Here is a 114181-nt window from a genome sequence, read left to right on the forward strand (position 1 = left end):
CAGTGATCGTTTACGGTACGCGGCCGTAGGATGCTTGCTGCCTTTCAATAACATTCAAATTAAAAGCCTTCAAGACAGTTGCTCCCACATTTGGGTCGGCATACATCTGACGTTTTTATGTCCACCCCCCGTCGCCAGTTTTCTCAGCGAAAGCTGGCTGAAAGCTTTCGCGACTAGGATCACCTCCAACTGCCGGCAACAGACCGGCTGTACACAACAACAATGGTGATTCCCGATGTCCGTCCGTACCCGCCTGTTTGCTCCGACTCCCCCCGTAAGCCACGTGCCTTTCGTTCTGCGCTGACCCACCCGGTTCGCCATTCCCTAGCCGCGCTACGCCTGGAGTATTCCTATGCTGACTTTCCTTGGCTTTGCCATGGTCATCACGTTCATGTTCCTGATCATGACCAAGCGCCTGTCCGCGCTGATCGCCCTGATCATCGTGCCGATCCTGTTCGCCTTGTTCGGTGGTTTCGCCCCGAAGATCGGCCCGATGATGCTCGAAGGCATCACCAAGCTCGCGCCCACCGGCGTAATGCTGATGTTCGCCATCCTCTATTTTGCCCTGATGATCGACTCCGGCCTGTTCGACCCGGCCGTGCGCAAGATCCTCAAGATGGTCAAGGGCGACCCGCTCAAGGTTTCAGTCGGCACCGCCGTGCTGGCGCTGGTGGTGTCGCTTGATGGTGACGGTGCCACCACCTACATGATCTGCGTAGCCGCCATGCTGCCGCTGTACCAGCGCATCGGCATGAGCCCACGGATCATGGCCGGCTTGATCATCCTCGCCGGCGGCGTGATGAACATGACCCCCTGGGGCGGCCCGACGGCCCGGGCGGCCAGTGCATTGCACGTGGACCCATCGGACATTTTCGTACCGATGATCCCGGCCATGGCCGCAGGCGTCGTGGCGATCCTGGTGATTGCCTATATGTATGGCAAGCGTGAACGTGCGCGCCTGGGTGAACTGCACCTGATCGGCGATGAAGTCGACCACAGCGAAATCAGCGTGTCGCAATTCCCGGACGCCCGTCGTCCAAAGCTGATCTGGTTCAACGGCGCGCTGACGCTGGCCCTGATGTGCACACTGATCGCCGGCCTGTTGCCGCTGCCGGTGCTGTTCATGGTGGCGTTCAGCATCGCGATGATCGTCAACTACCCCTGCCTGCAACAGCAGAAAGACCGCGTCGCCGCCCACGCCGGCAGCGTCCTGGCGGTAGTGGGATTGATCTTCGCCGCCGGTATTTTCACCGGTATCCTGTCGGGCACCGGCATGGTCGATGCCATGTCCAAGAGCCTGCTGGCGGTGATTCCGGAAGCAATGGGCCCGTACCTGGCGGTGATCACCGCACTGGTGAGCATGCCGTTCACCTTCTTCATGTCCAACGACGCGTTCTATTATGGCGTGCTGCCAGTACTCGCCGAAGCGGCAAGCCACTACGGCATCACCGCAGTGGAAATGGCCCGTGCCTCCATCGTTGGCCAGCCTGTGCACTTGCTCAGCCCGCTGGTACCTTCGACCTACCTGTTGGTGGCCCTGGCCGGTATCGAGTTTGGCGATCACCAGCGCTTCACCCTGAAGTGGGCAGTGCTGGTTTGCCTGTGCATAATGGTCGCCGCATTGCTGATGGGGATTTTTCCGCTGTTCAGCACTCTATAAGCTTACCCACTCACCCACCGCGCGGCGCTGCAGCTTGCGCGGTTAACACTTGCTCAAAGGAATACACATGGAATGGCTGACCAATCCGGAAATCTGGATTGCCTTCTTCACCCTGACGGCGCTCGAGATCGTCCTGGGTATCGATAACATCATCATGATTTCGATCCTGGTCAGCCGCATGCCCAAGCACATGCAGGCGCGTACCCGGATCTTCGGCCTGGCGCTGGCCATGGTCACCCGTATCCTGTTGCTGCTGTCGATCACGTGGGTCATGCAACTGACCGCCGATCTGTTCGTGGTCTTCGGCCAGGGCATTTCGGGTCGCGACCTGATCCTGTTCTTCGGCGGCCTGTTCCTGCTGTGGAAAAGCTCCCAGGAGATGTACCACGCCCTGGAAGGTGAAGACGAAACCCACGACGAGCCGAAGGGCGCTGGTGGCAAGTTCATCTACACCATCATCCAGATCGCGATCATCGACATCGTGTTCTCCCTGGACTCGGTGATCACCGCGGTCGGCATGGTCTCCCATGTGCCGGTCATGGTCGCTGCAATCATCGTGGCCGTACTGGTGATGATGCTCGCCGCTGGCACCATCAGCGAATTCATCGACAAGCACCCGTCGCTGAAGATGCTCGCACTGTCGTTCCTGCTGGTCGTGGGTACCGTGCTGATCGCCGAATCCTTCGACGTGCATGTGCCAAAAGGCTACGTTTACTTCGCCATGGCGTTCTCACTGGCGGTCGAGGCGGTGAACATCAAGATGCGCACGGCCATCGCGAAAAAAAGGAAACAGCAGGATCCAGTGAAACTGCGTAAGGACGTTCCGGGTCAATAAGCTGATCCGCTGCTGAAAAGGGGCGTTCGCGCCCCTTTTTTCATATCCGCAGAAAACCGCTTCATGACAGTTTTGTTTCAATCCCCACTTTAGCTATGCGATGCTGGCGCAGAGCCTTTTCGCCAACTACAGCTTAAGTACAAGACGTAGAGCGGCACGCGGCACTTTTTACTGCTCCTGCTGGAGCACACCCACACGGGGGGCCGAGCATGCTGACCTTGCTCAATCTGCTTTCCGCCGTGACCCTGCTGATCTGGGGCACGCACATCGTCCGTACCGGCATCCTGCGGGTCTACGGCTCCAACTTGCGCCAAGTCATCGGGCAGAACATGTCCAAGCGCTGGCTGGCGTTTATCGCCGGTATCCTGGTGACCGCCATGGTGCAGAGCAGCAACGCCACGGCGATGCTGGTGACGTCGTTTGTCGGCCAGGGCCTGATGGGGCTGATGCCCGCCCTGGCAACCATGCTCGGCGCCGACGTCGGTACAGCACTGATGGCACGGGTGCTGACGTTTGACCTGTCCTGGCTGTCGCCGCTGCTGATTTTTCTCGGGGTGATTTTCTTCCTGTCGCGCAAACAGACACGGGCAGGGCAGTTGGGTCGGGTGGCGATCGGCCTCGGGCTGATCATCCTCGCGCTGCAATTGATCGTCGAGGCCGCCGGGCCCATCACCCACGCCCAAGGCGTGAAAGTGCTGTTTGCCTCATTGACCGGCGACATCCTGCTCGACGCCTTGGTCGGCGCCTTGTTCGCGATGATTTCCTACTCCAGCCTGGCCGCCGTCCTGTTGACGGCCACCCTTGCCGGCGCCGGCGTCATCGGCCTGCACGTGGCCATCGGCCTGGTGATCGGCGCCAACATCGGCAGTGGCGTGCTGGCTTTCCTCAGCACCAGCATGCAAAACGCCGCCGGGCGCCAGGTGGCCCTGGGTAGCCTGTTGTACAAATTGATCGGCCTGTTGCTGATCATTCCGGTGCTCGACCCGCTGGTGCTGTGGATGGACGATCTGGACTACAGCGCCCAGGGCATGGTCATTACCTTCCATCTGCTCTACAACGTCAGCCGCTGCCTGATCCTGCTGCCCACCATCGGCCCGATGTCGCGCCTGTGCGCCTGGCTGTTGCCCGAGCGTGAAGAGCTCAACGGCAAGGCCAAGCCACGTCACCTGGACCCGACCGCGCTCACCACACCCAGCCTGGCGCTGGCCAACGCTGCTCGCGAGACCCTGCGCCTGGGCGATCTGATCGACAACATGCTCACCGCCATGCAGGAAGTACTGCGCGGCAAACAAACCACCATCACCCAGGAAATGCGCAGCCTCAGCGACGATGTCGAAGCGCTGTACAGCGCGATCAAGCTTTACCTGGCGCAAATGCCCCGTGAAGACCTCAGTGAGCAGGACAGTCGCCGTTGGGCCGAGATCATCGAGCTGTCGATCAACCTGAAGCTGGCCGGCGACCTGATCGAACGCATGCTGCGCAAAGTCCAGCAGCAAAAAACCTCACAGCGCCGCCAGTTTTCCGAAGTCGGCCTGGAAGAACTCAGCGGCCTGCACAGCCAGTTGATCGCCAACCTGCGCCTGGGCCTGTCGGTGTTCCTCAGTGCCGACCCGCACAGCGCTCGCCAATTGCTGCGTGAAAAACGCCGTTTCCGCGCCCAGGAACGCCGCCTGGCCCATGCCCACGTCAGCCGGCTGCAGCGCAAGATCGTACAGAGCCTGGAGACCAGTTCCCTGCACCTGGAGCTGATTGCCGACATGAAACGCCTGAACTCGTTGTTTTGCAGCAGTGCCTATGTGGTGCTGGAAACGTCCGACACCGGCGCGCTGTCCGCCGACGATATTGTCGACATCACGCATTCGCCCTGAACGTACAGTGGCCCGTGAAGTCAGTTAAAGCTGACCTCACTCGCCAGGAAGCTTGTTATGCGTCGCCTGTTAGTTGCGTGCCTGCTCATGGGCGCCGCCCACGCCTTTGCCTTTGACCGCCTGCAAGTCGAGGGCTACTCCTTGCCCAACGGCTTGCAATTGCTGCTCAAACCGGGCACCGAGCGCGGGCATGTGGCGATTCGCCTGGTGGTGGGCGTAGGCCTGGATGACTTCGCCTGTGAAGATAAAGAGCTGCCGCACCTGCTGGAGCACTTGCTGTTCAGCGGCATCGACGGCGGCGGCGAAGGCGAGCTCGAGGACCGCATGCAAGCCTTGGGCGGCGAATGGAACGCCTACACCAGCAATGCCGACACCACCTTTGTGATCGAGGCGCCCGCGCAGAACCAGCGCAAGGTGCTCGACCTGCTCCTGGCGATCATCACCCGTACCGAATTGACCGATGCCAACATCAACGCCGCCAAGCGCGTCGTCGAACGCGAAGACGGCGGCCATTACTCCCGCCTGCAACGCTTGTTGGACCGTCAGGACCTGGGCCACACCGCCAGCAATCAACTGGCCGTCGAGCTGGGGCTCAAATGCGCCGAACGCGCCGGGGTCGATCACTTGACGCGCGACCAGCTGGAGGCCCTGCGCAAAAACTGGTATGCCCCCAACAACATGACGCTGATCGTCGTCGGCGACCTCGACAAACTGCTGCCCGCCTACCTGGAACGCACCTATGGCCAACTCGATCCGGTCGAGCCGAGCGAGCATCCGGCGCTGCCGCAGATCCAGCATGCCGCTGCCGACCACCGCGAACTGATCCATGGCTGGGTCGGCAACAGTGCCAAATTGCACTGGCTGTTTCCCGAGCCGGTATTGGATGACGGGCATGATGAAACCTACGACCTGCTCAAGGACTACCTCGACTGGGCGCTGTACCGCCAACTGCGCCTCAAGCATGGGTTGTCCTACGGCCCCTGGAGCGAGCGTGAAGTGCTCGGTGGCGTCGGCTTCCTCAGCCTGAATGCCGACCTTGAGCGCGAAAACCTCGCCGACGCCGAACAGGCGCTCCAAGAGCTCAAGGCGCACTTGCTCAAGGATGGCCTCGACCCGGCGGTATTCACGCGCCTGCAACAAGCCGCCATCGCACGACAGGCCTGGGCCGTGCAGGGCAACAGCGCCTTGGCCGACTATTACTGGAGCGCTTTGGGTGACTACAACAACGGTCACTTCAGCGATCCGGTCAAACGCATCAAGGCCGTGAGCCTGGACCAGACCAACCGCGCCATGCGCCAGGTGTTCCAGCAACCCGGCTACTGGCGCATCGAGAAACCACTGCTGAGCTACGATGCGCTCAGCTGGGTCGGCGCCGGTGTGCTTGGGCTGATCATCATTGCGTTGATCGGCGTGCGGGGTTATCGCAAACGGATCGCGTAATGACGCACCGGATACCGAGCCAAGACGTTATTCTGTCTGGGATTTCTCCTACCAAAGACTGCGAACCGCCGAATGCAAACCCTGACCCGCTTGATCACCCGCATTCTTGAACTGATGAAGCGCTACCCCGGGGTGATCGCGCTCGGCGGTTTCATCTCCGGCGTGGGCAGTTTCATCCTGGTGGACCGCCAACAAGGCATGGCCAGTTGGATCGCGGTGATCATGCTGGTGAGCTGGCTGTGGTTGATGCTGGAGAACAGCTTTACCCAGCTGTTCACCAAGCTCTTCAAGCGCGAAATCCCTGAACCGCTGTTGCGCTACGCGACCCAGATGATCCACCAGGAAAGTCTGTTTTTTGTGCTGCCGTTCTTTTTCATCACCACCGCATGGAACAGCGGCCAGTCGGTTTTCACCGGCCTGCTCGGAGCGGCTGCCCTGGTGTCGATCATCGATCCGCTGTACTACAAATGGCTGGCGCCCAAACGCTCGCTGTTCCTTGCGCTGCACACCTTCACCTTGTTCGCCGCGCTGCTCACTGCGCTGCCGATCATCCTGCACCTGACCACCGCCGAGAGTTACAAGCTGGCGCTCGGCGTGGCGATGGCATTGTCGATTCCGAGCCTGGCCGTGAGCCTGCCGCTGCGCAGCCTCAAAGGCTGGGCAATGCTGCTGGGGGTCACGGCTGCCATCGGCTGCGCCGGCTGGTTCCTGCGCAGTTGGGTGCCGCCGGCCACTTTGTGGATGACCGAAGTGGCGATCAGCACTCAACTGCAAGACCGCACGCCCGGCGATGACCTCAAGGAAGTCACCGGTGCCCAACTGCGCAGCGGCGGGCTGTACGCCTACACCGCGATCAACGCCCCGCGCGGCCTGGATGAGCGGATCTACCACGTGTGGAAATTCAACGGCAAAGAAGTCGACCGCATCGCCCTGGATATCCACGGCGGGCGCAAGGAGGGCTACCGCGCCTGGACCCACAAGCAGAATTTCCCGGCCGACTCAGTGGGACGCTGGCAAGTGCGCGTGTTGACCGAAGACGGCCAGGTGATCGGCGTGCTGCGCTTCAAAGTGACGGACACAGCACAAACGGACAATCCAAAGTAGCCAGGATCGTGCTATTACGTAGCCATTGTGGATAGCCAAACAAGCTCGGAGCTTATGACCACCAGCACGACGGCCGGCGCCGCCCACCTCGATACGTCCACCACCCCGCCGCAGCTGCGGATTACGGGGGACTGGACGCTTGCCCACTATGCCAGCCTGAAGAAGCTGTCAGACAAGCTCGACGGCCAATATGACGCTGGCGCGCGCATCGACCTCAACGGCCTCGGCACCCTGGACACCGCCGGCGCCTCGCTGCTGGTGGAGCTGCTGGGGCCGACCCGCATCGAGCAATCGGCCGAACAGACCGACTGCAGCCTGTCTGCGGCTGACCGCGCGTTGCTCAAGACCGTCTACCGCTCCCTGAATGACTTTTGCGTGCCGGATAAAGCGCCGGAAGAAGCCACCAGCATTCAGGTGCTGGCGCGCATTGGCCGGGCGGTGGACACCGTGTGGCAGGACAGCAAGCAACTGCTGGGCTTTATCGGCCTGATCATCGAAACGTTCGCTCGCGGCCTGTTTCGGCCCAAACGCTGGCGTATCACGCCGATGGTTGCGCATATCGAACAGACCGGCCTCGACGCAGCCCCCATCGTGGCCCTGCTGACTTTTCTGGTGGGCGCGGTGGTAGCGTTTCTCGGTGCCACGGTGCTCGAGAGCTTTGGCGCCACCATCTTCACAGTGGACCTGGTGGCGTTCTCGTTCCTGCGTGAGTTCGGCGTGCTGCTCACCGCTATCCTGATGGCCGGCCGCACTGCCAGTGCCTTTACCGCGCAGATCGGTTCGATGAAGGCCAACGAAGAAATCGACGCCATCCGCACCCTGGGCCTGGACCCGATGGAGTTGCTGGTACTGCCCCGCGTACTCGCGCTGCTCGTAGCGCTGCCGATGCTGACCTTCCTGGCGATGCTCTCGGGGATCATCGGCGGCGGCGTGGTGTGCGCCGTAGCCCTGGATATTTCGCCAGCGATGTTTCTGTCACTGCTGCACTCGGACATCGGCGTGCAGCACTTCGTGGTGGGCATGATCAAGGCGCCGATCTTCGCCTTCCTGATCGCGGCCATCGGCTGCCTGGAAGGCTTCAAGGTCAGCGGCAGCGCCGAGTCGGTCGGCGCTCACACCACCTCCAGCGTGGTGCAATCGATTTTTGTGGTGATCGTGCTGGATGCGGTCGCCGCGCTGTTCTTCATGGAGATGGGCTGGTGAGTCGCCTGCACCGAGCGCCCGCCGAGGCGGTGATTGAAGTGCGCGGCCTGTGCAATCGCTTTGGTAGCCAAAGCGTGCACGAACAGCTCGACCTGGATTTATACAAGGGCGAGATCCTGGCCGTGGTCGGCGGGTCCGGCAGCGGCAAATCGGTGCTGCTGCGCAGCATTGTCGGCTTGCGCCGGCCCAGTGAAGGCCAAGTGCGGGTGTTCGGCAAGAACCTGCCAAACCTTTCGGAACAGGAACGCTCGCTGATTGAACGACGCTTCGGCGTGCTGTTCCAGAAGGGCGCGCTGTTTTCCTCGCTGACCGTGACCGAGAACGTCGCGCTGCCGCTGATCGAACACGCCGGCCTCAGCCGCCGCGACGCCGAGCACTTGGCCGCAGTCAAACTGGCCCTGGCCGGGTTGCCGCTGTCGGCGGCGGACAAATACCCGGCCTCGCTGTCCGGCGGCATGATCAAGCGCGCCGCCCTGGCCCGCGCCCTGGCCCTGGACCCGGACATCCTGTTCCTCGACGAACCCACCGCCGGCCTCGATCCGATTGGCGCGGCGCAGTTCGACCAGTTGATCCTGACCCTGCGCGATGCGCTGGGCCTGAGTGTGTTCCTGGTCACTCACGACCTGGACACGCTATACACCATCACCGACCGCGTGGCGGTGCTGGCGCAGAAGAAAGTGCTGGTGGCCGGCGCCATCGACATCGTCTCGCAAACGGACGACGCCTGGGTTCACGAATACTTCCACGGCCCCCGTGGCCGCGCGGCATTGGATGCCGCTCAATCGCTCAACGAGGTATGACATGGAAACCCGAGCCCATCATGTGATGATCGGTCTGTTCAGCGTGATCGTAGTGGTCGGCGCGCTGCTGTTCGGCCTGTGGCTGGCCAAGTCCAGCGTCGACAGCGCCTTCCAGGACTACGAAGTGATCTTCAACGAGGCGGTCAGCGGGTTGTCCCAGGGCAGCGCCGTGCAGTACAGCGGAATCAAGGTGGGCGACGTCACCAGCCTGCGCCTGGACCCCAAGGACCCGCGCCGCGTGCTGGCACGCATCCGCCTGGCCGGCCAGACGCCGATCAAGGAGGACACCCAGGCCAAACTGGCCCTGACGGGCATCACCGGCACCTCGATCATCCAGCTCAGCGGCGGCACACCGCAAAGCGCCGAGCTCAAGGGCAAGGACGGCAACTTGCCGCAGATCATTGCCTCGCCTTCGCCCATCGCGCGCCTGCTGAACAACAGCAACGACCTGATGACCAGCGTCAACCTGCTGCTGCACAACGCCAACGATATGTTCTCGGCACAGAATGTGGAGCGCATCAGCAACACCCTGGACCATCTTGAGCAAACCACCGGGGCGATTGCCGACCAACGCGGCGATATCAAGGTGGTGATGCAACAGCTGATGCAGGTGAGCAAGCAGGCCAGCGCCGCCCTGGAACAGACCACCGTCCTGATGCGCAACGCCAACGGTTTGCTCAACGAACAAGGTAAACAGGCCTTCGGCAGCGCCGAGCAAGCCATGAAATCCCTTGAACACAGCACAGCCACTATCAATACGTTGCTGACCGACAACAAAAGCTCGGTAAACAGTGGCCTGCAGGGCCTCAACGAACTGGCACCGGCCGTGCGCGAACTGCGCGAGACCCTCGGTTCGCTGCGCGCCATCTCCCGCCGCCTGGAAGCCAACCCCAGCGGTTACCTGCTGGGCAGCGACAAGAACAAGGAGTTCACGCCATGAAGCGTGCTTACCCAATGATCGCCCTCGCGGCCCTGGCGCTGGTCAGTGCGTGCTCGATCCTGCCCAAGGCCGACCCTTCGGATGTATACCGTTTGGCCGCGTCACCGACCGCGACCCAAGCCACAGCCGTGGCCTGGTCGTTGCGCGTGACCAAGCCGCAGGCCAGCGAGTTCCTCGACAGCCCACGCATTGCCGTGGTGCCCAACGGTAATCTGATCAGCAGCTATGCCAACGCACGCTGGAGCGATCCGTCGCCGGTGCTGTTGCGCAATCGCCTGCTGGACGGCTTTCAGCGCGACGGGCGGGTGACGTTGTTGAGTACCGATGACACCAACCTGCAGTCCGATTATGAACTGGGCGGGCAATTGCAGGCCTTCCAGAGTGAATACCACGGCAGTGCGGTGGAGGTGGTGATTCGCCTGGACGCGCGATTGGTGCGCGGCCGTGACCAGCGAATCGTTGCCAGCCGGCGGTTTGAGGTTAGACAACCGGCGGAGGATACCAAGGTGCCAGCCGTTGTCGCCGGGTTTGGGTTGGCGGGGGATCAGTTAAACAGGCAGGTGGTGGATTGGGTGGTGGCGCAGGGCAACAGTGCAGCGAAACGCTGAGGGCCTCTTCGCGGGCAAGCCCGCTCCCACATTTTTTTGATCTGTGAATACAATCGAATGTGGGAGCTGGCTTGCCTGCGATAGCGATTTGAGCCTCAGCCAAAAAACCAGTAGCACACCGCAATCGCCGCCACGACACCGGCAAACTCCGCCAGCAACGCACAGCCCACCGCATGCCTGGCCCGTTGGATGCCCACCGAACCAAAGTACACCGCCAATACATAAAAGGTGGTTTCGGTACTGCCCTGGATGGTTGCCGCGACCAATGCCGGGAAACTGTCCACGCCTTGGGTCTGCATGGTCTCGATCAGCATCGCCCGCGCCGCGCTGCCTGAGAACGGCTTGACCATCGCGGTCGGCAAGGCATCGACAAAGCGCGTGTCCATGCCGGTCCAGGCCACCAAGTGGCGAATGCCTTCGAGGCCGAACTCCAGCGCCCCGGAAGCGCGCAATACGCCCACGGCGCACAGCATCGCCACCAGATACGGCAGCAGATTCTTGGCGACATCGAAGCCTTCCTTGGCGCCTTCGACAAACGCCTCGTACACCTTGACCTTGCGCAACGCACCGATCACCAGAAACAGCATGATCAAGCCGAACAGCGTGAGGTTGCCCAGGATCGATGACAAACCCGCCAGCGCCGTGGCGGACAGCGTCGCCAGCAATGCCATGAAGCCGCCGAGTACCAGCGCGCCGGGAACCAGGTACGCCAGCACCACGGGATCCCACAGCCGCAGGCGCTGCATCACCGCCACCGAGAGCAGGCCCACCAGGGTCGAGGCGCTGGTCGCCAACAGGATCGGCAGGAATACCAGGGTTGGATCGGGAGCGCCTTGCTGCGCGCGGTACATGAAGATCGTCACCGGCAGCAGTGTCAGCGACGACGCATTGAGCACCAGGAACAGGATCTGCGCATTGGTGGCGGTGTTGGGAATGGGGTTGAGTTCCTGCAGCGCCTTCATGGCTTTGAGCCCGATGGGCGTCGCGGCGTTATCCAGGCCCAGGCCGTTGGCGGCAAAGTTGAGGGTGATCAATCCGATGGCCGGGTGGCCAGCGGGCACTTCCGGCATCAGGCGACGGAACAGCGGACCGAGGGCCTTGGCCAGCCAATCGACGATCCCGGCTTTTTCGGCGATGCGCAAAAAGCCCAGCCATAAGGTGAGGGTGCCGAACAGCAGCACCATGACTTCCACCGACAACTTGGCCATGGCGAAAATGCTTTCCACCATCGCCGCGAATATGCCGGCGTTACCGCCGACCAGCCATTGCGCCAGTGCCGACACCATTGCCACGACAAAGAAGCCAAGCCACAGGCCATTGAGCATCAGTTGAATCCCCCGAAGAATGGGGCGAATGATAGCGGGGCTGGCAGAAACGACAAACCCCGGAATTGTCCGGGGTTTGTTTCAGCGCGATTGCGCTGTCAGCTGCGGGTGGCTTGGGCAGACGGTAAGGCTTCCTTGCTGCGCCAGTGCGGCAGGGAATTCCAGTAGCGCTCGCCCTTGGCGTCGTCGTACATGCCTTCCCAGCGGGAGATGACCAACACGGCCAGGGCGTTGCCGATCACGTTGAGCGCCGTACGCGCCATGTCCATGATGCGGTCGACACCAGCGATAAATGCCAGGCCTTCCAGCGGAATGCCCACGCTGCCCAAGGTCGCCAGCAGCACCACGAAGGACACGCCCGGTACGCCGGCGATGCCTTTGGAGGTGACCATCAGGGTCAGTACCAGCATCAGTTGCTGGCCGATCGACAGGTCGATGCCATACAGCTGGGCGATGAAGATTGCCGCGATGCTCTGGTACAGGGTCGAACCGTCGAGGTTGAATGAGTAACCGGTCGGAACCACAAAGCTGCAGATCGCTTTCGGTGCGCCGTAGGCTTCCATCTTCTCGATCACGCGCGGCAGCACAGTCTCGGAGCTGGCGGTGGAGTAAGCCAGTACCAGTTCATCCTTGAAGATGCGCATCAGCCTGATCACCGAGAAGCCGAACAGGCGGGCGATCAGGCCAAGGACCACGAAGGCGAAGAACAGGATGGCGACGTAAACCAGAATCACCAGCTTGGCCAGCGGCAGCAACGATGCAAAGCCGAAGTTGGCGACGGTCACGGCGATCAGTGCGAATACGCCGATCGGAGCGTACTTCATGATCATGTGGGTGACTTTGAACATGCTCTCGGACACGCCCTGGAACATCGTCACCAGCGGCTCGCGCAACTCAGGCTTGAGGCTCGATAAACCAAGGCCGAACAACACGGAGAAAAAGATGATCGGCAGCATTTCGCCACGGGCCACGGCGGCGAAGATATTCGAAGGGATCAGGTTGAGGATGGTTTCGATGAACGCATGCTCATGCTGCACTTCTGCAGCGGTCGCCTGGTACTTGGAGATGTCGACGGTACCCAGGGTACTCATGTCGATGCCGGCGCCCGGGTGGAACAGGTTGGCCAGCAGCAGGCCGACCACGATGGCGATAGTGGTGACGATTTCGAAGTAAAGGATGGTTTTGACGCCGATGCGCCCGAGCTTCTTCGCGTCACCGACACCGGCAATGCCGACGATCAGCGAAGAAATGACTATCGGGATCACGATCATCTTGATCAGGCGGATAAAGATATCGCCCGCCGGCTGCAACACATTGCTGATCCACCAGGCCTTTTCAGCGCTGAAATGGTTGAGCACGGCACCGATTGCGATCCCCAGCACCAAACCGATGAGGATCTGCCAGGCGAGGCTTAGCTTTGCCTTCTTCATGTCATTACCCTTACTTCAAGTGAACTTAAGGCCGATGCGCCAGCTGCAACGCCCGGGGGCGAAAAAGTGAGTGCATGGGCCTCCATGGAAGGTCACCGCAGCGTGGCCGAAATGGCTTACTGGCAGGCGAAAAAAGCCGCAACTATTGCCATGCAAGGGAGTGCCGTCTAATGCCGTAAACGCCTACCCTATGCCGAATCGGCATGGTCATTTCTCATAATAACTGTCCGAACGGTCAGTTCAAATGTGACATTTTGTCCGACAAACATGCCGTGAACCTGCCAAACCCGGCTCGCTCAGAGACTCAGGACGTCCAGGGACGGTCGGTGAAAAAACCAGGCGATTGAGTTGCTTAGTGTCAGAAACGTCCGATGACCGCCGACAAATTTTGTCGATAGATGGTCGGCCCGAAACACCAAGAAATGGTTGGGCAGGAGCAGAAATGGAATTTCCAACTAAGGCAGGCATAACGAAAGCAGATTTAAAACAGCGGCATAAGCCCGCCGCAGGTTCGACAAGCAAGAACTTGTGAACCTGCGTCGCAGCTTTTCGCCTGACCCGGCCCTTGCGCAGGCACTCCCTGTACCCGTAGGTCACGCCGATCCCGTTTGATCAGAGCAACCCGGCCCCCTGGTCATGCACCGCCCTTGGCGGGTGGTGCAAACAGAAAGAAGCGAGGGGCTTCTTTCTATGGACGCTGGCTCCGTGGGCGACAGATGCGCCGGACGGAACCTAGTACCAATTCGGATCTTTCTTCAACTGCTCCATCAGCAGCTTTTGCATGCCTTCATCCGGCTTGCCGATAAATCGGTAATCCGCATGCCGCGTGGGTGACTTGTCCGCCGGCAAACCGGCAGGGACTTGCACCAACATGGCGTAGGCATCTTCCTTGTCGAGGCTGAAAGCCACGATCAGGCGCTTGTTCAGGCAGGTGTCCGCGGTTTCGCAGAGCGGCCCGACCAAGTACTGGTCGCCATCCTCTTGCACTGCGTTCATCTGCTCGGCCGTGCCCGACAGGTTCATCACCCATTCCGGCAGGCGCTCTTCTTTCTTCACCACGCTTTGCCAGGTTTCGCGGTATTGCGGGTCCGCGCTGAGCAATTCGTTGGCGCGCGATTGGCCGTCGTTGGCGGCCATCGCCAAGCCGCTGCCGCCCAGAAGCAGGGCGGCAGTAATGGCCTTGAAGGACAAAGTGGTCATTTTCAGCCTCGGCCGCGACGACCAAAGAAGAACGAAGCGATGAACATCACCAGGAAGACCACGAACAGAATTTTTGCGATACCCGTGGCGGTGCCGGCGATGCCACCGAAGCCCAGGACTGCAGCCACAATGGCGATGATCAGAAATGTGATTGCCCAACTCAACATGGTGATTCTCCTTAAACTTTTATAGAGGTAACAGCGGTAGTGTCGTGCAGCCGCTCAAACCGAGCGGCCTGTGGTGCCTAGAACACCCAACGTTCCTGGGATGGCAGTTCACTCAGAGAAGACTCCTGGTCAACCATCCGCAGTTGCGGGGCTGTTGCATCGGCAGCAACACTGCCAACGGAACGGAAATGGGTCTGGGTCATGGCCGGACGTTCAAACTGGGGAACCTGCTGCTGACTCTGCTGCCAATGCTGAAACTGCTGGCCGCCAATCAACGTGACCATCAGGGCCAGGCTGGCAAACAGACCTTGCTGCAAGCGCAGTGGCGATACACGCAGTTGGTTCAGGCTTTGGCGAGTCATGCTGCTGTTCTCCCGCATCTTGTTTATCGTTGAGGGAGATATTGCAGAGCGCATGCCAGTTTTTTTGATATATAAAAATCAATAAAATCAAAGAGTTAAGTATTTATAATCGACCGCATACCCAGCATCCTGCACGATGCCCGCTTGGAAGCCGTGCGAAATGCACGATGGATTGTCGAGTGGAAACTGCAGGTCACGCTGGTGACGGCGCCGGACGATATGAAAACGCCATCAGGCAAGGCCTTTGTATGAGGCGTGCAGATACCTGTACGAAGCTGCTTTTTATCGATCAGAATAAACCATGCAACTTGCCCGATTATTCCGGGACTAAACACCATCATTCATAGTTAAGGAGCGCGGGACACATGGAATCAGCCAAGGAACTTCAAGGCCGTATTCTTTTAGTGGATGACGAATCCGCGATCCTTCGCACCTTCCGTTATTGCCTGGAAGATGAGGGCTACACCGTCGCGACCGCGAACAGCGCAGCCCAGGCCGATACCCTGATGCAACGCCAGGTGTTCGACCTGTGCTTTCTCGACCTTCGCTTGGGCGAAGACAACGGCCTGGACGTGCTGGCCCAGATGCGGATCCAGGCGCCGTGGATGCGCGTGGTGATTGTCACCGCGCATTCAGCGGTCGACACTGCCGTTGATGCGATCCAGGCAGGTGCCGCCGATTATCTGGTAAAACCCTGCAGCCCGGACCAACTGCGCCTGGCGACTGCCAAGCAGCTTGAAGTGCGTCAACTCTCTGCGCGCCTCGAAGCCCTTGAAGGCGCGGTACGCCAACCCAAGGATGGCCTCGACTCCCACAGTCCGTCGATGATGGTGGTGCTGGAAACCGCGCGTCAGGTCGCCGGGACGGACGCCAACATTCTGATCCTCGGCGAGTCCGGTACCGGTAAAGGTGAATTGGCCCGAGCCATTCACGGCTGGAGCAAGCGCTCGAAGAAATCCTGCGTGACCATCAACTGCCCTTCGCTGACCGCGGAGCTGATGGAAAGCGAGCTGTTCGGCCACAGCCGTGGCGCGTTTACCGGCGCCAGTGAAAGCACCTTGGGCCGCGTCAACCAAGCGGACGGCGGTACGCTGTTTCTCGACGAGATCGGCGACTTTCCACTCACGTTGCAACCCAAGTTATTGCGTTTTATCCAGGACAAGGAATACGAACGCGTGGGTGACCCGGTCACTCGCCGGGCCGATGTCCGCATCCTGGCCGCCACCAACCTGAACCTGGAAGACATGGTGCGCGACGGCCGTTTCCGCGAGGATTTGCTGTATCGCCTGAACGTCATCACCTTGCACCTGCCACCGCTGCGCGAGCGCAGTGAAGACATCCTGACCTTGGCTGACCGCTTCCTGGCGCGCTTCGTCAAGGAATACGCGCGGCCGGCGCGCGGCTTCAGTGATGAAGCACGCGAAGCGCTGCTCAACTACCGTTGGCCCGGCAATATCCGCGAGCTGCGCAACGTGGTGGAGCGCGCCAGCATCATTTGCCCCCAAGAGAAGGTAGAAATCAGCCACCTCGGGATGGCCGAGCAACCGACCAACAACGCGCCGCGTATCGGCGCGGCGCTGAGCCTGGACGAACTGGAGAAAGCCCATATCGGCGCGGTGCTGGCCACCAGTGACACCCTGGACCAGGCGGCTCGCACGCTGGGTATCGATGCGTCGACCCTGTACCGCAAACGCAAACAGTACAACCTGTGAGCTGTACCCTATGAAGTTAGCGATGAAACTGCGCACTCGGTTGTTCCTGAGTATCTCAGCGCTGATCACCGTCGCCCTGTTGGGTCTGATCCTGGGCTTGGTCAGCGTCATGCAAATGGCCAAGACCCAGGAGTCCCTGATCCGCAGTAATTTCGTCACGCTGGAGCTCGGGCTGAAACTGCGCCAGAGCCTCGGTGACCAGTTGATTCTGATGCTTGTAGAACGCCCCAATCCAAAAGCGCTGGAGGCTTCCAAGCGGCAATACTTCGAGTTGCTGGACCAGGGCATCGCCCACGAGCGGGAGGACGGCAGGACCAGCGGATTCAGCCGCGCGCGCGTCGACTATCTGAATTTTCTGAAAGCGTTTGAAGAATCCCAACCTGCCTCGTTGGTCAGTGGTAATAACGAGCGTCTCACCCAAACGTTCAACGTGTTACGCAACGGCTTGATCGCCGAGCATAAACGAGCCCTGGAAACCATCAACACGAGCGAGCACAAGTCCCAGGCCCGCGCTTTACTGATCGCCGGGCTGTTGGGCTTGGTGGGAATCGCGGTGCTGATCATTGGCTTTGTCACCGCCCATGGCATCGCTCGACGTTTCGGCGGCCCGATCGAAGCGCTGGCCAAGGCGGCGGACAAGATCGGCCAAGGTGATTTCGAAGTGACGCTGCCGATCTCGTCGGCAGCGGAAATGAACCAACTCACGCGCCGCTTCGGCATCATGGCCGAGGCGTTGCGCCAGCATCAGGCGACCAATGTCGATGAGCTGCTGGCCGGCCAACAGCGCCTGCAGGCCGTGCTCGACAGCATTGACGATGGCCTGTTGATGATTGACCGCCAAGGCCGTCTCGAGCACCTCAACCCGGTGGCCCAGCGCCAGTTGGGCTGGGACGAGGAGCGTCTCGGCCAGGGCCTTGGCGAGGCGCTGGCGCGTCCGGAACTGGACGACCAACTGCAACTGGTCCTGCGTGGCGGCAATCTGGAGCGGGCACCGGACGACCTCGAGGTGGAAGTCGAAGGCGAATTGCGCCTGCTGACCTACAGCCTGACGCCCGTGAGCCATACCCAGGGGCATATTCTCGGTGCGGTGATGGTGCTGCATGATGTCACCGAACAACGCGCCTTCGAGCGGGTGCGCAGCGAGTTTGTATTACGCGCCTCCCATGAGCTGCGTACACCAGTCACCGGCATGCACATGGCGTTCGGGCTCTTCCGCGAACGCGCCAAGTTCCCTGCCGAGTCCCGTGAAGCGGACCTGCTGGATACGGTCAATGAAGAGATGCAGCGCCTGATGCAGTTGATCAACGACCTGCTCAACTTCTCGCGCTACCAGAACGGCCTGCAGAAACTCACGCTGGGCCCGTGCGACGTGACCGACCTGTTGGAGCATGCCCGTGCGCGCTTCGTCGAACCGGCCAACGCGCAAAACATCGAATTGCTGGTAGAAACTCAACCCGACTTGCCCCGCCTATACGCGGACCAGGCACAACTGGAGCGGGTACTCGACAACCTGTTGGGCAACGCCCTGCGCCATACCGCTGCGGGCGGGCAGATTCGCCTGCAAGCGCGCCGCCATGGCGAGCGGGTAATTGTCAGCGTCGAAGATAACGGCGAAGGCATCGCCTATGGGCAGCAGGGGCGGATCTTCGAACCGTTCGTGCAGGTGGGCCGCAAAAAGGGCGGCGCCGGCCTGGGCCTGGCGCTGTGCAAGGAGATCGTGCAATTGCACGGCGGCCGCATGGGCGTGTATTCACGGCCGGGGCAGGGCACTCAGTTCTATATGGCGTTGCCGCTCTAGCGCCGGTTCAAGGCACGCAGGATCGCGGCGCTTTCCGCATCGGGCGTACCGTCAAACAGCGACGGCCGGAAATGCATCTGGAACGCCGCAATCACATGACGCGTGGCCACATCCAGCTCGCCGGTCTGGGGCGTCTGGTAGCCCAAGCGCGCCAACTCTTCCTGGAACCAAGTGATGCTCGGCAACTCGGTAGCGTATTGCACTTGGAAACGTGCAACCGCTTGAGCATCCGGCCAAACACCCAGCCCTTCAGCGGCAAGACGCTTCCATGGGAACAAGGGACCTGGGTCCAGCTTGCGCAGCGGCGCGATATCACTGTGGCCAATGATGTTCTTCGGGTCGATGCCGTTGCGCTTGCTGATGTCCTTGAGCAACACCACCAAGGATTTCACCTGCGCTTCAGAATACGGATACCACAGGCGGCCAGTCGGCGTGTCCTTGTAGCCGGGGTTCACGATCTCGATACCGATGGAACTGGAGTTGAGCCAGGTACGGCCCATCCACTCGCTTTCGCCGGCGTGCCAGGCGCGCTGGCTCTCGTCCACCAACTTATAGATAGTGGCGCCGGCGTCGTCGCCGATCAGGTAATGACTGCTGACCTGTCCGTGGGTGAGCAACGCCAGGGAGCGCTCCAGGTTGGTAGAGGTGTAGTGGACAATCACGAACTGCACGCGGTTATCGTAATTGACCGAAGGATGATTGGTGTCCAGGCGTGGGCCGCTGGCGCAACCCGCAAGCAAAAGAACCACAAAGGCGACGTACAAGAATTTCATGGCGGAAGACATTACGCTGAAGACGATAATGCAACAGTGTAACGTACCGCCCGCGAACACGCGGTCAAATTACACAATGGAACACTTTCAGGCGGCTTGAACCTGATTACGCCCCGCCGCCTTGGCCCGGTACAACGCCGCATCTGCGCGCTTGAGCGCCACGTCACTGCGCTCGCCCGGCTGGAACTGCGCCACGCCCATCGACACGGTGATCGTCACCGGCTCGCCCTTGAAGTGAAACGGGCACGCTTCAATGGCTGCGCGCAACGCCTCACCCGCCGCCAGCGCCTGCGTCAAGGACGAGTCAGGCATCAGCAGTACAAACTCTTCACCGCCAAAGCGCGCAATGAAGTCGCCGGGGCGCAGGCGCTTGTGCAGCACGCTGGCGATGATTTTCAGCACTTTGTCACCCGCCAGGTGACCGTAGCCATCGTTGATGCGCTTGAAGTGATCCAGGTCCAGCATCGCCAGTGACAGGCTGTTACCACGCTGGTGCCAGGTATTGACCTCATGATCGAGGCGCTCGCTCCAGGCTGCGCGGTTCGGCAGGCCCGTAAGCGGATCGATCAGGGCCTTCTGGCGTTGCACCTCCAGGTGCTCGCGGTAGCCCTGGGCTTCCTGTTCCATATTGGCAACGCGCTCGGCCAGGCCCTTCAGGCGCGCCGCCGTTTCCTGCTCACGCTGGTCGCGCTGCTGCTGATGCTCGTCCATGGTGCCCAGCAGGCCTTCCAGGTGGCTTTCCAGTACGTGCTTGAGGCTGTCCAGGTCGGCGGCTTCCTGCACGCTGCTTTGCAGGCCGTCGACCTGTTCGCGGATTTGCGTGTCCAGCTCTCGGGCGGCGGAACGGCTATCGGCGTGGCCGTCGCTGGCAACCTGTAGATGCCCCTGGAACGCTTCGAGGCGCTCGTTAAGCTGCTTGAGGTAAGCCTCGAACTCATGCTGGCCGCTGTCGGTGATCGCCAGCATCAAGATGGCCAAGTCGTCGAGAATGGGCAGCAGCTCGTACCAGTTCAGCCCGTGGGCCAGGCGCTCTCGCATGGCTTCGGCCTGGGGTTGATGGCGCTCAGGCAATGCCAGCTCGTCGAGCAGGCCGAGCAGGGTGTCTTCGATGTGCTTGGCCACGGAGCTGTAGGACGGCTCCGGCGAGTCGGGCAAGGAATAGGGGCCGTCCGAGTGCAATTCGTCGGTGTCGGACTCCTCGGCTTCCAGCACAGGCGGGAGCGAGAGGCTGCCGATGACCGTCTCATCCAGTACTTCGACTGGCACTTCAGGCGTTTCGATAAAGGCCGCGAGAGCGCTTTGCGGCGCCGGTTCTTCTACCGCAGGTTCAGGCTCGACAGGTACTACAGACGCGCCGACAGGGGCTGCCTGCACCGGGGCCTCATAGGCAAAAGTTTCACTGGCGCTTTGGGCAGCCTTTACGGGTGAAGCCGGCTCGGATGCCGGGGCTACCGCTTCAGGCTGCGGCGCGAAGGCGCGCAAGGCTTGCGTCAGCTCTTGCGATTGCTCGGGCGGTGCGGGCTCGGCCGCAGGTTCAGCGGCAGGCCTGGCCACAGCCGCTTGCGGTACCGGGCCGGGCGACGGCTCGTTTGTCACCGCCTCGTTCGACACATCTTTGGTACCAAACAGACGCTGTAAAAGCCCCGGCCCTGGGCGCGTGGTTTCGCCGTCCGGCTCCAGGTTGTTCAGCGCCTGGCCTTGCAGGCCGCTCAGTTCGCTGAGCAACAAGGGCATCTCGCGCGCCTGGCCGACACGCCCGTCCAGCTGTTTGGCGAACGTTTTCAGCGGCCGGGCGACCTCGCGGGGTAATGGCAGCTTTTGCAGCTGCGCAACCAGGGACGTCAGCGCGGTACTCATCTGGTCGATGCGGGTTTCGCGGCGCTGCTCCGAATCCAGCACGGCCTTTTCCAGGCGCGGCAGCAACGCGGCGAGGGCGGCGTCCATATCATCCGTGCGCACGACGTCACGCATTTCCTTCATGCATTGGTCTACCGCCAGGTCGGTGCCTTCAGCGGCCAGCGTGCTGCGCACCAGCCCGCGACGCAGCAGGTCGAGGCGGGCGGCCCAGCGGCGTTCGAGCTTTTCTTGCTGCTCGATGCTTTTAAGGTATTTCTCTTTCCAACGCTGGGCGTCGTCGCTCATGCAAGGGGCCCGCCGGTGCCTGGGCTCAACGCGGGCAACGCATCAGCCGTGAGCGAACCCGGCAGACGAATCTCGACCGCGACCGGCAGGTGGTCGGAGATGGGCTGCGCCAGCACCTGCACACTCTCAAGGGTGAGGGTAGGACTGAGCAGGATATGGTCAAGACAGCGCTGCGGGCGCCAGCTCGGGAACGTGGCTTCGGCTTGCGGCGCCAATAGCCCGAGGTCGCGCAATGGAGAATTGAGCAACAGGTCGCTGGCGTGGGTGTTCATGTCACCCATCAGCACCTGGTGTTTGTAATTGCCGATCAGCTCGCGGATGTAGGCCAGCTGCATCGTGCGGGTGCGTGCACCCAACGCCAGATGCATCATCACCACGACCAGGGCCTCCGGGCCTTCGCCAAACCGCACGAGGATCGCGCCTCGACCCTTGGGCCCAGGCAGCGGATGGTCTTCGATTGCGGAGGGTTTCAAACGGCTGAGCACACCATTGCTGTGCTGGGCCAGGCGCCCGAGGTTGCGATTGAGTTGCTGGTACCAATACGGGAAGGCGCCGAGCTGAGCCAGGTGCTCCACCTGGTTGATGTAACCGGAGCGCATGCTGCCGCCGTCGGCTTCCTGCAGCGCGACAAGGTCAAAGTCATGCAACAGGTTGCCGATCTTCTGCAGGTTGCCGGCACGCCCATTGTGAGGCAGCAAATGCTGCCAGCCACGGGTGAGGTAGTGCCGATACTTCTCGGTACTGATGCCTACTTGGATATTGAAGCTCAGCAGGCGCAGGCGGCTGTCCGGCGGCAGGCCTGTGGTTTCCAGGTGATGTTCGTTGACCTGCGCATCATGCAGGCCAACCACACGTTCGGTACCCCAGCGGCGCATGACGGGCCCCTTACTTGGCTGCGCGCTCTTTGGCGATCAGTTGGTCAGCGACGTTGAGGGTTGCCTCAGGACCACCGGTAGTCCCCAGGTCGAAACGGTATTTGCCGTTGACGATCATGGTCGGTACGCCTTGCACGCCATACTTCTGCGCCAGTTCCTTAGCCTGCTTGATCTGGCCCTGAATTGCGAAGGAGTTGAAGGTGGCGAGGAATTTGTCCTTGTCCACGCCCTGGGTGGCAACGAAGTCAGCCATTTCGTCCGGCTTGGTCAGGCGCTTGCCTTCCTTCTGGATCGCGTTGAACACGGCGTTGTGCACCTTGTGCTCCACACCCATGGCTTCCAGGGTCAGGAACAATTGGCCGTGGGCATCCCACGGGCCACCGAACATGGCCGGGATACGTTTGAAGTTCACATCCTTGGGCAGTTTCTCAACCCACGGGTTGATCGTCGGCTCAAAGGCGTAGCAATGCGGGCAGCCGTACCAGAACAGCTCCACCACTTCGATCTTGCCAGGCACAGAAACCGGAACCGGGTTGGCCAATTCGACATAGGTTTTACCGGCTTCAAGCGGCACGTCGGCAGCTTGTGCGGTCATGCCGAAAAGGCTGGCAGTGACGAGAGCGGCGCTGAGGATCAGATTACGCATGCTTTACTCCTGGACAAATAAAGTCGCCTCACGCGACCTTTGTTGTGACAGGCCTGCGCGGGCATGAGTTCGTTAGTGTAACGGCACCGGCCACAAAAAAGGGCGGCCTGGGCCACCCTTTTTATGCTTGCATCACCGGATTAATCGAGTGTTAACGTTGCGTACACCTCAGTGCAGGCCCTGGATGTAGCTGGAGACCGCCGCGATGTCTTCATCACTGAGCTTGCGGGCGATGGTGCGCATGATCATCGCATCGCCATCATTGGCTCGCCCGGCCTCTTCCTTGCGGAAATCGGTCAACTGCTTGGCGATGTAAGTGGCATGCTGGCCACTCAAGTGCGGGAAGCCAGCGGCTGCGATACCGGCGCCGTTTGGCGAGTGGCAACCGGTGCAGGCAGGCAGGCCTTTTTCCAGGTCGCCACCGCGGAACAGTTTCTCTCCGCGAGCCACCAGTTTCGGATCGGCAGCTCCCACACTGCCTTTCTGGCTGGCGAAGTAAGCCGCGATATCCGCCATGTCCTGATCGCTGGTATTGGTCAGCAAGCCCGTCATTTCCAGGACTGTGCGCTTGCCGCTCTTGATATCCTGCATCTGCTTGGTCAGGTAACGCTCGCCCTGGCCGGCCAGTTTGGGGAAGTTCGGTGCCGGGCTGTTACCATTCGGCCCATGGCAAGCACCACAGACGGCGGCTTTCGCTTGACCGGCAGCGGCATCACCTTTAAGGGGGCCCTCTGCAGCGACGCCAGCGCCTGTGATGCCCAAGGTCAACAGCAGACTCACGATCAGTTTGTTCATCAGCTAATCCAACTACGGCTAAGGGGTTTAAGAGTTATCTACCGGGTTTACTCACCACCCACTCAACGATGGCCTGGTAATCCTCAGTACTGCAGTCCTTGCACAAAACCACGCGGCGGCATTGCCTTGAAACCCTGGGGCAACCACTTGATCATGTGTCGATCAATTCAGGGTTTGAGAGCGTTTTGCGTTCTAATGCGCAATAAAGGTCTTTCGCTCCCGTGAACCTCATCCTTCGCTGGGACAAAGCACACACAAAATCTGCGGCATTATATACTGGCGCTACTGAAACGGAAACGACACCGCTTGCCGCACCCTTTTTCGGCACCGCCCACATCGGAAAACTCATGCAACTCAAGAATCCCATCCTCGGCCTGTGCCAACAGTCCACGTTCATGCTCAGCGCCGCCAAAGTTGACCAATGCCCCGATGACGAAGGCTTTGAAGTCGCCTTCGCCGGTCGTTCCAATGCCGGCAAATCCAGCGCGCTGAACACCCTGACTCACGCCAGCCTGGCACGCACCTCGAAAACCCCGGGCCGCACACAGCTCCTCAACTTCTTCAAGCTAGACGATGATCGGCGTCTGGTCGACCTGCCGGGCTACGGTTATGCAAAAGTACCTATCCCGCTGAAGCTGCACTGGCAGCGTCATCTGGAGGCTTACCTAGGTGGCCGCGAGAGTTTGAAGGGTCTGATCCTGATGATGGACATCCGCCATCCGATGACCGACTTCGACCTGTTGATGCTCGACTGGGCGGTGGCCAGCGGCATGCCGATGCATATCCTGCTGACCAAGGCCGACAAGCTGACCTACGGCGCCGCGAAGAACACCCTGCTCAAAGTACAGTCCGACATTCGTAAAGGCTGGGGTGACGCGATCACTATCCAGCTGTTCTCGGCGCCAAAGCGCATGGGGCTGGAAGACGCTTACACCGTGCTGGCCGGCTGGATGGAATTGGCGGACAAGGGCGCGGAACTCGCGGAATAACTTTTCTGCGGACAAAAAAAACCCCGGACTTCGTATGGGGAGGGGAAGTTCGGGGTTCAAGTTCCAAACCGCTAGGGCGGGGTCTGGATATCTGCCAACACTTAACACAACATAGGAGCATTGAAGGGCTTCACCACCCATTCAGTAACTCTGAGTAGCGGTTCACAGGTTAAGTTCCGGCGGGTTCAAAAAACTATTGGAAATAACTGACGGCTGATCCCGTACACACCCAACCTGCCACCCCGCAATGAGGTGGCAGAGCACAGTGATCAGTGTGCCTCGTCCCAGTTATTACCCACGCCCACCTCCACCAGCAGCGGTACGTCCAACTGGGCAGCGGCGCTCATATGCTCGCGAATCTTCTCGCTGACGTCGGCCACCAGGTCCTCACGCACCTCCAGCACCAGTTCATCGTGCACCTGCAGGATAACCCTGGCATCCAGGCCCGACTCGGTGAGCCAGTCGTCCACCCGCACCATGGCTTTCTTGATGATGTCCGCCGCCGTGCCCTGCATCGGCGCGTTGATCGCGGTACGTTCCGCGGCCGCGCGCTCCTGCGGCTTGTTGGAGTGGATATCGGGCAGGTACAGCCTGCGCCCGAAGAAGGTTTCGACATAGCCCTGATCGGAAGCCTGGGCGCGGGTGCGCTCCATGTACTCGCGAACCCCGGGATAGCGGGCGAAGTACACATCGATGTAAGCCTTGGCCGTCTTGGTGTCGACGCCGATGTCCTTGCCCAGCTTCTGCGCGCCCATCCCATAGATCAAACCAAAGTTGATCGCCTTGGCACTGCGGCGCTGGTCAGAGGTAACCTCGCCCAACTCGACCTTGAATACCTCGGCGGCCGTTGCCGTGTGCACATCGAGGTTGTGGCGGAACGCGTTCATCAGCCCTTCGTCCTTGGACAGGTGCGCCATGATCCGCAGCTCGATCTGCGAATAGTCCGCCGCCAACAGCTTGTAACCCTTGGGCGCGATAAACGCCTGGCGGATCCGCCGCCCTTCGGCGGTGCGCACTGGGATATTCTGCAGGTTCGGGTCACTGGACGACAAACGCCCGGTTGCCGCCACCGCCTGGTGGTAGGAGGTATGCACCCGCCCGGTGCGCGGGTTGATCTGCTCCGGCAGGCGGTCGGTGTAGGTGCTTTTGAGCTTGCTCATGCTGCGGTACTGCATCAGCACCTTGGGCAGCGGATAGTCATCTTCGGCCAGCTTGGCCAGCACTTCTTCGGCGGTCGACGCCTGGCCCTTGCCGGTTTTCTTCAACACGGGCATGCCAAGCTTTTCGTACAGAATCGCGCCGAGCTGCTTGGGCGAACCCAGGTTGAACGCCTCGCCGGCGATCTCGAACGCCTGGCGCTCGAGTTCGACCATCTTGTTGCCCAGCTCGATGCTCTGGATACCCAACAGTTCCTTGTCAACCAGCGCCCCCTGGCGCTCGATGCGCGCCAGCACCGGCACCAACGGGATCTCGATGTCCGCCAGCACACTGGCCAGGCTCGGAATGGCCGCCAGTTGCGCATGCAATGCCTGATGCAGGCGCAAGGTCACATCCGCATCCTCCGCCGCATAAGGCCCCGCCTGCTCCAGTGCGATCTGGTCGAAGGTCAGCTGTTTGGCGCCCTTGCCGGCGATGTCCTGGAAAGTGACGGTGTCATAGTCGAGGTATTTCTTGGCCAGGCTGTCCATGTCATGCCGGGTTGCGGTGGCGTTCAGCACATAGGACTCAAGCATGGTGTCGAAGGCGATACCACGCAGGGTAATGCCCTGAGCCGGGTCGCCGCCGATGGCGCAGTTGGCCAGGATGTTCATGTCGAACTTGGCGTGCTGGCCGACCTTGAGCTTGGTCGGGTCTTCCAGCAGCGGCTTAAGGGCCAGCAACACCGTGTCGCGGTCCAACTGCTCCGGTGCACCGACGTAGGCATGGGCCAGCGGAACGTAGGCCGCTTCATGGGGCTGCACGGCGAATGAAACCCCGACCAGCTGCGCCTTCTGGGCGTCGATCCCGGTGGTTTCGGTGTCGAAGGCAAACAATTTTGCGTCGTTGAGCTTCTTCAACCAAAGGTCAAAAGTGGGTTGGTCGAGGATGGTGGTGTAAACAGTTTCCACGGCAACCGCCGCGACAGCCTCAACGACCGCTTCTGCCGCAGGCGCAACGGTCGGCGTCTTGAGCTCGATACGTTTGGCATCGCGCTGGATCTCATCGATCCAGCTCTTGAATTCCAGCAGGGTGTAAAGCTCCAGGAGTTTCTCGCGGTCCGGCTCGATCAGGTGCAAGTCGTCCAGGCCAACGTCCAGCGGCACATCGATCTTGATCGTCGCCAACTGATAGGAAAGGAACGCCATCTCCTTGTGCTCTTCAAGCTTGGCCGGCAACGTCTTGGCGCCGCGAATAGGCAGGGTCGGCACAATATCGAGCTGCTCGTAGAGCTCCTTGAGGCCGCCATTGACGCCAACCAACAAGCCGGACGCGGTTTTCGGGCCGATGCCGGGAACGCCCGGAATGTTGTCGGACGAATCGCCCATCAACGCCAGATAATCAATGATCTGCTCCGGAGCGACGCCGAATTTCTCCTTTACGCCCTCCACGTCCATCGCGCTACCGGTCATGGTGTTGACCAAGGTAATGTGCCCGTCCACCAGCTGCGCCATGTCTTTGTCACCGGTGGAAATCACCACGGGACGGTCGGCGGCCGCGCTGCTGCGGGCCAGGGTGCCGATCACGTCATCGGCCTCGACGCCCTCGACGCACAGCAGCGGGAAGCCCAGGGCGATTACGCTCTGGTGCAAGGGCTCGATCTGCAGGCGCATGTCATCGGGCATGCTTGGGCGGTTGGCCTTGTATTCGGCGTACATATCATCGCGAAAGGTCCCACCCTTGGCGTCGAACACCACCGCGAACGGGCTGTCCGGGTACTGCTTGCGCAGGCTCTTGAGCATGTTCAACACGCCCTTGACCGCACCGGTGGGCAGGCCTTTGGAGGTGGTCAGCGGTGGCAGTGCATGAAAGGCGCGGTACAGATAAGAAGAACCGTCCACCAGGACGAGGGGTGCGTGGCTCATGAGCAGAATCAACCTTTTCGGCGGGTCAGGCGCTAGAATAGCCGGACCAATGACGACAAAGGGACAAGGTTATCATGCGTACATTCAATCGCCTGCTGTTGACCGGCTTGATTGCACTCGCTCCGATGGCTGCCATGGCGGCAGACGATGCACCTGGCGGTGACCCGGAAGTTACCATTCGCACGGAAGGCGACAAGACCATCCAGGAGTACCGCCAGAACGGTTTCCTGTACGCGATCAAGGTCACCCCGAAGGGTGCGCCACCGTATTTCCTGGTGCGCGCGGACGGAACCGACGCGAACTTCATCCGCTCTGACCAGCCGGATATGCTGATCCCGTCATGGAAGATCTTCGAATGGAAATGATTTCTTAACTTCAATTGGCGCCGCACACAGCGGCGCCCGTACTGGCAGTTTTAACCATGTCTGTGTTCACCCCCCTGGCTCGGCCCGAGCTGGAAACCTTTCTCGCCCCTTATGGGCTCGGCCGCCTGCTCGACTTCCAGGGGATTGCCGCCGGTAGCGAAAACACCAATTTCTTTATCAGCCTGGAGCAGGGCGAGTTCGTCCTGACCCTGGTTGAGCGTGGCCCGGTCGTGGAAATGCCGTTCTTCATCGAACTGCTCGACGTGCTCCACGACGCCGACCTGCCGGTGCCTTACGCTCTGCGCACAACCGACGGCGTGGCTCTGCGCGAACTGAAAGGAAAACCGGCATTGCTGCAACCGCGCCTGGCCGGCAAGCACATCAAGGACGCCAATGCCCAGCACTGCGCCCAAGTGGGCGACCTGCTTGGCCATCTGCATCTGGCGACACAAGGCGAAAAGGTGCTGGAACGCAAGACCGATCGCGGGCTGGACTGGATGCTCAGCGAAGGTGCGCAACTGATTTCGCACTTGAACGATGCACAGCAGCGCCTGCTGCAGGCGGCACTGACGGAGATCCAGGCACACAAAGCCGACATCCTCGCCCTGCCGCGCGCCAACGTTCACGCTGACTTGTTCCGCGACAACGCGATGTTCGAAGGCACGCACCTCACCGGCCTGATCGATTTCTACAACGCCTGCTCCGGCCCGATGCTGTACGACGTGGCGATCGCCTTGAATGACTGGTGTTCGGATGCACAGGGCGTGATTGACGGGCCACGCGCCCGCGCGTTGCTGGGCGCTTATGCGGGCTTGCGGCCGTTCACCGCCAGGGAGGCCGAGCTGTGGCCGACGATGTTGCGCGTGGCGTGTGTGCGGTTCTGGCTGTCTCGCCTGATCGCTGCAGAGTCATTTGCCGGGCAGGATGTATTGATCCATGACCCGGCGGAGTTCGAGCATCGGCTGATGCAGCGTCAGCAGGTTACAGTTCAACTGCCGTTCGCCCTCTAGAACTCAACTCGGTAAAAAATGTGGGAGCGGGCTTGCTCGCGAAGGCGGTGTGTCAGTCAGTACATCTTTGACCGATCTACCGCATTCGCGAGCAAGCCCGCTCCCACATGGGTTATGCGTCGGCCTGTCAGAGCGACTCCAGGCATCCGGCCAAGTCGTTACCCAACTTCTCCAGCAGTTGCTCGTAACCCTGAGGCGTAGCCGGCGTATACCCGCCCAACGCATCCAGCTCCGCCAGCTTCACCGGCAGGCCAGCCACCAGCGTTTCAGCCAAACGCGGCCGCAGCGGTGGCTCACTGAACACGCAGGTCTTGCCCACTTCCTGCAATCGCGTGCGCATCGCCGCCACGTGCTGGGCGCCGGGCTGTACTTCAGCGGCAACGCTGAACACGCCGGCATGCTTCAAACCGTAAGCGTCTTCGAAGTAATCGAAGGCTTCGTGAAACACGAAGTAAGGTTTGCCCTCGACCACCGCCAGGCGCTTCTTCAGGCGAGCGTCCAGGGCATCCAGGCGTTCTTCGAAGGCCTTGGCATTGCTTTGGTAGCGCGCAGCATTCGACGGATCGGCAGCCGCCAGATCAGAAGCCATCCGCGCGGCAATCACGCGGGCGTTCACTGTCGACAGCCACAAGTGAGCGTCGACGCTGCCAGGACGATGATCGTGGTCATGTTCGTCCGCATCATCGGCGTGGGAGTGGTTATCTTCAGCGAAACGCCGCAACTTCATGCCCGGCAGGTCTTGCACCGCTATTGTCGCCGCCGTACGACCTTTGAGCACGCGCGGCAGGAAGGTTTCCATATCCGGCCCGATCCAATACAGCAGGTCCACCGACTGCACGCGCCGTACGTCGGATGGACGCAACGCGTAGTTATGCGGCGATGCGCCCGGTGGCAGCAGCACCTCAGGCACCGCTACACCGTCCTGCACAGCAGCGGCAATCAGCTGTAAGGGCTTGATGCTGGTCAGCACCTTGACCTCAGCCTGAGCAACGCCAGTTACGAACAAACTGGCGACAAATACGACAAAAACGGGAAAAAGTCGGGACACGATGACCACTCAATGGCGTAGGAACGGGTAACATAATAACGTCTCTATCAAATATCTGTCGCCGCTCATGCCTAAAACACCGCTTGCCAGCCGTCCCCATGACCATTCTCACTGCGTGCATACCGCGCTGTCGGAAGCCGACACCCTCTGCGCGCAGAAGGGCTTGCGCCTGACCGCCTTGCGTCGCCGTGTGCTGGAACTGGTGTGGCAAAGCCACAAGCCGCTGGGTGCCTACGACATTCTGGGCGTGCTCAGCGAACAGGACGGCCGTCGCGCCGCACCGCCGACCGTGTACCGCGCGCTGGACTTCCTGCTGGAAAACGGCCTGGTGCACCGCATCGCCTCGCTCAATGCCTTCGTTGGCTGCAACCACCCGGAACACGCGCACCAGGGCCAGTTCCTGATCTGCCGCGCGTGCCACGCCGCCATCGAGCTTGAACAGAAAATCATCAGCGACGCCATCATTCAGAGCGCTGCCGATGTCGGCTTCACGGTCGAAGGGCAAACGGTCGAAGTGGTCGGCCTGTGCTCGGGCTGCCAGGGGGCTTGATGAGCAACGCTTTAATCCGCCTGGAACAGGTCGGGGTCACGTTTGCCGGACAAAACGTGCTGGATAACATCGCGCTGAGCGTGGAGCCTGGGCAGATCGTCACCCTGATCGGCCCCAATGGCGCCGGCAAGACCACCCTGGTGCGCGCCGTGCTCGGGTTGCTCAAGCCAGACACCGGCAGTGTGTGGCGCAAACCCAAGCTGCGCGTGGGGTATATGCCGCAGAAGCTGCATGTCGACCCGACGCTGCCCCTGTCCGTATTGCGCTTCCTGCGCCTGGTGCCGGGTGTCGACCGCGCCCGCGCCCAGGCCGCGCTCAAGGAAGTCGGCGCCGAACAGGTGATCGACAGCCCGGTACAAAGCATCTCCGGCGGCGAGATGCAGCGCGTGCTGCTGGCCCGCGCCCTGCTGCGCGAGCCGGAGTTGCTGGTGCTTGATGAACCCGTACAAGGCGTCGACGTGGCCGGCCAGGCCGAGTTGTACAGCCTGATCACCCGTCTGCGCGACCGCCATGGCTGCGGCGTGCTGATGGTGTCCCACGACCTGCACCTGGTAATGAGCACCACCGACCAGGTGGTGTGCCTCAATCGTCACGTCTGCTGTTCGGGCCATCCGGAACAAGTCAGCAGCGACCCGGCGTTCGTCGAGCTGTTCGGCAAGAACGCACAAAGCCTGGCGATTTATCACCACCATCACGACCACGCCCACGATCTGCATGGCGCCGTCGTGGATGACGCGTCTACCCCACACGTTCATGGAGATAGCTGCAAGCATGGCTGATTTTCTGCTCTACGCCCTGCTGGCAGGCTTGGCTTTGGCGCTGGTGGCGGGCCCGCTGGGCTCGTTCGTGGTCTGGCGGCGCATGGCCTATTTTGGCGACACCTTGTCCCACGCCGCGCTGCTGGGCGTGGCCATGGGCTTCCTGCTGGACGTGAGCCCGACCATCGCCGTGACCGTGGGCTGCCTGCTCCTGGCGGTATTGCTGGTGACCCTGCAACAACGCCAGCCCTTGGCCTCAGACACCTTGCTGGGCATCCTGGCGCCGAGCACCCTGTCCCTGGGCCTGGTGGTGCTGAGCTTCATGCACGAAGTGCGCATCGACCTGATGGCCTATCTGTTCGGTGATCTGCTGGCGATCAGCCCGACCGATCTGGCCTGGATCCTCGGCGGCGCTGCGATCGTGCTGGTGTTGCTGGTCGCCCTCTGGCGTCCGCTGCTGGCAATCACCGTGCATGAAGAACTGGCAAGAGTGGAAGGCTTGCCCGTACCAGGCCTGCGCATGGCCCTGATGTTGCTGATCGCCGTGGTGATTGCTGTCGCGATGAAGATTGTCGGCGTATTGTTGATCACGTCGCTGTTGATCATCCCGGCCGCCGCCGCCCAACGCCACGCCCGTTCGCCGGAGCAAATGGCGGTCGGCGCCAGCCTGCTGGGGATGCTTGCAGTGTGCGGGGGCCTGGCGCTGTCCTGGTTCAAAGACACGCCGGCCGGCCCATCGATCGTGGTCACGGCCAGCGCCCTGTTTCTGCTGAGTTTTGTCCTGCCCCGCCGAGGGGTGTAGACTTGCTCGCTTTTTGCGCAAATAGAGAGTCGCAGGAATGAAGCTGTTCACCTCCCGTTATCTGCTCCTTGCCGCATTTTCCCTGCTGCTGGGCGCCTGTCAAAGCACACCGCCCGCCGCGCCCGAGGCTGCGGACCCGCGTGCTGCGGCCATCGCGCAGCTGGAGCAAAACCTGGCCAGCAGTGAACTGGCCACCGCCGAAGACCAGCTTGCCGCGTTGCAGGCCCAGTCGCCCAACGACCCGACGCTGGAAAACTACCAGCGCCAGTTGGCGGAAGCCTATCTGCAGCGCAGCCAGATCGTGCTGCAAAAAGGGGATGTCAACGCCGCCGCCACGGCCCTGAGCCGCGCCCGCGCCTTGATGCCCAAGGCGCCGGCGCTGACCGGCGGCGTCAACAGCGCCATTACCCATGCCCGCAAAGTCGAGCTGGATAATGCCGAGCAAGCCTTGAAGGCCGCCGAAGCCAAGCCCGCCGCCAAGGTCATCGACCCGGCAGCGCCCAGCACCACCGTGGCGTTGAACCTCACCGATATCCAGGCGTTGCGCCACCAACTGGATGCAATCGCCACCGATGTGGTGAATTACCAGTGCGACGTGAGCATCCAGGCGCCGCGCACCGAGGATTACCCGTGGTTGGCCACGTTGCTGACCAAACGGGTGAAGAAGATTGATTCAGGGTATGAGCTGAAGATCCACCGGCAGATCCTGAAACATATTCCGGCGCAGGTTGTGCTGATTCCGCGTAAGGCGGACTGACGCCATTCGCGAGCAAGCCCGCTCCCACACTTGACCGATTTCCAACATGAGAATGCGGTCAAAATGTGGGAGCGGGCTTGCTCGCGAAGGCGGTTTAAGCCACAGCGGAAGACTTAAGCCGGAATCGCCTTGGCCTTCGGCTCACGCTCCCAGACCCGATGCTGGGCAATCGCCGCGAAGAACGCCTTGAACGCCTTGGCATCGGCCCCCACGATCAACCCCGCATCCGCCTCCAGCTTCAGCAGATCCAGCAATGGCTTCACGTCACTGGCCACCGCAATCGCCTTCAGGTGCTTGTACGCCTCCAGCACGTAATGCAACGCCACACCGTCACCGCTCAGCGCTTCCACCGAGGCTTTGCCGCCTGGGATAAACACCGCGTCAAAGGCAATGGACGGCATGCCCTCCATCGACGCATCCACCGGCAGCGTCTTGCCATCCGCCGTGGTCACCGGTGCCGAGGTCGGCCCGAGCAACTTGGCGTGCGCACCTTCTGCCTCCAGGGCTTTTTTCAACGCATCGATCGCCGCGCCATCCACACCATTGGCGGCCAGAATCGCCACTTTGCGGGTTTTGATGTCGCCCGAGAGCAAATTCACCTGGCTCAAGGCCGGCGATTTTTTCACCGAGGTTTCACGCACAGGCACCGTGCCTTTGGTCGGCGCGGGCAAGCCCAGGTTCTGCGCAACGCGCTTGGCCAGTTCCAAGTCGATATTGGCCAGGATCTCATTCACCTGGCGCGCACGAATATGCTCGCGCTCGACCTTGCCCAACTCAAAGCTGTAGGCGGCGATGATGTGCTCTTTCTCATGATGGCTCATGCTGTTGAAAAACAGCGTGGCCTGGGAAAAATGGTCACCGAACGATTCACTACGCTCGCGCACCTTATTCGCATCGATACGCTCGTAGTAGGTCTCAAAACCACCGTCAGTCGGGCCCGCAGGCGTTTCCTTCGGCCAGCCGCCGTCAATGGAGTTCGGCTCGTAAGCGGCGCGACCCTTGTCGATCACGGTCCGATGCTGGGCATCGCGCTGATTGTTGTGGTTCGGCGCGACCGGACGATTGATCGGGATCTCATGGAAGTTCGGACCACCGAGACGGCTGATCTGCGTGTCGGTGTAAGAAAACAGACGACCTTGCAGCAGCGGATCATTGGTGAAGTCGATACCCGGCACGATATGGCCTGGGCAGAACGCAACCTGCTCGACTTCGGCAAAGAAGTTGTCCGGGTTGCGGTTCAGCACCATCTTGCCCAGCGGAGTGATTGGCACCAACTCTTCGGGGATGATCTTGGTCGGGTCGAGCAGGTCGAAATCGAACGTGTGTTCGTCTTCTTCCGCAACAATTTGCACGCCCAGTTCCCACTCAGGGTAATCGCCACTTTCAATCGCTTCCCACAGGTCGCGACGGTGGTAGTCGGTGTCTTTACCGGCCAGCTTCTGCGCTTCGTCCCACACCAGCGAGCAGGTGCCGACTTTTGGCCGCCAGTGAAACTTCACAAAGCTCGATTTGCCTTCGGTGTTGATCAGACGGAAGGTGTGCACGCCAAAGCCCTGCATGGCACGCAGGCTTTTCGGAATGGCACGGTCGGACATCGCCCAGACCACCATGTGCGCCGACTCCGGCACCAGCGAGACAAAGTCCCAGAACGTATCGTGCGCCGATCCGCCGGTTGGAATCTCGTTGTGCGGTTCAGGCTTGACGGCGTGCACGAAGTCAGGAAATTTGATCGCGTCCTGAATGAAGAACACCGGCATGTTGTTGCCCACCAGGTCGAAGTTGCCTTCTTCGGTGAAGAACTTCACGGCAAAGCCACGCACGTCACGCACCGTATCGCCCGAGCCACGCGGGCCTTGCACGGTGGAAAAACGCGCAAACACCGGGGTTTTATGCTCAGGGATGCGTAGGAAGGCAGCCTTGGAGAGCGCCGAATGGTCTTCATAAGTCTGGAAGTAACCATGGGCGCCAGTACCGCGCGCATGCACGATGCGCTCCGGGATGCGTTCATGGTCAAAATGCGTGATCTTTTCCCGCATGATGAAGTCTTCCAGCAGCGACGGGCCGCGGGAGCCGACTTTCAGGGTGTTCTGGTTATCGGAAATCTTGACGCCCTGGTTGGTGCGCAGGGCCTGTCCGGTCGCGTCGGAGCGCAATTCATCCAGGGCCTGCAGCTTGGCGTTGGTGTTGCCACGGTCCAGGGTTTCGGTGCCCGCGAGTTCACTCTTCGGCGGGGTTCCTGGCTTCTCGGTACTCATCAGGTAAAACTCCTTGGTTTTAAATGGCCAGAGCGGTCCCCGGCTCGTTTGAGCAAACTCCCAGGCACGGCACCTGGAAAACGAGTTGCTTAAGTAGTGACTGATGAGGTTTTGGGCCGTTCCTTTTTTATGACCTTTGATCGCGTTATTGCCAAATCGCTGGGTGAATGCGAAATAAATGCTAAGAAACGCTAGTCGGACAGGCTAAAATGCGCGCCCGGCTAACCGCTGATCCCTTTTCAATGCGCCCCACAAGGTTCGCTACGTGATCGAGTTTCAAAACGTCCATAAAACCTACCGCGTCGCCGGTAAGGATATCCCCGCCCTGCATTCCACCAGCCTGCGCGTCGAGAACGGCCAGGTATTTGGCCTGATTGGCCACTCGGGTGCGGGTAAAAGCACCCTGCTGCGCCTGATCAACCGCCTCGAAGAACCGAGCGGTGGCCAGATCACGGTGGATGGCGAAGAAGTCACCGCCCTGGACGCCAACGGCCTGCGCCGTTTTCGCCAGCAGGTCGGGATGATCTTCCAGCACTTCAACTTGCTGGCCTCCAAGACCGTCGCCGACAACGTCGCGCTGCCCCTGACCCTGGCCGGCGAATTGTCGCGCAAGGACATCGACCTGCGCGTCGCCGAGTTGCTCGCCCGCGTCGGCCTGTCGGACCACGCCAGGAAGTACCCGGCGCAGTTGTCCGGCGGCCAGAAGCAGCGCGTCGGCATCGCCCGCGCCCTGGCGACCAAGCCCAAGATCTTGCTGTGCGACGAAGCCACCAGCGCGCTCGACCCGCAGACCACCGCCTCGGTGCTGCAACTGCTGGCCGAGATCAACCGCGAACTCAAGCTGACCATCGTGCTGATCACCCATGAAATGGACGTGATCCGCCGCGTCTGCGACCAGGTGGCGGTGATGGACGCCGGCGTGATCGTCGAGCAAGGCTCGGTGGCCGATGTGTTCCTGCATCCCAAACACCCGACCACCAAACGCTTCGTGCAAGAAGCCGAGCAGGTCGATGAAGGCGAGCAACGCGATGACTTCGCCCACGTCCCGGGCCGTATCGTGCGCCTGACGTTTCAGGGCGAAGCGACCTACGCGCCGTTGCTGGGTACAGTCGCCCGCGAAACGGGGGTGGACTACAGCATCCTGGCCGGTCGTATCGATCGCATCAAAGACATTCCCTACGGGCAATTGACCCTCGCCGTTACGGGCGGTGACATGGACGCCGCGTTTGCGCGCTTCACCGCCGCCGACGTTCATATGGAGGTGCTGCGCTAATGGAAGTCCTGTTGAGTTTCTTCGCCAATATCGACTGGTCCGAAATCTGGCTCGCCACTGGCGACACCATGACGATGCTGTTCGGCTCGCTGTTCTTCACCGTGATGCTGGGCCTGCCGCTGGGCGTGCTGCTGTTCCTGACCAGCCCGCGCCAGTTGTTCGAACAGAAGGGCCTGTACGCACTGCTGTCGCTGATTGTGAATATCCTGCGCTCGCTGCCGTTCATCATCCTGTTGATCGTGATGATCCCGTTCACCGTCCTGATCACTGGCACATCGCTGGGTGTGGCGGGTGCGATTCCACCGCTGGTCGTCGGTGCCACGCCGTTCTTCGCACGCCTGGTGGAAACCGCCCTGCGTGAAGTGGACCGCGGCATCATCGAGGCGACCCAATCCATGGGCGCCACCACCCGCCAGATCATCACCAACGCCTTGTTGCCCGAAGCCCGTCCCGGCATTTTCGCGGCGATTACGGTGACGGCGATTACACTGGTGTCCTACACGGCGATGGCCGGTGTGGTCGGCGCTGGCGGCCTGGGTGACCTGGCGATCCGTTTCGGTTACCAGCGCTTCCAGACCGATGTGATGGTGGTCACCGTGGTGATGCTGCTGATTCTGGTGCAAATTCTGCAAACCGTCGGCGACAAGCTGGTGGTGCACTTTTCTCGAAAATAACGGCCATGGCCGGCCAGGCGCCGGCACATGCCCGAACAAGGAGCTTGTTGGATGAAAAAACTACTGGTTGCTTTCGCCGCCGTTGCCGCGTTCTCCGCCCACGCCGAGACCATCACGGTCGCCGCCTCGCCGGTGCCGCACGCGGAAATCCTCGAATTCGTGAAACCTGCGCTGGCCAAAGAGGGCGTGGACCTGCAAGTCAAAGTCTTCACCGACTACGTGCAGCCAAACGTGCAAGTGGCGGAAAAACGCCTGGACGCCAACTTCTTCCAGCACCAGCCGTACCTGGATGAATTCAACAAGGCTAAGGGCACTCATCTGGTGAGCGTCGGCGCCGTGCACCTGGAGCCCCTGGGCGCTTACTCCAGCAAGTACAAGAAGCTGGACGAGCTGCCGAGCGGCGCCAACGTGGTAATCCCGAACGACGCCACCAATGGCGGCCGCGCGCTGTTGCTGCTGGCCAAGAACGGCCTGATCACCCTGAAGGACCCGACTGACATCCTGTCGACCATCAAGGACATCACCGGCAACAGCAAAAACCTGAAATTCCGTGAACTGGAAGCCGCCACCCTGCCGCGCGTGCTGACCCAGGTCGACCTGGCGCTGATCAACACCAACTACGCGCTGGAAGCCAAGCTGGACCCGTCCAAGGATGCATTGGTCATCGAAGGCAACGACTCGCCTTACGTCAACATCCTGGTCACCCGCGAAGACAACAAGGATTCGGATGCGGTGAAGAAGCTGGTTGCAGCGCTGCACACGCCTGAAGTGAAAGCGTTCATCCTCGAGAAGTACAAAGGCGCAATCCTGCCGGCGTTCTGATCGAAGCGGACGCAGAGCGTCCAGGGCGGTATTCCCACGCGGAGCGTGGGAACGATCAAACACTGAAGATCAAAATGTGGGAGCGGGCATGCTCGCGAATGCGGTGGATCAGTCAATATGTTTGGCGACTGACACTCCGCTTTCGCGAGCATGCCCGCTCTCACATTTGCTTTGTGTTGCCTGTTACTGACGCTTTACCAACCCTGGCAATTGCGCCACCAGCTTCTGGCTGTTCAGCGGCGCACGAATAAACCCGCGCTGTGTCCCGTCCGGTCCGATCAGCGCGAGGTTGCCGCTGTGGTCGACGGTGTAGTTCGGCTTGCTGGTATCGGCGGGAATGAACGGAATGCTTACGGCATTCGAGACTTTCTGTACATCCTCCACATTCGCGCCTGTGAAGCCCTGGAACTGCGGGTCGAAGTAGCCCAGGTACTGCTTGAGCTGGGTCGGCGTATCGCGGTTCGGGTCGACGCTCACCAGGACCACCTGCAACTTATCCACAACGTCCTTGGGCAGCTCGCTCTTGATCTGGCGCAGTTGAGCGAGGGTGGTGGGGCAGATGTCCGGGCAGAAGGTGTAGCCGAAGAACAGCAGGCTCCACTTGCCTTTCAATTCGTTGACGAGCACCGGCTGGCCGTTCTGGTCTGTCATGGTCACCGGCGGCAATTGGCGGCTTTGCGGCAGCAGGATGATGCCGGCGTCGATCAGCGCGGTGGGGTCGCCCTGGCCCTTGCCCGAGAGCACTTTGTTAACGGTCAGGCCCATGATCAATGCCACCAGGGCTACCAGGATGAAGACAGTCTTTTGAGTTCGAGTCATAGGTTCAACAGTAGGTAGTGGTCTACGAGCAGGGCGATAAACAGCAGGAACAGGTACCAAATAGAGTACTTGAAGGTGTTGATCGCCGCGTGCGGCCGAGCGCCACGGTACAACACCCAGGCCCATTGCAGAAAGCGTCCGCCCAATACCAGCGCGCATGCAAGGTAGAGCGAGCCGCTCATATGGATCACATAAGGCATAAGACTCACTGCCAATAGAACAAAGGTGTAAAGCAGAATGTGCACCTTGGTGTAGTGCTCGCCATGGGTGACCGGCAGCATCGGGATGTCGGCCTTGGCGTATTCCTCCTTGCGATGAATGGCCAGCGCCCAGAAGTGCGGCGGGGTCCAGGCAAAGATGATAAGCACCAGCAGCAAGGGTTCGGCGCTGACGTGGCCGGTGACGGCAACCCACCCCAACAACGGCGGCGCCGCGCCGGCCAGCCCGCCGATGACAATATTCTGCGGCGTCGCGCGCTTTAGAAACCCGGTGTAGATCACCGCGTAGCCCAGCAACGACGCCAGGGTCAGCCATGCCGCCAGCGCATTGGTGAACGCCAGCAACAGCGCCAACCCTGCAACAGCCAGAAACAATGCAAACGCCAACGCCGCCGGTGGTGACACACGCCCTTCTGCCAATGGCCGCTTGTGGGTGCGCGCCATCACCGCGTCAATCCGTCGGTCCACCACGTGGTTGACCGCCGCCGCGCCGCCCGCACACAGGGCAATCCCCAGGTTGCCGAACACCAGCACCGTCCACGGCACGCCGGCACGGGTCGCCAGGAACATCCCCACCAAGGAAGTGATGAGCATCAGCACCACCACCTTCGGCTTGGTCAGCTCCAGGTAGTCACGCCAGACCGCCTGGCCGTGACGCGCGCCGATCAGGGTCGCCATGGCATCTCTCCTTTAAGGGTCATCAGGCCCGACACCGGTTTGCGCGGGATAAATCGCCAAGCGAATGGCAGCGGCTTGCGCACCCGGACCAGGCTGGTACGCGCGTGATAATTGACCAGCACCAGGCTCAGCAACAGCGCCGCGCCCCCGGCGTTATGCCCGACCGCCACCGGCAGCGGCAGGCCGAAATACACATTGCTCACACCCAGGCAGACTTGCGCGGCCAGGGCGATCAGCAGCAAACCCGCCAACCGCGTCATGCCGACCGCACGCAGTTGCCAGGCCAGGCCGAGCAGCACCAGGCTGACGATCACGGCGCCAGCGCGGTGGGTCAGGTGGATGGCGGTGCGCGCTTCGCTGTCCAATTGCCCGCCAAGGTAGTTAGGGCCGATGTGCTGGGTGAGGTGAAAGCCATTGGCGAAATCCGCAGCCGGCCACCAATCACCATGACACGTCGGCAAATCAACACAGGCCACCGCCGCATAGTTGGAGCTGACCCAACCGCCGAGCGCAATCTGCGCGATCACCAGCACCAGCCCGGCGGTGGCCCAATATTGCAGACGCTTGGGCACGATCAATGCGGGCAACACCCCGGACAGGCGCAACGTCAGCAAAAACAGCAGGCTCAAGGTGGCAAAGCCGCCCAAAAGATGACCTGTCACCACCTGCGGCCACAGCTTCAACGTCACCGTCCACATGCCAAACGCCGCCTGGGCAACCACCACCGCCAGCACGAACAACGGCAGTTTCACCGGCTGGCCCGAATCACGCCGATGGCTCCAGGAACGCGCCGCCAGCAGCGCGATCAGTACACCCAGCGTGCCGGCAAAGTAGCGATGAATCATCTCGCTCCAGCCCTTGGCCGCTTCCACCGGTGTATCAGGAAAATGCAACTCGGCATGGGCCAGTTGGGCTTCACTTTGCGGCACGCTGATAAAACCGTAGCAGCCGGGCCAATCCGGGCAACCCAGGCCGGCGTGGGTCAAGCGGGTGTAGGCGCCTAGCAGCACGACGACCAGCGCCAGCAAGGTGGCAAACAACGCGAGGCGAAATCCGGGTTTGGCCATGACGATGCCCCTATCCGATGTTCGACAGTTTCAGCAAATGGCGCAGGTCGTTGAGCAAGTCCTTGCCCTTGACCGTGGCGTCGTAGCGCAACACCAGATTGCCGTGGGGATCGACGATCCACAGCTGCGCATCACCCGGCGCACCGGCATTTTTAGTGAACGTCGACAGGTCCAGCGGATAGCGCTGCAGTTGTGGGTACTCGGCCTTGAGCTTGGCGTCGTAATCGCTGCTGACGGGCTGCGCGCTGGCCAAGGCATGGCTGGCGCGGGAAGCATCGCGGCCCAGGCCGATCTGCAACTGGCGCGCGAGATACACCAGTTGCTTGCAATCGGCGGCGCAGGCAGCGGGTGCGGTCACCAGCAACTGCCAACGCTGCTCATCGGCCTGCACACCAATGTCGCCGCGCGTCTGGCCATTGCCGATCAGTTCGCCATGGTAGCTGCGGCCGTCCGGGACCCAGAACTGCAGCTTGTACATGAAGGTCGCCAGCGCCATAGGGCCGATCACCATCAGCAGGATCAGGATCAACTGCCAACGGCCTTTGCGCCGGTCAGGCAGTTCAGATGTGTTGGGTGGACTCATGGCCGCTCCCATGGGGCTTCTCCTTTTTGTTGTTGTGCCATCCGAGATAGAGATAAAGCGCCAGCAGGGCCAGCGACATGGCGAACCACTGCACGGCATACGCCAAGTGTTTTTCCGGCCCCATGGCCACGATGGGCCAAGTGGTTTCGTAGGTGCCGGGGCCGGCTTCGGCCCGCAGTTCATAGGCGAAACCGTTGCGGCCCAGCTCAGCCCACAACGCGGCGGGGTGCAGTGCGGTCAGCAATCGCGGCCATTGCCCACCCGCCGGGTCGGCATGCAACTGAAAGGTTTCGCCGGGGGCGACGTACACCCAGGCCTGCAGATTCAACGGCTGTTCAGGGGTGCTGAAGACCGGCGGCGTGCGTCGATCCGGCCAGGGCAGCCAGCCGCGATTGAGCAACAGCCACAGGCCGCTGGCCTGGTCGTGAAAGGGTTGCAGCAGTTCAACGCCGGCCTTGCCGTCGCGCATCCGGTTATCGAGCAGCACGCTGTGCTCGGCGTCGAATTGCCCGCGCAACTGCACGCGGCGAAAGGCCGGGTCAGTGATGTCATTGAGTTGCGCACTGTTGACAGGATCAGCCGCGCGCCGCTCGGTATAACTGTCCACCAGCCGCTGTTTTTCATGACCACGGGACAGTTGCCAGAACCCCAGGCCGACCATCAGCGGCAGCAACACCAGCACGACCAGCGTAGGTGCGACCCCGGGACGAAAGTATTTCATGGCGCTGGCTATACTTGTTTTCATTGCCCGCCCATTTCCCCTAAGTGCCCATCAAAGCCGGGAGCCTGACCATGCTCAAAGCAGCCATTGCCCTGATGCTGATCGCGACTGTCGTGAGCCTGTTCAGTGGCTTGTTTTTCCTGGTCAAGGACGAGGGCCACTCCAACCGCCTCGTCACGGCCTTGACCGTGCGTGTCGCGCTGGCCGTGATGACCCTGGCGTTGATCACCTGGGGGTTTTTCAGCGGCCAACTGGTTTCTCATGCGCCGTGGTGAGGCACCTCACAGCACATAGACGAAGAAAAACAGCCCGATCCACACCACATCCACAAAGTGCCAATACCAACTGGCCGCCTCGAAACCGAACTGATGCTCGGCATCGAAGTGACCCTTGAGGATGCGCATCAGCATCACGAACAGAATGATGGTGCCGATGGTGACGTGGGCGCCGTGAAAACCAGTGAGCATGAAGAAGGTGGCGCCGTAGACACCCGAGCCGAGGGTGAGCCCGAGCTCCTTGTAGGCATGGATATATTCCTCGGCCTGGAACCCAAGGAACGCCACGCCCAGCAGCACAGTGATTGCCAGCCAGAGTTTCAGCGCACCGCGATGGCCTTTGCGCAAGGCATGGTGGGCAATGGTGATGGTTACACTGGAGCTCACCAGCAAAATGGTGTTCACCAGCGGCAGGCCCCACGGGCTGATGGTGCCCTTGGGTGCCGGATACAGTTTGGGATCAGGGTTATTCAACAACGGCCAGGCAAACTCGAAGTTCGGCCACAGCATGTGCGCGATGCCCTTGGGTCCTTCACCGGCCAACGCTGGCGCGGACAGGTGGCGTACGTAGAACAGCGCACCAAAGAACGCAATAAAGAACATCACTTCGGAAAAGATGAACCAGCTCATGCCCCAGCGGAACGAGCGGTCCATCTGCGAACTGTACAAACCGGCGCGACTTTCCTTGATCACCGCACCAAACCAGCCAAACATCATGTACGCCAGCAGCAAGCCACCGACGAAAAAGATCCAGGGGCCGTGGGATTCCGGGCGCAACGCCTTTAAATCGTTGAACCACAGACCCAGGCCGTAAACGGTGATCAACAGGCCAAACGTGGCAATTATCGGCCATTTGCTTTGCGCCGGTACGTAGTACGTATCATGAGTCGACATGTATTCGCTCTCCTGATTGAGCGGCCAAACAGTAGCTAGCCCCCGGTGCGGACCGCCGCGGGCGGTTGGCGCGCAGTGATGTCAAACAGCGTGTACGCCAGGGTCAGATGCTTCACATCCTTGGGCACGTCGCGGTCGACGATGAAGCGCACCGGCATTTCGATGCGCTCGCCTGGCTGCAGCACTTGCTGGGTAAAGCAAAAGCACTCGGTCTTGTGGAAATACATCGCCGCTTCGGCCGGGGAAATGCTCGGTACCGCCTGGGCGGTCATCACCTTGTCGGTGGGGTTGAACGCCACGAACAGCATCTCGGTGACTGCGCCGGGATTGACCACCACTTCATCGGCCTTGGCATGAAATTCCCAGACCATGTCGATGGCGTTGGTGGACAGGAACTGCACGCGCACCTGGCGAGACGGGTCTACCACCTGGGAGCCCTCGTACTGCCCGGCCGTCTTGCCGTTGATGCCGAACGCTTTGCACATCACGTCGTAGATCGGCACCAGGGCAAAGCCAAAGGCGAACATCGCCAGCACCAGAATCAGCAGGCGAGTGACCAAGCGCTTGAGGGGCACGGAGTCAGCCATGGCGCAGCGCTCGCTTTTCTGTGGGAGCTGGCTTGCCTGCGATGAGGCCCTGGCAGGCGATAGAGTTGGCGCCCGATACACCGCTATCGCAGGCAAGCCAGCTCCCACAGGGGACTTGCGGCGTCAGGTTCATTTAACCTCCGGCGGCGTAGTGAAGGTGTGGTACGGCGCCGGCGAGGGCACGCTCCACTCCAGGCCTTCGGCGCCATCCCAGGGTTTGGCCGGTGCCGGCGTACCGCCGCGGATGCACTTGATCACGATAAACAGGAAGAATATCTGCGTAGCCCCAAACATGAAGGCACCAATCGAGGACACCATGTTGAAGTCGGCGAACTGCAGGTTGTAGTCCGGCACCCGGCGCGGCATGCCCGCCAGCCCGACGAAGTGCATCGGGAAAAACGCCATGTTCATGCCCACGAAAGACAGCCAGAAGTGCAGCTTGCCCAGGGTTTCGTCGTACATGTGCCCGGTCCACTTCGGCAACCAGTAGTAGGCCGAGGCGAAGATGCCGAAGATCGCGCCGGGCACCAATACGTAATGGAAGTGCGCCACCACAAAGTAGGTGTCGTGGTACTGGAAGTCCGCCGGGGCAATCGCCAGCATCAGCCCGGAGAAGCCGCCGATGGTGAACAGGATCACGAAGGCCACGGCAAACAGCATCGGCGTTTCGAACGTCAGCGAGCCTTGCCACATGGTGCTGACCCAGTTGAACACCTTCACCCCGGTCGGTACGGCGATCAGCAGCGTGGCGTACATGAAGAACAGCTCGCCCACCAATGGAATACCCACCACGAACATGTGGTGCGCCCACACGATGAACGACAGGAACGCGATGCTCGCCGTGGCGTAGACCATCGAGGTGTAGCCAAACAGCGGCTTGCGCGAAAAAGTCGGAATGATCGAACTGACGGCGCCAAAGGCCGGCAGGATCATGATGTACACCTCGGGGTGGCCGAAGAACCAGAACACATGCTGGAACAGCACCGGGTCACCGCCGCCGGACGCACTGAAAAAGCTGGTGCCGAAGTGGATATCCATCAGCATCATGGTCACGCAACCGGCCAGTACCGGCATCACCGCGATCAGCAGGAACGCGGTGATCAGCCAGGTCCAGACGAACAGCGGCATTTTCATCAACGTCATGCCCGGCGCGCGCAGGTTGAGGATGGTGGCGACCACGTTGATCGCGCCCATGATCGAACTGATGCCCATCAGGTGAATGGCAAAGATAAAGAACGTCACGCTTTCCGGCGCGTAGGTGGTGGACAGCGGTGCGTAGAACGTCCAGCCGAAATTCGGCCCGCCACCTGGGCTGAACAGCGTCGAGACCAGCAGCAGGAAGGCCGCCGGCAACAGCCAGAAGCTGAAGTTGTTCATGCGTGGCAGGGCCATGTCCGGCGCGCCGATCATCAGCGGGATCATCCAGTTGGCCAGGCCGACAAACGCCGGCATCACCGCGCCGAACACCATGATCAGGCCGTGCATGGTGGTCATCTGGTTGAAGAACGCCGGCTCCACGATCTGCAGGCCTGGCTGGAACAGTTCGGCACGGATCACCATGGCAAACGAACCGCCGAGCAGGAACATGGCGAAGGCGAACCACAAGTACATCGTGCCGATGTCTTTGTGGTTGGTGGTCAGCACCCAGCGCATCAACCCCTTGGCGGGGCCATGGGCATGGTCGGCATGACCATGGTCATCGATCACAGCGCTCATGGCCGTTCTCCTGCAAGCGAGTGGGCGGGGCGGGTAGAGGTAAATGCCATGAAGTCGTTCATTGGCTTTGCGCCTGCTTGATGGCCAGCACGTCTTTAGGCGTGACCATGTCGCCTTTGTTATTGCCCCAGGCGTTGCGCTCGTAGGTCACCACGGCGGCAATATCCACTTCAGAGAGCTGCTTGCCGAAGGCCGCCATCGCGGTGCCAGGCTTGCCGTTGTAGACGATGTTCAGGTGATCGGCCGCGGGCCCGGTGACGATTTTCGAGCCCTTGAGCGCCGGGAACATCGGCGGCAGGCCCTGGCCTTCGGCCTGGTGACAGGCCACACAGGTGGTGTGGTAGACCTTGTCGCCACGCGCCACCAGCTCTTCAAGCGTCCACTCCTTGGAGGTCAGCTCCTTGAGCTTGGCGGCCTCTTGCTTGCGCTCGCCGAGCCAGGTGTCGTAGTCGGCCCTGGACTTGACCTCGACCACGATGGGCATGAAACCGTGGTCTTTGCCGCACAGTTCGGCGCACTGGCCGCGGTAGATGCCGGGCTTCTCGACACGGGTCCAGGCCTCGTTGACGAAGCCGGGAATGGCGTCGCGCTTGACCGCAAATGCCGGCACCCACCACGAATGGATCACGTCGGCGGCCGTCACCAGAAAGCGCACCTTGGCCCCCACCGGCAGCACCAACGGCTGGTCAACTTCCAGCAGGTAGTGTTCGCCCTTGGTCGCCTGGTTACGAATCTGTTCGGCGGGCGTGGCCAGGTTGCTGAAGAATTCCACGTCCTGGCCCAGGTATTTGTAATGCCATTTCCACTGGTAACCGGTGACCTGGATATCGATATCCGATTCACTGCTGTCGTAGATATTGATCAGGGTCTTGGTCGCGGGGATGGCCATCGCAACCAGAATCAACAACGGCACCACGGTCCAGAGGATTTCCACGGTGGTGCTCTCGTGGAACTTGGCCGCGACCTGGCCGGTGGAGCGGCGGTGAAGGATCATCGACCAGAACATCGCGCCAAACACGATGACGCCGATCACCACACAGATCCAGAAAATGGTCATGTGCAGGTCGAACACTGCGTGACTGACTTCGGTCGCCCCTGGCGCCATATTCGTTGTCCAGGCGGCATGTGCCTGGCCGAATACCGACGACAACAGGAGGCCCATCCAAACGTGTGGATGTCGCATCATTGCGGGTTCCCCTTATCGTTCTTGTTATCCCGCCGGTTTGCACCTGCGTCGAAGGGAGCGGCTTCCATAGTGCTTACAACCGCTTAGCCTTGCCTGCTTATGCAGTCTGGCGTCATCAGCTAATCGCCTACAAATCCGAGTATAGACAGGCTCTGCAACCCCGCAATGTGTAGGGGCAAATGAACCGAAAATGATCGGCCCGAGCCAACAAAACCGGGAGCGGAATCGTTTATTCGGCAAACGATGGCAATTCGATATAACGGCGATGCATAACCATGAAATAATTATGACAAATGCGTCTGAGGCCCTCGTATAAACGAGCTACCTTAACTTCTCCCTTTTCCTACACCTGCAAATCATTGGAGCCTTCATGAACACCGCCGCATTGCGCGAGCAGATTTCCCGTGCCCATCAACACGAAACCAGCACGGGCCAGCTTGCCCAGCAACTGGAAAAACAATTGCCGCACCTGCATTCGGCCATTTCCCTGGCTGACGGTGATCGCAACATGGTCATGACCCGCTTTGTTACCGCCTACATCGATCTCGTCCCGGATTTGCTGGACGCCGCCAACGACGTGGCCCGCGAAGCCGGTATCGAAAGCCAGATCAAGCCGGTGCTGAAGATCGCCGAGCATTTCTTTCTGCAGCCGCCCGCCATTCTGGCCGGCCATGAAGGGCTCGACGGCCTGCTGGACGAGGCCTATCTGGCCCACCGCTTGGTGGAAGAGGTCAACGATCTGTATATCAAGCACTTCGGCCAGCCGTTGATTCCGGCGGACACCACGGTGGCCAATGTCATTGCCCATCAACTGATCGGCGAAGACTTCGCCAACCAGCTGGATGAAGCGGTGCACCACGCGGTGGATGAAATGCTCAACGAAGAGAGCTTTGCGCTGGAGTCGGTCGAGGTCTATCGCGAAAAGCTCCAGAGTCCGCAAACGGAAGCCGCCTGGAAGCGCTGGCCGTGCCTGTCGCGGCAGTTGGGGGTTGAGTTGGCGTTGGATCAGCCTGCCTGACTTTCCGTACCGATTGAGATCAAATGTGGGAGCGGGCTTGCTCGCGAATGCGGCGGTTCAGTTGATACATCTGTGACTGACACACCGTATTCGCGAGCAAGCCCGCTCCCACATTTCGATCCGGTTTCGTCAGCCAGCCGAGGCTGCCGAACCTATCCCCGTCGTCATGCGAATCCGCCCTTCCAATCGCCGCTTCAACCCACGCGCCTCGATGACCAGCCTGGATCCCTTGGCAGCATTCGCCCGGCCCCATTCCTCCAGCAGTTCCAGGCAAGAATGGTCGATGTAACTCAGGTTGTTCAGCGGCACGTGCAAGGTCGTTCCTGCCGGCACCGTCGCCAACACCTGGGTCAACGCCGGCACTTTCAGGAAGGTAGCCGCCCCCGTCAGGCGCAACTCCATCTCTGCCTCCTGCGGCAGGTCGATCAGGCTGACTTTCAGCCTCGACGCCTTGAACGCCAACTTGACCAACGTCAACCCGAAGCCCACCAGCACGCCGGTCAGCAGGTCGGTGAAGATGATCGCCAGCGCCGTGGCGGCGTAGGTAAACATCGGCATCCGCCCATAGCGGCCCAGCGCCTTGAACGCCTTGATGTCCACCAGCTTGATCCCGGTGTACACCAACACGCCCGCCAGGCTCGCCACCGGAATGCTCTGCAGCACACTCGACAGCAGCAGCACGAACGCCAGCAACCACAACCCGTGGAACATTGCCGACAAGCGCGTGGTGGCACCGGCCTGCACGTTGGCCGAGCTGCGCACGATCACGCCCGTCATCGGCAACGCGCCAACCAGCCCGCAAAGCATGTTGCCTACACCTTGAGCGGATAATTCCTTGTCGAAATCAGAACGCTGACCGCTGTGCATGCGATCGACCGCCGCGGCGGACAGCAGAGTCTCGGCACTGGCGATAAAAGCCACGGCGAACGCGGCGATCAACAGTTGCGGATCAGCGAGGTTGAGCAAGTCGCTGGGACGCAGCCAATCAATGGCATCGGCGAGGTTTTCCGGGACTTCCACGCGCTTGACCTGCAACGCCAGCACCAGGCTGGCCACGGTGGCCAGGCCCACGCCCAACAAGGCACCCGGTACAAAGCGCAGACCTTGCGGACGAAATTTATCCCATACGTACATCACCAGCATCGTCGACAAACCGAGCAGTCCTGCCTGCCAGCCCAGGCCACCGCCCAGGGCCGGAATCGCGTCAGCCAAAGCCGCCGGGAAACCTGCCAGGTTATCCAGCCCGGAAGGCTTGGGCGCGCCGTCGAGCATCACGTGGATCTGCGACAGCACAATCAAAACGCCAATCCCTGCCAGCATGCCGTACACCACCGCCGGGGCCGTGACGCGGAACCAGCAGCCCAGGCGCAAACGCCCGGCAACCAGTTGCAGGAAACCCGCCAGCAACAGAATCGGCCCAAGCATCAGCATGCCGTGCTGGCGCACCAGCTCAAACACCAGCACCGCCAGACCCGCCGCCGGGCCGCTGACCTGCAGCGGCGAACCCGCCAGCCAACCCACCACCAGGCCACCGATGATGCCGGTGATCAGCCCCTTGGCCGGGGGCATGCCGGACGCGATCGCGATACCCATGCACAGGGGCAGGGCGACCAGAAAAACAACCACGGAGGCCAGCAGCTCCCGTGGCAATACAGTTTTCAATTGAGCAGCACGCATAATGGCTCTCCCGAGGCATTTGCCGGGCGCGGTAAAGCCTGGCTGCGTCCATGGCAGCCACCGCTTTACCCGGCAGGGAAGTGTTTTAGAAGCGCGCTTTAGGCGTCGCGCAAGGGATCGGCCCGTCGCCGCCCAGCGGTCGGAACGCCGACTGGTCCGCGTCGAAGGCTCTGATTTCGCTGGTCTCGATGTTGTAGATCCAGCCATGGATGAACAACTGACCATTGGCCATGCGTGACGCCACGGAAGGGTGGGTGCGCAAGTGTTGCAACTGGGCGATGACGTTTTCTTCGGTCAGCACCTTCATGCTCTCGCCTTCGCTTGCGCAGTCGCAGTTGTCGTGCACCATGGTCTTGGCGACCTCGGCATGCCGCAGCCAGGCCTTGACCGTCGGCATTTTCTCCAGGCTGTCGGGGTTGAGTACGGCGCGCATCGCGCCGCAATCGGAGTGGCCGCAGACAATGATGTGCTGTACGCCCAAGGCGAGCACCGCATACTCGATGGCGGTGGAAACACCACCGTTCATCTGGCCGTAAGGCGGTACCACGTTACCGACGTTACGCGTCACGAACAGGTCGCCCGGGGAGCTTTGGGTGATCAGCTCGGGCACGATGCGCGAGTCGGCACAGGTAATGAACATCGCCCGTGGGCTCTGGGCCGTAGCGAGTTTCTTGAAGAGTTCTTCCTGCTGCGGGAAGACGTCATGATGGAAATGCAAAAAACCGTCAACGATGTGCTTAAGCGCTGCATCGGCGGTTTCCGCCACCTGAGGGGTCGAAGCCGACGCAGCCAACGGCTGTTTATCCTGGTCACTCATGATTCATCCTCTTGATTAATGCAGGGGGAGTGTTCAGGGCAATTCGACGCCAGGTCAGTGCAATAGTTGTAAATGCCAAAAACCGGGGCGCCGACTCATCAGTCACTCGCTGAACAAGGTAACCACCGAAACTTAACTCAAACTGAATGAACCGCTCTAGAACGCGGGTTTCAGTGATGTCAAAAAGCGACTATTCCTACAAGGACTTCGCGTTTCGCCTCTTCAGTCTACAACAAAGCCATCTGCCTGCCCGGTGGGCAAAACGCCGTGCAATCGAGATTGAAACCCTCCCGCCGGTTCAGCCCCAGGCGCTTGATCGCCTTGCTGAACCGCTGGGCCAGCAGATCGGCAAACGGCCCTTCGCCACGCATGCGCACGCCGAAGCGGCTGTCGTAGACCTCACCACCGCGCACCTGGCGTACCAGGCTCATCACATGGGCCGCCCGCTGCGGGTAATGCGCCGTCAGCCACTCCTCAAACAGCGGCGCCACCTCCAGCGGCAGGCGCAGCATCATGTACGCCGCGCTTTGCGCGCCGGCGGCATGGGCTTCGGTCAGCAGGCTCTCCAGCTCACTGTCGTTGATCATCGGGATCATCGGCGAACACAGCACACCCACCGGGATACCCGCCTCGCGCATCACCCGGATAGCCCGCAACCGCGCCTTGGGCGCCGCCGCGCGGGGCTCCAGGATGCGCTTGAGCTCATCGTCCAGGCTGGTGAGGCTCATCATCACGGCCACCAGACGCTGGCGCGCCAGCTCGGTCAGCAGATCAAGATCACGCAGGATCAGCGAGCCCTTGGTAATGATGGTCACCGGATGCCGGTAGCGCAGCAGCACTTCGAGGGTTTGCCGGGTGATCCGGTACTCGCGCTCGATCGGCTGATAGGGGTCGGTGTTGGAGCCCAGGTTGATCGGGGCGCACACATAGCCAGGTTTGGATAACTGCTGTTCCAGCACATCGGCGGCGTTGCTCTTGGCGATCAACCGAGTTTCGAAATCGAGCCCCGGCGACATGTCCCAATAGGCATGGCTGGGCCGCGCATAGCAGTAGATGCAGCCATGTTCGCAGCCCCGGTAGGGGTTGATCGAGCGATCGAACGGCAGGTCCGGCGAGTTGTTACGGGTGATGATGGTCTTGGCCGTTTCGATACGCACCTCGGTGCCCTGGGTCGGCGGCACTTCCTGGTACCAACCGTCATCCTCGGCCACGCTGACCGTGGGCGCAAAGCGGTTGTGCAGGTTGGTGGCCGTGCCCCGGCCACGGGGCGGCAGCGGAGTAGACATGAAAACGCCTCGATACTGTTTTTATATACAGTACCGAGGCGCAAGGTTTCTGACCAGTGCCGTTTGGCGGTCAGGCACGCATCAATGCTTTTGCGTGACCTGCCCCAGGTCGTCGCCGGAGGTGGTGTGCATATCGTTGTCGCGTAGGTCCTTCACGTCGCCGACGGTCACTGGCGCGCCCTGGTTGCCCCAACTGCCCCGGATGAAACTGACGACATCCGCCACTTCCTGGTCCGACAGACGCCAGGCAAATGCCGGCATGGTGAAGGTCGACGGCGCCGCGTGGGTAGCCGGCAGGGTGCCGCCGTTCAATACGATGTTGATCAGCGACGTGGCGTCTGCCGTCTGCAGCACCGGGTTGCCCGCCAGCGCCGGGAACACCCGCGTGTACCCATGGCCGTCGGTACGATGGCAAGCCGCGCAGTTATCGATATACACCGAGGCTCCGCGCTGGCTGTCATCGCCTTTCCACAATGCGGTTGCGACCTGCTTGTCGTACTGGTGCGGCGGGTCTTTGGGATCTACCGCCGGCAGGCTCTTGAGGTAACGGGCGATAGCTGTCAGGTCGTTTTCCGACATGTACTGCATGCTGTGGACCACAACATCGCTCATGCCGCCAAACACAGCGCTGCGATCACTGCGCCCGGTCTTGAGAAATTGCACCAATTGTTCCTCGCTCCAACTGCCGAGGCCGTCCTTGTGGTCGCCGCGCAGGCTCTTGGCAATCCAGCCTTCCAGCGGCGCGCTGCCGGACAGGAACGCGTTGCCGTCCGTGGCGCTCAGGGCTTTTTCCTGCATGGTCAGAGCCCGTGGCGTATGGCACGCGCCGCAGTGGCCGAGGCCTTCGACCAGGTAGGCTCCACGGCTGATCACCGGGTCGGCATTGGCCGGTGCCTGGTAATCCGCAACCTCGGGCGCGAACATCCAGCGCCACGCCGCCAAGGGCCAACGCATGCTCAGGGGCCACGGAATATCGCTGTCCTTGTTTTCCTGGGCGACCGGCTCAACGCCCTTCATGAAATACGCATACAACGCTTGCATGTCGCTTTCGCTGACACGCGCGTAAGACGGGTAGGGCATCGCCGGGTAAAGCGTACTGCCCCTCTTGGCGACGCCATGGCGCACGGCCTTGTCGAAGTCTTCGAAGCTGTAGTCGCCCAGGCCAGTCTTGTCCGGAGTGATGTTGGTGGAGTAGATCACGCCGATCGGGGTTTCCATCGGCAGGCCGCCGGCGAAGGGCTTGCCGCCCTTGGCCGTGTGGCAGGCCACGCAGTCACCGGCGCGGGCCAGGTATTCGCCCTGCTTGACCAAGTCGGTTTCGGCGGCGCTCACCGAGCAACTGCTGAGCAACGCCAGGGAGGCGGCGACGGTCGCGATAACAAGTGCTTTCATGGTCATCGCTCCTTATGCCTGAACCAGTGGGCCGGGGTTTTTCAAGTATTGCTCGCGGATCGCCCGCGCCGACCAATAGGTCAGCGCCGCCACCAGGCCGGTAGGGTTGTAGCCCAAGCCTTGTGGGAAAGCGGATGCACCTGGGACGAACACGTTGTGCACATCCCAGCATTGCAGGTAGCGGTTCAATGCACTGGTTTTCGGGTCGGTACCCATGATCGCGCCGCCGTTGAGGTGGGTGGTCTGGTACGACGCGGAGTTGAAATGCTCACCGACCTTTTTGCCGAGCAAGGCAATGGCCTTGGGGTTCATCGCTTCGGCGACCTTGCTCATTTTCTCGACCATGAAGCGGTTCATCTTGATGTCGTTTTCCTGCCAGTCGAACGTCATCCGCAGCAACGGCAGGCCGTAGGCATCACGATAAACCGGGTCCAGATCCAGGTAGTTGCCTCGGTAGGACTGATGGGCGCCGTGAGCATCCATCGACACTTGGTGGGTGTAGTAATCGGCGGTGGCGCGCTTCCAGGCGCTGCCCCAGGCCGGCGTGCCAGGCGGGTTGGACGTACCCGCAATCGGCCGGCTGCCGGCCTGGTTGACCCACATCGGCGAGCCGCCCACAAAGCCATGGGGGCCGTGGTCGAAGTTGTCGGCGTTGAAGTCATCGATGGCCACGCCATTGCCGCCCGCACCGATGAAGTTGTTGGTGTGGGTGTCTTTGTCGAAGAAGGCCTTGATGGTGGCCATGTTCTGGTAGGCGAAGTTCCTGCCCACCACACCCTCATTGGTAATCGGGTCGTAGGGCTTGCCGATCCCGGACAACAGCATCAGCCGCACATTATGGAACTGGAACGCACCGAGGATGACCAGGTCCGCAGGCTGTTCGCATTCGCGTCCCTGGGCGTCGATATAGGTCACGCCGGTGGCCTTGCTCCCGGTGCTGTCGAGGTTGACCTTGAGCACGTGGGAATTGGCCCGCAGCTCGAAGTTCGGCACCTGGCGCAACGCCGGCAGAATGTTCACATTCGGCGAGGCCTTGGAATACATGTAGCACACGTAGCCGCTGCAGAAACCGCAGAAGTTACACGGGCCCATCTGCGCACCGTAGGGGTTGGTGTAGGGCCCCGAGGTATTGGCTGAGGGCAAGTTGTAGGGTTTGTAACCGACCTCGGCCGCCGCTTTCTGGAACAGCTGTGCGGAGACGGTGTTTTTCTGCGAGGCCAGCGGAAACGGGTTGGAGCGATCCGGCGCATAGGGGTTGCCGCCACGGCCTTCGCCGACCAATTGGCCTTTTACGGTCCAGGCTTGGCCGGAGGTGCCGAAGACTTTTTCGGCGTAGTCGAAAAACGGCTCCAGCTCTTCATAACTGACCCCGAAGTCCTGGATGGTCATGTCTTTGGGAATGAAGTGTTTGCCGTAGCGCTCTTCGTAGTGGCTGCGCATGCGCAACTCAATCGGGTCGACACGAAAATGCACGCCGGACCAGTGCAGCCCCGCGCCGCCGACGCCATTGCCTGGCAAAAACGCGCCCAGCTGGCGGTTCGGCAGTGCAACATCATTCACGCTGTGGCGAATGGTCACCGTTTCCTTGGAAATGTCCTGGAAGAGTTTTTTACGCACGCTGTAGGTCAGTTCGTCGATGACCTGGGGATAGCTGCCGTCCGGGTATGTGTCCTGCATCGGGCCGCGTTCCAGCGCCAGCACGTTGAGGCCCGCTTCCGTCAGCTCTTTTGCCATGATCGCGCCGGTCCAGCCGAAACCTACGATCACCGCGTCTACTTTCTTCATGATGGTCGCCACGTTTATGCCCTCTCGCCGCGCATGGAAACAGCCGGGAAGGGGTAAGGCTCGTTGCGTTCCACCCAGTCCATGAAGTCGGCGCGGGCGCCGGGGAAGCCGATCATGGTCCAGCCGACCATGCCTTTGTTGCCACCGTGGATTGGGTCGCAGAAGAAGCCTTCCTTGGTGTTTTGCAGCAGCAGGTTGAAGAACATCTTTGGCGGCACGGCATCGAAATGTGCGCCCAGCTCACCACCGCCCGCCTCCAGGCGACGCAGCATATCGTCTCGGGTAGCGCTGTCTTGCGCGGCAAAAGCTTTACCGTTGAACGCCTTCGACCATGCATCCGTCGCGGCAATGCCCAGGCGATAAATGTCCTTGGGCACCAATTTGCTCTGCCAGCCCATCTCCGGCGGTGCATCGGCGTTGAACGGGCCTTGCATGAACCACAGGGCGCCGCTGGCGTACGGCGTGTTCATCTGGCGGTCGATGTATTCCGGCGCGCCCGCTTCCAGGGCGCCTGGCCCTTGGGCGTCAGCGGGGATCAAGCGCTCGACGGCGGCGTTGATGAAAGCCCATTCCTCAGCCGTGAAGTAAGTCGGCTCGTAAGCTTTGTCGCTCACGTCAGGCTTGGCTGGCGCGGCCTGGGCCGGCTCAGGCGTAGCCATCAGCATCGAGCCACCCAGGCCCGTGCTGGCAACCGTGACCACCGGGATCAAGGTCAAGGATTTGCGCAGAAAGTCACGCCGGGGGTTGTCTTGATCTTGATCAGACATGGTGGCACCTCATCATGTGGTCACGGATTTATCAGCGGCTTCTAGTGAGCGGCTTGGGTTTTTGCAATCAATGGATACAAATGATAGCAGGCTAACGATGAGGGGGAGCGATTCAGCGACCTAAGTCGAATAAAGGCGGGCAAAAAAAGTGGGAGCTGGCTGATCGTTCCCACGCTCCGCGTGGTAATGCATCCGTGACGCTCTGCGTCACCCGTACACATTGAGCTGTTCGGCGGGACGCGGAGCGTCCCAGGCGGCATTCCCACGCAGAGCGTGGGAACGATCATCAGGTACCTGGTAAGGGGGAGGCTTTAGTCTTTTTTCAGCTTGGGGTTCGGGAAGAACTGCACGGCCTGGATTTTTGGGTCCGCCGGCGCTTTGAGCGCCGAGGTGTTGACCCGCGTACCCAATTCCTTGGGCACCGACAGGCCTTGGTCATTGAGCGTGTCGGTATAACCGCAGGCCACGCATTCACGGTGCGGCACGTTGTCTTCGGTCCACATCTTGAGCTTGTCCGGCTCGCTGCACGCCGGGCACACGGCCCCGGCGATAAATTGCTTTTTGGTGATCACAGGCCCTTCACTCATGCTGCCGCGTCCTCACTCAGGCCGCTGTGGCGCAAGAGTGCGTCAATCGACGGCGCACGTCCGCGGAAGTCGACAAACAGCACCATCGGCGCCTGGGAACCGCCACGCGCCAGGATAGCTTCGCGGAAGGCACGGCCGGTCTCGGCGTTGAGTACGCCGTCTTCTTCAAACTTGGAAAAGGCATCCGCCGACAGCACTTCAGCCCATTTGTAGCTGTAGTAACCGGCCGCATAACCACCAGCGAAGATGTGCGCAAAGCTATTGGGGAAGCGGTTGTAGGCCGGCGGACGCATCACCGAGACTTCGTCGCGCACGCCTTCGAGCACCTGCGCCACGCTGCGGCCGTCGCCGTGGGTGGCGTGCAGTTCAAAGTCGAACAGCGAGAATTCCAGCTGGCGCACCATCATCAGGCCAGATTGGAAGTTCTTCGCCGCGAGCATTTTTTCCAGCAGGTCCTGGCGCAGCGGCTCACCGGTTTCATAGTGGCCGGAGATCAGCGCCAGGCCTTCAGGCTCCCAGCACCAGTTCTCCATGAACTGGCTCGGCAACTCCACCGCATCCCAGGCCACGCCGTTGATACCGGACACACCAGCGTGTTCGACACGGGTCAGCAGGTGATGCAAGCCGTGGCCGAACTCGTGGAACAGCGTCGTCACTTCATCGTGGGTCAGCAGGGCAGGCTTGCCGCTGTCGGCCGGGGTGAAGTTGCACACCAGGTTGGCCACCGGGCTCTGCAGCACGCCGTCGACGGTGCGGCGACGGTCGCGGGCGCCGTCCATCCAGGCACCGCCACGCTTGTTGGCGCGGGCGTATAGGTCGAAGAAGAAGCGGCCGACGTGCTGGCCGTTTTCCTTGATTTCGAACAGGCGAACGTCCGGGTGCCAGGTGTCGAAGCCTTTCTGCTCGGCGATCTCGATACCGTACAGGCGCTGCACGATGGCGAACAGGCCGCCCAGCACTTTATCGATGGGGAAGTAAGCGCGCAGGGCTTCCTGGGACACGCTGTAGCGCTGCTCACGCAGTTTTTCGCCATAGAAACCGCTGTCCCAGCTCTGCAGGTCGGCACAGCCTTGCTCGGCGGCGTAAGCCTTGAGCTGTTGCAGGTCCTGGGCGGCAAACGGCTTGCTGCGCTTGGCCAGGTCACGCAGGAAACTGAGCACCTGGTCACTGGATTCGGCCATCTTGGTCGCCAGGCTCAGCTCGGAGAAGGACGCATAACCCAGCAGTTGAGCCAGCTCCTGACGCAAGTCCAGGATCTGTTCCATCACCGGGCCGTTATCGTTCTGACCGGCATTCGGACCTTGGTCCGACGCACGGGTGCAGTAGGCCGCGTAGATTTCTTCGCGCAGGGCGCGATCCTTGGCGTAGGTCATTACCGCGTAGTAGCTGGGGAACTCCAGGGTGATCAACCAGCCTTCAAGGCCCTTGGCCTGGGCGGCGGCGGCCATTTGCGCCTTGGCCGAGTCGGTCAGGCCGGCGAGGGTGGCCTCATCGGTGACGTGCTTGGTCCAGGCCTGGGTGGCATCCAGCAACTGGTTGGAGAACTTGCTGCCCAATTCAGACAGCTTGCTCTGCACTTCGGCGTAGCGCTTTTGCTGCTCGGGCGGCAAATCGATACCCGACAAACGGAAGTCACGCAGGGCGTGTTCCAGGATGGTTTTTTGCGCCACATCGAAACCGGCGGCTTCCGGGCTGCTGGCCAAGGCTTCGAACGCCTGGAACAGGGCGCGGTTCTGGCCCATTTCGGTGGAATAGGCGCTCAACGCCGGCAAACACGCCTCATAGGCCTCGCGAAGCTCGGCGCTGTTGCACACGGCGTTGAGGTGGCTGACGGGGCTCCAGGCGGCGCCCAGGCGATCATTGAGTTCGTCCATCGCCAGCACCAGCCCGGCCCATGTCGGATTTTTACCCTGGCTTTGCAGGATGCCTTCGATGGCGACACGGTTGTCGGCGAGGATCTGTTCAATGGCCGGCTGGACGTGCTCGGCACGGATCGCCGAGAACGGCGGCAGGTCGTAGGACTGCAGAAGCGGGTTGTTCGCGCTCACGGTTGGCACCTTGGCTGAAGAAACTGATAAGACAAAGATGGGGCCATCTTAATTACAATCAACACCCACCGCAGCTATCAGCAGAAGAGAGAGAGGCTATCGTGACCCTTCGCACCTATCAGAACCACACGCCAACCCTGGGCGCCGGGGCTTTTGTCGATATTTCGGCGGTGGTGATCGGCGATGTCGAAATCGGCACCGACAGCTCGGTCTGGCCGCTGACCGTTATTCGCGGCGACATGCACCGCATCCGCATCGGTGCGCGCACCAGCGTGCAGGATGGCTGCGTATTGCACATCACCCACGCCGGGCCTTTCAATCCGGGTGGTTTCCCACTGCTGATCGGCGATGACGTGACCATCGCCCACAAAGTCATGCTGCACGGCTGCACAGTGGGCAACCGCATCCTGATCGGCATGGGCAGCATCGTCATGGACGGCGCGGTGGTCGAGGACGACGTGATCATCGGCGCCGGCAGCCTGGTGCCGCCGGGCAAGACACTGCAAAGCGGCTACTTGTATGTTGGCAGCCCGGTCAAACAGGTCCGCGCGTTGACGGACAAGGAACGCGCCTTTTTCACCTACAGCGCCGCGAACTACGTGAAGCTCAAGGACCTGCACCTGGCTGAAGGATTCGACCGATGACCCTGCGCCACCCAACAGTCCTGTTCGACCTGGACGGCACCCTCACCGACCCACGCGAAGGCATCACCCGCTCGATTCAGTACGCCCTCGCCAAATTGGGCATCGACGAGCCGGACCTGAGCAAACTCGAACACTTCATCGGCCCGCCCTTGCTGCAAGCCTTCATGCAGTTCTATGGCTTCGATGAAGCCAAGGCGTGGGAGGCGGTGAATTTCTATCGCGAGCGTTTCAAGGTCACCGGGCTGTATGAAAACCGCGTGTTCGACGGCGTAATGCCGCTGCTCGAAGACTTGAGCAGCCAAGGCCGCCAACTCTACGTTGCCACCTCGAAGCCATGGGTGTTCGCACGCGAAATTGCCCGCCACTTTGATTTTGCCAAGCACTTCAAGGTGATCTACGGCAGTGAACTGGACGGCACGCGCACCCACAAGGTCGAGCTGATCGCTCACCTGATGCAGGAGGAAAGGCTGGACCCGGCGGCTACCTTGATGATCGGCGACCGCAAGCACGACCTGATCGGCGCGCGCGGTAATGGGCTGGATTCGGTGGCCGTGGGGTATGGCTTTGGTAGTTTCGAGGAACTGGATGCAGAGGCGCCGACCTGGCACTTCGAGACGTTGGCGCAGATGCATCAGGCGTTTTTGCACGAGTCTTGAGACCGCCATCGCAGGCAAGCCAGCTTCCACATTTTAACCGGTTTACACAAGACCAATGTGGGAGCTGGCTTGCCTGCGAAGAGGCCCTACAGGCCAACCCCCTCTAACTGTTTCAGCGCCGCTTTACGCTGCACCGCCGGCAACCCGCCCATCTTCTCCACCGCCGCATAGAACCTCGCCCAATCCCCACCCTCCTGCCGAAACAGCGCCGCAAACGCCGGCACCCACCGGTCATACAACCCAAACGGCAACAACCGCGCGTTGTTCATTGGCTGGTTGATCCAGGCGTCATAGCGTTTGTCACCGCCCCACTGACTGTCGCGCAGTTGCCGGTACTCGCTGCGCAAACGCTCGAATTGCGCCGCCTTGGCCTGACGCATCGCGTCGGCTGCCAGAGGCTGGGCGTAGAGCTTTTCCAAGCGTTGACGGGTATCCAGGACCAACTGGGTAAACTGGTCACGCTGCTTTGACGCCGACAGACTCTGCGGCGCCAGGCCTCGCGCGGCACGCCATTGGCGAGTGCCTTCCTGTTCGACGAAGCTGGCAAACGACTCGTTGAACTCGGTGTCGTCCTTCACGTAGAAACGCTGGTGCGCCAGTTCATGGAAGATCAGCGTGGCCAGACGCTCATCACCCCAGTGCATCATCGAATTCATGATCGGGTCGTTGAACCACCCCAAGGTGGAATACGCCTCGACGCCGCCTATCGATACGTCCATGCCTTGCTGCTTCAACAACGCAGCTTCGCCGCGCGCCGCGCCTTGGTTGTAATAACCGCGATAGGCCACACAGCCGGCGATGGGGAAGCAATGGGTTTGCGGTGACAGGGAAAACTCCTGCGTGGCGAACACATTCCAGACCACATAAGGCCGCCCAATATCGACGTACAACCTGTAACTCTGGTTGTCGGGAAGATGCAGGTGCTCACTGGCGAACGTGCGCGCTTTTTGCGACTGCACCAGGTGCTCGCGCAACAGCGGTGGGCGGGAAGGGTCGGCAATGACCTGCGCCACCGGCTCGCGGGCGCGCAGCAATTGCAACTGACCGCTGGCCAATTGGCCGTAATAACTGACGCTGGAACAGCCGCTGAGCAATACAACCATCAACCCTGGAAAAAAACGCCTGACCATGCCCCGACCGCTCCTGGGTAATTTGCCCGCCAGACTATCGCGCCTGGACGGAATTTTTCCATGGCTGGCGGTGTTTATACTGAATAGGGAGTCTGCCGCGGTTGGCGTCAGGCTCATCTCTTTTGCCCAACGTTGAGTGCCTGCCATGCGCCAGCTATTGCTTCCCGTCGTTGCCCTGTTCCTCAGTGCCTGCACCACAACCCCCGTACCGCCGAGGGATCCGCAACAGGCCTGGGTCGACTTCACCACCCCGACGCCGGGGGCGAAGATGGTGATGGCGCAGCGTCTGGATGGAAAAAACCTCGACGACGGGCGTTATTTCCAGATGCCGCCCGGCCCCCATGAGTTGATGGTGCGCTTCGACTTCGAGGTGCCTGCCGGCGGCGGTTTGGGCGGGCTCAGCCAGACGATGTACCGCACCTGCTTCATGACCCTGGCGTACGACCACTTCCAGGCCGGCCAGCGCTATGTGCTGGAAGGCCGCTCGCTGGCCTTCACACCCAATATCCGGCTGTATGACTCGGCGCGTCAGTTGCTGGCGCAGGAACGTAGCGTCAACTGCATCTGATCAGTCGTTGTTTTTCTGGTAGATGATGCGCTTGGTACCGTTTTCGCACGAGCCGACAATCATCGCGCTGTCGTGGTTCTTGGCTTCTTCGGCGGTGATGATTTCCAGGGTGTAGGAGGGAATAGCCTTGGCCTGGATGTTGACTTCAATTTCCTTGCGAAGCTCTTCGCAGTCTTTTGGAGCGGCCACGGCCGACGTGGCCAAGACACCGCAGATGACCGCCAAAGCAAAACGTTTCATGTGTGTAGCTCCCTGAATGCATTGCGCACGGGTGTGCGTCTAAGGCTGCATGAGCTATAGGACCACAGTTCCTAAACGAGGGTTCTGATTTAAAGCAAAGTCCTATGTGGGAGCGAGCAAGCCCGCTCCCACATTAGACCTGCCGTGTCAGGTAGATCGTGTCAGCTAACCAGGGTGGCATCCAGGGTGATGGTTGCATTCAGCACTTTGGACACCGGGCACCCTTCTTTGGCCTTTTTGCTCAGCTCATCGAACTGCGCCTGGCTGGCGCCTGGGATCTTGGCCTTGAGGATCAGCTTCACGGCAGTGATGGCAAAGCCGCCTTCCACTTGGTCCAGGGTCACCTCGGCCTGAGTGTCGATGCTGTCAGCCTTGAGCCCGGCATCGCCGAGAATCATGGAAAACGCCATGGAGAAACAGCCGGCGTGAGCCGCACCGATCAGTTCTTCCGGGTTGGTGCCCTTACCACCTTCGAAACGAGCCTTGAAGCCGTAGGGCGCTTCACGCAGTACGCCAGTTTCCGTAGAAATGGAGCCCAGGCCTGTCTTCAGGTCACCTTCCCAATGCGCGGATGCTTTTTTAACGATACTCATAGCGGTCTCCTCGAACGGTGGTTTTGCGTTAGTAGAGTTCTGAGGATAGAAGCTCTGGCAAAGTTCACCTCGTCGGAGAAACCTAGTAAACCAGTAGGAAATTTCATAGGTTGCTATTGAATCTCGGGTATATGCCCTCATTGCATAGAACATGCACATGAAGCGGCAGGTTTTGGTTCGTTTAAAAAGCCTGCGCCCCCATTGGAGAAGCAGGCTTATGAAATCGCTGTCCGACGTAAAATTCTCGACCCTGGACCTGGTGCCCGTGCGCGCCAACGGCAGCCCGGCGCAGTCACTGCGCAATTCCCTGGACCTGGCCCAGCATGTGGAAAAGTTCGGCTACACCCGTTTCTGGGTGGCTGAACACCACAACATGGACGGCATCGCCAGTTCGGCCACCTCGGTATTGCTGGGTTACCTGGCCGGTGGCACCTCGACGATTCGCGTCGGTTCCGGCGGTGTGATGCTGCCCAACCACGCGCCGCTGGTAATCGCCGAACAATTCGGCACCCTGGAAAGCCTCTACCCCGGCCGCATCGACCTGGGCCTGGGCCGCGCGCCCGGTTCCGACCAGATGACCGCCCGCGCCCTGCGCCGTGAGCGCTCAGGCAGTGCCGACGATTTCCCGGAAGATGTTGCCGAGCTGATGGCCTACCTGGGCCCGCGTACGCCTGATCAACGGGTTATTGCGGTTCCCGGCACCGGCACCAACGTGCCTGTCTGGCTGCTGGGCTCCAGCTTGTTCAGCGCCCAGCTGGCAGGCGAACGCGGCTTGCCCTACGCCTTCGCCTCGCATTTCGCACCCCGCTTGATGCATGAGGCGATTCGCGTCTACCGCAACCACTTCAAGCCTTCTGCCGTGCTGGACAAGCCTTACGTCATGCTCGGCATTCCGTTGGTGGCGGCGGACACCGACGAGCAGGCCGACTACCTGGCCACCTCGGTGTACCAACGCATCCTCGCGCTGATGCGCGGCCAGAGCCTGGTGCAGCGCCCACCGGTGGACAGCATGGATGGCCTGTGGCTGCCCCACGAAAAAGACGCGGTCGGCGGTTTCCTCGGCTTGGCCATGGTCGGCGGCCCGGCGAAGATCCGCGCCAAGCTGGAAGTACTGATCGAGCAGACCGGCGCAGACGAGCTGATTTTCACCAGCGACCTGTATGAACACGCTGACCGGATTCATTCCTACGAACTACTGGCGCAAGTGATGAAGGGCTGAGCCCGAGGCGAAAAAAACCGACGCACGCGCGTCGGTTTTTTATATCTGCAACACGGGTCAACCGCGCTTGTAGACGATTTCCTTGGTGCCGCCTTCGCAGCTGCCGACAACGTCGCCGCCCGCCGCTGCGCCTTTGTCCACCACTTCCAGCGAATAACCCGAGGCGCCCTTGGCGTCGATTTTCGCTGCGATTTCACTTTTGAGCTCTTCACAAGGCTTGCCCGCCGCCAGGGCCGTGCCTGCAATGCTCAACAAACCTACTGCCAACAAGAACTTCTTCATCCGTTACTTCCTTGCGCTGATCGAATAGAACGCGCCGACGCTTTCGCATCGGCACCCCAACGGTGTAGCGCAGGTTATGGCAATCGGCCAGTCAGCAAAGTTCAACTCTGCGGATCAACTGCTGGCAATTCGGAATCCCACCTTAAGCGTGACCTGGTAGTGGGCAACCTTGCCGTCTTCGATATGCCCACGGGTTTCGGTCACCTCAAACCATTCCAAGTGCTTGATGCTCTTGCTGGCTTCAGCCAGGGCATTCTGGATCGCATCTTCGATGGTGGTGGTGGACGAGCCCACCAGTTCGACTTTCTTGTAGGTGTGATGATCGGTCATGGGGTTTCTCCTTAGGGACGTTTATGAAGCCTAGCAGTCAATCTTCGTACTGCTTCAGGCGGCCGTTGCGCCTGGAAAGTTCAGATTTACTGCACTTTCTGAGACCGGCGCAGTCGGTATCTACACACGCCACTCAATCACGTCAGGAGAGTCCAAATGGCCAACACTTCTTTACGCAAAGCGTCACTGGAAAGCATGGAAGCCGAGATTTCGAGCCTGCTCAAGTCCCTTGAGAGCCTCAAGGACGATGCGTCCGACGAGTCGCGCAAAACGCTGAAGGCCCTGAAAAGCAATGCCGAGAACGCTCTCAAGCACTCGCGCCATCTGATCAGCGACGCCTACGAAGAAAGCAAAGTTAAACTTCGTGAAACCAGTGTTGCTACCCGGGATTACGCCCAGGAACACCCATGGACTACAGCCGGTGTCGCTGTAGGCGCACTGGGGCTGCTGGCGGCCTATCTGCTGTGCAAACGCGGTGACTAATCAGGCTGGCGCACCAGCTCAGCCTTGAGCCAATTCGCCAGTTGCCCGGCGCGCCCATCCGCGGCGCGCTTGGGCAGCCACAACGCCAGGTGCGCCGGGGTTTCGCTGAACCCCCACGGCGCCACCAGGCGACCCGCCCGCACGTCCTCGGCGACCAGCGGCTGCGGCGCAATCGCCACGCCCAATCCGGCCACCGCCGCCTCCAGCAAATAATACAAATGCTCAAACCCCTGGCCGTGTTTCAACGCGCCCGGCGCGATCCCGTGTTGCTGCGCCCAGCTGGGCCAGGCCTGCGGGCGCGATGTGGTGTGCAGCAACGCTTCACTGCACAACGCGGCGGCAGGCGCCTGGCGCAAACGCTCATAGCCGGCAAAGCGCGGGCTCATCACCGGGCCGATACGTTCGCTGGCCAGCTCAAATACTTGCATGTCCGCCGGCCATGGCGGCTCGGCGAACAGCAGCAGGGCATCGAGACCCGGTCGTCGGGGGTCGAGATCCCCGTCACCCGCCGAGAGGTGCAGGCGCAGGTCCGGCAGGTCCGCATTCAAGCGGCCCAGGCGCGGAATCAACCAGCGCGCCAGCAAACTGCCCGAGCAGCCGAGCACGAAGGGCGCGTCGGCGCTGGCCTGGGTCAATTCAGCACACACATCCCTTAACCGCTCAAACGCCTCGGCGCTGACATCGCGTAAGCGGACGCCGGAATCTGTGAGTTTAAGGCCGCGCCCATCCTTAATAAAAAGGCTGACACCCAAATGTTCTTCCAACACCTTCAACTGGCGGCTGACGGCGCCGTGAGTGACGTGCAATTGCTCGGCTGCCTGGCTGACGCTGTTGAGCCGCGCGGTGGCTTCAAACGCGCGCAGCGCATTAAGGGGTGGAAGGTCTCGGCTCATCTGTGAGTTTTCCTGACAGGTTACGGCGATCTTATCGGTTTTCAGCGTAGCGCGTCAGGGGTAGAGTGGCCCTCATTGTTTCTTACACCCCATTTTCCTGGAGCGTCCCATGACTCAGTCCCAGACCGATCTACGCAACGGCCCAGACGCCAACGGCCTGTTCGGTGCGTTCGGCGGCCGCTACGTCGCGGAAACCCTGATGCCGTTGATCCTCGACCTGGCCCGCGAGTACGAAGCCGCCAAGATCGATCCGGCGTTCAATAAGGAATTGGCCTACTTCCAGCGCGACTACGTCGGCCGTCCAAGCCCGCTGTACTTCGCCGAACGCCTGACCGAGTTCTGCGGCGGCGCCAAGATCTACCTCAAGCGCGAAGAGCTGAACCACACCGGCGCGCACAAGATCAACAACTGCATCGGCCAGATCCTGCTGGCACGGCGCATGGGCAAAAAACGCATCATCGCCGAGACCGGCGCCGGCATGCACGGCGTGGCCACCGCCACTGTGGCGGCGCGTTTCGGCCTGCAATGCGTGATCTACATGGGCACCACCGACATCGAGCGCCAGCAGGCCAACGTGTTCCGCATGAAGCTGCTGGGCGCCGAAGTGATCCCGGTGGTGGCCGGCACCGGCACCCTCAAGGACGCGATGAACGAAGCCCTGCGTGACTGGGTAACCAACGTCGATGACACCTTCTACCTGATCGGCACCGTGGCCGGGCCACACCCTTACCCGGCGATGGTGCGCGACTTCCAGGCCGTGATCGGCAAGGAAACCCGCGACCAGATGCAATCCCAGGAGGGCCGCCTGCCCGACAGCCTGGTCGCGTGCATCGGCGGCGGCTCCAACGCCATGGGCCTGTTCCACCCGTTCCTGGATGACAAGAGCGTGGAGATCATCGGCGTTGAAGCCGCTGGCCACGGCATCGAAACCGGCAAGCACGCCGCCAGCCTCAACGGCGGCGTACCCGGCGTACTGCACGGCAACCGCACCTTCCTGTTGCAGGACGATGACGGCCAGATCATCGATGCCCACTCGATTTCCGCCGGCCTCGACTACCCCGGCATCGGCCCGGAACACGCCTGGTTGCATGACATCGGCCGCGTCCAGTACACCTCGGTCACCGATGACGAAGCCCTTGATGCATTCCACAAATGCTGCCGCCTGGAAGGGATTATTCCTGCGCTGGAAAGCGCACACGCCCTGGCCGAGGTGTTCAAACGCGCACCGAGCCTGCCCAAGGATCACCTGATGGTGATCAACCTGTCCGGCCGAGGTGACAAAGACATGCAGACCGTCATGCACCATATGGAACAGTCTGCGCAGGAGAAACACTGATGAGCCGCCTGCAAACCCGCTTCGCGCAGCTTAAAGAACAGAACCGCGCCGCCCTGGTGACCTTCGTCACCGCCGGCGACCCCGGCTATGATACCTCCCTGGCGATCCTCAAGGGATTACCGGCCGCCGGTGCCGACGTGATCGAGCTGGGCATGCCCTTCACCGACCCGATGGCCGACGGCCCGGCCATCCAATTGGCCAACATCCGCGCACTGGAAGCCAAGCAGAACCTGGCGAAAACCCTGCAGATGGTTCGCGAGTTCCGCAAGGACAACAACGATACGCCGCTGGTGTTGATGGGCTACTTCAACCCGATCCACAAATACGGCGTGCCGCACTTCATCGCCGACGCCAAGGAAGCCGGCGTCGACGGTCTGATCGTGGTCGACATGCCGCCCGAGCACAATGGCGAACTGTGCGATCCGGCCCAGGCCGCTGGCATCGACTTTATCCGCCTGACCACGCCGACGACCGATGACGTACGCCTGCCGACCGTGCTCAACGGCAGTTCCGGCTTTGTGTACTACGTGTCAGTGGCCGGTGTAACCGGTGCCGGGGCCGCCACCCTGGAACACGTCGAAGAGGCCGTGACCCGCCTGCGTCGCCATACCGACCTGCCGATCAGCATCGGCTTCGGCATCCGTACGCCGGAGCAAGCGGCGGCCATTGCGCGCCTGGCCGACGGCGTGGTGGTGGGTTCGGCGCTGATCGATCACATCGCCAATGCCAGCAACGACCAGCAGGCGATCGATGGCGTATTGAGCCATTGCGCGGCGCTGTCCGAAGGCGTGCGTAACGCTCGTCGGTAAGCGTGCCTGTCTGGATTCTTGCGCTAGGCTTGTGGGGTGACATGCCGTCACCCCACAAGCACTTCATGCCTATTGCCGTCTAACCGCCTCTGCAAGCCCCCGCAGTTCTTGCCTCCCGGTCGTTAAGTTAGCTGCATCAGAAGTCATCCTTGGCTCCCAGGAGTACATCATGGCATTTGATCTCATCACTGCTTCAGACCCCCGTCATTCAACCTTGCAGAAAGGCTTCAACCTGCGCTGGCCGTTGGGCAATGTGCAGGGCGAGTCGTCGCCCGCAGGCGCCGACCGGATCTACCTCTGCCAAAACTTCCAAGACATTATCGACGCCGCCGCCCAGGCGCTGGCGCTGCCCAATGGCCGTATAACCGTACGCAGCGGCGGTCATTGCTATGAAGGTTTTGTCTCAAACAAGATGCCCAATAGCACCGAGACACTGTCGATTCTGGATATCAGCCAACTCAACCAAGTGATGTATGACGTCAGTGGGCAAATCGCCTCGGAACTGGTGCCAAGCTCATCTCATCGCTACAACTTCCGTCTGGGGGCGGGCGGTCAGAACTGGGATGCCTACGTGGCGCTGTATAAATTGGCCAACAAAAGCCTGCCCGGTGGTTCGTGTTACTCGGTCGGGCTGGGTGGCCATATTTGCGGAGGCGGCTACGGGTTGCTGTCACGCAAGGATGGCCTGGTGTGTGACTGGCTGAGCGGCGTCGATATGCTCGTGCCCAACGCCCAAGGCGACGGCCTGCAACCGGTGCATGTAGCTCGTAGCAGCACCCATCCGGATGACCTGGATCTGTTTGCCGCCTGCTGCGGCGCAGGCGGTGGACAGTTCGGGATTATCACCAGTTATTACTTCAACAATTTGCCCGACGCCCCCACCGAGGTGCTGTGGCTGGTGATGGAGTGGGACTGGTTGCAGTTGACCAAGCTTGCCCTCGACAAGCTGCTGACGGCCTATCAGGATTGGTTTGCTCGCAACCAGGCCAACCGGGACACCTGGGGCCTGGCGACCAAACTGGAGATGCGCCACCAGAACACCGGCAACATCACCCTGGACGTCCATTACGTGGACAAGGATGGCGGGCTCCAGGATCGGGCAGCCTTTGATGACTTCGTAACAACCATGCTGACTGCAATCGGCATCCCCGCCACCGAATGCCTCAGCCAGTCACCTGCGATCCACCTGCCACGCAGCAACCCAGCCGGGCGTACGATCAATTCATTGTCATCTGCCCTGGCGGCCACGCGCCGAATGGATTGGCTGCATTGCCAGCAAACCCTCAACGGTTCGGGGCCAAACCAACGTGGCCGGTACAAGTCGGCTTACCAGAAGGGCGGGTTTACCCCGACGGTGCTGCAGGCGATCTGGGACACGCTGACGCTGGATGATCCCAACAAGTATCTGACTCAGAGCCTGATCCAGATCCAGTCCTTCGGCGGGCAGATCAATGAGGCTAGCCCGGCGATACGTCGGGAATCATCAGTTTCGCAGCGTTCGTCGTACCTGAAATGGCAGCCGCAATGCTACTGGCATGACGAAAGCGTCGCTGCGGATCAAGCACACGCGAACTGGATTCAAGGGCTGTTTTTCGCGGCCTTCGTCAATGACGGTGGCGTTCCGCTCAACAATGAGTTTGACGGCTGCTACATCAACTACCCCGACTGGGATATGTTGTTTTATGGCGGCGATCCAAGCCAGGGGCTCAACCCGCAGTGGTACAAGATCTTCTTCCCTGAGCTTTCGATTGAAAGCCGCCTGCGGCGTACCAAACAGCGCTGGGACCCGCAGAATATGTTCCATAACGAAATGTCGGTACCGTAAGCCGAACGTGACGGGCGACCGCAAGGTCGCCCGCATTGCTTACAACTCGATCCGCTCGACCTTGCCCACCAGCAATATGTAAGACAGCGCCCCCAGCAGCGCCAGCACCGCGATATAGGTAATCGCCGGCGCAAACGAATCGCCACTGGCCAGGAAGCCAATCACGATCGGCGTGGCAATCGCCGACAGGTTGCCGATGAAGTTGAACACCCCACCGGTCAGCCCCAGCAGGCGCGCCGGTGCCAGGGTCGACACCAGCGACCAGGTGATCGACGCCAGGCCGTTACCGAAGAACGCCAGCGCCAGGAACGCGATCACCCAGGCCGTCGAGTCCACATAGTTGGCACCGATGATCGCCGTGGAAATCAGCAAGCCGCCAATGATCGGCAACTTGCGCGCAAACCCCACCGACGCGCCGCGACGAATCAGCCAATCGGAAAAGATCCCGGAGCACAGCACGCCGACAAACGCCGCCAGGAACGGCAGCGACGCCAGCAGGCCGGACTTGATGAAGTCCATACCGCGATATTTCACCAGGTAGGTCGGGAACCAGGTCAGGAAGAACCACAGCGTGGAGTTCAGGCAGAACTGCCCCAGGTAGATGCCCCAGAGTTTGCGTTTGCTCAATACGATGCCCAGGTCGACCCAGCTGAACGGTGCCTTGGTGGTTTTTTCCTGCATGTCCACCAGGCCACCGCCTTCGCGGATCAGCTCGATTTCAGCGGCGTTGGCGCCTTTGAAATCCTTGGGTTCGCGATACACCGCATACCAGATCACCGCCCACACAATGCCCACGCCACCGGTGGCGACAAACACCATGTGCCAGCCAAACGCGTGTTGCAGCCAGGCCAGGACCGGGGTGAGAAACGCCAGCCCGACAAACTGCCCCGAGGTGTACACACCAATCGCCGTGGCGCGCTCGCGCTCGGGGAACCAGGTGGTGACCACACGGCTGTTGATCGGATACGCCGGGGCTTCCAACGCACCCACCGCCATGCGCAGCACGAACAGTGCGATAAAGCTGGCGGCGAAGCCGAGCATTACCGTGGCGATGGACCACAGCAACAGCGCAGCGGTGTAGAGAATGCGCGGCGGCACGCGGTCCACCAGCCAGCCGCCGGGAATTTGCATGGCGGCGTAGGTCCAGCCGAAGGCCGAGAAAATCAGGCCGACATGCACCGGGTCGATGCCCAGCTCGCTGGTCAGGGCCGGGGCGGCGATCGACAGGTTGCTGCGGTCGAGGTAGTTGATGACCACGGTGATGAACAGCAGCACCATGATGAAAAAACGCTTTCTTGTAGGCGTGACTAAAGAAGCCTGCCCGGTGAGGGATTCAGGGTGCATGGGGGTGCCTCTTCTTGTGTTTGTTGAGGACAGATCTTGCTGACGGAACACGGTCAATGTGGGAGCTGGCTTGCCTGCGAAAGCGGTGGGTCAGCTTGCATCTCTGGCACTGATGCACCGCTATCGCAGGCAAGCCAGCTCCCACATTTGATCCGGTTTCGTCAGAGGGAAATCACCACTCGGCAAAACTGCCGTCGGCGTGGCGCCAGATCGGGTTGCGCCAGCGGTGGCCGATGGCCGCGCGTTCGATCACGTATTCCTCGTTGATCTCGATACCCAGGCCCGGACCGTTGGGGATCTTCACAAAGCCCTGGTCATAGTCGAACACGCCCGGGTCGCGCACGTAATCGAGCAGGTCATTGCTCTCGTTGTAGTGAATGCCCAGGCTTTGCTCCTGGATAAACGCGTTGTAGCACACCGCATCCAGCTGCAGGCACGCCGCCAGGGCAATCGGGCCCAGCGGGCAGTGCAAGGCCAGCGCCACGTCGTAGGCTTCGGCCATGTTGGCGATCTTGCGGGTTTCGGTGATGCCGCCGGCGTGGGAAGCATCCGGCTGGATGATGTCGACGTAGCCTTCGCTGAGCACGCGCTTGAAGTCCCAGCGCGAGAACAGGCGCTCGCCCAGGGCAATCGGCGTGCTGGTCAGCGGCGCCAGTTCCTTGAGCGCTTCGTAGTTCTCGCTCAGCACCGGCTCTTCGATAAACATCAGTTTGTACGGGTCCAGCTCTTTCATCAGCACCTTGGCCATAGGCTTGTGCACACGACCATGGAAGTCGACGCCGATGCCGACGTTCGGGCCGACCGCATCACGCACGGCGGCGACGTTGGCCAGGGCCAGGTCGACCTTTTCGAAGCTGTCGACGAACTGCAATTCTTCGGTGCCGTTCATTTTCACCGCGGTAAAACCACGGGCCACGGCTTCCTTGGCGGCGCGGGCGGTGTCGGCCGGGCGGTCACCGCCAATCCACGAGTACACGCGGATCTTGTCACGCACCTGGCCACCGAGCAGATCGCTGACCGACACACCGAGGGCCTTGCCCTTGATGTCCCACAACGCCTGGTCGATACCGGCGAGGGCGCTCATGTGCACGGCGCCGCCACGGTAAAAGCCGCCGCGATAGAGCACGGTCCAGATGTCTTCGATATTGCGTGGGTCTTTGCCGATCAGGTAGTCGGACAATTCTTCGACAGCCGCCGCCACCGTGTGGGCGCGACCCTCTACCACGGGTTCACCCCAGCCGGTCACGCCCTGGTCGGTTTCGACTTTCAGGAAGCACCAGCGCGGCGGGACGATAAAGGTCGTCAGTTTGGTGATTTTCATCTGTTATCTCTCTTATAGATGCGGCGCCTGTGGGCGCGGAACTTAAGTCAGCTCAGGGCTTTCCAGGCGGCGACATAAGCCTGGGCGCGGCTCGCTACCTGATCCACTGTCATACCCGGCTTGAACAACCCGGAACCCAGCCCGAAGCCTTTGGCGCCCGCGTCGATAAACACCTGCATGTTGTCCGGGGTGATGCCGCCCACCGGCAGCAACAAGGTGCCTGCCGGCAATACCGCCAACCACGCCTTGATCACCGATGGGCCCATTTGCTCGGCGGGGAACAGTTTCAACACGTCGGCGCCTTCGGCCAGTGCGGCGAAGGCTTCGGTAGGTGTAGCCACGCCCGGCGACAAGTAAAGGCCGGCGGCTTTCGCGGCGCGCAACACCTTGGCGTCGCTATGGGGCATGACGATCACTTGGCCCCCGGCGGCCTTCACCTGTTCGACCTGCTCGGGCAGCAACACCGTACCGGCACCGATCAGGCAATCGGCGGGCAGGCTGTCGCGCAGGGTGCGGATGCTGGTGTAGGGATCGGGCGAATTGAGCGGGACTTCGATCACACGAAACCCAGCCTGGTACAGCACCTGGCCGACGGCCTGGGCTTCGTCCGGGCGGATGCCGCGCAGGATGGCGATCAAACCGTTTTGCGCGAGTGCTTGCTTGAGCATGTCAGGCCTCCGTTACAGGTTGAATGAGCCCGGCCGCCTCGGCCAGTTGCCACAGGCCGCGCTCGCTGGCTTCCTGCGCCAGGCTGACATGGGCAAAGCCGCAGAGGGCGAGGGCGCGTTGATAGCGGGCGCAAAGGGGAGCGGCGCCGACCAGGATGATCTGTTTGTGTCGTGCGCTGTCCGGTAAGCCATTGAGTTCATGGCCGATGAGCAAGCCCGAAAGGTAGTCGGGCTGCTGCTCGGGAGCGAGTTCGGCGGTGAGGCCAAGAGTGCGCGCGCTGAACAGGGTCGACAGCACGCCGCGCTGGCCGTCTCTGGAAAGCGCCACTTGCACGCCTCGGTCAAAGGCTTCGGTCTGGAATTGTTCGCATGGTTGCTGGGTGCGCCCGAGGATGCTGTGCTTGCTCAGCACCGCGAACACCTCGCCGGTCATGAAGGTGTCGAAGTGGGTGATGCAGCCTTCGACCACTTCGACCCATTTGGAATGGCTGCCGGGCAGGCCGATCAGTACGTCGGTGCCGAGCCCCTGCAGCACACCCAGTACCTGGGTTTCTTCGCCGCGCATCACGTTGGGCAAGCCAATCCGTTCGATGACGCCCGGCACGATATGCACGTCGACCCCGCGCACGCTGCGCACGCGGTGCAAGGCCTGGCTGAGGCTGGCGACGTCGACTGGCGTGTTGCGGTAAGCCGCCTCGCTCCAACCCTGGGCGCTGCCGACCATGCCGCAGGCGATCACTGCAAGGTTTGGCTCGGCGTCGAGCCAGTCGCCGCACGCCGCATCGAACGCCAACTCGAAGCCATCGCTGCAGTGCACGCCGGCGATGTCTCGAGGCTCGCTGGGCAAATGCATGATGCCCCAGGCCAGCGAGCGCTGTTCCAGCACCACGCCTGCGGGGCCGAGTTTATAAGCACGAAGGGAACTGGTTCCCCAATCGAGCGCGATCAATTGCGCCTGCATCGCTTCACCTGAAATGAGTGGGTGCTGAAAAAAAAGCAGATGGGCGAATATAAACCTATGGCCGGTTACATCTCAATATATAAATAACGATCCCATATAATGGGAGTAATCGAGATAAATCCTACAATGTCTTCGGTTTTGGCTGGGCAGAAAGTCAGGCCTTATCTGATACAGATGGTTAAAAATTCGACAGGTCCAGTTCGCGCATGGCGCCCATCCAGATCGCATAGTCGGTGTGGTCCTTGAGGTCATCCCCGGTATCGGGGTGCAGGAACACCACCAGGCCATTGCGGTGCAGCGCCAGCCACGGCAGTACCACGCCGATGTATTCGGGCTCAAACGCCAACTGGCAGCTCCAGTCCGGATGCGGACCCACGGGCCGTTGGTGCACACGCCCCATGCGCAGCGGAAAAAGCTTGGCAGCGTCTTCGCACAGGGTGCGCGCCTGTTCGAGGGTGCTGGCGTCGAAGTAAATATGAGCGTGATAGCCCTTGATACGCTGCATGACGGACTCCGGATCCACTAGGCGCCAAATCCTAGACCGCAATGGACGGCAGGGCCAGCCCGGTCAGCGACTGCGCGCTGCTGGCCTGCTCGGCCACCAGCCAGTCGACAAAGCGTTCGACCAACTGCCCGCGGCGTTTGCGCTGGGGCTGCACCACGTAATAGCCAAAGCGCGAGATCACGGTGTCGCGGAGCGGCCGACACAGCCAATTCTGTTCCAGCAGGTTGTCCACCAGATGGCGCCAACCGATGGCCACGCCCTGGCCGGCAATCGCGGCCTGGATCAGCAGGGTGTAATTGTCGAAGCGCAGTTGGCCGGGCGTGGGTGCGGTGGCGATGCCCAGTTCGCGGAACACCCCGCTCCAGTCGAACCAATGGCTGTTGTTTTCCTGGCGCAGGTGCAGCAGAGGGCAATCGTGCAAATTTTGTACAGTCAGCGGCGCGGCTTGGTTCTTCAGCCATTGCGGGCTGCACACCGGGAACACTTCCTCGTTGAACAGCCAGAGGCTATCGCCCTGCTTGAAGCGACCATCGCCAAACAGCACCGCCACGTCGATGTCGCTGCGCAGGGTGGCGTGGTTGCGTTCGCTGGTCACCAGGCTCACATCCACCTGGGGGTTGGCCTGGTGAAAGCGGTGCAAGCGCGGCATCAGCCAGTACGCAGCAAAGGCGAAGTCAGTGGCCACTTGCAACACTTCATGCTGGTCCTGCTGGCTGATCACGCTCAGGCCTGAGTTGATCGCCTGCAAACCGCCTTGCACATGCTCAAACAGCAGGGCCCCGGCGTCGGTCAGCTCGATGCCGCGGTAGATGCGATCAAACAGGCGGACCGCCAGTTGTTCTTCCAGCCGCTTGATCTGCTGGCTGACCGCCGGCTGGGTGGTGCCCAGCTCCATCGCGGCGGCCGTGAAGCTGCGATGGCGTGCGGCGGCTTCGAAGGCGCGCAACAAATCGAGGGACAGGTCACCGAGGGCTTCATACATTAGCTGGACTTATCCTAGACATTGCCTTTCATGGGCTTTACCCCGTTTTCCAAGGACTGCATGCTCAGTCGCATAAACACCGCCTATGGAATGCCGAGAACCCATGAAGCGCAAGAACATTCTTTTCATCATGGCCGATCAAATGGCCGCGCCGATGCTGCCGTTCTACGGATCTTCCCCTATCAAGCTGCCGAATCTGAGCCGCCTCGCCGCCCAAGGCGTGGTATTCGACGCAGCCTATTGCAACAGTCCCTTGTGCGCACCGTCGCGCTTCACACTGGTGAGCGGGCAGTTGCCGAGCAAGATCGGCGCCTATGACAACGCCGCGGATTTCCCCGCCGATGTGCCGACCTACGCCCATTACCTGCGCCGCCTCGGCTATCGCACCGCGCTGTCGGGCAAGATGCATTTTTGCGGCCCCGACCAGTTGCACGGCTATGAAGAGCGCCTGACCAGCGACATCTACCCCGCCGATTACGGCTGGGCGGTGAACTGGGACGAGCCCGACGTGCGCCCCACCTGGTTTCACAACATGTCCTCGGTGCTGCAAGCCGGCCCGTGTGTGCGCACCAACCAACTGGATTTCGACGAAGAGGTGGTCTTCAAGGCCCAGCAGTATCTGTTCGACCACATCCGCGAGGACGGCGACCAGCCGTTCTGCCTGACCGTGTCGATGACCCATCCTCACGACCCGTACACTATTCCCAAGCCATTCTGGGATCTGTACGACGACGCCGACATCCCTTTGCCTACTACGCCGGCACAGGGCGACCTCGACCCTCATTCCAAGCGCCTGCTCAAGGTCTACGACCTGTGGGACAAGCCGCTGCCTGTGGATAAGATCCGCGATGCGCGCCGCGCCTACTTTGGCGCGTGCAGCTACATCGACAGCAATGTCGGCAAACTGCTGCAGACCCTGGAGGACACCGGCCTGGCCGACGACACCATCATCATCTTCTCCGGCGACCATGGCGACATGCTCGGCGAGCGCGGCCTCTGGTACAAAATGCACTGGTTTGAAATGGCCGCCCGCGTGCCGCTGCTGGTCAGTGCGCCAGGGCAGTTCGCGGCGGGCCGCGTGTCCAAGGCCGTGTCCACTGCCGACCTGCTGCCCACCCTGGTGGAGCTGGCCGGAGGCGAACTGGACCCACGCCTGCCGCTGGACGGCCGTTCGCTGGTCCCGCACCTGCAAGGGCAGGGCGGGCATGACGAGGTTTTTGGCGAATACATGGCTGAAGGCACCATCAGTCCGCTGATGATGATTCGCCGTGGCGCCTACAAATTCATCTACAGCGAAGACGACCCTTGTCTATTGTTCGATGTACATAACGATCCACGGGAGCAGGAAGAACTCAGCCAGTCGCCGCAGCATCAGGCGCTGTTTGCGGCCTTCCTGGACGAGGCGCGGGCCAAATGGGACATCCCGGCGATTCACCAACAGGTGCTCGCCAGCCAACGCCGCCGTCGCCTGGTGTTTGAAGCACTGACCCAAGGCAAGCTCAAGAGCTGGGATCACCAGCCACTGGTGGACGCCAGTCAGCAATACATGCGCAACCATATCGACCTCGATGACCTGGAGCGCAAGGCACGTTATCCACAACCCTGCCAAAACCAATAAACAGATTGAGGGAAGGCCATGCAAAAGTTGACTGTGATGCTGGGTATGTTGGCGTTTGGGAGCGCCCATGTGTACGCGGACACCAGCTGCGAAACCGTGAAGATGGCCGATCCGGGCTGGAGCGATATCGCGGCCACCAATGCCATCACCGGGTTTCTGCTGACGGGCATGGGCTACAAGGCCAAGGTCGACACCCTTGCGGTGCCGATTACCTTTGGCGGGCTCAAGGACGGCCAGGTAGACGTGTTCCTGGGTAACTGGATGCCGGCGCAGCAAGGCTTCTACGACAAGTTCGTGGCCAATGGCGATGTGGTGCAACTGGCGAAAAACCTCGACGGCACCGAGTTCACCCTCGCCGTTCCGGCCTACGTGTGGGACGCCGGGGTGCATGACTTTGCCGACTTGAACAAGTTTGCCGACAAGTTCGACAAGAAGATCTACGGCATCGGTTCCGGCGCGCCGGCGAATATCTCGTTGCAGGAGATCATCAAGAAGAACGACTTCGACCTCGGCCAGTGGAAGCTGATCGAGTCCAGCGAACAGGCGATGCTCGCCGAAGTGTCACGGGCGGTTAAGAAGCAGAAATTCGTGACCTTCCTCGGCTGGACCCCGCACCCGATGAACGTGCAGTTGAAAATGCACTATCTCAAAGGCGGCGGGAAGTATTTTGGCGACACCGGCAGCGTCTATACGCTGACCCGAAAAGGTTACGCACAGGCCTGCCCGAACGTGGGAAAACTGCTGACCAACCTGAGTTTTACCCAGGAGATGGAGAACAGCATCATGGCCGAGGTGGCCAACAACAAGGTCAGCAATGCGCAAGCGGCGAAGGCGTGGATCAAGGCGAATCCGGCGGTGTTGGATAAGTGGCTTGAGGGCGTGAAAACCGTGGATGGCCAGGATGCGCTGGCGGCGGTCAAAGCCAAGCTCTAAGGCCCAACGCGATCCAAATGTGGGAGCGGGCTTGTGTGGGAGCTGGCTTGCCTGCGATTCAGGCACCTCGATTTTGCAGGTACACTGCAGTGATGCCATCGCAGGCAAGCCAGCTCCCACAGGGACCCGTGTGTACTGATAATCTGAGCCAACTTTTCCAGCCGAGTTTTTCATGCCCCGGCCCAACCGCCAATCACTCTTCCCCTTCCTCGCCTGGCTCCCGCGCCAAACCCGCGCCAGCGTCGGCCGGGACGCGATGGTCGGCCTCAGCGGCGCCGTGCTCGCCCTGCCGCAGTCGATTGCTTATGCGCTGATCGCCGGTCTCCCACCCGAATACGGCCTGTACGCCGCGATCATCCCGGTGCTGATCGCGTGTCTCTGGGGTTCGTCTTGGCACCTGATCTGCGGCCCAACGGCGGCGATTTCCATTGTGCTTTACGCCAGTGTCAGCCCGCTGGCTGTGCCGGGCTCACAGGACTACATCACCCTGATCCTGCTGCTTACCTTCCTTGCCGGCGTTTTCCAATGGCTGCTGGGCATGTTGCGCTTTGGCGCGCTGGTGAATTTTGTCTCCCATTCGGTAGTGCTCGGCTTCACCTTGGGTGCCGCCGTGGTCATTGCCCTGGGGCAGTTGCCCAACCTGCTGGGGCTGGATTTGCCCAGCCAGGCCACGGCGATCAACAGCCTGCTGGCGCTTGTGGAGCACCGTGGCGAATGGGACCGCGCCTCCCTCGCTCTCGGGCTAGGCACGTTGCTGTCAGGCGCGCTGCTCAAATATTGGCTACCACGCTGGCCGACGCTGTTGATTGCTCTCACGCTGGGCAGCCTGACGGCTTGGCTGTGGCCGGCGATGTTCGGGCACGTGGCGTTGGTCAGTTCGTTTGTCGGCAAGTTACCGCCGTTCAGCCCATTGCCGATGGATCTGGACACGATCCTGCGCCTGCTGCCCAGCGCTGTAGCGGTGGGGATGCTGGGGCTGGTCACCAGCCTGTCGATTGCTCGCTCGCTGTCGGCCCGTTCGCAACAACTGCTCGACGCCAACCAGGAAGTCCGCGCGCAGGGCTTATCCAACATGGTTGGCGGATTTTTCTCCGGGTATCTGTCAGCCGGATCCTTTACGCGCTCAGGCCTCAGCTATGAGGCCGGTGCTTGTTCGCCGTTGGCCGGCGTGTTTTCCGCGCTCTGGGTGGCATTGTTCGCGTTGTTCGGGGCGGCGCTGATCGCCCATATCCCGATCCCGAGCATGGCCGCGAGCATCCTGCTGATTTGCTGGGGCCTGGTGGACCATCGCGGCATTCGCGCGTTGTTCCGCGTGAGCCGCGCCGAGTTTGTGGTGATGGGCCTGACGTGCCTCGCAACCTTGCTGCTGGAGTTGCAAACGGCAATTTATGCGGGCGTGCTGGCGTCGCTGTTTTTCTACCTCAAGCGTACCTCGCAACCACGGGTACAACAGTGGCGGGACGGGGAGGAGGATGTGTTGCGCGTCGGCGGGTCGATCTTTTTTGGCGCCAGCCATTATCTACAAGTACGCCTGCAAAGCTTGCAGGGCGAGCGGGTAGTGATCGAGGCGCAGCAGATCAACTTTATCGATTATTCCGGCGTGGAGATGCTGCACCAGGAGGCGCGCAGATTGCGTGGGTTGGGGCGCAGCCTGACGTTGCGTCGGGCGCGGCCGCAAGTCGTTGAGGAATTGAAGAAGCTGGAAGGCGCCGAAAACTGCCCCATCCATTTCGAGGACTGAACGCGGTTAAAACTGTGGGAGCGGGCTTGCTCGCGAATGCGGTGTGTCATTCAACCTATCAGTGCCTGAGCCACCGCATTCGCGAGCAAGCCCGCTCCCACACTCACTGAGCCCACAGTAGATTTGTGTCAGGCCAACTGCCGGCGCAGCTCGGCCAACACCGGCGCCGAATCCGGGCGCACGCCGCGCCACAGGAAGAAGGCTTCCGCCGCCTGCTCCACCAGCATGCCCAGGCCATCCATCGCCACGGCTGCGCCTTGTTCGGTCGCCCAGCGGCAGAACGCAGTCGGTTCCTTGGCGTACATCATGTCGTAGCAAAAAGTCCTGCCCGGCTCGATCAGGCTGCCGGCGATCGGCGGTACAGCGCCTGACAGGCTCGCAGACGTAGCGTTGATGATCACATCGACCGGCTCACGCAACCAATCGAAACCGCTGGCAGCCACGGGGCCCAGGTCGTCAAACAACTCGGCGAGCAACTCCGCTTTTTCCACGGTGCGGTTGGCGATGACCAACGACGCCGGCTGTTCGGCCAGCAATGGTTCCAATGCACCGCGCACCGCACCACCGGCACCCAGCACCAGGATACGTTTGCCTTGCAGGCTCAAACCGGCGTTGACCCTGAGGTCGCGCACCAGGCCGGCGCCATCGGTGTTGTCGCCGAGCAGGCTGCCATCGGCGAGCTTACTTAAGGTGTTCACCGCGCCGGCGCGTTGGGCGCGTTCGGTCAAGGTATTGGCCAAGCGGAAGGCGTCTTCCTTGAACGGCACGGTGACATTGGCGCCACGACCCTGCTGGAAAAACTCACGGGCACAGCCGTTAAAATCCTCCAGCGGCGCGAGCAACGTGCTGTAGTCCAGCTGCTCGCCAGTCTGCTCGGCAAACAGGCGGTGGATCAGCGGCGATTTGCTGTGGCCGATGGGATTGCCGAAGACGACATAACGATCCATCAGACCGCCGCCTTGGGCGCGGCAAGTCCCAGCCAGTCGCGGTCTTGAAGAAAGTAGTCAGTGAGGCGGGCTTCTTCGCTGCCGGCCTCGGCCTTCCAGTCGTAGCTCCAGCGTACTTGCGGCGGCAGCGACATCAGGATCGACTCGGTACGCCCGCCCGATTGCAGGCCGAACAGCGTGCCACGGTCGTAGACCAGGTTGAATTCAACGTAGCGGCCCCGGCGGAACTCCTGGAATTGGCGCTGCTGCTCGGTGTAAGCGATGGCTTTGCGGCGCTGAACAATTGGCAGGTAGGCGTCGATATAGGCATCGCCGATGGCGCGGATGAACGCGAAGCAGGTGTCGAAGCCCCATTCATTCAAATCATCGAAGAACAGGCCGCCGATACCACGAGGCTCGTTGCGATGCTTGATGTGGAAGTAGGTGTCGCACCAGGCTTTGTAGCGCGCATACACATCCGGACCGAAAGGCGCACACGCCTGCTCGGCCACGCGGTGCCAGTGAATGCAGTCTTCCTCGTTGCCGTAGTAAGGCGTGAGGTCGAAGCCGCCGCCAAACCACCACACCGGCTCTTCACCTTCTTTTTCAGCGATGAAAAACCGCACGTTGGCGTGGGAAGTCGGTACATGAGGGTTGTGCGGATGGATTACCAGCGAGACACCCAGGGCTTCAAAGCCACGGCCGGCCAGTTCAGGCCGGTGCGCACTGGCGGAAGGCGGGAGACCGCTGCCAAATACGTGGGAAAAGTTAACGCCGCCTTTTTCGGTCACCGAACCGTTTTCGATCACACGGGTACGACCGCCGCCGCCGGCCGGCCGGGTCCAGGTGTCTTCGATGAAGCGAGTGTCCGTCTCGAAGGTTTCCAGGGCGCTGCAAATACGGTCTTGCAGGTCGAGCAGGTAGGCCTTTACGGCCTCAGTGCGGGTAGTCATGGCATCACCTTGAATCGGGCAAAGCTACGCGAGGCCATTGGGCGTCGGCGGCAAATGGGCGCACAGGATACCACCCCATCCGACTGCGCCGCAGTTGACGAAGATCAAGCTTAGGCGTTCGATAGGGGGCTACGCGAGTTCCAACCCAGGAGAAGTGCAGATGGCCAAACGTATCCAGTTCAGCGCCCATGGCGGCCCCGAAGTGCTTGAATATGTGGACTACACGCCGGCGGAGCCCGGCCCGCAGCAGGTTCGTGTGCGTAACGAGGCGATCGGCCTGAACTTTATCGACACCTACTTGCGCAGTGGCTTGTATGCACCGCCGTCCCTGCCATCGGGGCTGGGTGCCGAAGGCGCTGGTGTGGTCGACGCCGTCGGCAGCGAAGTCAGTCAATTCAAGGTCGGCGACCGCGTGGCCTACGGCAGCGGTCCGCTGGGTGCCTACAGCCAGTTGCACGTGCTGCCCGCCGCCAACCTGGTGCACCTGCCGGACGAGATCAGCTTCGAACAAGCCGCTGGCGCCATGCTCAAAGGCCTGACCGTGCAGTACCTGCTGCGTCAGACCTATGAACTCAAAGGCGGCGAAACCATTCTGTTCCACGCCGCGGCCGGTGGCGTGGGCTCCCTGGCCTGCCAATGGGCCAAGGCATTGGGCGTCAAGCTGATCGGTACCGTGAGCTCGCCGGAAAAGGCCGCCCTGGCCAAGTCCCTTGGCGCCTGGGAAACCATCGATTACAGCAAGGAAAACGTCGCACAGCGCGTACTGGAATTGACCGACGGCAAAAAAGTGCCGGTGGTGTATGACGGCGTCGGCAAGGACACCTGGCTATCGTCATTGGACAGCGTGGCGCCGCGTGGGCTGGTGGTGAGTTTCGGCAATGCATCAGGCGCGGTGGATGGGGTGAACCTGGGGATCCTGGCGGCCAAGGGCTCGCTGTACGTCACCCGGCCGACCCTGGCGACCTATGCAAACAACGCGCAGAACCTGCAGGCAATGGCCGATGACCTGTTCTCGATGATCAAGAGCGGCAAGGTGCGCATTGATATCAACCAGCGGTATTCGTTGGCGGAGGCGGCCGAGGCGCAGACGGAGTTGTCGGGGCGGCGTACGACCGGGTCGACCATTCTGTTGCCATAGGCTTGAGATAGTTGTTGGTATGTAGGCCCTCTTCGCGAGCAAGCCCGCTCCCACATTCAACTGAGTTCCTCCAGTTGGAATCCGATCAAAATGTGGGAGCGGGCTTGCTCGCGAAGGCAGCACCTCGGTATCAAGACGGTCGCACCACCTCGCCCGTCACCAAATGACGAATCAGGCTGGGGTTCTTGCGCCCACCCAGGGCGCCACCCAACACAAGATCCAGCTGGCCACGGAAATACTGCTCCACGCGAATCCGCGTGCGCGCGGCCGGGCGCCCCTGTGGGTTGGCCGACGTCGAGATCAACGGCCCCACCAGCGAGCACAAGTCGCGCACCAGCGGATGGTCCGTCACCCGCAGCGCCACGGTGTCATGCATGCCTGTCACCCATTCCGGCAGTAGGTCCTGATGGGGCACCAGCCAGGTATTCGGCCCTGGCCAGGTGCTGGCCATGCGGTCGATCCAATCCTGCGGGAAATCTTCGAACAGAAAGTCGAACTGGCGGATGTTGTCCGCCACCAGGATCAAGCCCTTGTCGACCGAACGGTTCTTGATCGCGAGCAAACGGTCCACCGCTGCTTCGTTCCACGGGTCGCAGCCCAAGCCCCAAACCGCCTCGGTTGGATAGGCAATCACCGCGCCTGCGCGAATTTCTCGTGCGGTTTCCAGCACACGCCACCGGTTGACCATGGTTGATTCTCCAGACTAAAGCTTCGCGCAGTTTACCGATCTTCTTTACAAAACCTAGCAGCGCGCAAGCCAGCGCCCACTTTCGCAGATGACCTGGCCCTCCAGTTCAAGTTCGGTGAGCGTCGCCAGCACCTGGGACAACGGCCGCCCGCTGGCAATTGCCAGGGCTTCACTGGTATGAGGCGCTGCGTGCAGCAGCGCTACCAACGGGTGGGTAACAGGCATCGGCGCCGGACGAGACAGCGCCTGCCAGCCGCGCAAGCCTTCCAGGATGTGCTCGATGGTCTCCACCAATACCGCGCCGTCGCGGATCAACTGGTGGCAGCCCTTGGCGCCGGGATGATGAATGGAGCCGGGGATGGCATATACCTCACGGCCTTGCTCCGCCGCCAGTTTCGCGGTGATCAGCGAACCGCTGGCCATGCCGGCTTCCACCACCAGTACACCAAGGGACAAACCACTGATGATCCGGTTGCGCCGGGGGAAGTTGCCGGCCTGGGGCGGCGCGTCCAGCGGAAACTCGGAAACCACGGCGCTGCCCTGGTCGATCATCGCCTCCGCCAGCCGTCTGTGGCGTTGTGGATAAAAATTTTCGAGCCCGGTGCCGAGCACGCCGATTGTCTGGCCACCCACGTCCAATGCCGCTTGGTGGGCTGCGCCATCGATGCCTAACGCCAGGCCGCTGGTAATCACAAAACCGGCGCTCGCCAGACTGCGGGAAAAGGCTGCCGCCGTGTCCATGCCGGGACGCGATGCACGGCGGCTGCCGACCATCGCCAACTGCGGCTTTTCCAGGATAGAAGGGTCGCCAGCGACGAATAACAACGGTGGCGCATCATCAATCTGGGCAAGCAGTGCGGGGTAATCCGGCTGGTCCCACATCAGCAATTGCTGGGCCGGGCGCGCCAACCAGGCCAATGCCGCACTGGCCCCGTCGCGCACTTCATGGCTGCGCCGGGCATCGGCGCTGGTGGCTGGCAACCCAAGCGAACGCCACGCGCTGGCTGGCGCGCTGATGGCTTTGGACGCAGAACCGAATGCTTCGATCAATAAGCGAAAACGCTTCGGCCCCAGCTCCGGCAGCCGGTGCAAGCGCAGCCGGGCTTCCAGTTCGCACGGGGATATTTCTTGACTGTTCATCTGAGACATTTGATCTTCCTTGACCGTGACAAGCTGTGGATAACTCTGTTGGTAACTTATTTAGCAGGCTATTTATTCCGGGTGACGGGCCGTCTCGAAACGATCGGCCACGGCCAGCGGGCGCGAGGCCTTAAGGACCAGGCCGTAACTGAGCTTCTCGTAGGTGCGAAACACCAGCAGGGTGCCCGCGCGTTCGTCGGGCAGTTTCGTGGCTGCGCTGGTGAGGCCATCGCGCACCGTGGCGCCGGTCTTGATCACGCTGAGCAGTTGACCTTCCGCCAAACCGTCGCGGCGGCCTTTGTTCAGGGTCACGGCATCCAGCACACCGATCTGGGTCACGCCCTTGGGAACATCGATAATGTGCCCTTCGACGAACGGCGCCGTTGGCGGCACCGCAAGGCTTGCCGAGTCGATGGGAGACTGCACCCGTAAAAGCCGGTCACCGGGACGCACCTCCTGGGTCACCCGTTGTACAGCCAGGGTCGTGAGGTCGCCGGCGGTGACAAAGCGCACAGTGCCGATGTCATCGGCATTGATGCCCAGCAGCTCCTGGGTCTGGGGATCGGTGTAGGCCTTGCCTCGTCGGAATATTCCGTAATCGGGTTGGGAAGGGTCCAAGTCGCCCCTGGCATACACCCGCTGGCCATGGGCGCCGAGTACACGCCCGGCATCGGCGGCGACGATGTACGGCGCGTTGTCCAAGTCCTGGGGTGAGTCGAGAATGCGGTTATGCAGTAAAAAACGCTGGATAGCCTGTTGCGTTGGTTGATCCAGACGCTGGACGGGTTGGGGCAGCAGGGCCATGGCGAACGGGGCCCACAACAGCAAGACGAGTAGCGATTTCCTCATGGGGTCAATCTCCTTTATTATGTGCGTTCGCGTGAAATGCCTCGGCCTTCGCGGCTCTCAAGGGTTTCACACCGGCCGTGTGGGTCCATCCCAACGCCGATTTGCCTCTACCTCACATGTGCAGCAATTACGCTTATGGCTATTTTGAACATCCTCGAATTTCCCGACTCGCGCCTGCGCACGATCGCCAAACCGGTGGCCGTAGTGGACGACAAGGTTCGTCAGTTGGTCGATGACATGTTTGAAACAATGTATGAAGCCCCGGGCATCGGCCTCGCCGCGACCCAGGTCAACGTGCATCAGCGCGTCGTGGTCATGGACCTGTCGGAAGATCGCAGCGAACCGCGGGTATTCATCAATCCTGAGTTCGAACCTCTGACCGATGAGATGGGCGAATACCAGGAAGGCTGCCTCTCCGTGCCCGAGTTCTACGAGAACGTCGAACGCCCGCTACGCGTGAAGATCAAGGCCCTGGACCGCGACGGCAAGCCGTTCGAGCAGATTGCCGAAGGTCTGCTGGCGGTGTGTATCCAGCACGAATGCGACCACCTCAACGGCAAGCTGTTTGTCGATTACCTGTCCACGCTCAAGCGCGACCGGATCAAGAAGAAGCTGGAAAAAAAGCATCGCCAGCAAGCTTGATGCCCTTCTTCCAAAGGCTTGCTGCGGCAAGCCTTTTTCTTTTGTGACTGTTTTTAACTGAGACTTCCCATGACCGAGCCACTGCGCATTGTTTTTGCCGGCACTCCCGAATTCGCCGCCGAACATCTGAAGGCCTTGCTTGCCAGCCCTTATGACATTGTCGCGGTGTACACCCAGCCGGATCGCCCGGCCGGTCGCGGGCAAAAACTGATGCCGAGCCCGGTCAAGCAACTGGCGCTGGAACACGACATCCCCGTGCTGCAGCCGCCGACCTTGCGCAACGCCGACGCCCAGGCTGAACTCGCCGCGCTGAAACCGGACCTGTTGGTGGTGGTGGCCTACGGCTTGATCCTGCCGCAAGTGGTGCTGGATATCCCGCGCCTGGGTTGCATCAACAGCCATGCTTCGCTGCTGCCGCGCTGGCGCGGTGCGGCGCCGATCCAGCGCGCCGTAGAGGCGGGCGACCGCGAAAGCGGGGTGACGGTGATGCGCATGGAGGCGGGCCTGGACACCGGCCCGATGCTGCTCAAAGTCACCACCCCGATTACCGCAGCAGACACCGGTGGCAGCCTGCACGACCGCCTTGCCGAGCTGGGCCCTCCCGCCGTGCTCCAGGCCATCGCTGGGCTCGCCGCCGGCACCCTGGAAGGCCAAGTGCAGGACGACAGCCAGGCCACCTACGCCCACAAGCTGAACAAAGACGAAGCGCGCATCGACTGGCGCCGCCCGGCCGTGGAGCTGGAGCGGCTGGTGCGCGCCTTCAACCCATGGCCGATCTGCCACAGCACCCTCAACGGTGAAGCCTTGAAAGTGCTGGCCGCGACCCTGGCCGAGGGCAAAGGTGCTCCGGGTGAAATCGTTGGCGCCAGCAAGGACGGCCTGCTGGTCGCTTGCGGCGAACAGACGCTGTGCCTGACCCGTCTGCAATTGCCCGGTGGCAAGGCGCTGAATTTCAGCGACTTGTTCAACAGCCGTCGTGAGAAATTTGCCCTGGGCACGGTCCTTGGCGTGGTGGCCCAATGAACCCGCGTCTGGCCGCCGCCAAGGCCCTCGCCGCCGTGCTCAACGGCAAGGCTTCGCTGAACAGTTCACTGCCCACGCAACTGGATAAGGTCGAGGACCGCGATCGCGGGTTCACCCAGGACCTGGCCTTTGGCACCGCCCGCTGGCAGCCACGGTTGTCGGCGCTGGCGGCGAAGTTGCTGCAGAAGCCGTTCAAGGCGGCCGATGCCGATGTCGAGGCATTGCTGCTGGTAGGCCTGTATCAGCTGCTCTATACCCGCGTGCCCGCTCACGCCGCTATCGGCGAGACCGTCGGTTGCGCCGACAAGCTGAAAAAGCCCTGGGCCAAAGCGTTGCTCAACGCCGTACTGCGCCGCGCCCAACGCGAAAGCGAAACACTGCTGGCCGAGCTGGAACATGACCCAGTGGTGCGCACCGCTCACCCGCGCTGGCTGCAAAAATCCTTGAAGGCGTTCTGGCCCCAGCAATGGGAAGCGATTTGCGCGGCCAACAATGCGCACCCGCCGATGATCCTGCGGGTCAACCGCCGCCATCACCCGCGTGACGCCTACTTGCAATTGCTCGCCGACGCTGGCATCAACGCCACGCCCTGCGTGTACAGCACCGACGGCATCGTGCTCGAAGCGGCCACTGATGTGCGCAGCCTGCCGGGCTTTGCCGAGGGTTGGATCAGCGTGCAGGACGAAGCTGCGCAACTGGCGGCCGACCTGCTCGACCTGGCGCCCGGCCAACGCGTGCTCGACGCCTGCTGTGCGCCTGGCGGTAAGACCTGCCACATCCTGGAAGTCGAAAAAGACCTGGCCGGTGTAGTCGCTGTCGATCTGGAAGCCAAGCGCCTGGTGCGCGTGCGGGAAAACCTCGCACGCCTGGGCCTGAGCGCCGAGCTGATCGCCGCCGACGGCCGCGACACCGCCGCCTGGTGGGACGGCAAACCGTTCCAGCGCATCCTGCTCGACGCGCCATGCTCGGCCACTGGCGTGATCCGTCGCCACCCGGACATCAAGCTCACCCGCCAACCCGATGACATCATCGCCCTGGCCGCACTGCAAGGCGAGCTGCTCGATGCGCTGTGGCCGACCCTGGAAGTCGGCGGCATCCTGCTCTACGCCACGTGTTCCACCTTGCCGACGGAAAACACCGAGGTGATCCAAGCCTTCCTTGCCCGCACCAGCGGCGCCCGGGAATTGGACCTCGCCACAACCGCCGGCATCAAGCAGCCCCACGGCCGCCAGTTGCTGGCGCAAGAAGGCGGACACGATGGCTTCTACTACGCCAAACTGATCAAGATCGCCGCCGCACGCGGCTGAACGGGTTTAAGGGAGTGACCGGATGAAAATCATCATCCTTGGAGCAGGGCAGGTCGGTGGCACGTTGGCCGAACATTTGGCCAGCGAAGCCAACGACATCACCGTGGTCGACACCGATGCCGAACGCCTGCGCAACCTCGGCGACCGTCTCGACATCCGCACCGTACAAGGCCGCGCCTCGTTCCCGACGGTACTGCGCCAGGCCGGTGCCGATGACGCCGACATGCTGGTGGCCGTGACCAACAGCGACGAAACCAACATGGTCGCCTGCCAGGTCGCCCACACCCTGTTCCACACCCCGACCAAAATCGCGCGGGTGCGCGAAGCGGCCTACCTGACCCGCGCCGGGCTGTTCGACAACGACGCGATCCCGGTCGACGTACTAATCAGCCCGGAACAAGTGGTCACCCACTACATCAAGCGCCTGATCGAGATCCCGGGCGCCTTGCAGGTCATCGACTTTGCCGGCGGCAAGGCGCAGCTGGTCGCGGTGAAGGCCTATTACGGCGGCCCGCTGGTCGGCCAGCAACTGCGCCAGCTGCGCGAGCACATGCCAAACGTGGAAACCCGCGTCGCGGCGATTTTCCGGCGCGACCGCCCGATCCTGCCCCAGGGCGATACCGTGATCGAGGCCGACGACGAAGTGTTTTTCATCGCCGCCAAGGCGAATATTCGTGCAGTCATGAGCGAAATGCGTCGCCTCGACGAAACCTATAAGCGCATCGTTATCGCGGGCGGCGGGCAGATCGGCGAGCGCTTGGCCGAAGCCATCGAAAGCCGCTACCAGGTAAAGATCATCGAGATGAGTCCGGCACGCTGCCGGCATTTGTCCGACACCCTGGACAGCACCGTCGTACTGCAAGGCAGCGCCTCGGACCGCGACCTGCTGATGGAAGAAAACATCGCCGACGCCGATATCTTCCTGGCCCTGACCAACGATGACGAAGCCAACATCATGTCCTCCTTGCTGGCCAAGCGGCTGGGCGCGAAGAAGGTGATGACCATCATCAATAACCCGGCTTATGTCGACTTGATCCAGGGCGGCGATATCGACATCGCCATCAGCCCGCAGCTGGCGACCATTGGCACCTTGCTGGCCCACGTGCGCCGTGGCGATATCGTCAGCGTGCACTCCCTGCGCCGGGGGGCGGCGGAAGCCATCGAGGCGATCGCCCACGGTGACTCGAAGTCGAGCAAGGTGATCGGCAAGGCCATCCGCGATATCGGCTTGCCGCCGGGCACCACCATTGGGGCGATCATTCGTGATGAAGAGGTGATCATTGCCCACGACGATACGGTGATCGCCACGGGTGACCATGTGATCCTGTTCCTGGTGGATAAAAAACATATTCGCGATGTGGAGAAACTGTTCCACGTGGGCTTGAGCTTTTTCTGATCGAACGGAGTGAACCGACATGCTCGAATCCCTGGAAAAGATGCTGGCCAAGGGTGTGGATAACGCATTGCTGCGCTTTGGTTTGGGCAAGGGTTATCTGGACTTGAAGGACAACGCCAGGGCGGCGGAGCATTTGCACAAGTGTGTCGAGTTCGACCCGAAGTATTCGGCGGCGTGGAAGTTGTTGGGCAAGGCGCAACTTGGACTGGGTGATCAGGCCGCAGCGCGCCAGGCGTGGGAGAAGGGTATCGAAGCCGCCCAGGCCCATGGCGACAAACAGGCTGAAAAAGAGATGACTGTGTTCCTGAAAAAACTCGGCCGCCAAGCCTGAATGGAGATCAAAAATGTGGGAGCGGGCTTGCTCGCGAATGCAGAGTGTCAGTCACTGACTATGTATCCGACATACCGCATTCGCGAGCAAGCCCGCTCCCACATTGGTTTTGCATCCACCTTGAGTCCGTCGCGAATCAGTACCACCGCTCCTCACCCGGCGGGCGTTTCTTGAAGCGCTTCATGCTCCACATGTACTGGCTCGGGTAGGCGCCGACATAACGCTCCACCACCTTGCTCATCGCCGCACAGGACGTGGCGGTGTCGGTGCTATACATGTCTTCCGGCGCCGCTTCCAGGATCACTTTGTACCCCGAACCATCCGGCAGGCGCAGGGCATGCAGGAACACGCCAACGGCCTTGTGGCCCGCGAGCATGTTCGGTACGAACTTGCTGGTCAGCGCCTGGGTGGCGAAGAACGGCACGAAGATACCGGCGGATTCGGCCGGCTCCGGGTCGGCCGGAATACCCACCTGGCCGCCTTTGCGCACTTCCTTGATCACACTGAGGATGCCTTCCTTGGTCGACGCCGCCACGCGGTTACCCAGTTGCACACGCTGTTTGCGCAGCAACTCATCCACCGCCTTGAGCTTGGGTGGGCGGTAGAAAATGATCGGTTTGCACTGGCTGCAATAGAAGTGGTTCAACACCTCCCAGTTGCCCAGGTGACTGGTGATGCCGACCACGCCTTTGCCCGAGGCGAGGGCCTGGTGCAACACTTCAAGGCCTTCGACTTCGCGCACCAGATCGATGGAGCGCTGGGCCGGCCAGATCCAGGCGCAGGCGCTTTCGGTCAATGATTTGCCGATGTCCATCAGACTGCGGCCGACCAGTGCTTCGCGCTCGGCGGGGTCCATGGCGGGGAAACACTTGGAGAGGTTGATCCGCACCGTGTCGCGGGACCGGTTGGGGGTTTTCCACATGATCCAGCCAATAGCCGTGCCGACCGCCTGGACAGCCCGCCAGGGCAGCAGGGCAAATAACCGAAGAGCGCCTACCAGCAAGGCGCCTTTAAACTTTTCCACGGGTCACTCCTGATCGTGTGTGGTGCGCAAGGCCGGCATTCTAACCGGCGTTGGCCAGATCCGCGTAACGGTCGCAGTCCCGGGTGTGGTCCATGACCATGCCCGAGGCCTGCATGAAGGCATAACAAATGGTCGGCCCAACGAATGTGAAACCGGCTTTTTTCAGCGCGCGGCTCATGGCTTCGGCTTCGGGCGTGATGGCCGGCACTTCACTGCGGTCCCTGAAATGGTTGACCTTGGGCACGCCGCCGACGAACGACCAGAGCAAACCCACCGGGTCCTCCAGCGCCAGCCAGGCAGCGGCATTACGCCGGGTCGCGTTGAGCTTCAGGCGGTTGCGCACAATGCCCGGATCCTGCATCAACGCGTCGATCTCGTCATCGCTCAACCGCGCCAGGCGTTGCGCATCAAAGCCGAACAGGACCTTTCGATAATGCTCACGCTTGCGTAAAACGGTGATCCAGGAAAGGCCCGCCTGGAACCCTTCGAGCAAAAGCAACTCGAACAAACCCTGCGCATCGCGCAACGGCGTTCCCCACTCCTGATCGTGATAAGCCATGTACAGCGGATCTTCAGAACACCAAAAGCAGCGTGGCATAAGGCTCCAGGGGATGGTGGCGCGGCCGAATCGGGTATACTCCCGCTCTTTAAATCGCAGCCCAAGTAACAGGTGAATTTCGTGAGCCAGCCTACGCCAGCCGTGCGTACCTTCCAAGACTTGATCCTCGCCCTCCAGCAATACTGGGCCGAGCAAGGTTGTGTGGTACTTCAGCCCTACGATATGGAAGTAGGCGCCGGCACTTTCCACACCGCTACATTCCTGCGGGCCATCGGCCCGGAAACCTGGAACGCCGCTTATGTGCAGCCCAGTCGTCGCCCGACTGACGGCCGCTACGGCGAAAACCCGAACCGTCTGCAGCACTACTACCAGTTCCAGGTGGTATTGAAGCCCAACCCGGACAACTTCCAGGAACTGTACCTGGGCTCGCTCAAGCATGTTGGCCTGGACCCGCTGGTCCACGACATCCGTTTTGTCGAAGACAACTGGGAGTCGCCGACCCTGGGCGCCTGGGGCCTGGGCTGGGAAGTCTGGCTCAACGGCATGGAGGTGACGCAGTTCACGTACTTCCAGCAAGCGGGCGGCATCGAGTGCTACCCGGTCACCGGCGAAATCACCTACGGCCTCGAGCGCCTGGCCATGTACCTGCAGGGCGTGGACTCGGTCTACGACCTGGTATGGGCTGACGGCCCGTTCGGCAAAGTCACCTACGGCGACGTGTTCCACCAGAACGAGGTGGAGCAGTCCACCTACAACTTCGAACACGCCAACGTCGACAAGCTGTTCGAACTGTTCGACTTCTATGAAAGCGAAGCCAAGCGCTTGATCGAACTTGACCAGCCGCTGCCGCTGCCAAGCTATGAAATGGTGTTGAAGGCGTCCCATACCTTCAACCTGCTGGATGCCCGCCGTGCCATCTCGGTCACCGCGCGTCAGCAGTACATTCTGCGTGTGCGCACCCTGGCGCGTTCCGTCGCCCAAGCCTACCTGATGGCTCGCGCCAAGCTGGGCTTCCCGATGGCAACCCCGGACCTGCGTGATGAAGTATTGGCTAAGCTGGAGGCTGCACAATGAGTGCTCAAGATTTCCTGGTTGAACTGGGCACCGAAGAGTTGCCACCCAAGGCGCTCAACACCCTGGCCGATGCGTTCCTGGCCGGTATCGAAAAGGGCCTGCACAGCGCCGGCCTGAAGTTCGAAGCGAAGAAAGTCTACGCCGCGCCACGTCGCCTGGCCGTGCTGCTGACCGCGCTGGAAACCCAACAGCCGGACCGCAGCATCAACCTCGACGGCCCGCCGCGCCAGGCCGCATTCGACGCAGAAGGCAACCCGACCCAGGCTGCCCTCGGCTTTGCCAAAAAATGTGGCGTGGAGCTGAGCGAGATCGACCAGAGCGGCCCGAAACTGCGTTTCAGCCAGGTTATCACCGGCAAGCCGACCGCCAGCCTGTTGCCAACCATCGTCGAAGACTCCCTGAACGACCTGCCGATTCCCAAGCGCATGCGCTGGGGTGCGCGCAAGGAAGAGTTCGTACGCCCAACCCAATGGCTGGTGATGCTGCTCGGTGACCAGGTTATCGACTGCACTATCCTGGCCCAGAAGGCTGGCCGTGATTCCCGTGGTCACCGCTTCCATCACCCGCACGCCGTGCGCATCACTTCGCCGGCCAACTATGCCGCCGACCTGCGCGCCGCTTACGTGCTGGCTGACGCCAATGAGCGTCGCGAGCTGATCAGCAAGCGCACCGAAGAGCTGGCCCGCCTGCAGGAAGGCACCGCCATCGTGCCGCCAAGCCTGCTCGACGAAGTGACCGCGCTGGTTGAATGGCCGGTGCCGCTGGTGTGCTCGTTCGAAGAGCGTTTCCTCGACGTGCCGCAAGAAGCGCTGATCACCACCATGCAGGACAACCAGAAGTACTTCTGCCTGCTGGACGTGGACGGCAAGCTGCTGCCGCGTTTCATTACCGTGGCCAACATCGACAGCAAAGACCCGCAGCAAATCATCGCCGGTAACGAGAAAGTCGTGCGCCCGCGCCTGACCGATGCGGAGTTCTTCTTCAAGCAAGACAAGAAGCAGAAACTCGAAGACTTCAACCTGCGCCTGCAGAACGTGGTGTTCCAGGAAAAACTCGGCAGCGTCTACGACAAGGCCGTGCGTGTTTCCAAGCTGGCCGCCTACATTGCGCCTCGCATTGGCGGTGATGCCGCCCTGGCTGCGCGCGCAGGCCTGCTGTCCAAGTGCGACCTGGCCACCGAGATGGTTGGGGAATTCCCGGAGATGCAAGGTGTTGCCGGCTACTACTACGCCCTCAACGACGGCGAACCGGACGACGTAGCCCTGGCCCTGAACGAGCAGTACATGCCACGCGGTGCCGGTGCCGAACTGCCAACCACGCTGACCGGTGCTGCCGTAGCCATCGCCGACAAGCTGGATACCCTGGTGGGTATCTTCGGCATCGGCATGTTGCCAACCGGCAGCAAAGACCCGTACGCCCTGCGCCGTGCGGCCCTGGGTGTGCTGCGCATCCTGATCGACAAAAAGCTGGACCTCGACCTGACCCTGGCCGTGGTGTTCGCGGTCGGACAGTTCGGTGCCAAGGTCAAGCAAGCGGGCCTGGCCGAGCAAGTGCTGGAGTTCGTGTTCGACCGCCTGCGTGCGCGTTACGAAGACGAAGGCGTGGACGTTTCGGTGTACCTGTCGGTACGTGCCCTGCAGCCAGGTTCGGCGTTGGACTTCGACCAGCGCGTACAAGCCGTACAGGCCTTCCGCAAATTGCCGGAAGCCGACGCACTGGCCGCCGTGAACAAGCGTGTATCGAACCTGCTGAGCAAGGCCGAAGGCCTGGGCAACGTTGACGTCGATCCAGGCCTGTTTGCCGATGCCAAGGAGTTCTCGCTGAACTCGGCCATCGCCAAGGCCGAAAACGCGGTGAAGCCGCTGATCGCCGAACGCAACTACGCCGAAGCATTGGCGCGCCTGGCCACCTTGCGTGAGCCGGTCGATGCGTTCTTCGAAGCGGTGATGATCAATGCCGACGATGCCGGCGTGCGCAAAAACCGCTACGCCATGCTCGCGCGTCTGCGCGGCTTGTTCGTCAATATCGCTGACATATCGACCCTGAGCTGAGCATGTTGAAACTGCTGATTCTCGATCGGGACGGGGTGATCAACTACGACTCCGACGCTTACATCAAGTCGGTGGCGGAATGGATTCCGTTGCCCGGTTCGATCGAGGCCATCGCGCAGTTGAGCATGGCGGGCTGGACGGTGGCCATCGCCACCAACCAGTCCGGCATCGCCCGTGGCTACTACGACATCGCGACCTTGGACGCCATGCATGCGCGCTTGCGCACGTTGGTGGCCGAGCAGGGCGGTGAAGTCGGGCTGGTGGTGTATTGCCCGCATGGCCCGGACGACGGCTGCGATTGCCGCAAACCCAAGCCAGGCATGTTGAAAATCATTGCAGAACATTACAAGGTGCCCTTGGCTGGGATATGGTTCGTCGGGGACAGCCTCGGTGACCTGGAGGCGGCCAAAGCCGTCGACTCTCAGCCAGTTTTGGTTAAGACCGGGAAAGGCGAAAAGACCCAGGTGAAAAACCTGCCGGTAGGCACCTTGATTTTTGACGATCTGGCGGCTGTTGCCGCAGAACTTATCAACAACTAGCCGCCCTCGACTTCCTGGCCAAGGAGTGTTCGGGAGTGCGCTTTTAACAGGCGGGCCTTGTCCCGCAACGGTAAATGCCGCCATGTCGATTTTGCAGGCCATCAGAACCTTTTTCTTTTACCTGCTGCTGGGCACCAGTTCCTTTCTCTGGTGCACCCTGAGCTTTTTTATTGCGCCGTTCCTGCCGTTCAAGGCGCGCTATCGCTTTATCAACGTCTATTGGTGCCGCTGCGCGTTGTGGCTGTCCAAGGTATTCCTGGGCATTCGCTTCGAGATCAAGGGCGCGGAAAACGTCCCGGAGCAGCCCTGCGTGATTCTGTCGAACCACCAGAGCACCTGGGAGACGTTCTTTTTGTCGGCGTACTTCTCGCCGTTGAGCCAGGTGCTCAAGCGTGAGTTGCTGTACGTGCCGTTCTTCGGCTGGGCCATGGCGATGTTGCGTCCGATCGCCATCGACCGCGATAACCCCAAGGCTGCGCTCAAGCACGTAGCCAAGAAAGGCGACGAGCTGCTCAAGGACGGCGTTTGGGTGCTGATCTTCCCCGAAGGCACGCGTGTTCCTTACGGCACCGTAGGCAAGTTCTCACGCGGCGGTACCGCCTTGGCGGTCAACGCCAACTTGCCAGTGCTACCGATTGCCCACAACGCCGGCAAGTTCTGGCCAAAGACCGGCTGGGCGAAACGCGCGGGCACCATCACGGTAGTGATTGGCGAACCCATGTACGCCGAAGGGGAAGGACCCCGCGCAATTGCAGCGTTGAATGACCGTGCCCAGGCATGGAATCAAGCGCAGCAGCGGGCCATGGGTTCGTTGCCGCCGGAGCCGGTCGTGGTCGACACACCGGTGATCTGAGCATCTGTGGATAACCTGTGCACGGTATGTTGGCGAATCGCCTTGTTTGCTGCATAAGAAGCTGATTTACATACATATTTCCAGAGGTCATAAAATCAGGGAAAAGGTGCATAAGTTTTTCCCGCGTAAAAAACCGGTCCTGGCGACCGGTTTTTTATGCACAGCGCAAACGTACGTTTTTCACTCTTCAAGTACGGGCAGTTGCAGGCAGAAGAGGGTGCCTCTACCCACCACGCTCTCGCAGCTGATGCGACCACCGTGGCGCTCTATCACGGCCTTGACCATGCTCAGCCCCAATCCCAAACCTTCACTGCCTTGAGCCGAATCGAAGCGTCGGTATTGGCTGAATAGTTCCGGCAGGTCCGTCGCGGAAATCCCCGGCCCCTGGTCACTGATACGACATTCCAGCCAACCCTGTGCAGTGCTGTGCCTCAACCTGACGGTCGTCCCCGAAGGCGAATACTTGATGGCGTTCTCCAGCACATTGAACAGTGCTCGGGTGAGCAGTGACTGATCGGCCGACACCATGCCCTCATCGGCTTCATCCAGATCATGAACCAGATGAATCCCCTTGAGTTGGGCGAGCACTGCCACTTGGTCGAACGCGTCCATCACCAACATGGCGAACAAGGTTGGCTGGAACTGATAACCGTCGGCCTCAGCCTTCGCCAACTGTACGAACGATTCGGTGAGGCCCAGGGCACGCCGCACTTGCTGCTCGATCTGGGCGAATACCGGGGACTCGCCGTTATGCACGTCCAGCAGGGCCAGGATTGCCGAGTGCGGCGCCCTCAGGTCATGGGAGAGAAACCGCAACATCGTCTCGCGGTGTTGCTGGGCTTCGCGCTCCTTACTCAAATCCGTCAGGCTCAGCAGCCAGCCGAGCGCGATGTCGCCTTCGGCTGGTAACAAGGGCGCCAACTCCATGCGCAGACTGCGCTTGTGGATATCCCGGAACTCGACCAACTCCAGCACCGAGAGGGCAGGGCGCACGCCATTGTGCAGCGGCGGGTAGCCCAAATCCGCCAATTGCTCCAGCAGGTTTTCGTTGACCAGGACGTTGCCGAACACTTCCCGCGCAATGCGATTGGCCAGCAGGATATTGCCCCTGGGGTCGGTGATCAGCGTCGCGACCGGCAGGCACTCCAGGCCGTCGGCCATGAAGCGGCGGGTATCGCGCGTGCGGCTGACCGCTTGCTCCAGGGCGAAGATACGCGCCTGCAACACATCGCCTTTGCTGGCAGGCGCGCGGCGACGCTCGGGCAGGACCTTGGGTTCGTTATCCAGGCGCGCCAGCTCCCAGCCGAAATAGGCGAGGATCACGCTGAGGCGACGCCAGTTCCAGATCAGGTAACTGAGCAGCAGGCCGATCAGGCAGGCTGCAGGCGACCACCAGTGGCCAAGGCGTAACAGCGCCAACGAACCGAGCAACGCGGCAGCCATGCAGCCCAACGTCATCCATAGCGCATAACGAGGGCGGTAGAGCAGCAGGCCCAGCAGCAATGCGACCAGTGAAGTCGCCATCAGCGCCGCAAGCCAGCCCGGCAGATCAACAATGCTGCGTCCCTGCAGCAAACCATTGAGCACGTTGGCCTGGATCTCAACACCTGCGGTGGTGCCAGCTTTGGAGGAGAGCGGCGTGACAAACCGATCGCCCATCCCGGAAGCCGTCGATCCGACTAAAATCAGGCGGCTGCGTAGCTGCTCGGGGGGGACTTCGCCGCGCAAAACGCTGACGTAGGACACACTCGGGAAATGGGTATGCGGCGCGATAAAAGGTATACGAATAGCGTGCTCTCGATGCCAGGGCTGGGCAGTTGATTGCAGCGGCTCGCCTGGCATTTGGGATAACTCGCCGCTCATCTCATAGGCCAGCCAAGCCAGTTGCGCAGCCGTAGCATCGGGTGGGCCTTCACGCAGATACAGGCTGCGAACCACGCCGTCATTGTCCGCTTCCACGTTGATATGGCCCACGCCTTTAGCGCATTTGAGCAAAGGCATCATCTGCGCGCCGGGCTGGCTGTAGCCCGCAGCGCCTTCTCGCACCAATGGCATCAGGACATTGCCGGCGTTGCAGACCGCTTCTGCCAGGCGTTTGTCATTGGCGGCGTTGCCAGGCTCACTGAAGATGACATCGAACAGAATACTCGCCGGTTGCCCAGCGCTCAGGCGATCTATCAGGTCGGCGTGCAAGCTACGCGGCCACGGCCATTGGCCAAGTTTTTTCAGACTCGGATCATCAATGGTCACCAACAGGATACGTGGGTCCACAGGCAACGGGGTGAGACGGCGCAGGCTGTCATACAACGGATTGTTCAAGGCCAGGCCTGGACTCAACGACAGGTACGCCGTGATGGGCAGTAACAGTAAACCGATCCACAACCACTCCCGCACCAGGCCGTGGAAGAGCCGCTGTGCATGAGTGGGTTGACGTTTCTCGGCCTTGCCCCAGAGCATCATCGGTCAGCGCGCCTGGGCAATGGGTGGGTGGTAGAAGATGTCATAAACCCCGGTTTCTCCCTCAAGGCCGTTCTCGTCGTATGCCGACAAGCGCACGTGATAGAACGAGGCTTTGAGCCCAGTGAAGCTCACTTTCGGCGCGCTGGAAAAGTTTTCCTGCTTGATATCCATAAAGGCTTTATCGGCCGCGACCTGCGCGCGGTAGCGTCGCGCACCGGGCAAGGGCCGCAGGTACAAATTCCAGATGGGCGCGTCGCCTTGTTGGCCGTCCTGCCCCATGAGCTTGGGTGCTGCAAGCAACTCCACGGGGTTCAGGTCGCCCTGTTTCTTGAAGAGCAAACCTTGCCGGGCGCCAACCTTGACCTCACTTTCGGCTGGCTTGGCCTTCATCCCGCGATTAACGGCTACCTGACCGTCCAGCACTTCAAGCACCGATTGCTCAGCGTCGTTGCGCACCCGAAAGTGAGTGCCCCTTACGCCCAGCACCCCCACCGGCGTCACGATCTGGAAGCGATCATGGTCGCTGACTCGCTTGATCACATACGCCTCGACTTGGCCCTGTTCGATTACGACTCGAGGAATTGACAGCGTCTTCTCCATCTGCAATCGCACCTGGGAGTTGGAAGGCAACACCACTCGGGATCCATCACCCAGCAACAGGCTGACAAACGCGGACGCCGAGGTCTTCACACCTTCTTGTTCATCGATGGTCATGCCATCGCGCAAGGGAGTCACGCTGCCTTTCGTATCGATTTTCCAAGCTTCTCCGGTGAGATGCTGAACCACCGCAGGCAAAGGCTGGGCCCGGCATGAGAAATCAGCATCGATATAGGGTAAGCGGACGTTGACCGCAGCACCCGCAGAGCCGACCGCCATGACTGACAACAAGGGGAGGACGCGGCGCAAGCAATTGCGGGAAAGGGTCATGGTGCTCATTAAGGTTGGGGAGAGGGCGTCTGGCATCTGCGCATGAGAGTTTACGACAGCGCATGCGTCGGTTGATCCTTTTCCTTAGGGTCGGGAGCCGGTATCTTTCCCACATCGCTATCGAGCATTTTCAGTGGGATAACCACTCATTGTTCTCAGCGTAACGAGAGATCCAAGGGGTCGACGGATCTGAGCACAATTCTTCAGATTCAACGACTGGCATCTGCGCAGCGCGTGCCCATAACCGAAACCGGCGACGGCTGCTGTACTCTTAAAAAGAAAGGACCCACCCATGCGTGTCGCAATACTGGATGACGAACCCGCGGAACTGCGCCGGGTGGAACAGACACTGCGACAAATCCCCAGCACCGCCGAACAGCCCTGGACCCTGCATTGCTTCGAGCGCGGCGAAGACCTGCTGCGCCAACTGCGCCGGGAAACCTTCGACCTGTTGATACTCGACTGGCAACTGCCCGATATCACCGGCATTGCCCTGCTGCGCTGGACCCGCGAACATATGGAGTCCCCGCCCGCCGTCATCATGCTCACGAGCCGTGACGCCGAGAGCGATATTGTCACCGCACTGAACAGCGGCGCCGACGATTACGTCAGCAAACCCTTTCGTCCTAACGAATTGAAAGCACGGGTCACGGCGGTCTTGCGCCGGCATGGCCTGCAAAAGTCAGCTACCCATGAAGTGCAGAGCTTCAATGACCTGACCTTTGACGATGCTGAACTGACCGTGACCCGTGCGGGCAAACCAATCAATCTCACCGAGCGTGAGTATCGCCTGGCCAGTTGCTTGTTTGCCAACCTGGCTCGGCCACTGTCCCGTGAGTATCTTTACGAGCGGTTCTGGACCCACGAAGAAATGGTTTCGTCACGGCCACTGGATACGCATATCTACCGGCTACGCAACAAGCTGGGGCTGACGGCGGATCGAGGTTGGCAGTTGTTGACGATCTATGGGTATGGGTATCGGTTGGAGAGCGTGGCGACCGCTTCTCAAGGCTGAAAACGCCGATGTTCCACGTGGAGCATTTTAAAATTCGCTGATTTGCTCAAATAAAAAAGGCCAACGCTAAGCGTTGGCCTTTCTGTTTCCCGCGCTCTAAATGGATCAGAAGTCCAGGTTAGAAACCGCCAGGGCGTTACTCTCGATGAAGTCACGGCGAGGCTCGACCGCATCACCCATCAGGGTGTTGAAGATCTGGTCTGCGCCAATGGCGTCTTCAATGGTCACCCGCAGCATGCGACGCTGGGCTGGGTCCATGGTGGTTTCCCACAACTGATCCGGGTTCATTTCACCCAGACCTTTGTATCGCTGGATGGTATGACGCTTGGTGCTTTCAGCCATCAACCAGTCAAGGGCTTCCTTGAACTCCTTGACCTGCTTCTTGCGTTCGCCACGCTGAATATAAGCGCCGTCGTCCAGCAAGGTGCTCAGTTGAGCGCCCAAGGTAACCACGGTCTTGTAGTCATTGCTGCCAAAGAAGTCGCGGTTGAAGGTAACGTAGTTCGACAGACCGTGGGAGATCAGTTCCACCTCGGGCAGCCACACGTTACGTTCACGATCTTCGCGCAAGCTGGCTTTGTAGACCAGGCCGGATTTTTCCGAAGTGCGCAGGCGAACTTCGTATTGTGCCAGCCAGTTTTGCATATGCGCATGATCGCCCAGCTGTTCAAGGCTGACAGACGGCAGGTAGATGAAGTGCTCGGTCAGCTCCTGAGGGTACAGGCGCGACAGACGCTTCAGCGTTTTCATGACCATGCGGAAGTCGTTGACCAAGCGCTCCAACGCTTCACCGGAAATACCCGGGGCTTCGTCGTTCAGGTGCAAGCTGGCGTCTTCCAGGGCCGACTGCGTCATGTACTCTTCCATGGCGTCGTCGTCTTTGATGTATTGCTCTTGCTTGCCCTTTTTCACTTTGTACAACGGCGGCTGGGCGATGTAGATGTAGCCACGCTCGATCAATTCCGGCAACTGACGGAAGAAGAAGGTCAGCAGCAGGGTACGGATGTGCGAACCGTCGACGTCAGCATCGGTCATGATGATGATGTTGTGGTAGCGCAGCTTGTCGATGTTGTACTCGTCACGGCCGATACCGCAGCCCAGCGCCGTGATCAAGGTGCCGACTTCCTGGGAGGAAATCATCTTGTCGAAGCGCGCCTTCTCGACGTTGAGGATCTTGCCCTTCAACGGCAGGATGGCCTGGGTGCGACGGTTACGACCCTGCTTGGCGGAGCCGCCAGCAGAGTCACCTTCCACCAGGTACAGTTCGGAGAGGGCAGGGTCCTTCTCCTGGCAGTCAGCCAGTTTGCCGGGCAGGCCGGCGATATCCAGCGCGCCTTTACGACGGGTCATCTCACGGGCTTTACGCGCCGCTTCACGGGCTCGTGCGGCGTCGATCATCTTGCCGACGACCAGCTTGGCTTCGTTCGGGTTTTCCAGCAGGAAGTCGGAGAAGTACTTGCCCATCTCCTGTTCCACTGCGGTCTTCACTTCGGAAGATACGAGCTTGTCTTTAGTCTGGGAGCTGAACTTCGGATCCGGCACTTTTACCGAAATGATCGCCGTCAGGCCTTCGCGCGCGTCGTCACCGGTAGTGGCAACCTTATGCTTCTTGGCCAAGCCTTCGGCTTCGATGTAGGTATTCAGGTTACGCGTCAGTGCGGAACGGAAACCCACCAGGTGAGTGCCGCCGTCGCGCTGTGGGATGTTGTTGGTAAAGCACAACAGGTTCTCGTTGAAGCTGTCGTTCCACTGCAGGGCGATTTCCACGCCAATGCCATCTTCACGCTGGATGTTGAAGTGGAACACCTGGTTGACCGCAGTCTTGTTGGTGTTCAGGTACTCAACGAATGCACGCAAGCCACCTTCGTATTTGAACAGTTCTTCCTTGCCGCTGCGCTCATCCTTGAGGACGATACCGACACCGGAGTTGAGAAAGGACAGTTCACGAATACGCTTGGCCAGGATATCCCAGCTGAAGTGGATATTCTTGAAGGTGTCCGCCGATGGCTTGAAGTGGATCTGCGTACCGGTGGATTCACTGTCCCCGACGATCTTCATCGGTTCTTGTGGAACGCCGTGAACGTAGGTCTGCTCCCAGATTTTACCGCTACGGCGGACCGTCAGGATCAGCTCTTCGGACAGTGCGTTCACTACCGAAACACCCACGCCGTGCAAACCGCCGGAGACTTTGTAGGAGTTGTCGTCGAACTTACCGCCAGCGTGAAGCACGGTCATGATGACCTCTGCCGCCGACACGCCTTCTTCTTTGTGTACGTCTACCGGAATACCACGACCGTTGTCGCGTACGGTAATCGATTCATCCGGATGGATGATGATGCTGATGTCGTCGCAGTGACCGGCCAGGGCTTCGTCGATGGAGTTGTCGACCACCTCGAACACCATGTGGTGCAGACCGCTACCGTCATCAGTGTCGCCAATGTACATACCGGGACGTTTGCGTACGGCATCCAAACCTTTCAGCACTTTAATGCTGGTCGAGTCGTACGTGTTTTCTTCGCTCATGCCTTCACTCCCGATGGTCGTGGGTCTGGGTGATACGGCCCTGTTCCACGTGGAACAAAGCGACTGGCGTTTCCGTCTGCCAGCCTTCCCTCAATAATTCGTGGTCTACACAAGTGATGAACACCTGGCAGCGTAATTCTTCCAACAAGCGGCATAGCGCGCGGCGATGTTGCTCGTCGAGTTCGGACGGCAAGTCATCCACCAGATAAATACACTGTCCACGGCGGGCCTGGCTAACCAAGTGACCCTGGGCGATCCGCAGTGCACATACCACCAACTTCTGCTGGCCACGGGACAAGATATCCGCAGCATTATGAGCGCCTAACCTAAGGCGCAAATCAGCCCGTTGGGGACCGGCCTGGGTGTGGCCAATTTGCTGATCCCGCTGCAAGGACGTTGCGAGCACTGCACTAAGCTCACGTTCTTTGTCCCAGCCACGGTAATAACTCAGCGTCAGCCCCTCGAGATCCAACAACTCACTCAAGGTCTGCTCAAAGACTGGTTTCAAGGCTTTGATATAGGCGCGGCGGTACTCATCTATTTCATCGCTGGCCAGGCACAGTTCACGGTCCCAGGCCGCTTGCGAAGCGGCGTCAAGTGTACCATGCCGCAGCCATGAGTTCCGCTGCCGCAGGGCCTTCTGCAGGCGCTGCCAAGTGGCCATGAACCGTGGTTCCACGTGGAACACGCCCCAATCGAGGAATTGCCTGCGGATTTTTGGCGCACCTTCCAACAGACGAAAGCTGTCGGGGTTGATCAACTGCAATGGCAAAATTTCCGCCAACTGCGCCGCACTGCGAGCATTTTGCCCGTCAATGCGAATTTGGAACTCTCCACCGCGATCGCGCGAGATCCCGAGGCTACTGTGCCCACCCTCCGCTAGTTCAACTTGGCCGAACACCGTACACGCCAATTGCTCGTACTGGATAACTGGTAACAAGCGAGCACTGCGAAAGGAACGGGCAAGCCCCAGCAGGTGGATGGCTTCCAGCACGCTGGTTTTGCCGCTGCCGTTGGCGCCGTAGAGGATATTGATGCGAGGGGAGGGAGAGAAGGTCACCGGGTGCAGATTGCGCACCGCGGTGACCGAGACGCGACTAAGGGACATCTAGCTTCTGCTGAGCATGATTATAGGCGCATCGGCATAACAACGTAAGCCGAGTCGTCGTTGTCGGATTCCTGTACCAGGGCGCTACTGTTGGAGTCCGACAGAATCAGGCGAACCTGTTCGGTGGTCATCACACCCAGCACATCCAGCAAGTAGCTCACGTTGAAGCCGATTTCCAGAGAGCCGCCGTTGTAGTCAACGCCCACTTCTTCTTCCGCCTCTTCCTGCTCCGGGTTGTTGGCCTGGATTTTCAGCTGCCCGTTGGCCAGTTGCAGACGGATACCACGGTACTTTTCGTTGGACAGGATCGCAGTACGGCTGAACGCTTCACGCAACGCCTGACGATCGCCGATCACCAGCTTGTCACCGCCCTTGGGCAGTACACGCTCGTAATCCGGGAACTTGCCGTCGACCAGCTTGGAGGTGAAGGTGAACTCGCCGGTGGTCGCGCGAATGTGATGCTGACCCAGCACGATGCTGACGTTGCCTTCGGGCTCAGTGAGCAGGCGAGCCAGCTCAAGGATACCCTTGCGCGGCACGATCACCTGGTGACGGTCCGGCTGGCCGATATCGGCGCGCATCGAGCACATCGCCAGACGGTGACCGTCGGTGGCCACGGCGCGGATAATGCCTTCAGAGACTTCAAGTAGCATGCCGTTGAGGTAGTAACGCACGTCCTGCTGCGCCATGGCGAAACTGGTGCGTTCGATCAAACGACGCAGCTTGCTCTGTTCCAGGCTGCACGTCAGCGAACCCGGGCCTTCTTCCACCGTAGGGAAATCATTGGCCGGCAACGTGGACAGGGTGAAACGGCTGCGGCCTGCCTTGACCACCAGCTTCGCTTCATCGACCTTGATGTCGATGAGCGCGTCGTTGGGCAGGCTTTTGCAGATGTCCATCAGCTTGCGTGCCGGCACGGTGATCTCGCCAGGTTCGGCGGGCTCTTCCAGCTGCACGCGGCCAACCAGCTCGACTTCCAGGTCGGTACCGGTCAGGGACAATTGCTGGCCCTCGACCACCAGCAATACGTTGGAAAGCACCGGCAAGGTCTGTCGGCGCTCGACGACGCCTGCGACCAGTTGCAGGGGTTTCAACAGGGCTTCGCGTTGAATGGTGAAATGCATGGTCTAGTCCCTTGCCTTAATAAGCTGCGCTGGTGTCATCACGTTGTCAGTGTACGCAGCAGGTTCTTGTAGTCCTCGCGAATATCCGCGTCGGATTCCTTAAGTTCATTGATCTTGCGGCAGGCGTGCAAAACCGTGGTGTGATCGCGACCGCCGAACACATCGCCGATTTCCGGCAGGCTGTGGTTGGTCAACTCCTTGGAGAGCGCCATGGCCACCTGACGGGGACGTGCCACCGAGCGCGAACGGCGCTTGGACAGCAGGTCGGAAATCTTGATCTTGTAGTACTCGGCCACGGTGCGCTGGATGTTGTCCACGCTCACGAGTTTGTCCTGCAGCGCCAGCAAGTCTTTCAGGGACTCGCGAATCAACTCGATGGTGATGTCGCGGCCCATGAAGTGCGAGTGCGCAATGACCCGCTTGAGTGCACCTTCCAGCTCACGCACGTTGGAGCGAATGCGTTGAGCGATGAAGAAAGCAGCATCGTGGGGCAGGTCGACTTTGGCCTGGTCGGCCTTTTTCATCAGGATCGCAACGCGTGTTTCCAGCTCCGGCGGCTCTACAGCAACGGTCAGGCCCCAGCCAAAGCGTGACTTCAGGCGTTCTTCCAGGCCTTCGATTTCCTTCGGGTAGCGGTCACTGGTCAAGATGACCTGTTGGCCGCCTTCGAGCAGGGCGTTGAAGGTGTGGAAAAACTCTTCCTGCGAACGTTCCTTGCGGGCGAAGAACTGGATGTCATCGATGAGCAATGCGTCAACCGAGCGGTAGAACCGCTTGAACTCGTTGATGGCATTGAGCTGCAGGGCCTTGACCATGTCAGCCACGAAACGCTCCGAGTGCAGGTACACCACCTTGGCATTCGGATTTTTCTTTAATAGATGGTTGCCCACCGCGTGCATCAAGTGGGTCTTACCCAAGCCAACGCCACCATAAAGGAAGAGCGGGTTGTAACCGTGCTTGGGGTTATCAGCGACCTGCCAGGCGGCTGCGCGAGCCAACTGGTTGGATTTACCTTCGACGAAGTTCTCGAACGTAAACGTGCGGTTCAGGTAGCTGGTGTGCTTGAGAGCGCCTTCGACCTGCACAGTGCGCTGTTCAGCGCGAACCGGCGCTTGCTGGGAGGCGGCGCCTGCCATGGGATCGAAGCTGTCGCGAGACGGCTCTTCATGTTGCGGCGCGTTTTTTTGCGCCGAGGGTTTCGAAGGCGCGGGCGCGGCGGCGGTTGCAGTCGCCACCGGTGCCGCGGCGGCCTGGGCCTGCGAGGCCGCGGCGGCCAACGGCGCGTTAGGCGCAGCGCGAGGCGCGGAGCTACGTTTGCTGCCTATCAATAAGGAAAGCACGGGCGCGAGACCGTTGCCGTGCTCATCGAGCAATTCGAGAACGCGGCTCAGGTACTTCTCGTTGACCCAGTCGAGAACAAAACGATTGGGTGCATAGACACGCAACTCGTCGCCTTCGGCTTCGACCTGTAGTGGACGGATCCAGGTGTTGAATTGCTGGGCAGGCAGCTCATCGCGCAAAAGCTCCACGCACTGCTGCCAAAGTTCCACTGACACGGATATCCCCTAAGTTGAAAGCCGGTGAGGCAAAAACAGCCGCCATTGTAGCGGCGCGCCGTCCACTTATCCACATGTAGCTTGATCACAGGGCAGCCAAAATCAACGTCTTGACGGTAATAAAGGCGACCAATGGTCTGTGCATAAGCTCTGTGGATAAGCGCCCTTGAGGTCGTTGCACAAGTGGGGGCGAAAGTCTGTTGATAACCTGCCTGTGGATAACATGCCATTCCACACACAGCTTATCCGACAGCGCAGCACAGGCAGAGCACCGCTTCTCCCCCGTGTTGTCATTCTCTGTACAGCACGTAAAACAAGGGCTCAAACCGGTTATCCACAGATGATCGCCTGCCTAGCTTTTATAAGCTTTACAGAAAAGCTTTAAATAACTTCCTTCTTTATTTTTATATCTATGCTCAAGCCTGAGAAAAGCCTGGCGCACAAAAAAGGTCAAATGGCTCGTGGAGAAGTAATTGAAGGAAAAGCTGGTTGGAAATTGACCTAGAGGCTTGCTTTCTCTAGAATCGCCGGTCTCTTAAAACGGGGGCCATTCCGGCCCGTTGTGGACGAACCAGGTAACAACGCCATGAAACGTACTTTCCAACCAAGCACCATCAAACGCGCCCGTACTCACGGCTTCCGTGCTCGCATGGCTACCAAGAACGGCCGTGCTGTCCTGTCGCGTCGCCGCGCCAAAGGTCGTGCGCGTCTGGCAGTTTGATAATCCGGTACTGGTGGTGAGTCAGGACTTCAGTCGGGAAAAGCGTCTGCTAACCCCCCGGCATTTCAAGGCAGTCTTTGACTCCCCCACCGGCAAGGTTCCGGGGAAAAATCTCCTGCTCCTTGCGCGTAACAACGATCTTGATCACCCCCGTCTCGGGTTGGTGATCGGCAAGAAGAGCGTAAAGCTCTCCGTTGAGCGCAATCGCCTCAAGCGTCTGATGCGCGAATCGTTTCGCCTCCACCAGGACACTCTGGTTGGTTGGGATATTGTTATCGTCGCGCGCAAAGGCTTGGGTGATGTAGAAAACCCCGAATTGATTCAGCATTTCGGCAAGCTCTGGAAACGTCTGGCGCGTACCAACAAACCAGCTCCAGCGGCCAGCACCGAAACTGTAGGGGTAGACAGCACTGATGCGTAAACTGGCACTCGTTCCGATCCAGTTTTATCGCTATGCCATCAGTCCCCTGATGGCCAGCCACTGTCGTTTCTACCCCAGTTGTTCCTGCTACGCGTTGGAGGCCATAGAAAATCATGGCGTTCTGCGCGGTGGCTGGCTGACCTTTCGTCGTTTAGGTCGCTGTCATCCGTGGAATCCCGGTGGTTATGACCCGGTTCCACCTATCCCTACCTCCCGTTCTTCTTCGATGGCCGAGTAATCATGGATATTAAACGCACGATCCTGATCGTCGCCCTGGCAATCGTGGCCTATGTTCTGGTGCTTCAGTGGAACCAGGACTACGGCCAGGCTGCCCTGCCGACTCAGAATGTTGCTACCAATCAGGCTGCGCCGGCTATTCCGGACGCCCCGCTGGGTAACAATGCGTCCGCGAGTGCCGATGTTCCCAGCGCGAATGGCGAGACACGCGCCCCGTTAGAAACGCCAGTGGTCACCAACAAAGACCTCATCCACGTCAAAACGGATGTGCTCGACCTGGCTATCGACCCTCAAGGTGGTGATATCGCGCAGTTGAAACTGCCGCTGTATCCACGTCGCCAAGACCATCCGGATGTTCCGTTCCAGCTGTTCGACAACGGTGGTGAACGTACTTATCTGGCGCAGAGCGGCCTGACCGGTACCAATGGTCCGGATGCACGTGCTGCCGGTCGTCCGGTTTATTCGACCGAACAGAAGAGTTATCAGCTGGCTGATGGCCAGAACCAGCTGAACGTCGACCTGAAATTCAGTCTCGATGGCGTCAACTACATCAAGCGTTTCAGCTTCACCCGTGGTTTGTACGACTTGAAGGTCACTTACCTGATCGACAACGAAAGCGACAAACTTTGGAGCGGCAACCTGTTTGCCCAGCTCAAGCGTGACGCCAGCTCCGATCCTTCTTCCAGCACCGCCACCGGCACCGCGACTTACCTGGGCGCAGCCCTGTGGACAAGTAACGAGCCGTACAAAAAAGTGTCGATGAAAGATATCGACAAGGGCTCGCTGAAAGAAACCGTTCAAGGTGGTTGGGTAGCCTGGCTGCAACACTATTTCGTGACCGCCTGGATCCCGAACAAGGGTGAAGCCAACCTGGTTCAAACCCGCAAGGACAGCCAAGGTAACTACATCATTGGCTTTACTGGCCCGGCGTTGACCGTCGCACCCGGTGCCAAGGCAGAAACCAGCGCTACCCTGTACGCCGGCCCGAAAAGCCAAGCCGTGTTGAAAGAGTTGTCCCCAGGTCTTGAACTGACTGTGGATTACGGCTTCCTGTGGTTCATTGCCCAGCCGATCTTCTGGCTGCTGCAACATATCCACAGCATCGTCGGTAACTGGGGCTTCTCGATCATCTTCCTGACCATGCTGATCAAGGGGATCTTCTTCCCACTGTCGGCGGCCAGCTACAAGTCGATGGCGCGCATGCGTGCCGTGGCTCCGAAACTGGCGGCGTTGAAAGAACAGCATGGCGATGACCGGCAGAAAATGTCCCAGGCCATGATGGAGCTGTACAAGAAAGAGAAGATCAACCCGCTGGGTGGTTGCTTGCCGATTCTTGTACAGATGCCGGTGTTCCTGTCGCTGTACTGGGTACTCCTGGAAAGCGTGGAAATGCGCCAGGCACCGTTCATGCTGTGGATAACCGACCTGTCGATCAAGGACCCGTTCTTTATCCTGCCGATCATCATGGGCGCGACCATGTTCATCCAGCAGCGTCTGAACCCGACTCCGCCGGACCCGATGCAGGCCAAGGTGATGAAAATGATGCCAATCATCTTCACCTTCTTCTTCCTGTGGTTCCCAGCGGGCCTGGTGCTGTACTGGGTGGTCAACAACGTGTTGTCGATCTCTCAACAGTGGTACATCACACGTAAAATCGAAGCGGCTACCGCAAAAGCCGCGGCGTAATTTACTCTGTGGGTAACCACTCAAGACGCCCCCTAGTGGGGCGTTTTGCTTTCCGTCACTTTTATTCTGGACCCTGCTGATGAGCGCTCCTCGTGAAACCATCGCTGCTGTCGCTACCGCTCAAGGTCGCGGTGGTGTCGGTATCGTTCGAATTTCCGGGCCGCTCGCCGGCGTGGCAGCCAAGGCCATCAGTGGCCGTGAGTTGAAGCCGCGCTACGCCCATTACGGGCAGTTCCTGGATGCTGACCAAAGTGTGCTGGACGAAGGCCTGGCTATCTATTTTCCGGGGCCGAACTCGTTTACGGGGGAGGATGTACTGGAACTGCAGGGGCATGGCGGCCCCGTTGTGTTGGATATGCTGCTACAGCGCTGTCTGCAGTTGGGCTGCCGCCTGGCGCGGCCAGGGGAATTCAGCGAGCGCGCGTTTCTGAATGACAAGCTCGACCTGGCCCAGGCCGAGGCCATTGCTGACTTGATTGAAGCCAGTTCCGCACAGGCAGCACGCAATGCACTGCGTTCGCTGCAAGGGGCGTTCTCACTGCGTGTGCATAACTTGACCGAGCAATTGATCAGCCTGCGCATTTACGTCGAGGCGGCGATAGATTTCCCCGAGGAAGAAATCGACTTCCTGGCCGACGGCCATGTTTTGACGATGCTGGATAAAGTGCGCGACGAGTTATCCACAGTGCTTCGGGAAGCCGGCCAAGGTGCCTTGCTGCGTGACGGTATGACGGTAGTGATTGCAGGACGGCCCAATGCAGGCAAATCCAGCTTGCTCAATGCGCTGGCCGGGCGTGAAGCCGCCATCGTCACCGAGATCGCCGGCACCACCCGGGATATCTTGCGCGAACATATCCACATAGATGGCATGCCCCTGCACGTGGTCGATACCGCCGGTTTGCGCAACACAGAGGACCAGGTAGAGAAAATTGGTGTGGAGCGTGCGCTCAAAGCCATTGGCGAGGCGGATCGTGTACTGCTTGTGGTGGACGCCACCGCGCCTGAAGCTGTGGATCCTTTTGCCCTGTGGCCGGAATTCCTGGAACAACGGCCGGACCCGGCCAAAGTCACCTTGATCCGCAATAAGGCCGACCTGACAGGCGAAGCCATTGCCATGCAAACCAGTGCGGATGGTCACGTCACCCTTAGCTTGAGCGCCAAGTCGGCGGGAAATGGCCTGGAATTGCTGCGCGAGCACCTCAAGGCCTGCATGGGCTACGAGCAGACCTCGGAAAGCAGCTTCAGTGCACGCCGCAGGCACCTGGAGGCGTTACGCCATGCAAGCGCAGCGTTGGAGCACGGTCGGGCCCAATTGACTCTGGCGGGGGCAGGGGAGCTGCTGGCTGAGGATTTACGTCAGGCGCAGCAGCTGTTGGGCGAGATCACCGGTGCATTCAGCTCCGATGATTTGTTGGGGCGCATCTTCTCCAGCTTTTGCATCGGCAAATAGCCGAGTTATCCACAATGCTTCACCAGTTATAGGACACCGTACCGAGCAGGGTACGGCTGTCTCCCCAATAGCATCGACCTGCGTCGTTGCAACCCGATACATATTCCTTGTCGAACAGGTTCTTGGCATTCAGGTCGACCGACCAATGTTTGTCGATCTGATAGCCGACGGCCGCATCCACCAAAGTGACGCTTCCTGCGTCCAACTTTCCGTAGAGCGTAGGCGCGGTGTAAGAAAAAGTACTGTCGAAGTAACGCACGCCGCCGCCCACGGACAAACCTTTGAGTTGGCCGTCGAGAAAACGGTACTTGCCCCACGCCGAAGCCTGGTTACGCGGTACGCCCGTCATCTGATGGCCCTCGACCAGCGATGTAGCCGAGTCCTTGGTGATCCTTGCGTCGGTGTAGGTGTAGGCCGCCGTCAGGTTCAGGTTTGGCGTGATGTTGCTGTTCACTTCGACTTCCACCCCCTTGGCGCGGCTTTCCCCCACTTGGCGATAGCTATTGGTGGTGGCATCAAGATAGGTGTCGTCTTCCTTGCGCAGGTCATACACCGACACGGTCATCGCCGTGTCCCAGCCGATCGGCTCGTACTTCACGCCCACTTCGTACTGGCTGCTGGTGATTGGCTTCAACGGTGCACCAGCGTTGGAGATCTGCTGCACCGGGACAAACGCCGTGGAATAGCTGACATATGGTGTGAGGCCATTGTCGAACTGGTACATCACCCCGCCCTGATAGGTGAACTTTCGGTCTTCGGAGCCGGTGTTGCCAGCCTTGTTCACCTTGTCGCGAAAATCACTGTCGACCCAGTCCTGACGACCGCCGAGCAAAAACAGCCAGTGGTCATACTTACTCTGGATCTGTGCATAGACGCCTTTCATCTGCTGCTCGAGCAGTGTGTTTTGCACGGCGACTGGAGTCAGCGGGTCACGCAGGTAAACAGGGTTATACACATTGATGGTGCCGCCAGAGCCTGCGTTCCAATCCTGGCTGAACGAGGTCCGGTCATAACTGGCGCCGAACAGCAGGGTATTTTCCAGCCCGCCGACCTGGAATTTTCCTTCCAGCTGGTTATCCAGAGAGTAGACCATCGATTTGTTATAGCGGTCGTAGGCGGTCATATTCAATTGAGTACCGAAGCCACGATTATTCAGGGCTCCAGGCCAGGTTTCATGGCGGTTGATGCGCGACTGCATGTAGCGCGAGTTCTGGCGGAACTGCCAATCGTCATTAAAGCTGTGGCTGAATTCGTAACCGGTGCTCCAGGATTCCCGTTCGAAGGTGTTCCAATCCGGGTTACCCAACATGGTGTGCTTGGACAGCTTGCCGTTCGGATTTGCAAGCAAGGTACCCGCCGCCGGCAAACCCAGCTCCAGGTTGGTGTGGTCCTTCTGGTAGTTGGCCAACAGGGTGAGGGTGTTGTAGTCATCGAAATTCAGGGTCAGGGAAGGTGCGATGTACAGACGATCGTCCGGAACATGGTCGGTTTGCGTGTCCGACTTGCGACCGAGCATCACCACCCGCCCCAGGATGTTGCCGCTATTGTTAAGTGGACCCGAGATATCCACACCCACCTGGCGCCGGTTGTTCGAACCATAGCCGAGTTGAACCTCACCCTGCGGCGTAGCGGTAGGGTGCTTGCTCACCAGGTTGACCAACCCGCCCGGTGCGTTCTCTCCATAAAGCAGGGAGGAGGGCCCACGGAAGATCTCGACCCGTTCCAGACCATAGGGCTCGCTGGTGGTGTCATACCGATTGCCTTGTACACGTAGGCCATCACGCAGCAGGCCGTAGCCATAATCCGTGGCATTGAAACCGCGAATGAAGAACAAATCTCCCGCAAGACCGTCGCCGGCGGCAAAAGGGGGCGCGAAGATACCTGGCACATAACCCAATACTTCAGTCAGCGTCTGAGACTTCTGGTCCTTGATGCGCTGGCCGGTGACCACCGAGACCGAGCGGGGTGTTTCCGACAAAGGCGTGCTGGTCTTGGTCCCAACCCGGCTGTTCTGCGCCTTGTAGCCGACGTCCCCGGCAATCTCCTGATTGAAACCGCCCTGTTGATAAGTGCTTACCGTGGTAGGCGCGAGAGTGAGCTCGCCTGCAGGGACGGCCTGCAACACATAGCTGCCGGGCGCCTGGACCACAGCCTGCAACCCGGAATTTTGCAGCAGCAATGCAAAACCCTGGTCCACCGAATAATCACCTTCCAGCCCTGGCGTGCTCAAACTCACGGTTTGTTGGGGAGAGAAGGAAAGAATCACGTTTGCCTTGGCGGCGAATTGGCTCAACGCACTATCCAACGGCCCTGCGGCGATGGCGTAGTGCTGCACGGCGCTCGCCGCCATGGCATCGTTTGTGAGGACGATGCTGGTCATGGCAGCGGTGCCGAGCAGCAGGCTGCAGGTGATGACGTGGCAGGAAAGTCGTTGGCGAAACGGGGTGGGAAGGCGCATAGGTGGGTTAGCCCTGAAGGTTGCGTCGTAATTACCTGAAGGGCCGTGCCAGGCAAAAAAAAGATAACCCCCTTTGTGGATATTTTTTACGAATCAGCCGATTCGCTTCACCGAAACCCAATAGCGAGTGAAGTACCTCACCTGAATCGGCAAGGTGGCCTGCAGGTTGGCGAGCACGGCATCGGAAGAGTCCAGGCGTAATGTCCCGGAAACACGCAGGCCTGCCGAAGCAGAGTCGCATTGCAGTACGCCTGGGCGATAGCGCGCAAGCTCACTGATCACATCCCCGAGCCGAGCGTCCAGTACGATCATCTGGCCATCGATCCAAGCGGCCTGGGATGTGCGATATGCCTGGTTCGGTCCTACAACTTGGCGATTAAAATCGGTGCTCTCACCGGCACCGAGCAGCCGGCCGTGGTCGGGTCGGTCACCCGGCGCCACACTCACCCGGTCCTCCAGAACGCCAACCCGAGTGGCACCCTCTAGTTGGCGCACGGTAAACCGGGTGCCCAATGCCTGGACTCGACCTTGTGCTGTCTCGACATAAAAGGGCAGTTGACCACCTGACTTGCCGGTGTGGATAAGTACTTCACCTTCACGTAGACGTATCAAGCGTTGGCGCCCGTCGAATACCACGTCAATCGCTGTGTTGGTATTGAGGTCAACCTGCGTCCCGTCGGCCAATTCGATACGCCGACGTTCGCCTACCGACGTCTTGTAGTCGGCCCAGATATTGCCCAGTGACGTATGTT

General features: G+C 60.6%; 107 protein-coding genes and 1 pseudogene (1 of these 108 cut by a window edge). 50 read left to right on the forward strand and 58 right to left on the reverse strand.

Going from position 1 to position 114181, the window contains the following annotated elements:
• Positions 1-352 precede the first annotated feature (352 nt).
• The 9 genes from H0Z09_RS00005 (at position 353) to H0Z09_RS00045 (ending at position 10458) form a co-directional block, all read left to right on the forward strand.
• Complete coding sequence (locus H0Z09_RS00005; RefSeq protein ID WP_186685702.1) at positions 353-1660, forward strand: CitMHS family transporter; 1308 nt, start codon at positions 353-355, stop codon at positions 1658-1660.
• Positions 1661-1727: 67 nt separating this feature from the next.
• Positions 1728-2495, forward strand: coding sequence for a TerC family protein (locus H0Z09_RS00010; protein ID WP_076952248.1), 768 nt, complete (start codon positions 1728-1730; stop codon positions 2493-2495).
• A 209-nt stretch (positions 2496-2704) separates the two neighbouring features.
• Positions 2705-4363, forward strand: coding sequence for a Na/Pi cotransporter family protein (locus H0Z09_RS00015; RefSeq protein ID WP_186685705.1), 1659 nt, complete (start codon positions 2705-2707; stop codon positions 4361-4363).
• Positions 4364-4420: 57 nt separating this feature from the next.
• Positions 4421-5803, forward strand: a complete 1383-nt coding sequence (locus tag H0Z09_RS00020) for a pitrilysin family protein (protein ID WP_186685707.1) — start codon at positions 4421-4423, stop codon at positions 5801-5803.
• A gap of 72 nt (positions 5804-5875) precedes the next feature.
• Positions 5876-6907: a DUF5924 family protein gene (locus H0Z09_RS00025; protein WP_186685709.1), complete on the forward strand. Its 1032-nt coding sequence runs from the start codon at positions 5876-5878 to the stop codon at positions 6905-6907.
• Between the two features lie 54 nt (positions 6908-6961).
• Positions 6962-8110, forward strand: coding sequence for an ABC transporter permease (locus tag H0Z09_RS00030; RefSeq protein ID WP_186685711.1), 1149 nt, complete (start codon positions 6962-6964; stop codon positions 8108-8110).
• A gap of 5 nt (positions 8111-8115) precedes the next feature.
• Positions 8116-8910, forward strand: coding sequence for an ABC transporter ATP-binding protein (locus H0Z09_RS00035; protein WP_186686971.1), 795 nt, complete (start codon positions 8116-8118; stop codon positions 8908-8910).
• A gap of 1 nt (position 8911) precedes the next feature.
• Positions 8912-9850 carry an MlaD family protein gene (locus tag H0Z09_RS00040; RefSeq protein WP_186685713.1) on the forward strand — a complete coding sequence of 313 codons (939 nt, stop codon included), beginning with the start codon at positions 8912-8914 and terminating at the stop codon, positions 9848-9850.
• Positions 9847-10458 carry an ABC-type transport auxiliary lipoprotein family protein gene (locus tag H0Z09_RS00045; protein WP_186685715.1) on the forward strand — a complete coding sequence of 204 codons (612 nt, stop codon included), beginning with the start codon at positions 9847-9849 and terminating at the stop codon, positions 10456-10458. The genes H0Z09_RS00040 and H0Z09_RS00045 overlap by 4 nt, the downstream gene beginning before the upstream one ends.
• A gap of 95 nt (positions 10459-10553) precedes the next feature.
• Here H0Z09_RS00045 and H0Z09_RS00050 read toward each other — a convergent pair whose 3' ends face one another.
• The 5 genes from H0Z09_RS00050 to H0Z09_RS00070 all read right to left on the reverse strand — a co-directional run bounded on the left by H0Z09_RS00050 (position 10554) and on the right by H0Z09_RS00070 (position 14942).
• A complete protein-coding gene (locus H0Z09_RS00050) occupies positions 10554-11783 on the reverse strand; it encodes a spore maturation protein (RefSeq protein WP_076952240.1) in 1230 nt (409 codons plus the stop codon).
• 98 nt (positions 11784-11881) lie between these two features.
• A complete protein-coding gene (gene gltP / locus H0Z09_RS00055) occupies positions 11882-13213 on the reverse strand; it encodes a glutamate/aspartate:proton symporter GltP (protein WP_186685718.1) in 1332 nt (443 codons plus the stop codon).
• Between the two features lie 732 nt (positions 13214-13945).
• Positions 13946-14413, reverse strand: a complete 468-nt coding sequence (locus H0Z09_RS00060) for an inhibitor of vertebrate lysozyme family protein (RefSeq protein ID WP_186685720.1) — start codon at positions 14411-14413, stop codon at positions 13946-13948.
• A 2-nt stretch (positions 14414-14415) separates the two neighbouring features.
• The gene (locus tag H0Z09_RS00065; protein WP_003170804.1) at positions 14416-14580 is read right to left on the reverse strand and encodes a DUF1328 domain-containing protein; all 165 of its coding nucleotides are present in this window, start codon (positions 14578-14580) and stop codon (positions 14416-14418) included.
• A gap of 77 nt (positions 14581-14657) precedes the next feature.
• The gene (locus H0Z09_RS00070) at positions 14658-14942 is read right to left on the reverse strand and encodes a hypothetical protein (protein ID WP_186685722.1); all 285 of its coding nucleotides are present in this window, start codon (positions 14940-14942) and stop codon (positions 14658-14660) included.
• Between the two features lie 365 nt (positions 14943-15307).
• Between H0Z09_RS00070 and algB the strand changes: the two genes are divergently transcribed.
• Both algB and H0Z09_RS00080 read left to right on the forward strand, forming a co-directional pair.
• Positions 15308-16654, forward strand: a complete 1347-nt coding sequence (gene algB, locus H0Z09_RS00075; RefSeq protein WP_064053131.1) for a sigma-54-dependent response regulator transcription factor AlgB — start codon at positions 15308-15310, stop codon at positions 16652-16654.
• A 10-nt stretch (positions 16655-16664) separates the two neighbouring features.
• Complete coding sequence (locus H0Z09_RS00080) at positions 16665-18452, forward strand: ATP-binding protein (protein ID WP_076952237.1); 1788 nt, start codon at positions 16665-16667, stop codon at positions 18450-18452.
• Here H0Z09_RS00080 and H0Z09_RS00085 read toward each other — a convergent pair.
• The 6 genes and pseudogenes from H0Z09_RS00085 to H0Z09_RS27235 form a co-directional block, all read right to left on the reverse strand.
• Positions 18449-19225 carry an N-acetylmuramoyl-L-alanine amidase gene (locus H0Z09_RS00085; RefSeq protein ID WP_186685724.1) on the reverse strand — a complete coding sequence of 259 codons (777 nt, stop codon included), beginning with the start codon at positions 19223-19225 and terminating at the stop codon, positions 18449-18451. The two genes, H0Z09_RS00080 and H0Z09_RS00085, sit on opposite strands and share 4 nt — an antisense overlap.
• A gap of 87 nt (positions 19226-19312) precedes the next feature.
• A complete protein-coding gene (locus H0Z09_RS00090) occupies positions 19313-21367 on the reverse strand; it encodes a GGDEF domain-containing protein (protein WP_186685738.1) in 2055 nt (684 codons plus the stop codon).
• On the reverse strand, positions 21364-22242 hold the full coding sequence (locus H0Z09_RS00095; RefSeq protein ID WP_186685748.1) for an endonuclease/exonuclease/phosphatase family protein: 879 nt from the start codon (positions 22240-22242) through the stop codon (positions 21364-21366). Before H0Z09_RS00095 ends, H0Z09_RS00090 begins: the two co-directional genes overlap by 4 nt.
• A gap of 10 nt (positions 22243-22252) precedes the next feature.
• Entirely contained in the window at positions 22253-22888 is a 636-nt protein-coding gene (gene dsbA / locus H0Z09_RS00100; RefSeq protein ID WP_057006180.1) for a thiol:disulfide interchange protein DsbA, read from the reverse strand.
• 168 nt (positions 22889-23056) lie between these two features.
• Positions 23057-23683 carry a c-type cytochrome gene (locus tag H0Z09_RS00105; RefSeq protein WP_186685751.1) on the reverse strand — a complete coding sequence of 209 codons (627 nt, stop codon included), beginning with the start codon at positions 23681-23683 and terminating at the stop codon, positions 23057-23059.
• A gap of 34 nt (positions 23684-23717) precedes the next feature.
• Positions 23718-23835 (reverse strand): annotated as a pseudogene (locus H0Z09_RS27235) (cytochrome c5 family protein); the annotation flags it as partial.
• A gap of 195 nt (positions 23836-24030) precedes the next feature.
• Here H0Z09_RS27235 and yihA point away from each other — a divergent pair.
• A complete protein-coding gene (gene yihA, locus H0Z09_RS00110; RefSeq protein ID WP_186685753.1) occupies positions 24031-24672 on the forward strand; it encodes a ribosome biogenesis GTP-binding protein YihA/YsxC in 642 nt (213 codons plus the stop codon).
• A 269-nt stretch (positions 24673-24941) separates the two neighbouring features.
• Here yihA and polA read toward each other — a convergent pair whose 3' ends face one another.
• Entirely contained in the window at positions 24942-27734 is a 2793-nt protein-coding gene (polA, locus tag H0Z09_RS00115; protein ID WP_186685755.1) for a DNA polymerase I, read from the reverse strand.
• A gap of 74 nt (positions 27735-27808) precedes the next feature.
• Here polA and H0Z09_RS00120 point away from each other — a divergent pair, with 74 nt between their 5' ends.
• Entirely contained in the window at positions 27809-28099 is a 291-nt protein-coding gene (locus H0Z09_RS00120; RefSeq protein WP_012721523.1) for a DUF2782 domain-containing protein, read from the forward strand.
• A gap of 56 nt (positions 28100-28155) precedes the next feature.
• Positions 28156-29109 (forward strand): homoserine kinase, encoded by a 954-nt coding sequence (locus H0Z09_RS00125; RefSeq protein WP_076952230.1) that lies wholly within the window; start codon positions 28156-28158, stop codon positions 29107-29109.
• Positions 29110-29236: 127 nt separating this feature from the next.
• Here the strand turns inward: H0Z09_RS00125 and H0Z09_RS00130 are convergent, their stop codons facing one another.
• Positions 29237-30166 carry a zinc ABC transporter substrate-binding protein gene (locus H0Z09_RS00130; protein WP_186685764.1) on the reverse strand — a complete coding sequence of 310 codons (930 nt, stop codon included), beginning with the start codon at positions 30164-30166 and terminating at the stop codon, positions 29237-29239.
• Between the two features lie 46 nt (positions 30167-30212).
• Here H0Z09_RS00130 and H0Z09_RS00135 point away from each other — a divergent pair, with 46 nt between their 5' ends.
• The 4 genes from H0Z09_RS00135 to H0Z09_RS00150 are packed head-to-tail and all read left to right on the forward strand — an operon-like array spanning position 30213 to position 33024.
• Positions 30213-30707 (forward strand): Fur family transcriptional regulator, encoded by a 495-nt coding sequence (locus tag H0Z09_RS00135; RefSeq protein WP_186686972.1) that lies wholly within the window; start codon positions 30213-30215, stop codon positions 30705-30707.
• Positions 30707-31486 carry a zinc ABC transporter ATP-binding protein ZnuC gene (gene znuC / locus H0Z09_RS00140; protein WP_186685767.1) on the forward strand — a complete coding sequence of 260 codons (780 nt, stop codon included), beginning with the start codon at positions 30707-30709 and terminating at the stop codon, positions 31484-31486. Before H0Z09_RS00135 ends, znuC begins: the two co-directional genes overlap by 1 nt.
• Positions 31479-32267, forward strand: coding sequence for a zinc ABC transporter permease subunit ZnuB (znuB, locus tag H0Z09_RS00145; RefSeq protein ID WP_186685770.1), 789 nt, complete (start codon positions 31479-31481; stop codon positions 32265-32267). The genes znuC and znuB overlap by 8 nt, the downstream gene beginning before the upstream one ends.
• Before the next feature lie 37 nt (positions 32268-32304).
• The gene (locus H0Z09_RS00150; protein ID WP_186685773.1) at positions 32305-33024 is read left to right on the forward strand and encodes a PA5502 family lipoprotein; all 720 of its coding nucleotides are present in this window, start codon (positions 32305-32307) and stop codon (positions 33022-33024) included.
• 113 nt (positions 33025-33137) lie between these two features.
• On the opposite strand, the gene katE is transcribed toward H0Z09_RS00150, so the two are convergent.
• On the reverse strand, positions 33138-35279 hold the full coding sequence (gene katE, locus H0Z09_RS00155; protein ID WP_186685775.1) for a catalase HPII: 2142 nt from the start codon (positions 35277-35279) through the stop codon (positions 33138-33140).
• A 265-nt stretch (positions 35280-35544) separates the two neighbouring features.
• On the opposite strand from katE, the gene H0Z09_RS00160 reads away from it, so the two are divergent.
• From H0Z09_RS00160 to H0Z09_RS00170, 3 genes are read left to right on the forward strand one after another with little or no spacing between them, the layout of a single operon-like run.
• Positions 35545-36552 carry an ATP-binding cassette domain-containing protein gene (locus H0Z09_RS00160; RefSeq protein ID WP_186685778.1) on the forward strand — a complete coding sequence of 336 codons (1008 nt, stop codon included), beginning with the start codon at positions 35545-35547 and terminating at the stop codon, positions 36550-36552.
• Positions 36552-37226: a methionine ABC transporter permease gene (locus tag H0Z09_RS00165; protein ID WP_186685781.1), complete on the forward strand. Its 675-nt coding sequence runs from the start codon at positions 36552-36554 to the stop codon at positions 37224-37226. The genes H0Z09_RS00160 and H0Z09_RS00165 overlap by 1 nt, the downstream gene beginning before the upstream one ends.
• 51 nt (positions 37227-37277) lie before the next feature.
• Positions 37278-38048, forward strand: coding sequence for a MetQ/NlpA family ABC transporter substrate-binding protein (locus H0Z09_RS00170; protein ID WP_186685784.1), 771 nt, complete (start codon positions 37278-37280; stop codon positions 38046-38048).
• 183 nt (positions 38049-38231) lie between these two features.
• Here the strand turns inward: H0Z09_RS00170 and H0Z09_RS00175 are convergent, their stop codons facing one another.
• Genes H0Z09_RS00175 through H0Z09_RS00195 form a run of 5 tightly spaced genes read right to left on the reverse strand, consistent with a single transcriptional unit; the run spans position 38232 to position 42158 of the window.
• Positions 38232-38867, reverse strand: coding sequence for an SCO family protein (locus H0Z09_RS00175; RefSeq protein WP_186685787.1), 636 nt, complete (start codon positions 38865-38867; stop codon positions 38232-38234).
• A complete protein-coding gene (gene cyoE / locus H0Z09_RS00180) occupies positions 38864-39763 on the reverse strand; it encodes a heme o synthase (protein WP_186685789.1) in 900 nt (299 codons plus the stop codon). The genes H0Z09_RS00175 and cyoE overlap by 4 nt, the downstream gene beginning before the upstream one ends.
• A complete protein-coding gene (locus tag H0Z09_RS00185; RefSeq protein WP_186685791.1) occupies positions 39751-40830 on the reverse strand; it encodes a COX15/CtaA family protein in 1080 nt (359 codons plus the stop codon). Before H0Z09_RS00185 ends, cyoE begins: the two co-directional genes overlap by 13 nt.
• A gap of 10 nt (positions 40831-40840) precedes the next feature.
• Entirely contained in the window at positions 40841-41425 is a 585-nt protein-coding gene (locus H0Z09_RS00190; RefSeq protein WP_186685794.1) for a hypothetical protein, read from the reverse strand.
• Entirely contained in the window at positions 41391-42158 is a 768-nt protein-coding gene (locus H0Z09_RS00195) for an SURF1 family protein (protein WP_186685798.1), read from the reverse strand. The genes H0Z09_RS00190 and H0Z09_RS00195 overlap by 35 nt, the downstream gene beginning before the upstream one ends.
• A 47-nt stretch (positions 42159-42205) precedes the next feature.
• Here H0Z09_RS00195 and H0Z09_RS00200 point away from each other — a divergent pair, with 47 nt between their 5' ends.
• Positions 42206-42409: a twin transmembrane helix small protein gene (locus H0Z09_RS00200; RefSeq protein ID WP_076952215.1), complete on the forward strand. Its 204-nt coding sequence runs from the start codon at positions 42206-42208 to the stop codon at positions 42407-42409.
• Between the two features lie 6 nt (positions 42410-42415).
• Here H0Z09_RS00200 and H0Z09_RS00205 read toward each other — a convergent pair whose 3' ends face one another.
• The 4 genes from H0Z09_RS00205 to coxB form a co-directional block, all read right to left on the reverse strand.
• Positions 42416-43303 (reverse strand): cytochrome c oxidase subunit 3, encoded by an 888-nt coding sequence (locus H0Z09_RS00205; protein ID WP_076952214.1) that lies wholly within the window; start codon positions 43301-43303, stop codon positions 42416-42418.
• Between the two features lie 35 nt (positions 43304-43338).
• Positions 43339-43890, reverse strand: a complete 552-nt coding sequence (locus tag H0Z09_RS00210) for a cytochrome c oxidase assembly protein (protein ID WP_186685801.1) — start codon at positions 43888-43890, stop codon at positions 43339-43341.
• A gap of 129 nt (positions 43891-44019) precedes the next feature.
• Positions 44020-45606 carry a cytochrome c oxidase subunit I gene (gene ctaD, locus H0Z09_RS00215; RefSeq protein WP_076952212.1) on the reverse strand — a complete coding sequence of 529 codons (1587 nt, stop codon included), beginning with the start codon at positions 45604-45606 and terminating at the stop codon, positions 44020-44022.
• A 58-nt stretch (positions 45607-45664) separates the two neighbouring features.
• Positions 45665-46792 (reverse strand): cytochrome c oxidase subunit II, encoded by a 1128-nt coding sequence (gene coxB / locus H0Z09_RS00220; RefSeq protein ID WP_186685803.1) that lies wholly within the window; start codon positions 46790-46792, stop codon positions 45665-45667.
• Positions 46793-47162: 370 nt separating this feature from the next.
• Here coxB and H0Z09_RS00225 point away from each other — a divergent pair, with 370 nt between their 5' ends.
• Complete coding sequence (locus H0Z09_RS00225; RefSeq protein ID WP_186685805.1) at positions 47163-47810, forward strand: hypothetical protein; 648 nt, start codon at positions 47163-47165, stop codon at positions 47808-47810.
• Positions 47811-47939: 129 nt separating this feature from the next.
• On the opposite strand, the gene H0Z09_RS00230 is transcribed toward H0Z09_RS00225, so the two are convergent.
• From H0Z09_RS00230 to prlC, 8 genes are all read right to left on the reverse strand, one after another.
• Positions 47940-49487: a SulP family inorganic anion transporter gene (locus H0Z09_RS00230; protein ID WP_186685816.1), complete on the reverse strand. Its 1548-nt coding sequence runs from the start codon at positions 49485-49487 to the stop codon at positions 47940-47942.
• An 85-nt stretch (positions 49488-49572) separates the two neighbouring features.
• Positions 49573-50304: a carbonic anhydrase gene (locus H0Z09_RS00235; RefSeq protein WP_076952208.1), complete on the reverse strand. Its 732-nt coding sequence runs from the start codon at positions 50302-50304 to the stop codon at positions 49573-49575.
• Between the two features lie 227 nt (positions 50305-50531).
• On the reverse strand, positions 50532-51590 hold the full coding sequence (locus tag H0Z09_RS00240; RefSeq protein ID WP_186685819.1) for a PA0069 family radical SAM protein: 1059 nt from the start codon (positions 51588-51590) through the stop codon (positions 50532-50534).
• 81 nt (positions 51591-51671) lie between these two features.
• Positions 51672-52982, reverse strand: a complete 1311-nt coding sequence (locus H0Z09_RS00245; protein WP_186685822.1) for a cytochrome c — start codon at positions 52980-52982, stop codon at positions 51672-51674.
• 12 nt (positions 52983-52994) lie between these two features.
• Positions 52995-54779, reverse strand: coding sequence for a GMC oxidoreductase (locus H0Z09_RS00250; protein WP_186685825.1), 1785 nt, complete (start codon positions 54777-54779; stop codon positions 52995-52997).
• Between the two features lie 2 nt (positions 54780-54781).
• Positions 54782-55534 carry a gluconate 2-dehydrogenase subunit 3 family protein gene (locus H0Z09_RS00255; protein ID WP_076952204.1) on the reverse strand — a complete coding sequence of 251 codons (753 nt, stop codon included), beginning with the start codon at positions 55532-55534 and terminating at the stop codon, positions 54782-54784.
• Positions 55535-55845: 311 nt separating this feature from the next.
• Entirely contained in the window at positions 55846-56121 is a 276-nt protein-coding gene (locus H0Z09_RS00260; RefSeq protein ID WP_065880359.1) for a YheV family putative zinc ribbon protein, read from the reverse strand.
• Positions 56118-58169 (reverse strand): oligopeptidase A, encoded by a 2052-nt coding sequence (prlC, locus tag H0Z09_RS00265; RefSeq protein WP_186685828.1) that lies wholly within the window; start codon positions 58167-58169, stop codon positions 56118-56120. The genes H0Z09_RS00260 and prlC overlap by 4 nt, the downstream gene beginning before the upstream one ends.
• Positions 58170-58270: 101 nt before the next feature.
• Here prlC and H0Z09_RS00270 point away from each other — a divergent pair, with 101 nt between their 5' ends.
• On the forward strand, positions 58271-58813 hold the full coding sequence (locus H0Z09_RS00270; protein WP_186685830.1) for a gamma carbonic anhydrase family protein: 543 nt from the start codon (positions 58271-58273) through the stop codon (positions 58811-58813).
• Entirely contained in the window at positions 58810-59469 is a 660-nt protein-coding gene (locus H0Z09_RS00275; protein WP_186685832.1) for an HAD family hydrolase, read from the forward strand. Before H0Z09_RS00270 ends, H0Z09_RS00275 begins: the two co-directional genes overlap by 4 nt.
• Positions 59470-59555: 86 nt before the next feature.
• Here H0Z09_RS00275 and H0Z09_RS00280 read toward each other — a convergent pair whose 3' ends face one another.
• The gene (locus H0Z09_RS00280) at positions 59556-60599 is read right to left on the reverse strand and encodes an aminopeptidase (RefSeq protein WP_186685834.1); all 1044 of its coding nucleotides are present in this window, start codon (positions 60597-60599) and stop codon (positions 59556-59558) included.
• 145 nt (positions 60600-60744) lie between these two features.
• Here H0Z09_RS00280 and H0Z09_RS00285 point away from each other — a divergent pair, with 145 nt between their 5' ends.
• Positions 60745-61167, forward strand: a complete 423-nt coding sequence (locus H0Z09_RS00285) for a hypothetical protein (RefSeq protein WP_169375228.1) — start codon at positions 60745-60747, stop codon at positions 61165-61167.
• On the opposite strand, the gene H0Z09_RS00290 is transcribed toward H0Z09_RS00285, so the two are convergent.
• Both H0Z09_RS00290 and H0Z09_RS00295 read right to left on the reverse strand, forming a co-directional pair.
• Positions 61168-61407: a DUF1161 domain-containing protein gene (locus H0Z09_RS00290; protein ID WP_057725723.1), complete on the reverse strand. Its 240-nt coding sequence runs from the start codon at positions 61405-61407 to the stop codon at positions 61168-61170.
• 161 nt (positions 61408-61568) lie between these two features.
• The gene (locus H0Z09_RS00295; protein WP_076952198.1) at positions 61569-62000 is read right to left on the reverse strand and encodes an OsmC family protein; all 432 of its coding nucleotides are present in this window, start codon (positions 61998-62000) and stop codon (positions 61569-61571) included.
• Between the two features lie 217 nt (positions 62001-62217).
• On the opposite strand from H0Z09_RS00295, the gene H0Z09_RS00300 reads away from it, so the two are divergent.
• The gene (locus tag H0Z09_RS00300) at positions 62218-63219 is read left to right on the forward strand and encodes an LLM class flavin-dependent oxidoreductase (RefSeq protein ID WP_186685836.1); all 1002 of its coding nucleotides are present in this window, start codon (positions 62218-62220) and stop codon (positions 63217-63219) included.
• Between the two features lie 57 nt (positions 63220-63276).
• Here the strand turns inward: H0Z09_RS00300 and H0Z09_RS00305 are convergent, their stop codons facing one another.
• Positions 63277-63501 (reverse strand): DUF1161 domain-containing protein, encoded by a 225-nt coding sequence (locus tag H0Z09_RS00305; RefSeq protein ID WP_181285627.1) that lies wholly within the window; start codon positions 63499-63501, stop codon positions 63277-63279.
• A 114-nt stretch (positions 63502-63615) separates the two neighbouring features.
• Complete coding sequence (locus H0Z09_RS00310; protein ID WP_186685838.1) at positions 63616-63831, reverse strand: dodecin; 216 nt, start codon at positions 63829-63831, stop codon at positions 63616-63618.
• 156 nt (positions 63832-63987) lie between these two features.
• Here H0Z09_RS00310 and H0Z09_RS00315 point away from each other — a divergent pair, with 156 nt between their 5' ends.
• Entirely contained in the window at positions 63988-64314 is a 327-nt protein-coding gene (locus H0Z09_RS00315; RefSeq protein ID WP_169375231.1) for a DUF883 family protein, read from the forward strand.
• On the opposite strand, the gene H0Z09_RS00320 is transcribed toward H0Z09_RS00315, so the two are convergent.
• Positions 64311-65207: a LysR family transcriptional regulator gene (locus H0Z09_RS00320; protein WP_186685840.1), complete on the reverse strand. Its 897-nt coding sequence runs from the start codon at positions 65205-65207 to the stop codon at positions 64311-64313. The two genes, H0Z09_RS00315 and H0Z09_RS00320, sit on opposite strands and share 4 nt — an antisense overlap.
• 109 nt (positions 65208-65316) lie before the next feature.
• Between H0Z09_RS00320 and trpB the strand changes: the two genes are divergently transcribed.
• From trpB to H0Z09_RS00335, 3 genes are all read left to right on the forward strand, one after another.
• A complete protein-coding gene (trpB, locus tag H0Z09_RS00325; protein WP_186685842.1) occupies positions 65317-66543 on the forward strand; it encodes a tryptophan synthase subunit beta in 1227 nt (408 codons plus the stop codon).
• The gene (gene trpA, locus H0Z09_RS00330) at positions 66543-67352 is read left to right on the forward strand and encodes a tryptophan synthase subunit alpha (protein ID WP_186685845.1); all 810 of its coding nucleotides are present in this window, start codon (positions 66543-66545) and stop codon (positions 67350-67352) included. Before trpB ends, trpA begins: the two co-directional genes overlap by 1 nt.
• A 169-nt stretch (positions 67353-67521) precedes the next feature.
• Positions 67522-69177, forward strand: a complete 1656-nt coding sequence (locus tag H0Z09_RS00335) for a BBE domain-containing protein (RefSeq protein ID WP_186685848.1) — start codon at positions 67522-67524, stop codon at positions 69175-69177.
• A gap of 39 nt (positions 69178-69216) precedes the next feature.
• Here the strand turns inward: H0Z09_RS00335 and H0Z09_RS00340 are convergent, their stop codons facing one another.
• The 6 genes from H0Z09_RS00340 to H0Z09_RS00365 form a co-directional block, all read right to left on the reverse strand.
• Positions 69217-70521 (reverse strand): MFS transporter, encoded by a 1305-nt coding sequence (locus H0Z09_RS00340; protein WP_186685850.1) that lies wholly within the window; start codon positions 70519-70521, stop codon positions 69217-69219.
• 172 nt (positions 70522-70693) lie between these two features.
• Entirely contained in the window at positions 70694-71842 is a 1149-nt protein-coding gene (gene dgoD / locus H0Z09_RS00345; protein WP_003170741.1) for a galactonate dehydratase, read from the reverse strand.
• Between the two features lie 47 nt (positions 71843-71889).
• A complete protein-coding gene (locus tag H0Z09_RS00350) occupies positions 71890-72510 on the reverse strand; it encodes a 2-dehydro-3-deoxy-6-phosphogalactonate aldolase (RefSeq protein WP_186685852.1) in 621 nt (206 codons plus the stop codon).
• Position 72511: 1 nt separating this feature from the next.
• The gene (locus tag H0Z09_RS00355) at positions 72512-73471 is read right to left on the reverse strand and encodes a 2-dehydro-3-deoxygalactonokinase (RefSeq protein ID WP_186685854.1); all 960 of its coding nucleotides are present in this window, start codon (positions 73469-73471) and stop codon (positions 72512-72514) included.
• A gap of 178 nt (positions 73472-73649) precedes the next feature.
• A complete protein-coding gene (locus H0Z09_RS00360) occupies positions 73650-73976 on the reverse strand; it encodes a DOPA 4,5-dioxygenase family protein (RefSeq protein ID WP_076952187.1) in 327 nt (108 codons plus the stop codon).
• 31 nt (positions 73977-74007) lie between these two features.
• On the reverse strand, positions 74008-74958 hold the full coding sequence (locus H0Z09_RS00365; protein ID WP_186685857.1) for a LysR family transcriptional regulator: 951 nt from the start codon (positions 74956-74958) through the stop codon (positions 74008-74010).
• 103 nt (positions 74959-75061) lie between these two features.
• Between H0Z09_RS00365 and betC the strand changes: the two genes are divergently transcribed.
• The 3 genes from betC to H0Z09_RS00380 all read left to right on the forward strand — a co-directional run bounded on the left by betC (position 75062) and on the right by H0Z09_RS00380 (position 79250).
• Positions 75062-76576: a choline-sulfatase gene (betC, locus tag H0Z09_RS00370; RefSeq protein ID WP_186685859.1), complete on the forward strand. Its 1515-nt coding sequence runs from the start codon at positions 75062-75064 to the stop codon at positions 76574-76576.
• 18 nt (positions 76577-76594) lie between these two features.
• Positions 76595-77509: a choline ABC transporter substrate-binding protein gene (choX, locus tag H0Z09_RS00375; protein ID WP_186685871.1), complete on the forward strand. Its 915-nt coding sequence runs from the start codon at positions 76595-76597 to the stop codon at positions 77507-77509.
• Between the two features lie 172 nt (positions 77510-77681).
• Entirely contained in the window at positions 77682-79250 is a 1569-nt protein-coding gene (locus tag H0Z09_RS00380; protein WP_186685874.1) for a SulP family inorganic anion transporter, read from the forward strand.
• A gap of 128 nt (positions 79251-79378) precedes the next feature.
• On the opposite strand, the gene aroE is transcribed toward H0Z09_RS00380, so the two are convergent.
• Complete coding sequence (aroE, locus tag H0Z09_RS00385; protein WP_186685877.1) at positions 79379-80197, reverse strand: shikimate dehydrogenase; 819 nt, start codon at positions 80195-80197, stop codon at positions 79379-79381.
• The gene (gene hemF / locus H0Z09_RS00390) at positions 80197-81129 is read right to left on the reverse strand and encodes an oxygen-dependent coproporphyrinogen oxidase (RefSeq protein ID WP_186685880.1); all 933 of its coding nucleotides are present in this window, start codon (positions 81127-81129) and stop codon (positions 80197-80199) included. The genes aroE and hemF overlap by 1 nt, the downstream gene beginning before the upstream one ends.
• Before the next feature lie 160 nt (positions 81130-81289).
• Here hemF and H0Z09_RS00395 point away from each other — a divergent pair, with 160 nt between their 5' ends.
• Positions 81290-82267, forward strand: a complete 978-nt coding sequence (locus tag H0Z09_RS00395) for a quinone oxidoreductase (protein ID WP_186685883.1) — start codon at positions 81290-81292, stop codon at positions 82265-82267.
• Positions 82268-82397: 130 nt separating this feature from the next.
• On the opposite strand, the gene H0Z09_RS00400 is transcribed toward H0Z09_RS00395, so the two are convergent.
• From H0Z09_RS00400 to H0Z09_RS00410, 3 genes are all read right to left on the reverse strand, one after another.
• A complete protein-coding gene (locus H0Z09_RS00400; protein WP_186685893.1) occupies positions 82398-82955 on the reverse strand; it encodes a Sua5/YciO/YrdC/YwlC family protein in 558 nt (185 codons plus the stop codon).
• Between the two features lie 54 nt (positions 82956-83009).
• The gene (gene dprA, locus H0Z09_RS00405) at positions 83010-84104 is read right to left on the reverse strand and encodes a DNA-processing protein DprA (protein WP_186685904.1); all 1095 of its coding nucleotides are present in this window, start codon (positions 84102-84104) and stop codon (positions 83010-83012) included.
• Between the two features lie 63 nt (positions 84105-84167).
• Entirely contained in the window at positions 84168-84944 is a 777-nt protein-coding gene (locus tag H0Z09_RS00410) for a peptidoglycan-binding protein (RefSeq protein WP_186685906.1), read from the reverse strand.
• A 135-nt stretch (positions 84945-85079) separates the two neighbouring features.
• Between H0Z09_RS00410 and def the strand changes: the two genes are divergently transcribed.
• From def to H0Z09_RS00435, 5 genes are all read left to right on the forward strand, one after another.
• Positions 85080-85586, forward strand: a complete 507-nt coding sequence (gene def / locus H0Z09_RS00415; RefSeq protein WP_076952176.1) for a peptide deformylase — start codon at positions 85080-85082, stop codon at positions 85584-85586.
• A gap of 69 nt (positions 85587-85655) precedes the next feature.
• Positions 85656-86609: a methionyl-tRNA formyltransferase gene (gene fmt / locus H0Z09_RS00420; RefSeq protein WP_186685909.1), complete on the forward strand. Its 954-nt coding sequence runs from the start codon at positions 85656-85658 to the stop codon at positions 86607-86609.
• Positions 86606-87916, forward strand: coding sequence for a 16S rRNA (cytosine(967)-C(5))-methyltransferase RsmB (rsmB, locus tag H0Z09_RS00425; protein ID WP_186685912.1), 1311 nt, complete (start codon positions 86606-86608; stop codon positions 87914-87916). The genes fmt and rsmB overlap by 4 nt, the downstream gene beginning before the upstream one ends.
• A gap of 22 nt (positions 87917-87938) precedes the next feature.
• On the forward strand, positions 87939-89312 hold the full coding sequence (gene trkA / locus H0Z09_RS00430; RefSeq protein WP_010565843.1) for a Trk system potassium transporter TrkA: 1374 nt from the start codon (positions 87939-87941) through the stop codon (positions 89310-89312).
• A gap of 19 nt (positions 89313-89331) precedes the next feature.
• The gene (locus H0Z09_RS00435) at positions 89332-89643 is read left to right on the forward strand and encodes a hypothetical protein (RefSeq protein WP_186685915.1); all 312 of its coding nucleotides are present in this window, start codon (positions 89332-89334) and stop codon (positions 89641-89643) included.
• A 136-nt stretch (positions 89644-89779) separates the two neighbouring features.
• Here H0Z09_RS00435 and H0Z09_RS00440 read toward each other — a convergent pair whose 3' ends face one another.
• Together H0Z09_RS00440 and tag are read right to left on the reverse strand one after the other, a co-directional pair.
• The gene (locus H0Z09_RS00440) at positions 89780-90667 is read right to left on the reverse strand and encodes a lysophospholipid acyltransferase (RefSeq protein ID WP_076952172.1); all 888 of its coding nucleotides are present in this window, start codon (positions 90665-90667) and stop codon (positions 89780-89782) included.
• A 40-nt stretch (positions 90668-90707) separates the two neighbouring features.
• The gene (tag, locus tag H0Z09_RS00445; protein ID WP_186685918.1) at positions 90708-91265 is read right to left on the reverse strand and encodes a DNA-3-methyladenine glycosylase I; all 558 of its coding nucleotides are present in this window, start codon (positions 91263-91265) and stop codon (positions 90708-90710) included.
• A gap of 81 nt (positions 91266-91346) precedes the next feature.
• Between tag and glyQ the strand changes: the two genes are divergently transcribed.
• From glyQ to H0Z09_RS00465, 4 genes are all read left to right on the forward strand, one after another.
• Entirely contained in the window at positions 91347-92300 is a 954-nt protein-coding gene (gene glyQ / locus H0Z09_RS00450; protein ID WP_064384049.1) for a glycine--tRNA ligase subunit alpha, read from the forward strand.
• The gene (gene glyS, locus H0Z09_RS00455) at positions 92297-94351 is read left to right on the forward strand and encodes a glycine--tRNA ligase subunit beta (protein WP_186685921.1); all 2055 of its coding nucleotides are present in this window, start codon (positions 92297-92299) and stop codon (positions 94349-94351) included. The genes glyQ and glyS overlap by 4 nt, the downstream gene beginning before the upstream one ends.
• Positions 94352-94353: 2 nt before the next feature.
• Positions 94354-94890, forward strand: a complete 537-nt coding sequence (gene gmhB, locus H0Z09_RS00460; protein WP_186685924.1) for a D-glycero-beta-D-manno-heptose 1,7-bisphosphate 7-phosphatase — start codon at positions 94354-94356, stop codon at positions 94888-94890.
• Between the two features lie 82 nt (positions 94891-94972).
• On the forward strand, positions 94973-95743 hold the full coding sequence (locus H0Z09_RS00465) for a lysophospholipid acyltransferase family protein (RefSeq protein WP_186685927.1): 771 nt from the start codon (positions 94973-94975) through the stop codon (positions 95741-95743).
• A 180-nt stretch (positions 95744-95923) separates the two neighbouring features.
• On the opposite strand, the gene H0Z09_RS00470 is transcribed toward H0Z09_RS00465, so the two are convergent.
• The gene (locus tag H0Z09_RS00470) at positions 95924-98203 is read right to left on the reverse strand and encodes a CHASE2 domain-containing protein (protein WP_186685930.1); all 2280 of its coding nucleotides are present in this window, start codon (positions 98201-98203) and stop codon (positions 95924-95926) included.
• 3 nt (positions 98204-98206) lie between these two features.
• The gene (locus H0Z09_RS00475) at positions 98207-99079 is read right to left on the reverse strand and encodes a FecR domain-containing protein (protein WP_238340185.1); all 873 of its coding nucleotides are present in this window, start codon (positions 99077-99079) and stop codon (positions 98207-98209) included.
• Positions 99080-99422: 343 nt separating this feature from the next.
• Between H0Z09_RS00475 and H0Z09_RS00480 the strand changes: the two genes are divergently transcribed.
• Positions 99423-100145 carry a response regulator transcription factor gene (locus tag H0Z09_RS00480; RefSeq protein WP_186685936.1) on the forward strand — a complete coding sequence of 241 codons (723 nt, stop codon included), beginning with the start codon at positions 99423-99425 and terminating at the stop codon, positions 100143-100145.
• Between the two features lie 105 nt (positions 100146-100250).
• Here H0Z09_RS00480 and gyrB read toward each other — a convergent pair whose 3' ends face one another.
• From gyrB to dnaA, 4 genes are read right to left on the reverse strand one after another with little or no spacing between them, the layout of a single operon-like run.
• On the reverse strand, positions 100251-102668 hold the full coding sequence (gyrB, locus tag H0Z09_RS00485) for a DNA topoisomerase (ATP-hydrolyzing) subunit B (RefSeq protein ID WP_076952166.1): 2418 nt from the start codon (positions 102666-102668) through the stop codon (positions 100251-100253).
• A 4-nt stretch (positions 102669-102672) separates the two neighbouring features.
• On the reverse strand, positions 102673-103776 hold the full coding sequence (recF, locus tag H0Z09_RS00490; protein ID WP_186685939.1) for a DNA replication/repair protein RecF: 1104 nt from the start codon (positions 103774-103776) through the stop codon (positions 102673-102675).
• Positions 103777-103796: 20 nt separating this feature from the next.
• On the reverse strand, positions 103797-104900 hold the full coding sequence (dnaN, locus tag H0Z09_RS00495) for a DNA polymerase III subunit beta (protein ID WP_065875580.1): 1104 nt from the start codon (positions 104898-104900) through the stop codon (positions 103797-103799).
• A 38-nt stretch (positions 104901-104938) separates the two neighbouring features.
• Entirely contained in the window at positions 104939-106456 is a 1518-nt protein-coding gene (gene dnaA, locus H0Z09_RS00500; RefSeq protein ID WP_186685943.1) for a chromosomal replication initiator protein DnaA, read from the reverse strand.
• Positions 106457-107042: 586 nt separating this feature from the next.
• On the opposite strand from dnaA, the gene rpmH reads away from it, so the two are divergent.
• The 5 genes from rpmH (at position 107043) to mnmE (ending at position 110971) form a co-directional block, all read left to right on the forward strand.
• Positions 107043-107177, forward strand: coding sequence for a 50S ribosomal protein L34 (gene rpmH / locus H0Z09_RS00505; RefSeq protein WP_003213577.1), 135 nt, complete (start codon positions 107043-107045; stop codon positions 107175-107177).
• A gap of 16 nt (positions 107178-107193) precedes the next feature.
• Complete coding sequence (rnpA, locus tag H0Z09_RS00510; protein ID WP_197678492.1) at positions 107194-107598, forward strand: ribonuclease P protein component; 405 nt, start codon at positions 107194-107196, stop codon at positions 107596-107598.
• Positions 107591-107836: a membrane protein insertion efficiency factor YidD gene (gene yidD / locus H0Z09_RS00515; protein WP_048402126.1), complete on the forward strand. Its 246-nt coding sequence runs from the start codon at positions 107591-107593 to the stop codon at positions 107834-107836. The genes rnpA and yidD overlap by 8 nt, the downstream gene beginning before the upstream one ends.
• Before the next feature lie 2 nt (positions 107837-107838).
• Positions 107839-109521 carry a membrane protein insertase YidC gene (gene yidC / locus H0Z09_RS00520; RefSeq protein WP_186685946.1) on the forward strand — a complete coding sequence of 561 codons (1683 nt, stop codon included), beginning with the start codon at positions 107839-107841 and terminating at the stop codon, positions 109519-109521.
• Positions 109522-109600: 79 nt separating this feature from the next.
• Positions 109601-110971 carry a tRNA uridine-5-carboxymethylaminomethyl(34) synthesis GTPase MnmE gene (gene mnmE, locus H0Z09_RS00525; RefSeq protein WP_186685949.1) on the forward strand — a complete coding sequence of 457 codons (1371 nt, stop codon included), beginning with the start codon at positions 109601-109603 and terminating at the stop codon, positions 110969-110971.
• A 19-nt stretch (positions 110972-110990) separates the two neighbouring features.
• Here mnmE and H0Z09_RS00530 read toward each other — a convergent pair whose 3' ends face one another.
• Positions 110991-113429, reverse strand: coding sequence for a TonB-dependent siderophore receptor (locus H0Z09_RS00530; protein WP_186685952.1), 2439 nt, complete (start codon positions 113427-113429; stop codon positions 110991-110993).
• Positions 113430-113522: 93 nt separating this feature from the next.
• On the reverse strand, positions 113523-114181 hold the 3' portion of the coding sequence (locus H0Z09_RS00535) for a FecR domain-containing protein (RefSeq protein WP_186685967.1). It continues 286 nt past the right edge of the window; the window shows 659 of its 945 coding nt (coding positions 287-945); its start codon lies off the right edge, out of view; the stop codon is at positions 113523-113525.

Origin of the sequence: Pseudomonas sp. SWRI18, assembly GCF_014268345.1 — a bacterium.
GTDB classification, from domain to species: Bacteria; Pseudomonadota; Gammaproteobacteria; order Pseudomonadales; family Pseudomonadaceae; genus Aquipseudomonas; species Aquipseudomonas cedrina.

Coding starts and splice junctions, on each gene's coding strand:
- H0Z09_RS00005 (WP_186685702.1), top strand. CDS start 353: ATGCTGACTTTCCTTGGCTTTGCCATGGTCATCACGTTCATGTTCCTG.
- H0Z09_RS00010 (WP_076952248.1), top strand. CDS start 1,728: ATGGAATGGCTGACCAATCCGGAAATCTGGATTGCCTTCTTCACCCTG.
- H0Z09_RS00015 (WP_186685705.1), top strand. CDS start 2,705: ATGCTGACCTTGCTCAATCTGCTTTCCGCCGTGACCCTGCTGATCTGG.
- H0Z09_RS00020 (WP_186685707.1), top strand. CDS start 4,421: ATGCGTCGCCTGTTAGTTGCGTGCCTGCTCATGGGCGCCGCCCACGCC.
- H0Z09_RS00025 (WP_186685709.1), top strand. CDS start 5,876: ATGCAAACCCTGACCCGCTTGATCACCCGCATTCTTGAACTGATGAAG.
- H0Z09_RS00030 (WP_186685711.1), top strand. CDS start 6,962: ATGACCACCAGCACGACGGCCGGCGCCGCCCACCTCGATACGTCCACC.
- H0Z09_RS00040 (WP_186685713.1), top strand. CDS start 8,912: ATGGAAACCCGAGCCCATCATGTGATGATCGGTCTGTTCAGCGTGATC.
- H0Z09_RS00045 (WP_186685715.1), top strand. CDS start 9,847: ATGAAGCGTGCTTACCCAATGATCGCCCTCGCGGCCCTGGCGCTGGTC.
- H0Z09_RS00050 (WP_076952240.1), bottom strand. CDS start 11,783: ATGCTCAATGGCCTGTGGCTTGGCTTCTTTGTCGTGGCAATGGTGTCG.
- gltP (WP_186685718.1), bottom strand. CDS start 13,213: ATGAAGAAGGCAAAGCTAAGCCTCGCCTGGCAGATCCTCATCGGTTTG.
- H0Z09_RS00060 (WP_186685720.1), bottom strand. CDS start 14,413: ATGACCACTTTGTCCTTCAAGGCCATTACTGCCGCCCTGCTTCTGGGC.
- H0Z09_RS00065 (WP_003170804.1), bottom strand. CDS start 14,580: ATGTTGAGTTGGGCAATCACATTTCTGATCATCGCCATTGTGGCTGCA.
- H0Z09_RS00070 (WP_186685722.1), bottom strand. CDS start 14,942: ATGACTCGCCAAAGCCTGAACCAACTGCGTGTATCGCCACTGCGCTTG.
- algB (WP_064053131.1), top strand. CDS start 15,308: ATGGAATCAGCCAAGGAACTTCAAGGCCGTATTCTTTTAGTGGATGAC.
- H0Z09_RS00080 (WP_076952237.1), top strand. CDS start 16,665: ATGAAGTTAGCGATGAAACTGCGCACTCGGTTGTTCCTGAGTATCTCA.
- H0Z09_RS00085 (WP_186685724.1), bottom strand. CDS start 19,225: ATGAAATTCTTGTACGTCGCCTTTGTGGTTCTTTTGCTTGCGGGTTGC.
- H0Z09_RS00090 (WP_186685738.1), bottom strand. CDS start 21,367: ATGAGCGACGACGCCCAGCGTTGGAAAGAGAAATACCTTAAAAGCATC.
- H0Z09_RS00095 (WP_186685748.1), bottom strand. CDS start 22,242: ATGCGCCGCTGGGGTACCGAACGTGTGGTTGGCCTGCATGATGCGCAG.
- dsbA (WP_057006180.1), bottom strand. CDS start 22,888: ATGCGTAATCTGATCCTCAGCGCCGCTCTCGTCACTGCCAGCCTTTTC.
- H0Z09_RS00105 (WP_186685751.1), bottom strand. CDS start 23,683: ATGAACAAACTGATCGTGAGTCTGCTGTTGACCTTGGGCATCACAGGC.
- yihA (WP_186685753.1), top strand. CDS start 24,031: ATGCAACTCAAGAATCCCATCCTCGGCCTGTGCCAACAGTCCACGTTC.
- polA (WP_186685755.1), bottom strand. CDS start 27,734: ATGAGCCACGCACCCCTCGTCCTGGTGGACGGTTCTTCTTATCTGTAC.
- H0Z09_RS00120 (WP_012721523.1), top strand. CDS start 27,809: ATGCGTACATTCAATCGCCTGCTGTTGACCGGCTTGATTGCACTCGCT.
- H0Z09_RS00125 (WP_076952230.1), top strand. CDS start 28,156: ATGTCTGTGTTCACCCCCCTGGCTCGGCCCGAGCTGGAAACCTTTCTC.
- znuC (WP_186685767.1), top strand. CDS start 30,707: ATGAGCAACGCTTTAATCCGCCTGGAACAGGTCGGGGTCACGTTTGCC.
- znuB (WP_186685770.1), top strand. CDS start 31,479: ATGGCTGATTTTCTGCTCTACGCCCTGCTGGCAGGCTTGGCTTTGGCG.
- H0Z09_RS00150 (WP_186685773.1), top strand. CDS start 32,305: ATGAAGCTGTTCACCTCCCGTTATCTGCTCCTTGCCGCATTTTCCCTG.
- katE (WP_186685775.1), bottom strand. CDS start 35,279: ATGAGTACCGAGAAGCCAGGAACCCCGCCGAAGAGTGAACTCGCGGGC.
- H0Z09_RS00165 (WP_186685781.1), top strand. CDS start 36,552: ATGGAAGTCCTGTTGAGTTTCTTCGCCAATATCGACTGGTCCGAAATC.
- H0Z09_RS00170 (WP_186685784.1), top strand. CDS start 37,278: ATGAAAAAACTACTGGTTGCTTTCGCCGCCGTTGCCGCGTTCTCCGCC.
- H0Z09_RS00175 (WP_186685787.1), bottom strand. CDS start 38,867: ATGACTCGAACTCAAAAGACTGTCTTCATCCTGGTAGCCCTGGTGGCA.
- cyoE (WP_186685789.1), bottom strand. CDS start 39,763: ATGGCGACCCTGATCGGCGCGCGTCACGGCCAGGCGGTCTGGCGTGAC.
- H0Z09_RS00185 (WP_186685791.1), bottom strand. CDS start 40,830: ATGGCCAAACCCGGATTTCGCCTCGCGTTGTTTGCCACCTTGCTGGCG.
- H0Z09_RS00190 (WP_186685794.1), bottom strand. CDS start 41,425: ATGGGAGCGGCCATGAGTCCACCCAACACATCTGAACTGCCTGACCGG.
- H0Z09_RS00195 (WP_186685798.1), bottom strand. CDS start 42,158: ATGAAAACAAGTATAGCCAGCGCCATGAAATACTTTCGTCCCGGGGTC.
- H0Z09_RS00200 (WP_076952215.1), top strand. CDS start 42,206: ATGCTCAAAGCAGCCATTGCCCTGATGCTGATCGCGACTGTCGTGAGC.
- H0Z09_RS00205 (WP_076952214.1), bottom strand. CDS start 43,303: ATGTCGACTCATGATACGTACTACGTACCGGCGCAAAGCAAATGGCCG.
- H0Z09_RS00210 (WP_186685801.1), bottom strand. CDS start 43,890: ATGGCTGACTCCGTGCCCCTCAAGCGCTTGGTCACTCGCCTGCTGATT.
- ctaD (WP_076952212.1), bottom strand. CDS start 45,606: ATGAGCGCTGTGATCGATGACCATGGTCATGCCGACCATGCCCATGGC.
- coxB (WP_186685803.1), bottom strand. CDS start 46,792: ATGATGCGACATCCACACGTTTGGATGGGCCTCCTGTTGTCGTCGGTA.
- H0Z09_RS00225 (WP_186685805.1), top strand. CDS start 47,163: ATGAACACCGCCGCATTGCGCGAGCAGATTTCCCGTGCCCATCAACAC.
- H0Z09_RS00230 (WP_186685816.1), bottom strand. CDS start 49,487: ATGCGTGCTGCTCAATTGAAAACTGTATTGCCACGGGAGCTGCTGGCC.
- H0Z09_RS00235 (WP_076952208.1), bottom strand. CDS start 50,304: ATGAGTGACCAGGATAAACAGCCGTTGGCTGCGTCGGCTTCGACCCCT.
- H0Z09_RS00240 (WP_186685819.1), bottom strand. CDS start 51,590: ATGTCTACTCCGCTGCCGCCCCGTGGCCGGGGCACGGCCACCAACCTG.
- H0Z09_RS00245 (WP_186685822.1), bottom strand. CDS start 52,982: ATGAAAGCACTTGTTATCGCGACCGTCGCCGCCTCCCTGGCGTTGCTC.
- H0Z09_RS00255 (WP_076952204.1), bottom strand. CDS start 55,534: ATGTCTGATCAAGATCAAGACAACCCCCGGCGTGACTTTCTGCGCAAA.
- H0Z09_RS00260 (WP_065880359.1), bottom strand. CDS start 56,121: ATGAGTGAAGGGCCTGTGATCACCAAAAAGCAATTTATCGCCGGGGCC.
- H0Z09_RS00275 (WP_186685832.1), top strand. CDS start 58,810: ATGACCCTGCGCCACCCAACAGTCCTGTTCGACCTGGACGGCACCCTC.
- H0Z09_RS00280 (WP_186685834.1), bottom strand. CDS start 60,599: ATGGTCAGGCGTTTTTTTCCAGGGTTGATGGTTGTATTGCTCAGCGGC.
- H0Z09_RS00285 (WP_169375228.1), top strand. CDS start 60,745: ATGCGCCAGCTATTGCTTCCCGTCGTTGCCCTGTTCCTCAGTGCCTGC.
- H0Z09_RS00290 (WP_057725723.1), bottom strand. CDS start 61,407: ATGAAACGTTTTGCTTTGGCGGTCATCTGCGGTGTCTTGGCCACGTCG.
- H0Z09_RS00295 (WP_076952198.1), bottom strand. CDS start 62,000: ATGAGTATCGTTAAAAAAGCATCCGCGCATTGGGAAGGTGACCTGAAG.
- H0Z09_RS00300 (WP_186685836.1), top strand. CDS start 62,218: ATGAAATCGCTGTCCGACGTAAAATTCTCGACCCTGGACCTGGTGCCC.
- H0Z09_RS00305 (WP_181285627.1), bottom strand. CDS start 63,501: ATGAAGAAGTTCTTGTTGGCAGTAGGTTTGTTGAGCATTGCAGGCACG.
- H0Z09_RS00310 (WP_186685838.1), bottom strand. CDS start 63,831: ATGACCGATCATCACACCTACAAGAAAGTCGAACTGGTGGGCTCGTCC.
- H0Z09_RS00315 (WP_169375231.1), top strand. CDS start 63,988: ATGGCCAACACTTCTTTACGCAAAGCGTCACTGGAAAGCATGGAAGCC.
- H0Z09_RS00320 (WP_186685840.1), bottom strand. CDS start 65,207: ATGAGCCGAGACCTTCCACCCCTTAATGCGCTGCGCGCGTTTGAAGCC.
- trpB (WP_186685842.1), top strand. CDS start 65,317: ATGACTCAGTCCCAGACCGATCTACGCAACGGCCCAGACGCCAACGGC.
- trpA (WP_186685845.1), top strand. CDS start 66,543: ATGAGCCGCCTGCAAACCCGCTTCGCGCAGCTTAAAGAACAGAACCGC.
- H0Z09_RS00335 (WP_186685848.1), top strand. CDS start 67,522: ATGGCATTTGATCTCATCACTGCTTCAGACCCCCGTCATTCAACCTTG.
- H0Z09_RS00340 (WP_186685850.1), bottom strand. CDS start 70,521: ATGCACCCTGAATCCCTCACCGGGCAGGCTTCTTTAGTCACGCCTACA.
- dgoD (WP_003170741.1), bottom strand. CDS start 71,842: ATGAAAATCACCAAACTGACGACCTTTATCGTCCCGCCGCGCTGGTGC.
- H0Z09_RS00350 (WP_186685852.1), bottom strand. CDS start 72,510: ATGCTCAAGCAAGCACTCGCGCAAAACGGTTTGATCGCCATCCTGCGC.
- H0Z09_RS00355 (WP_186685854.1), bottom strand. CDS start 73,471: ATGCAGGCGCAATTGATCGCGCTCGATTGGGGAACCAGTTCCCTTCGT.
- H0Z09_RS00360 (WP_076952187.1), bottom strand. CDS start 73,976: ATGCAGCGTATCAAGGGCTATCACGCTCATATTTACTTCGACGCCAGC.
- H0Z09_RS00365 (WP_186685857.1), bottom strand. CDS start 74,958: ATGTATGAAGCCCTCGGTGACCTGTCCCTCGATTTGTTGCGCGCCTTC.
- betC (WP_186685859.1), top strand. CDS start 75,062: ATGAAGCGCAAGAACATTCTTTTCATCATGGCCGATCAAATGGCCGCG.
- choX (WP_186685871.1), top strand. CDS start 76,595: ATGCAAAAGTTGACTGTGATGCTGGGTATGTTGGCGTTTGGGAGCGCC.
- H0Z09_RS00380 (WP_186685874.1), top strand. CDS start 77,682: ATGCCCCGGCCCAACCGCCAATCACTCTTCCCCTTCCTCGCCTGGCTC.
- aroE (WP_186685877.1), bottom strand. CDS start 80,197: ATGGATCGTTATGTCGTCTTCGGCAATCCCATCGGCCACAGCAAATCG.
- hemF (WP_186685880.1), bottom strand. CDS start 81,129: ATGACTACCCGCACTGAGGCCGTAAAGGCCTACCTGCTCGACCTGCAA.
- H0Z09_RS00395 (WP_186685883.1), top strand. CDS start 81,290: ATGGCCAAACGTATCCAGTTCAGCGCCCATGGCGGCCCCGAAGTGCTT.
- H0Z09_RS00400 (WP_186685893.1), bottom strand. CDS start 82,955: ATGGTCAACCGGTGGCGTGTGCTGGAAACCGCACGAGAAATTCGCGCA.
- dprA (WP_186685904.1), bottom strand. CDS start 84,104: ATGTCTCAGATGAACAGTCAAGAAATATCCCCGTGCGAACTGGAAGCC.
- H0Z09_RS00410 (WP_186685906.1), bottom strand. CDS start 84,944: ATGAGGAAATCGCTACTCGTCTTGCTGTTGTGGGCCCCGTTCGCCATG.
- def (WP_076952176.1), top strand. CDS start 85,080: ATGGCTATTTTGAACATCCTCGAATTTCCCGACTCGCGCCTGCGCACG.
- fmt (WP_186685909.1), top strand. CDS start 85,656: ATGACCGAGCCACTGCGCATTGTTTTTGCCGGCACTCCCGAATTCGCC.
- rsmB (WP_186685912.1), top strand. CDS start 86,606: ATGAACCCGCGTCTGGCCGCCGCCAAGGCCCTCGCCGCCGTGCTCAAC.
- trkA (WP_010565843.1), top strand. CDS start 87,939: ATGAAAATCATCATCCTTGGAGCAGGGCAGGTCGGTGGCACGTTGGCC.
- H0Z09_RS00435 (WP_186685915.1), top strand. CDS start 89,332: ATGCTCGAATCCCTGGAAAAGATGCTGGCCAAGGGTGTGGATAACGCA.
- tag (WP_186685918.1), bottom strand. CDS start 91,265: ATGCCACGCTGCTTTTGGTGTTCTGAAGATCCGCTGTACATGGCTTAT.
- glyS (WP_186685921.1), top strand. CDS start 92,297: ATGAGTGCTCAAGATTTCCTGGTTGAACTGGGCACCGAAGAGTTGCCA.
- gmhB (WP_186685924.1), top strand. CDS start 94,354: ATGTTGAAACTGCTGATTCTCGATCGGGACGGGGTGATCAACTACGAC.
- H0Z09_RS00465 (WP_186685927.1), top strand. CDS start 94,973: ATGTCGATTTTGCAGGCCATCAGAACCTTTTTCTTTTACCTGCTGCTG.
- H0Z09_RS00470 (WP_186685930.1), bottom strand. CDS start 98,203: ATGATGCTCTGGGGCAAGGCCGAGAAACGTCAACCCACTCATGCACAG.
- H0Z09_RS00475 (WP_238340185.1), bottom strand. CDS start 99,079: ATGGCGGTCGGCTCTGCGGGTGCTGCGGTCAACGTCCGCTTACCCTAT.
- H0Z09_RS00480 (WP_186685936.1), top strand. CDS start 99,423: ATGCGTGTCGCAATACTGGATGACGAACCCGCGGAACTGCGCCGGGTG.
- gyrB (WP_076952166.1), bottom strand. CDS start 102,668: ATGAGCGAAGAAAACACGTACGACTCGACCAGCATTAAAGTGCTGAAA.
- recF (WP_186685939.1), bottom strand. CDS start 103,776: ATGTCCCTTAGTCGCGTCTCGGTCACCGCGGTGCGCAATCTGCACCCG.
- dnaN (WP_065875580.1), bottom strand. CDS start 104,900: ATGCATTTCACCATTCAACGCGAAGCCCTGTTGAAACCCCTGCAACTG.
- rpmH (WP_003213577.1), top strand. CDS start 107,043: ATGAAACGTACTTTCCAACCAAGCACCATCAAACGCGCCCGTACTCAC.
- yidD (WP_048402126.1), top strand. CDS start 107,591: ATGCGTAAACTGGCACTCGTTCCGATCCAGTTTTATCGCTATGCCATC.
- yidC (WP_186685946.1), top strand. CDS start 107,839: ATGGATATTAAACGCACGATCCTGATCGTCGCCCTGGCAATCGTGGCC.
- mnmE (WP_186685949.1), top strand. CDS start 109,601: ATGAGCGCTCCTCGTGAAACCATCGCTGCTGTCGCTACCGCTCAAGGT.
- H0Z09_RS00530 (WP_186685952.1), bottom strand. CDS start 113,429: ATGCGCCTTCCCACCCCGTTTCGCCAACGACTTTCCTGCCACGTCATC.